The organism is Kribbella sp. NPDC023855 (assembly GCF_040639475.1).
Lineage (GTDB): Bacteria > Actinomycetota > Actinomycetes > Propionibacteriales > Kribbellaceae > Kribbella.
On sequence record NZ_JBFAAA010000004.1, the window covers coordinates 226,570 to 340,914 of the forward strand.

The following is a 114,345-nucleotide window of genomic DNA, read 5'->3' on the forward strand; positions in this document are numbered from 1 at the left end:
CCTGCTCGACCACGATCCGCCCGACTGTCGCGGTCGTCGCCTGCCGGGTACGGCTGCCGTCCTCCTCGGGCGCGTCCTGCCGAAGGCTGACCAGCCGGACGTTCCGGGTCACCTCCCGGTCGCCGTACTTGACCGACTCGATCAACTGCTGCCGGGTGAGCACCCAGCTGACCTCGCCGGTCCGCACCTCGACCCGGCCGGCGGCCTGCGTGACGACCACCGGCTCGGCCGGTACGTCGGGCGCCTGCCCCGGCACGAGGTCGTACGACGAGGCCGGCTCGTCGGCCGGTCCGATCGCGTGGGCGGACCACTTGACCGAGCCGTCCGGCCAGGTCGCCGTGGTCCAGCTCTGCACCGGCGTACCGTCGGCGAGCGCGAACGGGCTGTCCCCGGCTACGGCACCCCGCGGCCAGGGGACACCCCACGTCACGCCTTGCCTGCCAGGGGTTTCCAGCCAGTGCAGGGCCGTCATTCCTTCACCGAGCCGATCATCACGCCCTTGGCGAAGTGCTTCTGCAGGAAGGGGTAGAAGAACAGGATCGGCAGCGTCGCGACCACCACCACCGCGAACTTCAGGCCCTGCTCGGGGAACGAGACCGTCTCCAGCTGCTGCAGGACGTTGGCGGAGTCGGCGTTCGCCGCGGTGAGCTGGCGAACGATCATCTGCAGCGTCCACTTCTTGCTGTCGTCGATGTAGAGCAACGGCGACATGTAGTCGTTCCAGATCGCCACCGCGTAGAACAGCGAGAAGGTCGCGATGATCGGTTTCGACAACGGCAGCACGATCCGCAGGAACACGTTCAGCTCGTTGCAGCCGTCGATTCGGGCGGCCTCCTCCAGGGCCTCGGGAAGCTCCTGGAAGAAGCTCTTCACGACGATCAGGTAGAACGGGTTGATCGCCAGCGGCAGGATCAGGGCCCAGTAACTGTTCAGCAGCCCCAGGTCACGCACCACCAGGTACGTCGGGATCATCCCGCCGCTGAACACCAGCGTGAAAAGCACCAGGTTGAGCACCAGGGCACGACCCGGCAGATGCCGCTTGGCCAGCGGGTACGCCATCGTCAGGGTGAGGAACAGCTGGACGGCCGTGCCGACGGCCGTCACCACGATCGTCGTCAGCAGCGCCCGGACGAAGGTGTCGGTGGAGAAGATGTAGCGATAGGTGTCGGTGACGAACTTCTCCGGCCACAGGAAGAACGGCCGGGAGCTGATCTCGGACTCGGTCGCGAACGACCCGGCCAGCACGTAGAGCATCGGCAGCACCGTGACGATGGCCAGGCCGGTCAGCAGCAGCATGTTGACGATGTCGAAGGCACGGCTGCCGGGGGAGTCGAAGTACCGGACGGAACGACTTCTTGCCATGGGTCCCAACTCCTTTCAGAACAGTCCGCGCTGGCCGAGGCGCTTGGCCAGCAGGTTGGAGCCGAAGATCAGCACGACACCGATCAGGCCCTTGAACAGGCCGACCGCGGTGGCGTAGCTGAACGAGCCCTGGGTGATGCCGACGTAGTAGACGAAGGTGTCGAAGACGTCGGCCACGTCGCGGTTGAGCGAGGTGGTCATCAGCCAGATCTGCTCGAAGCCGGAGTCCATCAGGTTGCCGGAGGTGAGGATGGCCATCACGACGATGGTCGGCTGGATCGACGGCAGGGTGATGTGCCAGAACTGCCGCCACCGGCCGGCGCCGTCGACCCGGGCCGCCTCGTACAACTGGGTGTCGACACTGGCCAGCGCGGCCAGGTAGATGATCGTGCCCCAGCCGGTCTGCTTCCACAGCAACTGCAGCACGATCAGCGGACGGAACCAGTCGGCCTGGGCGACGTAGTCGACCCGCTGCCCGCCGACGATGTCGTGCAGCCAGCCGGCGATCACGCCGAAGTCCACCGAGAACAGCAGATAGGTCAGCGACGCGACGATCGTCCAGGACAGGAAGTGCGGGATGTAGATCAGCGACTGGATCGACCGCTTCATCACCCGGATCCGCAGCTCGTTCAGCATCAGCGCGACCACGATCGGGGCCGGGAACACGAAGACGATGGTGAGCAGCGCCAGGATCAGCGTGTTGATCATCAGCCGGCCGAAGTCCGGTCCGGTGAACAGCGCCTCGAAGTGCTCGAGCCCGACCCACTGGCTGCCGGAGTACCCGAGGAAGGGCACGTAGTCCTTGAACGCGATGGTCAGGCCGTACATCGGCAGGTACTTGAAGATGATGAAGTAGGCCAGGCCCGGCAGCAGCAGGACGTACAGCCAGCGGTAGCGCAGCAGGTCCCGCCACAGCGGCCGCTGCCGGCGTCCCCGCTTGTGCCTCTTCCGGGCCGGTCCCGTCATCGGCAAGGCGGGGGGCACCACCTGGTTCGGCGCCAGCTCGGTGGCCATGGCGCCCTCCCTTCGCTAGAAGGGGCCCGGGACGTGCCCGGGCCCCTGCGTGGACCGGAGCGGATCAGCCGCCGACCTTGGCGGCCAGGTCGTTGGTCTCCTGGGCGATCTGGGTGCCGCCGCTGTCGTACCAGCGCTTGATCTCAGCCTTCAGCTGGTCCTCGGTGAACGCGCCGGACAGGTACTTGATCCGGGCGTCGGGAATGATGTTCTGCAGGGTCTGGCCCTTGGCGATGGTGGTCGGCGCGATGACGCCGAGCACCGGGTTGAACACCGCGGTCTTCAGGTCCTCGTTCATCAGTACGTCGAACTTCTCCCGCATCGCCCGGCTCGGCGCGTCGTTCGGCCGCAGCGGGTAGGCGCCCATGCCGACGCTGGCCCGGGTCCCGAGCTGGATGAAGGCCTTGTCCACGTCGTTCTGGATCGCCTTCACCTTCGGGTCGTCCTGCGCGATCGGTACGGCGTACTTGCCCTCGACCTTGAAGTTGCGGCCCTCGATGCCGTTGGTGACGAGGACCGAGCCCTCCTTGGAGGCCAGCTTGTCCAGCGACTGCAGGGTCTGGTCCAGCTGCTCGTCGGAGCGGACGTTCTGCTTGGAGATCGCGATCACCATGTTGTAACCGGTGAACGGGTAGGAGAACTTCTTGCCGTCGCCGCGGGCCAGGTTCCCGACCAGGGTGACCTTGTCGATGTCCTTCGGCGTCTTCTCCTTGAACATGTCGAGCAACTGGGTCGCCCGGACGTTGACGTCGATGATCATGCCGCCCTTGCCCTGGACGAACGGGTCGTTCCAGTTGGCGGTGTCCAAGGTGGCGAAGTCAGGGTTGACCAGGCCCTCGGTGACCCACTTGCGCAGCCAGCGGTTGGCGGTGAGGAACTCCGGGGTGTCGAAGCCCGGGACCAGCTTGCCGCCGCGCTCGCCCCAGCCGTTGGGTGCGCCGAACCAGGTCTCGATCACGTCGTACGGGCTCGCGCTGGCGTAGAAACCAGGCCACTTCGGGATGATCAGGCCGTAGGTGTCCTTCTTGCCGTTGCCGTCCGGGTCCCGCTCGGTGAACGCCTTGGCGACGGCGTACAGGTCCTCGACCGTCTTCGGCTCCTGGAGTCCCAGCTTGGCCAGCCAGTCCTTGCGGATCACGATGCCGGAGCGGAGCAGCGGCCGGACCCGGTAGATGCCGTAGGTCTTGCCGTTGACCTGGGTGTTCTTGGCGGTCTGCTCGTTGGCCGGCTTGAGGTTCGGGTACTTGTCCAGCTTGCCGGTCAGGTCCCAGAAGGCGCCCGCCTCGGCGGCCTTGATGAACGCCGGGCTCTTCTCGTTGACCACCATCACGTCGGGGATCTTGTCCGAGGCCAGCGTGACGTTGGTCTTGTCGCCGTACTCCGCGTTCGGCACCCAGGTGATCTTGAGCTTCTTGCCGACCACCTTCTCGACGGCCTGCTGCATCTCGCCGTTCGGATCCGGTGCGGTACCGAACAGCGGCGCCATCACCGTCAGTTCGTTGCTCGAGGCCGGCTGTTCATCGCTGCCCGAACAGGCAGTGGCGAGCAGTGCCGTCGACAACGCGACGGCGACGGCGAGACGCCGGCGGGAGAAGATGGTCATGAGTTCCCTTTCAGGTGCAGGCGCGCCTCGTTCTCTTCGAAGAAGCGCAGGCAGAGCCACGTGTTCAGCTGGATCCAGCCGCCACCCGCCAGCACCAGCCCGATGACCGGGAAAGTGCTGGACAGGTAGGCGATCGTGACGAAAACGAAGAGCAGGACGACAGACGAGGCGGGTCGCGCGATCGCGACCAGCGATGCCTTGGGCAACAGTTCGCGCGGCCGGAGGTCGTAGTGCACGGCCATCGGCAGCAGGTAGGCGGCGATCACGGCCAGCAGGGCGAGGGCCACGAAACAGGCCAGCCGGGGGATCGACGCCTTCGCTCCCAGCGAAGCGAAGTACAGGTAGTTGCCGACCAGGGCCACCGCTACTGCCAGCAGCGGCAGTACCAGCAGCGAACCGCGGGCGAATTCCCGGCGGAAGCCGGCCCGGAAGGCAGGCAGAGCGTGAAACGATTCACCGAAAGACCTGCGTCTGGCCAGGTCATATGCTGTCAGCGTGGCCGGGCCGATACCGAGAGCGACCCCGCCCAGCAGGGTGAAAAGGATCCACAGGGCGTTCAGTTTGATCGCCCACAGCAGCTCGTCGGCCGCGTAGTACAGCCGGATCGACCAACCGGACGAGCTCATGGCCAGCCGCCGGCCGAGCGGTGCGGCGAGCTGGTGGGGCAGTGTTTCACGAGAGTCCCTGCCTTGTGACGGATGCGTTACGGGTGAAAAGTGATGTGACCATATGGTTGAATCGTCTCAATGTCAACGCTCTGGAAAGCGTTTGTCAGGAGTCGGTCAGGCCGGTGGGGTGGCGCGGCGGGGCTCGCTGGGTAAGCGGTTGCCCGTAAGCGCGCTCAAGGGCGCGAAATCCGCAGCTTCGCGCGGTGCGAGGGCTGGCCGTCCAAGCGGCGGGCTCCAGAGTGGCCGAGCGCCGGAGCGCCCGAGCGCCCGAGCGCCAGAGCGCCAGAGCGCCAGAGCGGCCGGGGCGGCGGGGGCGGCCGGGGCGGGCGCGAGGTGGGCGCGAGGTGGGCCGGGCGTCAGGGAGTCGAGATGCGGAGGTTTGCGTAGTCGCCGATCATCGGGGCCATCTGGCGGAAGCCGAGCTTTCCGCCGGTCAGTGGCTGCTCGTCGCGCCAGCTGAACGAAACCAGGCCGTCGATCGAGAAGGTGATCTCGCCGTCCTTGACCGAGAGTCGCAGCGAGTACGGTCCTTGCGCGTCCAGCACCGCCGGCAAAGGATCCGGCCCCTGCGCGACGAGGTGAAACCCGTAGCTCTTCCGCAGATTGCAGGTGTGCAGGGCGCGCTCGGTCGGCCAGCGGCGCCGGAAGTACGAGACGTGGTAGGCATCCAGATCGCCGTGGTGGTACTGCTCGTAGGCCCCGGTCCGCGGCGCGAGGTCGAACAGATCCTCGCCCTCACGTCCCTTGGCGTGGAAGAACAGAATGCACAGACCTGGTTCGCGGATCGGCCAGAAGTCCCACTCGACGGTGATGTTCGGCCCGAAGTCCTCCGGGCACCACAGCACCACGTTGGGGTTCTTGTCCGGATCGTCCTGTGGCTTGCTCTCCAGTCGCAGCCGGCCGAGTGGGAAGGAAACGGCGCCGTCGCCCTCCAGCCGGAAACCGTCCAGATCGGCCGCGGAGGCCAGGGCGTTCTCGTAGAGCATGCGCGAAGCCTTCCTGAGGACTGGGCGGGTTGGCGGAGCGGCAGGATCAGCCGCGGGTGAGGTCGCTGGACTGACGAACCATGAGCTCCGGCTGGAAGATGACCTGTCGATGCGCGTGCCGTTCGCCGGCCTCGACCTCCTCCTGGAGGAGCTCCATCGCCGTCCGCCCGAGCAACGCGGCAGGCTGCCGCACCGACGACAGCGGTACTGCGGCCGCGGCGGCGAACCCGATGTCGTCGTACCCGATGATCGCCATGTCCTCCGGAACCCGCAGTTGGGTGGCGGCCATGGCCTGCAGCAATCCCAACGCCAGCAGGTCATTGGCGCAGAACGCTGCGGTGGGACGGGAGGCGGGTGGCAGGGCTGCGAGCTGCTCGCCAATCGCCCGGCCGTGCTGGACGCCCATCACCTCGACCTCGAAGATCTGCAGGTCGACGTCTGCCGCATCGTCCGCCACCGTGGTGATGCCGGCCAGCCGGTCCGCGACCTGCTGCATGCTGAGAGGCCCGCCGATGAAGGCGATCCGGCGATGACCGGACTCGATCAGATGGGTTCCCGCCAGGCGTCCGCCGAGCTTGTCGTCGACCGAGACCGAGCACATCCCGCCGTGATCCGCGGCTCGGTCGACCAGGACGACCGGCGTACCGCGGGCCACGAGGGCGCGCAACTGTGGATCGGCGCTGTCGAAGGGGGTGATCAGTACGCCGTACACGCGTTGCTGTTCGAGCTGATCGAGGTGATGGCCTTCGCGGACCGGGTCGGTCTTGCTGTTGCAGACCATCACCACGGTGTCGTTCTCGTAGGCGAGCTCTTCGGCGCCCTCGGCGAGGTCGGTGAAGAACGGGTTGGCGACGTCGAGCACCACCAGGCCGACGGTTCGGCTGCGGCCGGCGCGCAGATGGCGGGCGGCCTCGTTGCGGACGAAACCGAGGGCCTTGATGCTGTCCTGCACCCGTTTGCGGGTGGCGGGCGCGACGATCGACGGCCGGTTGAGAACGTTGCTGACCGTACCGACCGAGACTCCGGCGCGGTGCGCGACCTCCTTGATGCTGGGAGTAGCCATCGCCCCTCTGAACCGTCTGTGGCGGACCTGCTCAGTGCTCAGCGGCAGTTTAGCCGGGGTGAATTGAATCGTCTAAATCGTTGCTGCGGCGCCCACTCGACGGCTAAGTGACTCCCGAGTAACATGCTGTCGCATGACTAGCCAGGTGCTTGGGATGTGGGAGAAGTTGCGCGGCGTACCGGGCGGCTCGCGGGTGTTCTCGGTGGCGTTCGCTTGGAAGGCGCCGTACTTCCGGTCGGTCCGGCCGCGGTTCGTCCAGGTGAGCCCGAACTTCGCGTCGCTGGTGCTGCCGAAACGGCGGGCGGTGCAGAACCACATCGGCACCGTGCACGCGATCGCGGTCTGCAACGGCTTGGAGGCCGCGATGGGCGCGCTGGCCGAGGCAACCGTGCCCGCAGGCAAGCGCTGGTTGCCGAAGGGCATGGAGGTCGCCTACCTCGCCAAGTCCACCTCGGACCTGACCTGCTCAGCCGAGACCGACCCCGCCGCCTGGACAGCTGGCCCCGAGGTCCCGGTCCAGGTCAAGGCAACGCGCACCGACGGGACCGTCGTAGTACAAGGCACCATCAACCTCTGGGTCACCGACAAGAAGTAGCCCCTTCCGCTGCCAGACTCCTGCCAATGCGGAGATGGATTCTGGAGGGTGGCCTCGCGGTATTGATCGGCGCCGCATTGGTGCTGGTGGCAACAGGTAACACCGACATCCGGTACACGGCCGACAACGACAACACGCAGCCGATGTGGGAGCGATGGATTCCCGTTGCCGTCGGCATGCTTCTGGTCCGGGTGCTGCCGTGGCGGCTCGAGCGCAAGCCTGGCGGGCCTCCGGATCGCCGGCAGGCTTGGGTGCTGCTGGGCGCGGCGGTGCTGTTCGGAGTACTGCTTAAGTTGCTCGGTCTTGGTCTCTTCGAGGTACTGAAGGCACTGCTGCTGCTTGCGGTGCCACTGGCCGTGTTCCGCTGGTGGGGCAGGAAGCCGACGGCCAACTGGCCGACAGACGTCCGCTGGGCACCAGCGCTGCCAGTGGCGGCGTTCCTGGTGCTGAGTTATGCAGGGCCGCTAGCGGCTCCCGTGCCGGCCAGGCCCGACCTGTCCGTCCTGGAGCTGGTGCTGACTGTTGTAGGTGCTGGTGAACCAGGGCGTGCAGGGGTTGTTCCTGGGCTACCTGTGGAGTCGGTACCGGCGGATGTGGCCGCTGATCACCGTGCACGGCGCCGTGAACTTTTCGGGCTATTTCTGTCGCTGATCTGAAGCGGTGCGTCGTAGGGTCTGGGCGTGGCTGATGACTTGCGGTTGGTGGATGTCCGGAGCGAGCACCTGGATGACGTACTCCGGGTGCGGTCGAGGTCCTTTGGGTTGCTGGATGCGGGTAGCCGAGAAGGGTGGAAGGCGGACGCGGAGGGCTTCATCGCCGACGGCCGGATGGTCGGGGTGCTGGATGGCGACGAGCTGATCGCAGCGGCCCGGTTCTGGCCGTTCCAGCAGTGGTGGGGTGGGCGCAAGGTGCCGATGGCCGGGGTTGCCGGGGTGGTCGTCGCACCGGAGTACCGAGGGCGCGGTGTCGGCAGCAAGCTGATGCGCGGTGTGCTTGCCCGGAGCGTGGAGCAGGGCTACCCGCTGTCGGCTCTGTATCCGGCCACGACTGTGATCTACCGGCACCTGGGGTACGAGTTCGGTGGCGGCCGCTACCGGTACACCTTCCCTGCCGCAGAGCTGCGGTCGCTAGGTGGCAAGGAGGTTGAGGTCCGCCGAGCCGGTCCTGCTGACGCGAGCCGGTTCCTGGAGGTGGTGGCTCAGTTGCACGCGGCCGGGCGGATCAGTGGGCCGCTGGTGTGGCCGGAGGACAAGGTCGCCGAGTGGCTGGGGGAGGACAACAGCTTCTGCTACCTGGCTGAAGACGGGTTCGTCGTCTACGGCTGGGCCAGCGGCAAACTGCGGGTCGAGGAACTCGTAGCGGGCTCCGAAGCCACCGCCCGTGCGCTCTGGTCTGTCGTCGGTTCCGGTTCGTCCATCGCGGCGGACGTGGACGCCTACCTCTCGCCGAACGACCCCGCGCATCTCCTGATCGCCAAGGAGGCCGCGAAGCACGCAGAGATCGAGCGCTGGATGCTGCGGGTCCTGGACGCGCCTGCAGCGATCGCTGCCCGTGGCTTCGCGCCAGGCGCCTCACTGGAGGTTGACCTGGAGCTAGACGACTTCGAGGTCGCCACCAACACCGGCCGCTGGCACCTGTCCGTCTCCGACGGCTCCGGCGCGCTGACTCCCTCCACTGCCACCGGCGACTCCCTACGCCTCGGCTCCCGCGGCCTAGCCGCCCTGTACGCCGGTACGCCGCTCACCTCACTGCGCAAGGCCGGACTGGCCTGGGGCCCCGCCGATGCCGACGGGGCGATCGAGACGGCCTTCAGCTGCGCCACGCCGTACATGCTCGACTACTTCTAGGTCGTCCACAGGCGCCGGAGTGTCGATTTCGCGGCCTCCGGCCGGGCGTCTAGGGTTGTCGAACAAACGTTCGGAGGTGATCCAGTGCGCGTGCTCGGTGTCGACCCGGGACTGACCCGGTGTGGGCTCGGCGTCGTCGAGGGCACCGCCGGCCGGCCTCCGGCACTGGTCGCGGTCGGCGTGATCCGGACTCCGGCCGAGCTGGACGTGGCCAAGCGACTGGTCATGATCGAGGCCCAGCTGGACGAGTGGATCACCGAGCACCGGCCCGATGCGGTCGCCGTCGAGCGGGTGTTCGCCCAGCAGAACGTGCGGACGGTGATGGGCACGGCACAGGCTTCCGGGGTGGCGATGGTGGTTGCCGCGCGGCGCGGGCTGCCGGTGGCGCTGCACACTCCCAGTGAAGTGAAGGCCGCTGTCACCGGCTCCGGCCGGGCGGGCAAGGAGCAGGTGACCACGATGGTGACCCGGATCCTGAAGCTGGACGAGCGACCGACCCCGGCCGACGCCGCGGACGCGCTCGCCCTGGCGATCTGCCACATCTGGCGAGGCGGCGTGACGAGCCGGCTGCAAGAAGCATCGGAGAGCAGAGCCAACCTGGAGGCGCTCGCGAAGGCGCAGTCCCGCCTACAAGTGGCAAGACTAAAAGCCGCGGTAGCCGCCCAGGAAGGTCGGCGATGACGGCGGGCCGCGCGCGCGACCACGGAGTGTCGGCGATCACCGCCGGCGGTGGGAGTGGCCCAGGACGAGCGACGATGACCGAGGGCTGTGAGCGTGCAGCGCGAGGTGGAGCGAGGACCGTGGCCAGGCATGCCCTGGTCAGGGTGCGAGGAGGAGAGCGATGATCGCGTTCGTGCGTGGCCCGGTGGCTGCGATCGGGCTGGACAGCTGCGTGATCGAGGTCGGGGGAGTCGGGCTGCAGTTGTACTGCCACCCCGGCACGCTGGCCACATTGCGACCGGGGCAGGAGTTCAAGCTGGCCACCTCGATGGTGGTGCGCGAGGACTCCCTCACTCTCTACGGCTTCGCGGATGCCGACGAGAAGGAGCTGTTCGAGCTCCTGCAGACCGCCTCGGGTGTGGGCCCGAAGCTGGCGCAGGCGGCGCTCGCAGTACTGAGTCCGGATCAGCTCCGGCAGGCCGTCGCCGCCGAAGACCTCGCGATGCTGGTGAAGATCCCCGGCGTCGGCAAGAAGGTGGCGCAGCGACTGGTGCTGGAGCTCAAGGACAAGATCGGCGCTCCCTCGCGGACCGTCACCGGCCGTCCGCTGCAGACGACCGAGGCTTGGCGCGAGCAGGTGCACGCCGGTCTGGTCGGCCTCGGCTGGTCGGCGCGGGATGCCGACGACGCCGTGATCGCCGTGTCGCCACTCGCCGCGGACGGCGCCGAGCCGTCGGTGCCCGACCTGCTCAGAGCCGCACTGCGCGCGCTCTCGAAGGCGTAGCGCGCGATGGAAGACAACGTCAGGCCGCTGGTCTCCGCCGACTCGCTGGACATCGAGGAGCGCAAGATCGAGTCCGCGCTGCGGCCTCGCACGCTCGCCGAGTTCGGTGGGCAGCGCCGCGTCAGCGAGCAGCTGGAGCTCGTCCTGCACGCCGCGCGCGGCCGCAACCGGGCTCCTGATCACGTGCTGTTGTCGGGTCCGCCCGGCCTGGGCAAGACCACGCTGGCGATGATCATCGCCAGCGAACTGTCGGCGCCACTGCGCGTCACCAGCGGCCCGGCGATCCAGCACGCCGGCGACCTCGCGGCGATCCTGTCCGGCCTGAACGAGGGCGAGGTGCTGTTCCTCGACGAGATCCACCGGATGTCGCGGCCGGCCGAAGAGCTGCTGTACATGGCGATGGAGGACTTCCGGGTCGACGTGATCGTCGGCAAAGGCCCCGGCGCGACCGCGATCCCGCTGGAGATCCCGCCGTTCACCCTGGTCGGCGCGACCACCAGGGCGGGGCTGCTGCCCGGACCGCTGCGGGACAGGTTCGGCTTCACCGGGCACCTGGAGTTCTACGACTCCGCCGAGCTGGAGAAGATCGTCAACCGCTCGGCGGCGCTGCTGGAGGTCGACATCACCCCCGAGGCCGGGGCCGAGATCGCGTCCCGGTCCCGCGGTACACCCCGGATCGCGAACCGGCTGCTTCGCCGGGTCCGCGACTACGCCGAAGTACGGGCCGACGGCATCGTCACGCTCGCGCTGTCCAAAGCCGCCCTGGAGCTCTACGAAGTGGACCGAATGGGGCTGGACCGGCTGGACCGCTCGGTCCTGGACGCGCTGTGCCGGCGGTTCGGCGGGGGACCGGTGGGTCTTTCCACGCTGGCCGTCGCGGTCGGTGAGGAGCGCGAGACCGTGGAGGAGGTGGCCGAGCCCTTCCTGGTCCGGTCGGGTTACCTGGCCCGGACGCCCCGTGGCCGCGTCGCCACCCCGGCGGCCTGGCGGCACCTCGGACTGGCCGTTCCCAAGGGCGCGACCTTCGCCGATACGCTTTTCGACACCGAGGACGACTGACCGGGCACGAACCGGCGTACCGGGACGTTGAAGGGGTGACGAGTAACTCAAACGTGACCCCCTGTCATGCGGTACTTGTTGCCGCCCAGGGTTAGACTCCCCGGTGGCCCGTACCCCGGGTCATCCCGCTGCGACCTGCACGCTTGAGAGCAGAGCGTGCCGGGCACCCGTTCTCTCGACGAAGGATTCTGAGTCCCGATGGTTTTGATCGCCGCACCGATGGCCTCCTCCGGCGGTGGGGGCATCACGCTCCTGCTCCCGCTGATCCTGATCGTCGGGATGATCTGGTTCATGAGCCGTACCCAGCGCAAGCAGCGCCAGCGGCAGGCCGACACGGTCGCCGCCCTGCAGCCCGGGACGAAGGTGATCACCACCAGCGGCCAGGTCGGCATCGTCGAGGAGGTCGACGACGAGTACGTGACGCTGGAGATCTCCGACGGCGTCCTGGTGCAGTTCGTGAAGGCCGCGATCGGCCGGGTGATCCCGGAGGAGACCGAGGACACCGCGACGGACGAGGCGGCCGACGACGCCACCGCGACCGCGGCCGACGCCGACGTCACCGACGACCTGAAGACCGCCGAGGTCAAGGACACCGTGGACGTGCCGGATGCCGGCGCCGAGAAGGCACAGGACAAGTCCAAGCTGCCCCCCACGCACACCGAGAACTGATTTTCCGTCCCATCGGCGTGCGGCGCGCGGGCATCCCCGTGATGCCCCCGCGCGCCCAGTAACGCAAAGGTTGAACTGACGTGGCAACGACGACGACATCCCGCCCCGGGAGGAAACTGATCGTCCTGGGAGTCGTCCTGATCCTGCTGTTCGGGATCATGGCGCTGGCCAAGACCTGGGGACCCAAGCTCGGCCTGGACCTGCGGGGTGGCACCACCATCACGCTGACGGCCAAGTCCCTGGCCGGCGGCGGAAACGTCACCGCCGAGCAGTTGTCCGAGGCGAAGAACATCATCTCGCAGCGGGTGAACGGCGCCGGTGTCGGTGAGGCGGAGATCGCCACCTCCGGTTCCGACCACATCACCGTGGCCGTGCCGGGCGCCAACCAGGACAGCCTGGTCAAGCAGGTCGGCCAGACCGCGCTGCTGTACTTCCGGGTGGTGTACGACATGCAGGCCGGCGCTCCGGTGCCGACCACGCCGCCGTCCGCGACGCCGACCGGCAAGCCCTCGGCCACGCCGAAGCCGGGCACGACGCCGAAGCCCAGCACCACGGCCAAGCCCAATACGACGGCCAAGCCCAGCACCACCGCGAAGCCGTCGACCACTGCCACGCCCAACGGCCGGGCCTGGTCCAGCGTGCTCGGTGCCGCGACGCCGACCCCGACGCCGAAGCCGAGCACCCCCTCGGCCAAGCCGAGCACCCCCGTGCCGTCGACCCCGGCCGCTACGCCCTCGACTCCGCCGGCCAACAACGGCGACCCGCTGAGCTACCAGCCGGACGCGGCCGTCCAGGCGGCCTTCGCGGCCTTCACCTGCGGCAAGGACGCTCCGACCGACGACCCGGCCAAGCCGCTGTTCTCCTGCAGCCGCGACAAGACCACGAAGTACCTGCTCGGTCCCGCGATCCTGCTCGGCACCGACCTGTCCGACGCCACCGCGCAGATCCCGCAGGGCGGCTTCCAGTGGCAGGTCAACCTGAAGTTCACCGGCGACGGCGGCGAGAAGTTCCTCAAGGCCACCACGGCGATCTCGAAGCGTCCGCAGGGCTCGAACCTGTTCGCGATCGTGCTGGACGGCGAGACCATCTCGAGCCCGAGCGTGAACGGCCCGATTCCGGGCGGCCAGGCCGAGATCACCGGTTCGTTCAGCGAGGGCGAGGCGCGTGACCTGGCCAACGTGCTGAAGTACGGGGCGCTGCCGGTCTCGTTCGACATCTCCGAGGTCAACACGATCTCCCCGCAGCTCGGTGGTGACCAGCTGTCGGCCGGTATCACCGCGGGTCTGATCGGACTCGGCCTGGTGATCATCTTCTCGTTCCTGTACTACCGGGGTCTCGGCCTGGTCGTGGTGCTGTCGCTGGCGGTCGCCGCGGCCCTCACGTACGCCGCCGTCGTCCTGCTCGGCAAGTCGATGGGCTTCACCCTGACGCTGGCCGGTATCGCCGGTCTGATCGTCGCCATCGGTATCACCGCGGACTCGTTCGTCATCTACTTCGAGCGCCTGCGCGACGAGGTCCGCGAGGGCCGCAGCCTGCGCTCGTCGGTGGAGACCGGCTGGGCCCGCGCCAAGCACACCATCATCGCGGCCGACTCGATCTCGCTGCTCGCCGCGCTGGTGCTGTACGTGCTCGCGGTCGGCAGTGTGAAGGGCTTCGCGTTCACCCTCGGCCTGACCACGCTGATCGACCTGCTGGTCGTCTTCGTCTTCACCAAGCCGCTGGTCACCCTGCTGGCCAGGACCGACTTCTTCGGTCACGGCCACAAGCTGTCCGGTCTCGACCCCGAGCATCTCGGCGTCGAACGGCTGCCCGGTCAGATGAAACCGTCGGCCCGCCCGGCAGCGAAGCCGACGCGCAAGCCCGTGGGAGGCGAGGTCTGATGTCGAAGCTCGGAAACATCGGTGCCCGGCTGCACCGCGGTGAGGTCTCCTACGACTTCATCGGCAAGCGCAAGATCTGGTTCACCGTCTCGATCGTGCTGATGGTCGTCTCGCTCGGCGCGCTGTTCGTCAAGGGACTGGCGCTCGGCATCGAGTTCAAGGGCGGCGTCGAGTACCAGGCGAAGGTCCAGGTCACCGACAACACGGTCACCGACGTCACCGAGGCGGTCAAGGCGACCAACGCCAAGGATCTCGGCGACCCGGTGGTCACCACCATCGGTCAGGACCAGGTCCGGGTGCAGACCAAGCCGCTGAGCCAGGACGACATCGCCAAGGTCCGCGCGGCGATCGCCCAGGAAGTGGGCGTCGGAGCGAACCAGGTGAGCAACTCGCAGATCGGCGCCTCCTGGGGATCGCAGATCGCGAACAAGGCGATCCTCGCGCTGATCGTCTTCCTGGTCGCCGTGTTCGGCGTGATCTGGGCCTACTTCCGCGAACCCAAGGCCTCGATGGCCGCGATCATCGCGCTGCTCCACGACGTCTTGATCACGGTCGGCATCTACGCGCTGATCGGCTTCGACGTCACACCCGCCACCGTCATCGGCGTCCTGACCATTCTCGGTTACTCGCTCTACGACACGGTCGTGGTGTTCGACAAGATCCGGGAGAACACCCGCGGCATCACCGGCTCGAACCGCTACACCTACAGCGACGCGACCAACCTGGCGGTGAACCAGACCATCGTCCGCTCGATCAACACCACGCTGATCGCGCTGATGCCGGTCGGCTCGATCCTGGTCGTCGGAACCGTCGTCCTGGGCACCGGCCCGCTGAAGGACCTGTCGCTCGCGCTGTTCGTCGGTATCGCCGTCGGTGCGTACTCGTCGATCTTCGTCGCCCCGGCCCTGCTGGCCATGTTCAAGGAGCGCGAGCCCGGCATGCAGGCCCTCAGCCGCCGGGTCACGGCCAAGCGCGCCCAGACAGCCTCGGGTGGCAAGGCGGTCCCGGCCGCCGCGACCGCCGGCGTTGCTGCCGGAGGTGGCGGGTCCGAGGCGGCTCGCAAGCAGGATCGCCCCAAGGCAAGCAGCGCCACCGCCGGTACGCCGGTGGCCTCCAACCGCCCGGTCAAGTCGACCAGCGGTGCCGGCCGGCCGCAGCCGACTCGCAAGCCACGCTCCAAGCGCGGTAAGTGAGAACTTGCTGATGCGTTCGCTGGACGAGGTACTGAAAGACGGCATCCGCGACATCCCGGACTACCCGCAGGCCGGGGTGGTGTTCAAGGACATCACCCCGCTGCTGGCCGACCACGCCGGCTTCAGTCAGGTAGTGGAGGCGCTGGCCGCCTCCGGCCGGGATGCCGACGGCAACGTCGTGGTCGACAAGGTGGTCGGGATCGAGGCGCGGGGCTTCATCCTGGCCGCCCCGGTCGCGCTGGCGCTCGGCGCGGGATTCGTCCCGGTCCGCAAGAAGGGCAAGCTGCCGTCGGCGACGTACGAGGAGTCCTACGCGCTGGAGTACGGCGAGGCCACCATCGAGGTGCACCAGGACGCGTTCGAGCCGGGTGACCGGGTGCTGGTGATCGACGACGTACTCGCCACCGGCGGCACCGTCGAGGCCTGCCTGCGCCTGGTACGCCGCTGCGGTGCCGAAGTCACCGGTACTACGGTGCTGCTCGAACTGTCGTTCCTGCCGGGCCGGGAGCGGCTCGCGGGGGAGCGCGTCGAAGCTCTCGTCACTGTCTGAAGTCACCCGGCCACACCCTTTCGGCGTGTTGTCCACAGGCCGTGTCCGCCGCGTTGACTGCTTCCCCCTAGACTGGTGGTCTGTCAGCGGAGGGATACGACGTGGGCGAAGACCCGGCGATGACTTCAGCGGTTCCTGACGTGGTACCGCACGAGCCTCCACGCGCGCCTGCGAGCCGCCCGGTGGCCAGTCCTTCGCCGTCTCCAGCCGCCGCCGCACCGCCTTCGGCGCAGCCGCCCAGGATCGCGCCGGCCCGGGTTCGCGCCCGGCTGGCCCGCCTCGGCGGCACCCGGCACCCGAACCGGGCGCCGATGCTGGAGCCGCTCTTCCGGGTGGTCCGGGCGACCCACCCCAAGGCCGACCTGGCGATCATCGAGCGCGCCTACCGGACGGCCGAGAAGCACCACACCGGCCAGCTGCGCAAGAGCGGCGACGCCTACATCACCCACCCGCTCGCGGTGGCGACCATCCTGGCCGAGCTCGGTATGACGGCACCGACGCTGTGTGCGGCGCTGCTGCACGACACCGTCGAGGACACCGACTACACGATCGAAGAGCTGACCAAGGACTTCAGCGAAGAGATCGCCATGCTGGTCGACGGCGTCACCAAGCTGGACAAGGTCAAGTACGGCGAGTCCGCGCAGGCCGAGACGATCCGCAAGATGGTCGTCGCGATGGCCAAGGACATCCGGGTGCTGGTGATCAAGCTCGCCGACCGGCTGCACAACATGCGCACGCTGGGCTTCCTGCGGCAGGAGAAGCAGGAGCGGATCGCCCGCGAGACGCTGGAGATCTACGCCCCGTTGGCGCACCGGCTCGGTATGAACACGATCAAGTGGGAGCTCGAGGACCTGTCCTTCTCGACCCTGCACCCGAAGGTGTACGACGAGATCGTCCGGTTGGTCGCCGAGCGCGCACCGTCCCGCGACGAGTACCTCGCGTCCGTGATCGACCAGGTGCACGAGGACCTGCGCGCCGCCAAGGTGAAGGCGACCGTCACCGGCCGGCCGAAGCACTACTACTCGATCTACCAGAAGATGATCGTCCGCGGCCGGGAGTTCGGCGACATCTACGACCTGGTCGGCATCCGCGTCCTGGTCGAGTCGGTCCGCGACTGTTACGCCGCTCTTGGAGTCCTTCACGCCCGCTGGAATCCGGTGCCCGGCCGGTTCAAGGACTACATCGCGATGCCGAAGTTCAACATGTACCAGTCGCTGCACACCACCGTGATCGGCCCGCAGGGCAAGCCGGTCGAGCTGCAGATCCGGTCCTTCTCGATGCACCGGCGCGCGGAGTACGGCATCGCCGCGCACTGGAAGTACAAGGAGGACCCGAACGCACCGGCTCCCGAGGTGGGCGCGCCGCCGACCACCGAGATCGGCGCCCCGAACGACATGCCCTGGGTCCGGCAGCTGGTCGACTGGCAGCGGGAGACCTCCGACCCGTCGGAGTTCCTCGACTCGCTGCGGTTCGAGATCAACAACTCCGAGGTCTACGTCTTCACCCCGCGCGGTGACGTGATGTCGCTGCCGACCGGTTCGTCACCGGTCGACTTCGCCTACGCGATCCACACCGAGGTCGGGCACCGCTGTATCGGCGCCCGGGTCAACGGCCGGCTCGTGCCGCTGGAGAGCACCCTCGAGAACGGCGATGTGGTCGAGGTCTTCACGTCCAAGGCGCAGGGTGCCGGGCCGTCGCGCGACTGGCTGATGTTCGTCAAGAGCCCGCGCGCCCGGAACAAGATCAAGCACTGGTTCTCCAAGGAGCGCCGCGACGAGGCGATCGAGCACGGCAAGGACGCGATCGCCAAGCAGTTGCGCAAGGAGGGCCTGCCGCTGCAGCGCCTGCTCTCGCACGAAACGCTGACCGCGGTCGCCAACTCGCTGCGCTACCCCGACGTGACCGGCCTGTACGCCGCGGTCGGGGAGAGCCACGTGAGCGCGCAGGCCGTCGTACGGCGGCTGATCGAGACGTATGGCGGCGAAGAGGGTGCGGCGGAGGATCTCGCCGAGGGCCTGCGGTTGCCGGCCACGCGCGAGCGCCGCAAGCGGACCGCTCGTGGCGACGCCGGCGTCATCGTGAAGGGCGCGACGGACGTGCTCTCGAAGCTGGCCCGGTGCTGTACGCCGGTGCCGGGTGACGAGATCATCGGCTGGGTCACCCGCGGCGCGGGCGTATCGGTGCACCGGGCCGACTGCGCCAACGTGGAGAACCTGCAGACCCAACCGGAACGCATCGTCGAGGTCGAGTGGGCCCCGACGGCGCAGTCGGTCTTCCTGGTCGCCATCCAGGTCGAGGCGCTGGACCGGGCGCGCCTGCTCTCCGACATCACGCGGGTCCTGTCGGACTACCACGTGAACATCCTCTCGGCGGCGTTGACCACCACGCGCGACCGGATCGCCAAGTCCCGCTTCACCTTCGAGATGGGCGACCCGACCCACCTGGGTCACGTCCTGAAGGCCGTCCGCTCAGTAGAAGGCGTCTTCGACGTCTACCGAGTCACCCAGTAGCAACCAGGTGCCCCGCCGATTCGAGTTGAGTCGGCGGAGGCTCCTCCTGCTCGGCTCAGGGCTGGTGCTGCCGAGCACCGGCCTCCTAGCCGCTTGCTCCGGCCCTGCTGCCCCAAGCGGCTCAGCTTCCTCCGGCGCCGCTTCCGGCTCAGCAGGCGCTCCGGGCACCGCCAGCGGCCCGGCGAGTCCCGGAGGTACACCGATCAGCCCGGCGAGTCCCGGAGGGACACCAAGTCGCGGCACGAGCTCCACGCCGACCTCGCCGGGCGACACACCAACTTCGTCAGGCCCCACGCCGACTCCGCCGGGCGCCACGCCGACTCGGTCTGGGGCCACTCCGCCGTCTCCTCCCGGGTCCACTCCGGCCTTGCCCACGGTGCGTCGCTGGACTCCCGGCCGAGGCGAAATCGAGCCACGCGCCAAACTGATCGCAGTACAGGCTGTGGAGAAGCTGCTCAGTCGCCCGAACACGGTCGTCGAGGTGATCGACGCGCAGTACGGGGGACTGCTGGCCCAAACGGCGAGTGTGCTGGTGCCGTGCCGTCAGCACACCGTTGCCAACGGCAAGCTAATCACCGGCGGCACCACAGTCGACGTACGGCTCTCCAGATCGGGAAGTAGTTGGCGAGTGACGTCCATGCATCCCGCGAAGCCCGGCCCGGCGGCCACTCGCCTTTCAGCCGCCGCACGGCAAGTGCTGGCCAGCGACCGCATCATCCTCCCGCCCGCCTCAGCCGCCGACATCCGCTCGGGAACCATCGAAGACGCCGTCCTGACCGCGATGCTCACCCTGTCCGAGACCTACCGGCTCGGCATCAGCGTGATCCGCTCCGGTCACCCGCTGAACGTCTTCGGCACCAACCGCCCCAGCGACCACCCCCGCGGCCGCGCCTTCGACACCTGGCAGATCAACGGCCGCGCCGTCGTCGATCCGTCCACCCCTCGCACCCTCATCACCAACTACATGCGAGCCACCGCCGCCACCGGCTCCCACAACGTAGGCGGCCCCTACCAACTCCCCGGCACCACCTACTTCTCCGACCAAACCCACCACGACCACATCCACGCCGGCTACCGCCCCTAAGCTCAACCGCATGGAACGACACCGGCCAACGACCGTGGTCCTGGACGCAATGGGAGTGCTGTACCGCCACGGCAACGTCGTGAAGAACCTCCTCGCGCCGTACCTGAGGAGCAAAGGCTGCCAAGAGTCCCCAGCCACCATCCTCGCGACGTACCACGCCTGCACCCGCGGCGAGATCAAGACCACCGAGCTGTGGGACACCCTCGGAGTACGAGGCACCGCGAGCGACGCGGAGTACTGCACAGCACACGAAACGACCCCCGGCCTCATCCCACTGCTCGAGCAACTCACAGCAGCCGGTCTGACGCTGGCCTGTCTCACCAACGACACCGCGGAGTGGTCCGCCATCCTCCGCCACCGCTTCGGCCTCGACCGGTACATCAACCACTGGTACGTCAGCGCAGAGCTAGGCGTCCGCAAACCCGACCCCCAGGCCTACAAGTCCCTACTCCGCAGCCTGAACGCCGACCCGTCAACAGTCCTCTTCATCGACGACCGCGGCCCCAACCTCCTCCCAGCACAAGCCCTGGGTATCCAAACCGCTCTCTTCACCAGCGACGACACAGACAAACACCCGATCCCACCCAACACCTCCGCCTCCACACCATGCCCGACCTAGCCCGCCTGGCAGCCTCACCACCGCCGAGGTAACCGAGGCCACTGGCACAAGAAGTCGCCGACCGCGAGTTCCAGCGCCGGGTAGGACCCCCAGACGTCTGTGCGCTGGACCGAGATGATGTGCCACCCGACACCCGCCAAGTCGGCACGGCGCTCTCCATCCCGCGCTTTCTGCCGATCACGCGAATGCCACCGATCCGAGTCGTACTCCAACCCAAGCCGCCGCCCATCCACCGGCTTCGGATACCCAAGATCAACCCGATACTCCCGCTGCGCCGCCTTAACCCGCACCTGCAACTCCGGCCGCCCGAACCCAGCATCAATCAACCGCAACCGCAGCCAAGACTCGCCAGGCGACTCAGCGCGGCCGTCGGCGTACTTGAAGATGTGGCGGGCCTGCAGCTCGCCGCGATGGCCCGCGTAGTCGTCCAGCATGGCTTCCAGAGCGGCGCGGTCGGCTCGGCCGGAGCGGAGGAGTGCGTCGACCGCCGACAGCGCGAACGGTCGGGGCAGGTGGAGGGCCAGCTCGACGCCGGTCGCGATCGGACTGGTGACCTTCACCCCAGCGAGCTCCACGACATCGGTCGGCGTGTTCTTCCAGCGGAGAGGGACGGTGTCGGCCGGGCTGAGTGCCGTGGTCGGGATGCCGTGGATCCAGGCGGCCGTCTCACCGCAGGCGACGGCATTTGCCGGAATCACCAGAGTTGCCGCTGATGCCCGGAGTTCGGTCGTGTCGGGCATGTCGGCGGCGACGTACACGCCGGTCAGCAACTGGCGGATCTCGCCGGCGGCGAGCAGCCAGTTCAGCTTCTTCCCGGCCTGGCGCCCGGTGAAGGGCAACCCGCCGAAGAACGGTGGAAAAGACATCGGCACAGGATGTCCGAAACCCTCGGCCCCATGCTTTCCGTTATCCACAGGCAGCAGCACCAACAACTCCAGGTCACCATGCAGAGCCCGGGAGCAGGTACGGCGTCGGCCGTCACCTCTGAATGAGAAGAGCCCGCCTGCTAGGCAGGCGGGCTCTTTCGATGCGGGTGACCTCAGCTGAAGTCGTTGAGGGCGTTTTGGGCCTGGGTCAGCCATTCGCGGCGGGCGGCGATGGCTTCTCGGGCTTCGGTGGCTTTGCGGGTGTTGCCCTGGGCCTCGTGTTTGGCGGCTTGTTTTTCCAAGTCGGAGATCAGCGACTGGAGCTGCTTCACCGTGGCTTCGGCGCGGGCGCGGGCCTCGGGGTTGCTGCGGTTCCAGACCTCGTCCTCGGCCGACTTGACCGCCTGCTCGACGGCGCGCAGCCGGGCGTCGATGGAGCGCATCGAGTCGCGCGGGACCTTGCCGATCGCGTCCCAGCGGTCCAGCAGGACGCGCAGCTGCTCGCGGGCGGCCTTCGGGTCCTCGACCGGGAGGATGCCCTCGATCTCGACCAGCAGCGCTTCCTTGGCGGCCAGGTTCGCGACCTGCTCCTCGTTCTCCTCGGCCTGTACTGCGTCGCGCGCGCCGAAGAACGCGTCCTGGGCGCTGCGGAACCGCGCCCACAACTTGTCGTCGACCTCGCGCGGAGCCGGCCCAGCCGCCTTCCACTGCCGCATCAGGTCGCGGAAGCGGCCCGACGTCGGTCCCCAGTCGGTCGACGTCGACAACGCCTCGGCCTCGGCGGCGAGGCGCTCCTTCACCACGGCGGCCTCGTCCCGCTTGGAGGACAGCTCGGCGAAATGCTGCTTGCGGTGCCGGGTGTACGTCGTCCGGGCGGACGAGAAACGATGCCACAACTCGTCGTCGCTCGACTTGTCCAGCCGGGGGAGGGCTTTCCACTCGTCCAGCAGCTCGCGCAGCCGGGTGACGCCGTGCCGCCAGTCGGTCCCGGCGGCGATCGTCTCGGCCTCGGTGGCGATCTTGGTCTTGGCCTCGCGGGCCTCCTCGACCTTCGCCGCGCGTTCGGCCTTCTTCTTCTCGCGCTGCTGGGCGACCAGCGGGGTGAGTGCCTCCAGGCGGGCGCGCAGCCCGTCCAGGTCGCCGACGGCCTGGGCCTCGTCGATCGCGGTGGACACCTTCTTCACCGCGGCCCGCGCGTCGTCGGGCGAGACGGTGCCCGCCTGGACCCGCTTCTCCAGCAGGTCCACCTCGAACGCCAGGGCGTCGTACCGGCGGGTGTAGAAGGCGAGTGCCTCCTCAGGGTTCGCGTCCGGCCACTGGCCGACCGCTCTCTCCCCGTCCTTGGTCCGAACGAAGACCGTTCCGTCCTCGGCTACCCGGCCCCAGCTTTCCTCGGCCACAACTCGCCCCTTCCGGCGGTATGTACTGCGCTCGTGCCCATTCTGGTCAGTACCCGGGTTCATCCGCGCGAACAGGGTCCGTCTGGGCGCGTCGGGAACTGTCCCCACGCGTATCACTGAACAATCACAAACTCCCGGCCACTACGCAACGGGGTTGCCATCACAATCGGGCAGAGAAAGCGCAACCGGTGATCGGCGGGTGCAATCCGGTTCGTACTCCGTACGGCCTCACCGGTAGCCTTGACTGGTCCCGCACCGCTCCAGGAAGGTCTGTCGTGCTCATCGCCGGGTTCCCCGCGGGTCCGTGGGGTACGAACTGCTACGTCGTCGCCACCGGCCAGGGCGCGGAATGCATCGTCATCGACCCCGGAATGGACGCCACCGGCGGAGTCGAGCAGGTGGTCGCGGAAAACAAGCTCAAGCCCGTCGCCGTACTGCTCACGCATGGGCACATCGACCACATGTTCTCCGTCCTCCCGGTCTGCGGCGCCTACGACAGCACCGCCTGGATCCACCCCGACGACCGGCACCTGCTGGCCGACCCGATGGCCGGGATCAGCCCGGAGAGTGCACGCATGCTGCTCGGGGGTGACCACTCCTTCGCCGAGCCGGACGACGTCCAGGAACTCAAGGACGGTCAGCAGCTCGAGCTCGCGGGCCTGAACTTCACGGTCGACCACACCCCGGGTCACACCCGCGGCTCGGTCACCTTCACCACGCCGTACCTGGGGCCCGAGGACGTCCCGGCGGTGCTTTTCTCCGGTGACGTCCTGTTCGCCGGGTCGATTGGCCGGACGGATCTGCCCGGCGGCGACCATCCCACCATGCTGCATACGTTGGCCACCAAGATCCTGCCGATGCGCGACGAGATCGTCGTCCTGCCGGGTCATGGCGGCCAGACCACGATCGGCCGGGAAAAGGCGACCAACCCTTACTTGCAGGACCTGGAGACATAAAACAATGAGCAAGGTAACCCCGATCAGTGGGTTCCCCGAGTTCCTCCCGTCGGACCGGATCGTCGAGCAGCACTTCCTCGACGTGATCCGGGAGACGTTCGAGCTGCACGGCTTCGCCTCGATCGAGACGCGCGCCGTCGAGCCGGTCGAGCGGCTGTCGAACCAGGGTGAGGACGCGGACAAGGAGATCTACGCCGTACGCCGGCTCGGCGCTCCCGCGGACGAGAAGTCGGACCTCGGGCTGCACTTCGACCTGACGGTGCCGTTCGCCCGGTACGTGCTGGAGAACTCGGGCAAGCTGGCGTTCCCGTTCCGGCGCTACCAGATCCAGAAGGTCTGGCGGGGCGAGCGCCCGCAGGAGGGCCGGTACCGCGAGTTCACCCAGGCCGACATCGACATCGTCGGCGACGGCACGCTGCCGTTCCACTACGAGGTGGAGTTGCCGCTCGTCATCGCCGACGCGTTCAGCAAGCTGCCGATCCCGCCGTTCCGGATCCAGGTCAACAACCGGCAGATCCCCGAGGGCTTCTACCGCGGCCTGGGCATCGAGGACGTCGCCGCCGTACTGCGGATCGTCGACAAGCTGGACAAGATCGGCCCGGACAAGGTGACCCAGCTGCTCACCGCTGAGGACGGCCCGGCGCTGTCGGCGGAGACCGCGAAGCAGGTGCTCCGGCTGGCCGAGATCTCCGCCACCGACGCGTCGTTCGTCGAGCAGGTGCGGGCGCTCGGAGTCCAGCACGAGATCCTCGACGAGGGCCTCGAGCGGCTGGCCGCGATCATGACGGCCGCCAACGAGCACGCCCCTGGTCTGCTGGTCGCAGACCTGAAGATCGCCCGCGGTCTGGACTACTACACCGGCACCGTCTACGAGACCCAGCTGATCGGTCACGAGTCGTACGGCTCGATCTGCTCGGGCGGCCGCTACGACTCGCTGGCCAGCGACGGCAAGACGACGTACCCGGGTGTCGGCATCTCGATCGGGGTGTCCCGGCTCATCACCCGGCTGTTCAGCCAAGGGCTGGTGAAGGGCTCCCGCAGTACGCCGACCGCCGTACTGGTTGCCTTGAACAACGAAGATGAGCGGGCCGACGCGATGCGGACCGCGGCCGCGCTGCGCGGCCGGGGGATCCCGGTCGAGGTGGCGCCCGCGGCGGCGAAGTTCGGCAAGCAGATCAAGTACGCCGACCGCCGCGGCATCCCGTTCGTGTGGTTCAGCACCGAGAATGGCGCCGAAGTGAAGGACATCCGGAGTGGTGACCAGGTGCCGGCTGACCCGGCCACCTGGACGCCGCCCGCGCAGGACGTACGACCCAGCATCGAAACACCGCAGCTCGAAACCCCTCAGGAGAACTCGTGATCCGTACCCATTCCGCCGGCTCGTTGCGAGCCGAGAACACCGGAGAGACCGTCGTCCTGGCGGGCTGGGTGGCGCGGCGGCGCGATCACGGTGGCGTGGCGTTCATCGACCTGCGCGACTCCAGCGGCACCGTCCAGGTCGTCATCAGGGACGAGCAGGCCGCGCACGGCCTGCGGTCGGAGTACTGCCTGAAGATCGTCGGTACCGTCGCGGCGCGCCCCGAGGGCAACGCGAACCCGGACCTGCCCACCGGTGAGATCGAGATCATCACCGACGAGATCGAGGTGCTGAGCGAGGCCGCGCCGCTGCCGTTCCCGGTCGAGGAGCACCACGCGACGCCGGTGAACGAAGAGGTCCGGCTGAAGTACCGGTACCTCGACCTGCGCCGGCAGGGCCCGGGCGCGGCGCTCCGGCTGCGCAGCAAGGTCAACAAGGCCGCTCGCGACGTGCTGGCCAAGCACGACTTCGTGGAGATCGAGACGCCGACGCTGACCAAGTCGACGCCGGAAGGTGCGCGGGACTTCCTGGTCCCGGCCCGGCTGCAGCCGGGCTCGTGGTACGCGCTGCCGCAGTCGCCGCAGCTGTTCAAGCAGTTGCTGATGGTGGCCGGGATGGAGCGGTACTACCAGATCGCACGCTGCTACCGCGACGAGGACTTCCGCGCCGACCGTCAGCCGGAGTTCACCCAGCTCGACGTCGAGATGAGCTTCGTCGACCAGGACGACATCATCGCGCTGTCCGAGGAGATCCTGGTCGAGCTGTGGAAACTGGCCGGGCACGAGGTGCAGACCCCGATCCAGCGGATGACGTACGCCGAGGCGATGGCCCGGTTCGGCAGCGACAAGCCCGACCTGCGGATGGGGCTCGAGCTCGTCGAGTGCACGGAGTACTTCAAGAACACCCCGTTCCGGGTCTTCCAGGCGCAGTACGTCGGTGCCGTGGTGATGCCGGGTGGCGCCGACCAGCCGCGCAAGCAGCTGGACGCGTGGCAGGAGTGGGCCAAGCAGCGCGGTGCTCGCGGGCTGGCGTACGTGCTGGTCGGGCAGGACGGCGAGCTGGGCGGACCGGTCGCCAAGAACCTGTCCGAGGAGGAGCGCGCCGGGCTGGCCGACCACGTCGGTGCGAAGCCGGGCGACTGCATCTTCTTCGCCGCCGGCGCGGTCAAGTCGTCGCGGGCGCTGCTGGGTGCGGCGCGGCTGGAGATCGGCCGTCGCGGTGGGCTGATCGACGAGTCGGCCTGGTCGTTCGTGTGGGTCGTCGACGCGCCGCTGTTCGAGCCGGCCGACGACGCGACCGCTGCTGGTGATGTCGCTGTTGGTTCGGGGGCATGGACGGCGGTGCACCACGCGTTCACCTCGCCGAAGCCGGACTCGCTGGAGACGTTCGACACGGATCCGGGGTCGGCGCTGGCGTACGCGTACGACATCGTCTGCAACGGCAACGAGATCGGTGGTGGGTCGATCCGTATCCACCGCGAGGACGTGCAGAAGCGCGTGTTCAAGGTGATGGGGCTGAGCGACGAGGAGGCGACCGAGAAGTTCGGCTTCCTGCTCGACGCGTTCAAGTTCGGCGCCCCGCCGCACGGCGGCATCGCGTTCGGCTGGGACCGGATCACCGCCCTGCTGGCCGGCGCGGACTCGATCCGCGACGTCATCGCCTTCCCGAAGTCCGGCGGCGGCTTCGACCCCCTGACCGCCGCCCCGGCCCCGATCACCCCCGCCCAACGCAAGGAAGCCGGCGTAGACGCCAAACCAGAACCGAAGGAGTAAGACGGCTGGGATGCCAGCCTCGGGAGCATCGCCTCTCCAACTCCAACGACCCGCGGCCCCCAGAGCCGCGGGTCGTTGTGTACTTGAGCAACGGTCGGGGTTTGGTGGGAAAGTGACGGCGTGGTGACTGTTTGTCGGTAGAAAGTCGCCGCTTCAGCATTCTCCTACCGCCCCAGGAGTTGTCATGATCAAGCGCGTTCTTTCCTCCGTGCTGGCTCTGGCCGTCGTGGCCGCGGGCAGTGTGCTCGGCACCACCCCGGCGCACGCCGCCACTTTCCGGACCACCGCCACCAACCTCAACATCCGCTCCGACGCCTACCTGTCCGCCTCGGTGATCAAGGTGCTCCCCGGCCCCACCTCGGTCGAGATCGACTGCCAGCGCTCCGGCGACTCGGTCACCGTGCCCGGCCGGGCCGCGACCACCTGGTGGGCTCACCTCCCGGCCCACGGCGGCTACGCGACCGTCGGCTACATCGAAACCACGGCCACCAAGCTCCCCGGCGTACCGGACTGCCCGCCCAACCCCAACCCGCCGGCCGACATCACCCTGGCCGACGTCCAGGCGATGTTCGGCAGCCGAATCGCCAACCCGTCGCTGGTGCAGACCGGGCTCCCGTCGCTCAACCAGGCGATGCGCGACGCGAACATCAACACGGCGTACCGCAAGGCTGCCTTCCTCGCGACGCTCGTGCACGAGTCGCGCCTGGAGTACAACATCCGCGAAATCGGCGACACGCGTCTGTACGGCGGCCGCGGCTACATCCAGCTCACGGGCGACTTCAACTACGGACCAGCAGGCCGGTACTTCGGTATCGACCTGCTCGGCAACCCAGAGTTGGCCCGGTCGTTGCAGTGGAGCGCCCCAATCGCCCGCTGGTACTGGACTGTCGCCCGCAACATCAACCCCTACGCGGATGCCCTGAACATGGGCAAGGTCAACGCAGCCATCGGCTACCCAGCCGGCACCGAAGACCAACGCCGCTGCGACTCCTTCAAGAACGCGATCCGCTACCTCACCGGCTCGGTGCCGTCCGGCATCATCTGCACCCGTCCGACCGCGCTCCGCGGCGACACGAGCAAGCTCACCAAGCAGCAGTTCGAGGCGCTCGACCGGATGCCTGGCGGAGTCGGCTGACCCCCTCCTCAACCGAGGGACGACCGGTCGGACAGCCTCCACGGTGTCCGGCCGGTCGGTCATCGGCGCTCTAGCGGTTTTGCGCGGATCCAGGTGTGGTCGGGGGTGAGGTAGCCGTCGAGGTGTAGGCCTGAGGTTTCGAGGGCGGTGGTGAGTTGTTGCTCGCTGAGGTTCTGGACGACGACCCGTTGCGACCAGGTCTCGCCGGCGACGGTGTAGGTCAGGGTGGCGGACTGCTTGCCTTCGGGGAGTTGCTCGACGTCCGAGATCTCGATCCGGCGATGCTCGTTCTCCCGTACTGCGTTCTGCGCGAACGCTTGCCGGTCCTGTTGCTGCAGGATCACCATGCCCTCCGGCTTCACGTGTTCGGCACAGGTGTCGAGCAGCCGGCGGCGGACCTCGTCGTCGGGGACGTTGACGAGGAAGGACATCATCAGCACCACGTCGAACCGCCGGCCCAGCCGGAGTTCCTCGATCGTGGACACCACCGTCTCGGCCTCGGTGATCCGGGCGGTCATCGCCGGTGACTCGTCCACCGCGACCACTTGGTGGCCTAGGGCAACCAGTGGCCGGGTGATCCGGCCGGTGCCGCAGCCGAGTTCGAGAATGCTGCTGCCGGGCGCGATCGCGGCGGCGATCACCTCGTCCTCGCCCCGGGTCTGCTCCTGGGTCCGGACGTAGAGCTCGACCGGGCTGCCGTCCGGCGTGATCTCTCCGGGTCCGCTGCCACTTTGGCCAACGCGTTGATCTGTGGTCATACCCGCGACCCTCGGCGGCTCCTTCCTGGGTGTCCAGAGATTCGGCTCTTGCCGAAAGTTGATTCTCGTGCCACGCTCTCTCCAGGTAAACTATACAAGAGTGTTCAGGTTAAGGAAGTGGAGAGATGAGACAGAGCAAGTGGCTGGTGCTCGGCCTGCTCGCGTTCGTGCAGTTCATGTTGGTGGTCGACATCACCGTCGTGCAGATCGCGCTGCCGAGCATCGGGACCGACCTCCGCCTCGGCCGGGAGTCGCTCACCTGGGTGGTGACGACGTACACGCTGGTGTTCGGCGGGCTGATGATCCTCGGCGGGAGGCTGGCCGACCTGTTCGGCGCACGTCGGACGTTGCTGATCGGTCTGGTGATCTTCACGTCGGCGTCGGCCGCGGCCGGCCTGGCGGGATCCGGCGCGCTGCTGATCGGCGGCCGGGCCGCCCAAGGGTTGGGTGCCGCGCTGCTCTCGCCGGCGGCCCTTTCCATCATCACCACGACCTTCCACGACAAAGATCGCACTCGCGCGCTAGGAGTCTGGGCAGCCATCGGTGGTGCCGGAGCAGCGGCCGGTGTGCTCCTGGGTGGGCTGCTGACGGCTGGTCCCGGCTGGCAGTGGGTGTTCTTCGTCAACGTGCCGATCGGCCTGGCGGGGCTGGTGTTGCTGCCTCGTCTGGTTCCGGCTCAGTACGGTGCGGGGCAGCGGTCGATCGACGTACCGGGTGCGCTGCTGGTGACCGCCGCGACCGGTCTGCTGATCTACGGGCTGGTCAACGCGGGTGACGCGGGCTGGGGGAGTGCCAGCACTGTGGGCACCCTGCTGGCGGCAGCAGCGGCGTACGGGCTGTTCCTGCTAGTTGAGGCCAGGACGGCGGTGCCGTTGATGGATCTGCGGACTATGAGCCGTCGGCCGGTCGTGTCGGGGATGTTCTTGATGCTGGTGGCGACAGGGCTACTGCTCGGCCTGTTCTTCCTGACCTCGCCGCTGCTGCAGGAGGTCCGTGGCTACAGCGCGCTCGAAACGGGTCTGGTGTTCCTGCCGGTGGCCCTGGCGATCACGGCGGGCGCGCAGGTCGGCGGACACCTCATGGGCCGCGTCGGCGGGCGTGCTGTCGCTGCAGGGAGCTTCGTGGTGACAGCGATCGGCGCGGCTTTGCTGACTCAGCTGGGGGAGAACGTCTGGACCGGAGTACTGCCCGGGTTCCTGCTCGCGGCGTTCGGGATCGGCCCGGTCTTCGTGACGGCTACTAGCACCACGCTGGCCAACGTGCCGAGCGCGGAGGCCGGGGTGGCGTCAGGCGTCGTCACGACCTTCCACGAGCTCGGTGGCAGCGTCGGAGTCGCGGTGATGTCGACTGTGGCGGCTGCCAGCTTGGCTGGTCCGGTAGTGAGCGGTACGGAGGGCTTCGCCGCCGGGTACGCCGCCTGCGCCATCGCCGCGGCTGTCTCCGGAGCCATTGCGCTGCTACTCGTCCCAGGTGGCAAGCCCGTCGCAGTAGCCGGGCACGGCCACGGCCATGGACACGGACATGGCCACTGAAGGCTCGTAGGGTGTAGCTGTGCCGACCTCCACTCCGAAGCGAAGGGCCGACGCCGAGCGGAACATCGAGACGATCCTGCGCAGTACCCACGAGCTGATCGCGCAGGGCGCGCTGCCGTCGATGAGCGAGGTCGCCAGCGCCTCCGGGATCGGCCGGGTCACCCTGTACTCGCACTTCCCCTCGCGTGAGGTGTTGCTGGAGGAGGTACTGCGGCGGGGCATCGCGCACACGGACGAAGTACTGACGGCCCTCAAGCTCGACGAGCAGCCGCCGCCGGAAGCGCTGGCGCGGCTGGTCCGGGAGTCGTGGCCGATCCTGGACCGGCATCGGCGGGTGCGGACCATCGCACTCGCCGAGATCGGCCCGGAGGCGCTGCGACGCCAGCACGACGCCGCCTTCCAGCACGTCGGCCGGCTGATCGAGCGGGGACGCGCGACGGGTGACTTCCGCACCGACCAGCCGGTGGACTGGTTGGTGGCCACGTTCTACGCGATCCTGCACGCGGCCGCCGATGAGGTCGACGCCGGCCGGCTCGTCTCGGAGGATGCTCCCGCCCTCCTCACCACAACCCTCCTCTCAACCCTCCGGCCATGACCAGGGCGGCCACGACCAACGCGGACCCGGCGAAGGCGGCCGTCACCAAGGCAGGCCCGGCGAAGGCGGCCGTGACCAAGGCGGCCGTGCCGGTCGACCTGCTGCCGGCGTTGCGGCAGGCCCGGGATCTTGCCGATCGCGACTATGCGGAGCCGCTCGACCTGACCACACTGGCCGCGGCAGCGGGGCTTTCGAAGTACCACTTCCTGCGCTGTTTCGCCGCGGAGTACGGCGAGACCCCGATGCAGTACGTCGCCCGCCGGCGGATCGAGCGCGCCACCGACCTCTTGCGCGCCACCAACCTGACTGTCACCGAGGTCTGCCAGCTGGTCGGTTACAGCAGCCTCGGGTCGTTCTCCCAACGGTTCACCGAGCTTGTCGGGATGAGCCCGTCGGAGTACCAGCAGACCCAGACGGGCGCCCGCATCCCCGGCTGCTTCGTCTTCATGCTCGGCCTGAACTCAGCAATCCCGGAGAAGCCGCCGGGGCCGTCCTCGCCGTAGCGTCGAAGCAGCCGATCGCGGTCGATTCGGCCGATTCGACGAGGAGGAACCGTGATCAAGAACGTCAGCCTGGTCACCGTCTATGTGAACGACATCGACGAGGCGAAGGCCTTCTACACCGACAAGCTGGGTTTCGTGCTGGGGCAGGACATCACCCTGAGCCCGGAGTTCCGCTGGTGCACGGTGCACCAGGCCGACCATCCGGAACTCGAGCTCGCGCTGATGCTGCCCGGCCCGCCGCTGGACGAGGAGTCGGCCGAGTCGATCCGGCGGATCATGGCGAAGGGGTCGATGCACGGCTTCGGCATCAACACCGACGACTGTCACCAGACCTTCGCCGAGTTGGTTGCCAAGGGCGTCGAGTACATCCAGAAGCCGTCCGACCGCCCGTACGGCGTCGAGGCGGTACTGCGCGACAACTCCGGCAACTGGCTGGTCCTGGTGGAACAGAAGCCCTACACCCCCGCCGACTTCGCCTGAGCCACCGCGCTGCTTGACACGACTTTTTGTATCAATACAATTGGCACAAAGAGTCGACGAGGGGAGCTGGTCCGGATGTGGCTTTTCACGGGGGTGGCGATCGGGTTCACGATCTGTTCGGTGCTGGTCTGGCGGCGGCGGGCGGAGGTTGGGCTGAAAGAGGCCTATGAGCTGGTCCAAGCCGGGCTGCCGAACGAGACCGAGCTGGTCCAGGCGGCGGCGCGGCGGTTCGAGCAGCGGCAGGCAGGGGCCATCGTCGGCGGGTGGCTGGGTGGCATCAGCGCTCTCGTCGTGTTCGCGTCGCAGGGTTCGCCGATCATCGGACTGCTCTGGAGCGGTTTGATCGGGACGTTCGGAGTGGCGGTCGCGAACTGCGTGTTCCACTTCCGCGCGGTCCGTGCCGCCCGCCGGGACGGCCCGCGGCTGGCCAGGCTGGGACAACGCCGACTCCGGGACTATCTGATCTGGCCCGAGATCGTCGCGCAGTACGGCGAACTGGTGCTTCCGCTCGTCACCGCGGCGGTCGGCGTACGGGTGCTGACGGGACAGGATGAACCGAGGACCGGCTGGGCCCTGCTCGGCGCCGGGGTGGCGGGTGTGCTGATCTGTGGGATCGCCCATGTCCTGCAGCGCAAGGTGCTTGCCCTCAGTCAGCCGGCGAGCGGAGAATCCGAGCTGCGCTGGGCAGAGGCGCTGCGGGCGGCTACGCTGCGGGACCTGAGCGACATGATGATGTGGGCCTGCTGGTTCCTCGGCGGTGCCACCATCATCGCGGTTGACCTACCGTCCGGTCTGCCGTCGTTCGTCGAGCCGCTCAGCTACGTCTTGTTCTGTGGGGGGATCGCAGTGCTGGTAGGAGCGCGGTTGTCAGGGTCGGGCAAGTGGGGGCTGCGGCGGTCGCAGCGGGCGATCGGATGATCATCTCGGTGGACCCGGCCGCATCCCGGCCGCCGTACGAGCAGGTGAAGCAGCAGATCGAGCAGCTGATCCGCCGAGGCGAACTGGCGCAGGGCACCCGGCTGCCGACCGTACGCCAACTGGCCGGCGACCTCGGGCTGGCAGTCAACACGGTGGCCCGCGCCTACAAGGAACTGGAAGCCGACCGCCTGGTAGAAACCCGCGGCCGGAACGGCACCTTCGTTCTCGCCTCCCGCAGCCAGGTAGACGACGAAGAAACCCGAGCCGCCGCCACCATGCTGGCCCGAGCTGCCCGTCGAGCCGGCCTGAGCCTCGCCGAAGCGAACCGAGTCCTCTCCGACGTCTGGTAGCCCGCGACCAGGTCTCGGGCGGAAACGATTCCAAGCAATTTCGGGACAACGTTGTCTGAGGTATCGACACCGAGCGTGGTGGTGGTTAATCTCCCCGTGATTTGACAGCGATGTCAGTGGACAGGGGAGTGGTCACGATGGTGTCGAGACGGACGTTCCTGGCGGGTAGTGGCGTGCTGGCCGCAGGTGGTTTCGGGGTTTTGCCCGGGCTGCCCGCGGTCGCGGCGGGCAGTGCCACCGAAGGGCGCAGGTTGTTGCCGGCCTTTGGGAGGCCGAAGCATCTGCACTACGGCGATGTGAGCAAACTCAGCGGCGGCGACCAGACCCTGCTGACCACGTTGCAGGGCATCGTCAATCGCAGTACTCCGGAGCTCTACTTCCTGTACGCCGACGGCGGCCCGCAAGGCGTCGATGCCCGCTGGCTTGCCGGGATGGGCGTTCCGACGACCCGGTACGCCGATCCGCTGGACCTGGTCGCGAAGTACCGGCATCGGATTCGTGGAGCGATCGTCCACGACCCAGAGGTGCCGGACTCGCTCAATGTCGCCACAACCCTGGCCGGGCTGGAGAACGCGGTCGTTGCGGATGCCGCGCAGGCGAAGGCGCACGGGTTGCGCATCATCCAGGACCTGCGGGGCAAGTTCGACGATGACCGGGTGAAGACCTACCGATGGCAGCTGGAGCACCTCTTCCCGCGCTGCTCCCGGCAACTGCTCGCCGGCCTCCCGCCGACGATGGTCGTCCAGGCGGAAGGCCTTACCTGGAAAGAGATCGCGCGCGAGACACGTCAGATCCGCGACTCTTCGAACCGCGCCACCTACCCGCTCGACGTCTCCGCGGGGCTCGGGAAGGAGGCGGTCTACGTCCGCTTCCAGGACTCCTTCGGCGACGACGGCTGGGGCCCGTCAGTGGTGTCCGTATCGGTCAAGGCCAACGGCACCGAGATCGCGAACTTCCGTCCCGGGACGGCGGCCGAGGAGCCGTACCTGTTCGACGGCCTCAACTCCTCGATCGGCGGTGAGGGCAACCGCTTCAGTGATGGCGGCGGCTACTTCATCTACAAGTTCACCCCACCGGCCGGGACGACCTCGCTCATCGTCACCGTCGAGATGTGGAACCAGTACCTGGTCACCGTCACTGACACCGCCCCCACCCGGGTGGAGCCGTTCCCGTACTTCCGCGACTACGTCGTCGCTACCAAAGCGCTGGTCAGCTGGCTGCCGCCCAACGGACCGACGGGTGAGCTGCTCCGGGAGCACTTCGCCAAGGTGGGACCGACCACGCCGTACGCCGGATGGTTCTCGAACGACGTCGCGGGGGAGTGGAGTGGGGTCGATCTCGCCGCGCAGGGCGGTTCCGAAGTACTGCCCGCGGACTTCTACATGAACGGCACCGTGCACTCAGGTGCGGCCGGGCCGATCTCGGATCGGGTGCGGAGGTTCACCAAGGTGCAGCCGAAGAACAAGGTCTATCTGACCCTGACCTTCGGTGAGGGCGACAACGTGCAGTACTGCCAGCGGCACATGCGCGACCTGTGGGACGACCCGCGCCGTGGCGAGGCGCCGGTCAACTGGACCGTCAGTCCGCTGCTGGCGGACATCGGACCCGCTCTGCTCAGCCATTACCAGCGCACGGCGACCAAGAACGACCTGCTGATCTGCGGACCGTCCGGCGCGGGCTACACGTACCCCGGCGCCTGGCCGGCCGACCAGCTTGACGCGTACTTCGAGTTGTCGGGCCGCTACATGCGCAGTACCGGCATGGATCTGGTCTACGCCTACAACCATCGCGTGAACGACAAATGGGTCCCGTTCTCCGAGGCGATCGGGCGCGGGTATGCGAAACACACGCCGGTGAAGGGCATCATCCAGTCCTGGGAAGCCGGCGATCTGCTCGTACGCCGCGGCGGCATCCCCGTCATCGGCAACTTCTCGCCACCCGGCAAGGCCGCGGAGTACAAGGCTGCTCTCGACGCCCACATCGCCGGCTGGGACGGTAAGGCGCCGCTGTTCATCGCCGGCGCCATCAACGCCTGGTCGTGGACGCCGACAGACGTTGCCCAGCTTGCGGAGCTCCTGAGCGATCCCTACGAACTCCTGCTGGGCAACGCCTTCTTCGACCTACTGCACCGAACGCTCTAGCGGCTCAGCGGAACAGGCGATCAGCATCGCGGAGAGCGTTGGCGGCCACCTGGCGGCCGAGGGTGACTCCGGCCGTGTCGGCAGTGCGGGTGTGGATGCCGGACCAGACCCGGGCGTCGACGTTCTCCGTGGTGAGCTGGCGCCAGTCGCTGTAGGTGCGCGTCACGCCCGGCGCGCTCGGGCTGGGGATCGTGTACGGCTTGGTGGTGCGCGCTCCGACCAGGGCGGTCAGCACCTGCTCGGCCGAACCGGAGTACGTGGTGTGGCCGCTGGGGTAGTCCGGGTGGGCTGGTGTGGTGTGCAGCGGCGTCCAGGTTGCGTCAGCGGTCGCACGGATGGCGGTGACCGGGCGCCAGCGCAGGTAGGCGTACTTCGAGTCCGACGTCGCGATCTGCGTGTCGACTGCGGCAACGTGGAACAACGCGACCAGCTTCACCCGCTCGGCGAGTGGCTTCCGTGCTGTCTCTGCCAGCGCCACCCGGAGGGGAGCCGTGTAGAGCACGTACGACGAGCCGAGCCAGAAGGTCGCCGTATCGGTCTGCGCCTGGGTCCTGGTCGGGCTGCCGACAGCCCCGTCGGCGCGTACCTCGGCCAGGTCGCGCTGGTAGCGGTCTGAGCCGAGTGCGGGCGGCGGACCGAGACGGAACTCGTCGGCGCTCCGCAGCAGGAACGGCTTGGCCGAACGGTTCCCGTACTGCGTTGCCGGGCTGAAGGTAGGCGGAGTCGGCTGCCAGGTCCCAGGGCTCGCCGCAGGTGGGGTGAAGGGACTGTTGACCGAGGTGGGCTCCAGCCCGTCACCGCTACGGGTCGCCAGTACTGTCTTGGCCTGCTGTCGTCCCGCAGCCACACCTGCGGCCTCAGCCGGCCCGTTGGGGATCCTGGCGAGGGTGGTGGTCAGTGCCTGGTCCAGCTCGGTCTTACGAGCAGGTACCAGGGTGGTCAGTGTTTCGTGGATGGCGGCGGCCACTGCGGCCTCGCGGTAGTCCTGCGGCCCCGGTGCACGAAGCAGGGCGCGAGTGGCGGCAAGCCAGCCGATCGCCCAGGTGCGGTTGTTGGTCACCTGGGTCGGCGCACCTGCCGCCGCGATGGTGTTGACGGTGAGGTCGTACCACTCCAACGCGACGTCGACGCGTTGCCGGGTCGCCGAGGCGTTCGGCACGGTGAGGACGGCGGAGAAGGCGAGTGCCGGGGTGATCGCCAGAGCGAGGGCACGACGGATCGATCGTTGACGCATGAGACTCCTCGGAGGACGCAAGGATGAAGCGCAGGCAGACAGCGCTACGCGGAAGGGAGAAGAGGTGACAGCCGGAGGATCAACAGCCGGCGCTGGCGGTGCGCATGAGGTCGACGTGGCGCCGGGCCACAAGTCTGATCTCTGCGCTCATACGAAAGATGATGACACGCCGGACCCCGCCGCGAGGCCCTGTATTACTACCTGGACAGTAGACATTCAGCCGGCCCTGCCGCGCTGACGCGACAAGGGCCGGCTGATGCAGGGTCAGGTGTTCTACCAGGTATGCGCGACGTCGACCACGACCCGGCCGGTGTCACCCGGTCCGGTGAGGGTGAAGACGCGGAACGGCAGCCGGGCGCGGACTCCGACGCCGATCGAGGTCTCGCCTTCGAAGCTTCCCTCGCTCACGACCTGCCGGAAGGTCCGGTAGCCGCTGACGTTCGTCAGTTCGTCGTAGTCGGCCGGCTCGTAGGTGGGCCGATACTCGTCGTCATAGGACGGCACCAGCAGGATGATCTCCAGCTTGGCGCCACCACGGGCGGGAATCAGCTTGCCTTCACCGACGGTGGCGAAGTTCGTCACGTAGTGCGCGCGGAGCCAGGACGGCTTTCCCTTGACGTCGAAGACGATCCGGTCGAAACACGCGTGCCGGCCGGTACGGACGTTCGTCAACTGACCCGCTCCTTGCCAAGTGCTTGCCTCAGGCAATGAGCCCCAGCCGGTGGCGCACCCGGCGGCAGCGGTGGTGGTCGTGGTCGGGGCGGCGTACGTCGGGACAGCGACGGCTCCCGCCGGTACTGCGGCGAGTGCGAACACTGCGACTGCGGTGCGGATCGGTCTGCGGATGTGGATGGTGTGAATACATTTCACGATGCCCCCCTTAGGACATCTAGTTAGATGCGCCAAAGGGGGGCGAAGTTATCAACTCACCAGTGGTGCGCCACGTCGACGACGAGGCGGGTGGTGTTGCCGGGACCGGCGACGGTGAACGCCCGGAACGGCAGCCGGGCCCGGACGCCGAGCGCCACTGTCGTCTGGCCCTCGAAACTGCCGCCCCAGGCGACCTGGCGGAAGGTGTCGTACCCGGCGACGGACGACAGCTCCCGCTGCCTCGCCATCCGGTACGTCGGCCGCCCGGCCGCGTCGTACGCGGCCGCGTGCACGACGATCTGGAGGACGGCTCCGCCGCGAGTACGGATCGGCAAGCCGGAGCCGTCCATCGTGGCGACCTTGACGTACCCGATCCGGTAGCCGGTTCGCTTGCCGGTCAGATCGACGACGAGGCGGTCGTAGCACCCGTGCCTGCCGGTACGGACGTTCTCGACGGTCGCCGCGCTCCACCTGCTGCTTGCCTCGGGCAACGAGCCCCAGGCGGTCGCGCAGCTGCCGGTCCGTTCGGCGGCCAGTGGCCGCGCCTGCGCCGGTACGGCGACCGCGGCGCCGGTTGCGAGGGTAGCGATCGCCGCGGCAGCGAGCATGCCGCGGACGGGATGACGAACGATGCTGAACCTACTCATGACGCTCTTCCCTTCCGTGACTGGTGGGGCGCTCTGTAGGTAGGACGCGGTAAAGGGGATGACGGTTGACGTCGCAGCGGACAAGATGGGCAGTGATGATGACACCTGAAGAACTTCTCGACGTCTTCCACCGCCGGATCCGGTTACCGGACGCCGACACCATTCCCGGCTGGAAGCAGGAGGTGGACGGGCTGGTCCACCGCTCGTACTTCGAGGGCGAGGGCGGCGGCGGGTTCGTCGAGGCCCCGCGCGGCCTCGGTGACGACCCGGACGCGGTGATCGCCCGGCAGATCGACTTCTTCCGCGACCGCGGGCTGGAGTTCGAGTGGAAGACCTACGCGTACGACGAGCCGGCGGATCTCGGTGAGCGGCTGACCGGGGCCGGGTTCGTCCGGCAGGACTCCGAGACGCTGATCCTGGGCGAGGTCGACGCGATCCTGGCCCGGCCGGCGGCGCTGCCGTCGAAGGTGCGGATGCGTGACGTGGAGGATGCGGCCGACTTCCACCGGATCGCCGTCTTGATGGACACGCTGTGGAACAACGGGCTGGAGCGGATCGAGGAGCGGCTGGCCGCGGAGTACCGGATGTTCCCGGACCGGCTGGTGGTCACGCTGATCGAGGACGCGCTGAAGGGGCCCGAGGGGCCGGCGCTGACGGCGGCATGGATCCGGTTCCACCCGGGGACGGGGTTCGCCAGCCTGTGGGGTGGCGGGACGCTGCCGGAGTGGCGGCGGCAGGGGCTGTACAGCGCGATCCTGGTGCACCGGGCGAAGATGGCCAAGGAACGCGGGTACGAGTTCCTCCGGGTGGATGCGTCGGAGGACTCCCGGCCGATCCTGCAGAAACTCGGCCTGCACGCGGTCACCACCACCACGCCGTACGAGTGGAAGCCCTGAAACCGAGCCTGACACGCCCGGGCCGGTGAGCGGAACGACCTCGGCAGCCTGTACGTTGCGGAGATCATGGCCATGAAACTCACCTCGCGCTTTCGCCGGCTGCTGCAGCGCCCCGGCTCGATCGACCTCGGCCCGTACGAGAAGCTGACCAGCGCGGTCGGCGACGCGGAGGAGTCGCTCCAGGAACTCACCGACGACGAGCTCACCGAGGTCGTCACCGAGATGCGGACCACCGGCGGGCTGGACGAGGGCGACCAGATCGAGTTCCTCGCCCTGGCCCGGGAGGCCGGCAAGCGGGCGATCGGCGAGCGGGCCTTCGACGGCCAGATCGTCGGCGCGCTCGCGCTGCTGCAGGGCCGGATCGTCGAGATGGCGACCGGTGAGGGCAAGACGCTGGCCGGTGCGTTCGCGGCCGCCGGGTACGCGATCGGCGGGCGGCGCGTCCAGGTGATGGCCGTCAACGACTACCTGGCCCGTCGCGACGCGGAGTGGATGGGCCCGGTCTACAAGCTGCTCGGCGTCTCGGTCAGTTACATCGGCCAGGCGTCGAGCCCGGCCGAACGCCGCGAGGCGTACCAGGCCGACGTCTGCTACGCCCCGGTGAGCGAGCTCGGCTTCGACGTACTGCGGGACCGGCTGGTCGACGACGTCGCCGACCGGGTCACCGTCAAGCCCGACGTGGCGCTGGTCGACGAGGCCGACTCGGTGCTGATCGACGAGGCCCGGGTGCCGCTCGTGCTGGCCGGCGCGACCCGGACCGAGGAGCTCGACGACGACGTGGTCGCGCTGGTCCGCACGTTGCGGGCCGGGATCGACTACGAGATCGACGGCGACGGCCGGACCGTCGCGCTGACCGACAAGGGCACCGACAAGGTCGAGGAGCACCTCGGCGGCATCAACCTGTACGAGGACGAGCACCTCGACCGGCTGACCCAGATCAACGTCGCGCTGCACGCCGAGGTGCTGCTGCGCCGCGACGTCGACTACCTGGTCCGCGACGGCAAGGTCAGCCTGATCAACAACAACCGCGGCCGGATCGCCAAGCTGCAGCGCTGGCCCGACGGTCTGCAGGCCGCGGTCGAGGCCAAGGAGGCCGTCCCGGTCAGCGACTCCGGTGAGGTGCTGGACAGCATCACCGTGCAGGCGCTGGTCAGCAGCTACCCGACCCTGTGCGGCATGACCGGTACGGCGGTTGTCGTCGGCGAGCAGCTGCAGGAGTTCTACAAGGTCGAGGTGGCGGTCGTCCCGCCGAACAAGCCGAACATCCGGGTCGACGAGCCGGACCGGCTCTACCTGACCGCGGCGCAGAAGAACAAGGCGCTGGTCGAGCACATCGCCGAGGTGCACGAGACCGGCCGGCCGATCCTGATCGGTACGCACAGCGTCGAGGAGTCCGAGCAGCTGAGCGACCTGCTCGAGGCGGCCGAGGTGCCGCACGTCGTACTGAACGCCAAGAACGACGCCGAGGAAGCCGCGATCATCGCCGAAGCGGGTGTGCCGGGGACGGTGACCGTGTCGACGCAGATGGCCGGTCGCGGTACCGACATCCGGCTCGGTGGGCGGGACGAGTCGCACGACAAGGACCGCGCGATCGAGCTCGGCGGGCTCTACGTGATCGGCACCGGACTGCACGCGTCCAGCCGGCTCGACGACCAGCTGCGCGGACGCGCCGGACGCCAGGGCGACCCCGGCGGCTCGCTGTTCTTCGCCAGCCTCGAGGACGAACTGGTCACCCGGTACTCCGTGACGTCGGGCCTGCGACCGTCGCCGGACTCCGAGGGACGGCTGACCGACCGCAAGGCGCTCGCGATGCTGGAGCACGCCCAGCGAGTGGCTGACGGTGCCAATGCCGAGCTGCACCGGACCACCTGGTCGTACCACCGCCTGACCGGGCAGCAGCGGGCGATCCTGCTCGACACCCGGGAGAAGGTGCTGACCGAGGACCTGGCCGCCGAGGAGCTGGCAGAGCGGGCCAAGGAGCGGTACGACGAACTGGTCGAGGAGTACGGCGAGGAGACGGTCAAGGCGGCGGCCCGCAAGATCGCCCTGCACCACCTGGACCGCAAGTGGACCGACCACCTCGCGTACCTGGCTGACCTGCGGGAGGGCATCCACCTGCGCTCGCTGGCCGGTGGCATCGTGCACCTGAAGCCGATCGACGAGTTCAACAAGTCGGCGATCGCCTCCTTCGACACGCTGATCGCGGACTCCTGGAAGGAAGCCGCCGAGACGTTCAAGGAAGCCGAGATCACCGCGGACGGCCTGAACGAGGAAGCCTCCGGAGTACCCCGCCCGACGGCGACCTGGACCTACCTGGTCAACGACAACCCCTTCGGCACCGAAGCCGACCGCATCCTCGGCCGCCTCCGCAACGCCATCAAGCCGGAGTCAGCAGCCCAGCCCGAGGAAATCCCCGCCGAAACCTTCGAAGACCTCCCCGAAGAACTCCGAGACCTCGACGACGAGGACCTCCCCGAAGAACTCCGCGAACCAGACGACGACGAACCGAAAACCAAAGACTGAAACAGCAACAGACAGAGAGATCAGGGCGGGGAGGCCGACAGCCTCCCCGCCCTGCCTGCTTGAGGACGTTGTGCCGGTCGAGCGGCGACAGTCGCCAACGCTTGCCCACCATCCAACGAGCCTGGCCTAAGCACCACCCAGGCGAGGCACGGCCGGCGCCTGTTGCACCCGCCCAGAGCGAGGTCCAGCTGGCCTGCTCTAACGCCGAAGGTGACGGCTCGGCCGGATCTGCCGCACTGCCCAGGGTGAGGTTTAGCGGGCGCCCTGCGGGGCTCCAACCAGGGCGCCGACGGGCGCTGTCGGGTTATGCACGCAGCCAGTGCCGCCCGAGGGTCAGCGGGACCTGCTCCATCACGCTGTCCCGCGGACTTGCTACTACACCCACGCCTTCCCTGACTCGAGGCTGAGGTGGGGGAGAGCCGGCAGCGGCGGTGTGGGGGCGCGGCGTGCTCCGACTGTCTGTTGTTTTTGTTTTTTTGTGTCTTCCTTTGATCGTTTGAGCTCTCTGCTCCTCCGCTCTGCCCTTCCCCTCCTCCGCCTCCTCCCCGTCCTCCCGGGGCTGGGGTTGTCGGTGGGGGCGGTTAGGGTCGGGTTGTGAGTGATGGGTTGTTTGAGTTGCCGGGTGTGCCTGCTTCCAGTCGTGGGGGTGGGAGTTTGGCTGATGCCGACCACACCTCGGCGCCGTTGGCGGTGCGGATGCGGCCGCGGAGTCTCGACGAGCTGGTGGGGCAGCAGCATCTGCTGGCTCCTGGTTCGCCGTTGCGGCGGTTGGTCGAGGGGGACCAGCCGATGTCGCTGCTGCTCTGGGGTCCGCCCGGTACTGGGAAGACGACCATCGCGGCCGTCGTTTCGCATGCGACCAATCGCAAGTTCGTGGAATTGTCGGCGGTCACCGCTGGGGTGAAGGAAGTCCGGCAGGTGATCGACGGAGCTCGCCGTGACCTCGCCCGGCCGGGCAACACCGTCGAGACCGTGTTGTTCATCGACGAGGTTCACCGATTCACCAAGGCTCAACAAGACGCGCTTCTGCCAGGTGTGGAGAACCGTTGGGTGACGCTGGTCGCCGCGACCACCGAGAACCCGTTCTTCTCCGTCATCTCCCCACTCCTGTCCCGCTCACTCCTCCTCACGCTCGAGTCGCTGACCGACGACGACATCGCAGTACTGCTTGATCGTGCGCTGACCGACGAGCGTGGGTTGAACGGCGCGTACCGGCTCGAGGACGACGCCAAGGATCACCTGCTGCGGATGGCCGGCGGTGACGCGCGCCGAGCTCTCACCTACCTCGAAGCCGCCGCCGGTGGCGCGCGGGCGAAGGATCCGGACGCCGAGGTCGCGGTGATCGATCTCGCGACGCTGGAGACCGCGGTCGACCGGGCCGCCGTCCGCTACGACCGGGCCGGCGACCAGCACTACGACGTCGCGTCCGCACTGATCAAGTCGATCCGTGGTTCCGATGTCGACGCCGCGATGCACTACCTGGCCCGGATGGTCGAGGCCGGTGAGGATCCTCGGTTCATCGCCCGCCGGCTGGTGATCTCGGCCAGTGAGGACATCGGGATGGGCGACCCAACCGCGTTGGGTGTCGCGGTCGCGGCCGCCGACGCGGTCCAGTTGATCGGTATGCCCGAGGCGAGGATCAATCTCGCCCAGGCCGTTGTCGCGCTCGCGCTGGCGCCGAAGTCCAACGCGGTGATCATGGCCATCGACGCCGCGATCGCCGACGTCCGGGCCGGCAAGGTCGGACCGGTCCCGTCCCACCTGCGCGACGCGCACTACGCCGGCGCGAAGAAGATCGGCCACGGCAAGTCGTACCGGTACTCGCACAACGACCCGCGCGGCGTGGTCGCCCAGCAGTATGCACCCGATGTCGTCGACAAGGTGGACTACTACCAGCCGACCCGGCGCGGCGGCGAAGCGGCGTACGCCGAGGCGCTGACCAAGATCCGCGAGATCCTCCGGAAGCGCTGACCATTCACCGGCGAATTGCCTGGTAATTATCCGCTAATTCCACCAGTAAATGGCGGGCCGGTGGTAATTGCCCGGGTCCGGTCGTCAGCGAGACCCATCGGTGCCGAATGTTCCCCGCTCGCCGCGGCGGCCCGGTCCCGCCGGCGGTGCCCGGACGGCAAGCCCCACAAGTAAAAGAGTTCCAGCGCAAACCGGGGTGAACAGTGGGAATCTGTCCGGAAGTGCCAGCTGTTTGGCTCTTGCGGCAGTCCGCCGAACTGTGATTCTCTGGAGTCGATCGATTACCCAACGAGTTCACCTCAGGTGAGCGGTTGTAGGCCTGTACGTGTGGTAAAAGTCGGCCTATTGTCGTTGTAGGTAATCGGCATTTTTTGCTGGCCGGGGGGTCGGTCAGGGGGTCAGCGGGGGGCTGAGACTCACCGCTGAGCAGGGTCAGGGGTGGTCTCACTATGGGGGTTTGCCGGCAATGACGAATGCTACTGGTCTGCGCGTTGGCGTGGTTGGCTGCGGTTATTGGGGATCGAAACACATCCGGGTTTTGCACTCGCTGGAGTCGGTCGCGACGATTGCCGTGATCGATCCGAACCCGGATCGCGCGCTGCAGTTGTCCCGCAACTATCCGGCGCTGGAGGCGTACAAGAATCTCGACGAGGCGTTACCGCACGTTGACGCGGTGATCATCGCGACGCCGCCGAGCACGCACAAACCGCTGGCCCTGAAGGCGATCGCGGCCGGCCGGCACGTGATGGTGGAGAAGCCGCTGGCGACCAACGCGGCCGACGCCCGCGAGATGATCGCGGCGGCCGAGGCCCGCGGTGTCGTCCTGATGGTCGGCCACACCTTCGAGTACCACTCGGCCGTCTGGCAGCTGCGCGAGATGGTCCAGAAGAGGGAGCTCGGCGACCTCTACTACCTGGACACCGCGCGGCTGAATCTCGGGCTCTACCAGAACGACTGCAACGTGCTGTTCGACCTGGCGCCGCACGACGTGTCGATCCTCAACTTCGTGCTCGGCGCGACGCCGGTGAGCGTGCAGTGCTGGTCGTCGCACCACGCGCACCAGCTGGAGGACGTCGGCTACCTGCGGTTGCACTACAAGGACCCGGACATCACCGCCAACGTGCACGTCAGCTGGCTGGACCCGTGCAAGGTCCGCCGGGTCACCATGGTCGGCAGCCAGAAGATGGTCATCTTCAACGACCTGGAGTCGGAGGAGCGGATCAAGATCCACGACAAGGGCGTCTCGCAGGCACCCCAGCTCGGTGAGGACCTGACCCAGCCGCCGATGTCCTACCGGTACGGCGATGTGGTGTCCCCGCACCTGGTGATGAACGAGCCGTTGCTGGTCGAGGACGAGCACTTCGCGGATTGTGTGCTCAGCGGGATGGTCCCGTTGACCGGCGGCGCCAACGGGCTTGCCGTGGTGGAGGTCCTGGAGGCTGCCCAACTGTCGGCCGCCCAGGGCCGCGAGGTCCTGCTGGAGGAGGTCCGTGGCAGCAAGGTCGTCCTGGCGGAACCGGCCATGGCGCCGCAGGCCACCGCGGTACTGAGCAACGGTTCCGCTCCGATCGGCGACCTGCGGTGAGTACCGCTGTCACCACCGGCCGGCCACAGCCGTTCCGGTCGGGGGAACCTGTTCCGTTCCTGGACATCAGGGGCGCGACCGAGGACGTCGCCGACGAGGTGCGGGCCGGCTGGGACGAGCTGCTGCGCACCGGCCAGTACGTCGGTGGCGCCGCGGTCACGCGGTTCGAGTCCGAGTGGGCGGCGTACTGCGGGACGCAGTTCGCCGTCGGGGTGGCCAATGGCACCGACGCGTTGCACTTGGCGATGCGTGCCTTGGGCATCGGTCCTGGGGACGAGGTGATCGTGCCCGCGAACACCTTCGTGGCCACCGCGGAGGCGGTCGTCCTGGCTGGCGCCGCGCCGCGGTTCGCGGACGTCGACGACCGAACACTGCTGCTCACGCCGGAGACGATCAAGGCCGCCGTAACGCCCGCCACCAAGGCGGTCGCGGTAGTCCACCTCTACGGTCAGCTGCCCGACATGACGGCGATCTCGCAGCTGTGCGAAAGTCTCGGGCTGATCCTGATCGAGGACGCCGCCCAGGCCCAGGGCGCAACCTGGAACGGCCGCCGGGCCGGTTCGTTCGGTGCCGTCGGTTGCTTCAGCTTCTACCCGGGCAAGAACCTGGGCGCCTTCGGTGACGCCGGTGCGGTGGTCACCTCGGATCCCCAGCTGACCGAGCTGATGCTGACGATCCGCGACCACGGCCGGATGCAGAGCGCCGACGGTCACCACTCGCACGCAGTACTGGGGATGAACAGTCGGCTCGACAGTCTCCAGGCGGTCGTGCTGTCGGCGAAACTGCGCCACCTGGACGAGTGGAACCTGCAGCGGCGTGCGCTGATGGCGACGTACCGGGAGCTGATCGATCCGGCTCGGGCCAGGCTGGTCGAGCAGCTTGCCGGCGGTGAGGGTGTGCACCACTTGGCCGTTGTCCAGGTGGACCAGCGCGACCGGGTCCGAGAGCTGCTCGCCGAGCGGGGGATCGGTACGGGGATCCACTATCCGGTGCCGTGCCACGTGATGGCCCCCTACGCGCAGTACGCCGATGGGTCACTGCCGGTGGCCGAGGCGGCCGCCGCGAGGCAGCTGTCCCTGCCGATGTTCCCGCACCTGTCCCAGGACGACGCGCAACGGTCCGCCGAGGAACTGAACGCCGTACTGGCGGAGCTGGACCGATGAGTCAGCACGTGGATCGGCCCAGGACGGTGACGGCGCTTGGGTGCGGTGTGACGATGGAGGTAGCGGGATGAGTCTCCTCCGCGGTAGCCGGGCAACCCCCGTAGCCCGGCCTATTCCCGTCCGCGGAGTGAGCCGCATCATTCCGGTGGGACTCGGGAAACGGTCACTCGACCTGATCCTTGCTTTCACCGGGATGGTGCTGGCTGCACCAGTACTGCTGGGCATCTACCTGTGGATTCGGCTGACCAGCCCGGGGCCGGGTCTGTTCCGCCAGGTCCGGCTCGGCGCCGGTCAGCGTGAGTTCGTGATGTACAAGTTCCGCACCATGGGGACCGATGCCGACCCGTCGGTCCACCGGGAGTACGTCCGCAGGATGGCGGCGGGGGAGGCCGAGAAGGTCGACGGTCTCTACAAGCTGCACCGCGACCCACGGATCACCAGGGCCGGCGCGTTCCTCCGCAAGGTCAGCTTGGACGAGCTGCCGCAACTGCTGAACGTACTGCGCGGCGACATGTCCCTGGTCGGCCCACGACCGGTGCTGCCGTTCGAGGCCGAGCTGTTCCCGGACTGGGCGATGGAACGCTTCGCGGTGAAGCCGGGACTGACCGGACTGTGGCAGGTGAACGGGCGCAACAAGCTGACGATGGACGAGGGCCTGCGCTACGACCTCGAGTACGTCGCCACCCGCAGTGTCCGGCTGGACCTGTTGATCATGCTCAAGACCGTGCCAGCGGTGGTCGGGGGAGCGCGTTGACCGCAGCGGATCAGAGCGAGCAGATCGCGTCGTCGGAGCCGGTGAACGGTTCCGACGACGAACTGCTGCGTGATCTGACCAGCGGCAGCGGTACTGCGCGCGACTCGATGACCGTCGGGGCCTGGACGGCCCTCAGCCGCGGTACCGGCGTGATCCGGGTCGTGGTGATCGGTGCGGTCCTCGGCCCGACCTTCCTCGGCAACACCTACCAGCTGACGAACTCACTGCCGAACCTCATCTACTACGGCTTCCTGGCCGGTTCGCTCTTCGTGTCGCTGCTGGTGCCGGCACTGGTCAAGCACATCGACAGCCGCCGGCCCAAGGACACAGCGAGGGTCAGCGGCGGGTTCCTGGGCATCGCGCTTGCCCTGTTGCTCCTGCTGGCACCAGTGGCCGTGGTACTGCTACCCGAGCTCCTACGCGTCACCTCACTCGGCGGTGTCGGCCTGAGCGGCTCGGCACTCCAGGACAGCGGCCAGATCGGTGTCACCCGACTGCTGATCCTGCTGACCATCCCGCAGGTCTTCCTGTACGCCGTTGTCGGCTCGGCGACCGCAGTCATGTACGCGCACCGCCGCTTCGCCCTGCCGGCCGCGGCACCCCTGGTGGAGAACATCGGCATCATCCTCGTCCTGGTCCTCGTCGGCATGATCTACGGCACCGGCAAGGAGTTGGGCTCCCAGTCGACCGGTGAGGTGCTCCTGCTCGGGCTGGGCTCGACAGGCGCCGTCGCAGCGCATGCAGCCATCCAGTGGTGGGGTGCCCGCCGCGCAGGGATCGTCCTGCGTCCCCGGCCGGGCTGGCGCGATCCTGAAGTGCTCGTGACGATCCGGAAGGCACTGCGGTCGGTAACGCAGGCCGGGTTGCTCGCAGTACAGCTGCTGGCGCTGTTGCTCGTCTCCAACCGGGTCGCCGGCGGCACGGTCGCCATCCAGATGGCCTTGAACTTCTACTACCTGCCGATTGCTCTGGCCGCCACCCCGGTCGCTCTGGCGCTCCTGCCAAGACTGTCGCGGCTGCACCAGAGTGACTCGAAAGACGAGTTCACTGGCACGTTCATGGAGGGCCTGGGGCTGGCTTTGTTCCTGGCGGTCCCCGCGGCGGTCGGCTTCGTCGTACTGGCTGATCCGATCGCGCACACCATCGCAGCGGGCCAGATGGCCTCGCCGGAAGGGCTGCGGATGATCGCTGCCGGCCTTGCCGCACTAGCGCTCGGATTGGTGGGGGAGACGACGTTCTACGTCACCACGCAGGCCGCCTATGCCCGTGGCGATACCAGAACACCGCTGATCTCCATGGGCTTGCAGGCAGCTGTCTGTCTCACACTGTGCGTGCTGGCCACCTTCGCCCGGCCCAGCTTGTTGCTACCGGCAATAGGCGCCGCGTACGCCGTTGCTGCCCTCGTCGGTGGTGCGCATCTCTTCCTGCGGATGAGTCGGGGCTGGCCGCGGCGCGAGCTCTGGGGATCGCTGGGCAGGATCGCCATCGGCTCGGCCGCGATGGCGCTACCGGCGTACTTCACCGCCCAACTCATCACCGCCAACCTCCACGGAAGACCAGGACAGGCGCTGGCCTTGGTCGCTGGAGCTGCGGTCGGTGTGCTCACGTTTGCCCTGAGCCAGCTCGTACTGCGATCGCCGGAACTCACCTGGCTGACCGCAGGCTTACGCGGTAGGGGCAGGGCAGGTGCGGAGACCGGATGACGATCGCTGCTCCAACTGTGGTGCTGGGGACCGGCCAGGCGACTGACCGGTCCCGACGGCTGCGTCTGGACCTTGTTGCGCTGGTGGTGGCGGGCATCTGCCTCCCGGTGCTGACCGGCGCCCTGTTGGCCGTCTCGGTGATCGCCGCGCTCGCAGTGGCGGCAGTGATCGGCCTGTCCCTGCTGGTCTGGCGCAAGCCCGCCGTAGCGGCGTACCTGATCATCGGACTGACTCCGCTGGTCGCAGGTATCGACCGCGGCCGCCTGGTGCCCGTACTACGTCCCAACGAGGCCCTGGCGGTCTTCCTCGCAGGCATCCTCGTGCTGCGATTCTTCGTCCTCTACCGTCCCGGTACGCCGCTGCGTCTGCGCGTCGGCCGGATCGAGGCGTCGCTGATCGCCATCGCGGTCAGCAGCTCGATCCTGCCGCTGGCCTGGATGTTCCTGCAGGCCAAGCCGATCTCGGCCGACGACATCTCGTACGCGCTGGTGCTCTGGAAGTTCCTCGGCGTCTACGGGATCGTCCGGGCGACCGTGCGGACCCAGCGCCAGGTCTGGTTCTGCCTGTGGGCGTCGATCGGCTCGGCCGTCGTGCTGGGCGGGCTGGCGATCATGCAAACCCTCGACGTGCCCGGCATCCGGGCCCTGCTGATGACGTACTGGGTGCCGTTCGGATTCGAGGCGCAGCTGGAGATCCCGCGCGGGAGCTCGACCCTGTCGTTGCCGGCCGCAACGGCCGACGTGCTGATCTTCAACCTGGCGATCGCGGTGGCGATGCTGTGGAAGGGCCGCCGGCAGATCGCGGTCCTGGTGACAGCCTGCCTGATCTTCGTGATCGGCACCGTCGCCGCCGGTGAGTTCTCCAGCCTGTTCGGCCTGCTGGTGGCGGTCGTCTGCATCGCCCTGGCACTGCGGCGGCTCGACCTGCTGCGCTACGCGCCGATCGGTCTGTCGGTCGCGGTGATCGCGGCCTGGCCGGCGGTGACGCACCGGCTGGAGGGGTTCCAGTCCGTCCAGGGCCTGCCGAACAGCTGGATCGTGCGTTGGTACAACCTGGAGACCTACTTCTGGCCGGACCTTTTCCAGGGCTCGAACGTGCTGTTCGGCGTCCGGCCGTCGGCCCGGGTGGTGGTGCTGAGCCAGGGCACCGGCTACGTCTGGATCGAGAGCGGCTACACCTGGTTGCTGTGGGGTGGCGGGATCCCCCTGTTCGCGGCCTTCTGCTGGTTCGTCCGGAACGCCCTGAAGGAGCTCTGGGCGCGCTGCCAGGACCTGGCCGACTGGAGTGCGGTGGCGGCCGTCGGCGCCTTCACCGCGGTCGTGGTGATCGTCGCGCTGATGAACTTCGACCCGCACCTGACCTACCGGGGCACCGCGGACCTGCTCTTCGCGCTGCTCGCCCTGGCGGCGATCGGGAAGGACCCGCCGGACCCCGCATCGGACACAGCATCGGACGCTGTATCGGACACAGCTGAGGCACAACCAGCACGGAGCACTGTCGAAGAGCGGCAACTGGGGGCGATGATGACCACAGAACACACAGTCACGGGGGCGGACAGATGAGCGGATCGAACCATCGCACCGCGAAATCACGCGGGATAGTCCGCAGCTACCTGTGGGTGATCATCCTGGTCACGCTGCTGACGGCGGCCGCGGCCGGTGCGACCGTGATGTCCCGGCCCCGGCTGTACGTCGGTGCGGCCCAGGTGGTCGTCTACCCGGACGCCGCCCGCGGGGGCGGCGCGGTGGCACCCGACATGGGCACCGAGCGTGAGGTGGCGAACTCGGGCGTCGTCTCGGCCGCTGCCGCCAAGTCGCTGGGGATCGGCATCACCGAGGCGACCAACGCTCTGTCGGTGACCGTGCCGGTGGACGCCAATGTGCTGCAGTTCAAGTACTCCTCCGAGAACCGCTCGCAAGCGCTGGCCGGTGCCGCCGCCTTCACCACGGCGTACGTCGACTATCGCAACGCCGACCGCAAGACCAAGCTCGCCGAGGTGATTTCGCCGGCCACCGTGCCGACCGAGCCGGAGGCGGCGAACCTGCCGCTGATCGTCGGCCTCGGCCTCGTCCTGGGTCTGATGCTCGGCATCGGGTTCGCCTTCGTCTGGGACCGCGCCCGCGGGCGACTCCGGGGTGCCGCCGACATCACCCGGCAGACCGGGTTGCCTGTCCTCGCCCAGGTTCCGATGGTCAAGCAGCGCTTCCCGCTGGTTCCAGAGGCCGGCCCGGCAACACCCGAACGCGAAGTCTTCGGCTATCTGGCAGCGCATCTGACCACGCTGACCACCCGGGGCAAGGGTGCCTCGCTGCTGGTCACCAGCCCGTCGCCGGGCGCCGGCAAGACCACGGTGGCCGCCCAGTTGGCGATCGCGATGGCGGCGACCGGCAAGGAGGTCGTACTCATCGGCGGCGACTTGCGGCACCCCGATCTGCACCTGCTGTTCGGACTGCCGCTGACGCCGGGCCTGACCGACGTACTGGCTGACTCGGGCAAGCTGGAGCGGTCTGTGCAGGCGACCGAGTTCGTCAACCTGCGGGTGCTTCCCGGTGGAACGCCGCGGGTGGGTGCCTGGTTCAACGTCGAGGACCTCGAGTTGCTGCTGCAGGCGCTGTCGAAGCACTCCTTCGTCATCGTCGACGCGCCGACCGCGATCGGGGCGACCGAGTCCGCCGTACTGGCGGGCCGGACCGACTTCACGCTGCTGGTGGTGGACGGCCAGCGGGGATCTCGTGAGGCGGCGGCGGAGGCGGTCTCGGCGCTCAACGGTGTGGGCGGCAACCTCATCGGCTGCGTGACGAACTCGCCGCGGTCGCGGAGGTTCAAGCGCAAGACGGTGCCGGCGTCGCTCGAGGCACGCCATGGCCGGGAGACCACGCCGACCAACGGCGACCCGGTCGGCGACGGCACGTCCGCCAAGTCGGAACATGTCGGGCACTGACCCAGTGCGTCTGCAAGGCCGGCTCCGTCGGCGCCTGATTCGGGGCACCGTGGCACTGGCGACCGTGGTTGGCGTCTGGCTGGCCCTGCCCGGCCTCCACAGTGCGGGCGACGATCCGCCGCCCGCGGACGGCTACTGGCAGACCTTGCCGACGGGATCGTGGTCGGAGCTCCCCAGTGAGGCCGAGTGCGCAAGTCGGGTGCACCGCTCGGAGTGGGAGCCACGACCGGGCAACAACACCCCCAACCAGACCATGCCGGCTGTGGACGCAGTACGCAGCTCACTGGCGGCACGGCCGCGCGCCACCGAAGCAGGCGCGTACGACGTCCGCTGGGACAGCCTGCTCCTGGCCCGAGTCACCGGCCACCACACCGGTACTACGGACGAGAACATCCAGTGGGCAGCCTGCAAGTGGGGTCTGGCCGACAACCTGGTTCGCGCTGTCGCGGTCACCGAGTCCACCTGGTACCAGAAGGACCTGCACCCGTCCGGCGCGTGCGTGGAGAAGCGCGGCTGTGGGGACCTGTTCCCGGCGCCGACTGCTGCCTCACGTGAGTACTGCAACGGACTCAAGCTCGCCGGCTACGACTACCAGCGGGACTACGGCCCCGACCGGTGCCCGAAGACGTTCTCAATCGTCGGCGTGATGTCGTACCAGGATCCCGCCTGGGGCCGGATGCCGGCCAACCAGAACGGCACGTTCCCCTTCAACCGGGACTCGACGGCCTTCGCGCTCGACTACTACGGCGCTTTCATCCGTGGCTGCCTGGAAGGCTGGGCCTGGTGGCTGACCGGCAGGGAGAACCCGGCTGACCCCGAGACCCGGCTGGACGGCTGCGTCGGCGCCTGGTTCGCGGGCGAGTGGCGCACCAAGCCGGCGACGGACTACGCCGCGCTGGTGCACAAGACGGTGCAGGAAAGGCCCTGGCTGCACAGGACCTGGGCCTCACCGTCGGTCGTCTGCTCCTGGCTCCGCGGTTGCGGCTGACGGCTCGCAACCGATCGCCCGCAGGTAGATCGGCGTCTGCCGCTCCCAGGCCAGCTGCTCGGTGATCAGCCTGCGTCCGGTGTCGCCCAGTCCCTTGCGGGCGGTCGGGTCGTCCAGCAGCGCGACCACTTCGGAGGCGATCGTGGGGATGTCACCGGGGGGCGTGAAGACTCCGGCGCCGTCGGCGAGCAACCTGCTCTCCTGCAGGTCGAAGCAGACCAGCGGGAGGCCTTGCGCCATGTACTCCATCACCTTCACCGGCGACACCTCGACCTGGAGGCTGCAGTCGATACCGAGGTCCGCCGTCGCCAGGTAGCTGAACAGGTCCTTCTCGGGAATCCAGCCAGGGAAGGTGATCCAGCGCTCCAGGCCGAGGTCGAGCGTCATTTGCTTGACCTCGTCGAGGCACTCGCCGTCGCCGAGGATCACGAATCCACAGTCCTCCCGGCCGAGATCACGGATCACGTACTCCGCCACCTTCACCACCAGGTCGACCCGGTCCTGCCGGCCCATCTTGCCGCACCAGGCGACCAGGTAGCGGTGCTCACCGTGCAGGCTCGGCTCAGCCACCGCGAGCGAAGTACGGGCGAGCACTGGGCCGTTGTAGACCAGGGAGACGGCTTCTGGTTTCGCTCCGGCTGCCACCATCCGGTTCTTCAGGTAGGTGTTCACCGTGAGGCTGTGGTGGGCGACTCGCTGACTGCGCCGCTCCAGCCAGTGGAGTGCCTTGAGCATCAGCTTGGGCGGTTCGTCGTACCGGTTGTTCAGCAGTTCGGGCATCAGGTCGCGCTGGTCCACCAGGATCCGGGTGCCGGCCCAGCGCAGTACCCAGGCCAGCGGGAAGTAAATGTCCGGCGGCTGACAGATCTGCAGTACGTCGATCCGCCCGCGCAGCCGCAACCGCAGGAGGTACCAGCTGGCCCAGAGGAACGACTGCAGGTACTCGCCCACGTAGCCGACCGGCCCGGACGGCTGCTTGGGCGCTGGGTATTCGAAGACAGTCAGCCCCGGTACGTCGCGGTAGCGGGCGTTGTCGTCGTCGCGCATGGTGATGACGGACAGCCGTACTCCAGCCGTCAGCAGGTCATCCACCTGCTTGCGCAGCCTGGTGTCGACCCCCAGCGCGACGTTCTCGACGATCACTGCGACGTGCAAGGGCTTCGGCATCGTGCTAGACCTCCTGGTTGGCCGGTACTGCGTACGTCACGCTGCCGCGACCCTCAGCGGACCCCACCAACCTCCACCCGTCAGGGCTCTGCTGCAGCTCGCTCGACGCGCGGTCCCGCCACCAGGACGCCACCTCTCGCGGCAACGCCTTCCACGCCGTCTCATCGCTCTGGAACTCGTCCAGCAGCTGCTGCCAGCCCTTGGCCAGCCGCGGATCCTCGGCGTAGTCCGGATGCGCCAGCACCAGCACCATGCCGTGCAGGTCCCGGAGCTCGCGGGCCTTGCCGACCCACAGCTCGCCGTCCTCGTGCTGCAGGATCTCGAACAGCGTGTGGTCCTGGGGGAGCGTGATGGGCAGCTCCACCATTCCCTCGTTGAAGAACGGCAGGTACGTGCAGCAGCCGCCCGGCTGCGGCTCGTACGGATCGGTGTCCGTGTACGACGAGTCGTAGTCGAACCCCATCGTCGGCATCAGCTGCCACGACCGCTGGGTCGCGGGGGAGCGGAAGCCGACAGCACCCCAGCGGTCCGCGTTCGCCCGCATGGCCGGCAACCGCTCGGCCAGCAGGCGTTTGGACGCCACGTCCCGGCCGTCGTGCCGCAGCCCGTGGACTCCGACCTCGCACCCATCGGCCTTCACCTGGGCGACTATCTCGTCCGACACCTCGTACCGCTCGGCCACGAAGTTCCAGGAGGACCGGTAGCCGCGGTCGCGTTCCGGTGCCCTGAGCAACTCCATCTCGTCGCGCCCGAAGGCCGTCTCGACGTCGTGCGTGAGCACCATGGCCCAGGAGTGCCCGTCCGGCCACAGGTCGATCCAGGGCACCGGGGCGCCCGCCAGACGGGTCGTCAGGTCGAACAGCCAGTCGTAGAAGGTGTGCAGGCTGTGCTCGATCGGCCAGGCCGGGAAGGACGGCGTGTTCTGGTGCTTGGCGAACACGCGGCGCATCCGGAGCTGCAGCGGCCGGGGGAGTAGCGGGCGTACGACGTAGTACCCCTGGACCATGCCCTTGCGGATCAGCCGTTTGACGTTGGCGCTGCCGACTGTCTTGTAGCGCTCCGACCAGAGGAAGGTCATCGCCTCACCCGGGTCCAACGGCAGGAACACGTTGCCCTGCTCGTCTTCCCAGACTGCTGCTACCTCGGTGCCGCGGCCATCGAGGATCGGCTCGACCTTCCGCCAGCTGTCGCTCACCGGGGACAGCGCAGTACCGGTGTAGAGGTGGCAGGCGATCGTGAAGCCGGCCAGTTGGTAGCGGCCCGCCCGGTAGTCGCTGTGGGGTGGCTTGGCCCCAGTGGAGCGGACCCAGGTGAGTTGGCGGCCCGAGGTGCCGGCCGTGACTGTCCCCAGCCGGGACTCGAGCGCCACCTCGTCGACGTCGTACGGGACCCGGAAGTAGTCGAAGAAGGCGAACGGGTGCGTCGACTCGAACATCACAGCCCCCGCTTGACGAACAGGTAGGGCAGCAACGCCACCTCGTACAGTCCGGGCAGGGGATCGCGCAGGCTGAACACAGCCTCCGTCTGCACGCCACGGAACGTCTTCAGATAGGGCCCGACCTTCAGCTTCCCGGCCTTGATGTCCAGTACGGCGTTCGGCAGGTCTGTCGCCAGCCGGATCCACCGGACACCCGCACGAGCCTGGCACTCGGTCACCGGAAGCCCCACCTGGTCGCGGTAGACCAGGTAGGGGAAGTCGGCGCCTGCGGTGTAGCCGAGGGAGTGGTAGCCCCACGTCCGCGCGTTGACGTCCAGCAGCTTGTACTGCCCGTCACGCTCGTCCTGCTTGTACTCCAGCTCGACCAGGCCGTAGTACCCGATGTCGCGCAGGAAGGTCAGTGAGTGCTTGGCCAGCTCGGGCAGGTCGATCGTCTCCACGAACGTGCTCGCCCGGCCGAAGTCCGACGGGTGCTGCCGCAACCGGCGTACCGTCATCTCCGCGACCGCCTCGCCGTCCTTGAAGAAGGCACAGAAGCCGAACTGCCGGTCACCGCCACCAGGGATCAGCTCCTGGACGATCACCTCGGCCGCGCCGACGATGGCGACCGCCTTCCGGTACGCCGCCTCGAGCTCGGCCGGGGTGTCCACCCGCCAGGCCTTGGCCCGGGTCTCGTAGAAGAAGTTCTCCTTGATCGCCGGTTTCAGAATCACCGGTGAGGTCAGCTCGATCTGGTCGAGGTCGGCGAACGACTCCGGGAACCAGCAACGGGGGATCGGGATCCCCAGCCGCTCCGCCCGCTGGTACGTCTCCCGCTTGTCCCACGCGGGCTGCACTGCCGACCAGGCCGGCGTCGGCAGCTTGTAGTACTGACTCAGTTGCTCACGGTTCGCCGCGATGGCTGCGACGGTCTCCTCCCGAGTCGGGTAGAGGACCGAGCCCTGCAGGCCAAGCCGCTCACAGGCGTCGATGAGGATCCGCACTGTCTCATCGGCATCGCGGAGCGTCGGCACCCGCTCGTGGTGGGTGACGTAGCGGGACACACGCGAGATGGACCGCTCGTCGTCGAGCACAGTCACCGGTACGCCGTACCGGCCGAGGCTCCGCACGATGCCGAGACCCTGGTAGTCGCCCCCGACGACTACCGCCCCCACCTGTGTGCCCGAACCGGAGTCCCTCGTGCGGAACGGGCTGCGGCTCATGCGCCTTCGCCTGTCGGCTCCAGTCGGCCGGCGCTTGGAGCAGTCCGGCGCTGGCTGCCCCGCAGGGCCCGGGTGACCGACTCCGCGCCGTACCAGCCGCCGGAGACGAAGCGCATGATCGGTCCGAAGCTCCTGGCCGCCGGAGCGCCCAGGATGTGCAGCCCCGGTATGGAGGTCTCCATGCCGCGCTTCAGGACCGGGTAGCCGTTCACGGTGGCGATCCGCTGTGCCAGCGCCGGGTCCAGGAACGGATAGCGCTTGATGTCCACCTTGTACCCCGTGCCGAACAGCAGGTGATCGACCGTGCGCGCACTGCCATCACTCAGCTCGACCTGCACCCGGTCACCGACCTCCTTGGCGCTGGTGACGGTCACACCGGTCCCGATCGAGATGTCGGTCAGGCGCGACACCAGCCAGGCAGCACCAGCCGGCCGGATCGCTCGGTGCGCCAGCTTGTCCTGGACCGAGCGCGGCAGGCTGGTGAACAGGCCTGGCGCGGCAACGAGCCGCGACAGGCCCAGTGGGCCGACGTCGGTCGGCGCGTAGAACAGTGGCGCCAGCCGGCCGAGACGGCGCTGGTACTTGCCACCGTGCAGCCAGTTGATGTGGTCTGCCCGTGCGGCAACCTCTACTGCGCCACCGGACTCATGGATGAGTGCAGCGGATTCCAGGGCACTCTGGCCGCCACCGACCACGAGCACCTCTTTACCCCTGAACTTACTGAGGTCGTCATGGTCGGCCGTGTGCGACGCAAGGTGCGCAGGAAGGCTCTTGAGCACCTCCGGGCGGTTCACGAAGTCCGCGATCCCGCCCGCCACCACGAGCTTGCGGACCCGGAGCTGGGTCTCGTCGGCGAGCGTCAGCACGAAGCCGTCACCGTTCGCCTCCGCGCGGGTGACCCAGCGCCGGTCGACGTCCGGCGCGACCTTCGACTGCACCCACAGTCCGTAGTCGATGAACTCCGCCAGTGGTACCGGCCGGGTGAAGTCGCGCCCGCTCTCGGCCAGGTACGGCTCGAGTGCCAGCGGCCCGTCGTACTCGGCGATGCAGGTCGCGGTCCAACTCGATCTCAGCAGCATCCCGGCCGGCATCGTTCGCCAGAACGACATCGGGTCGCCGAAGATGCGGACTTCTTCACCCGCGCGGCGTAGGTGCGCGGCTGCGGCGAGGCCATGCGGGCCCGCGCCAAGGACAGCAATGGCCGTCTCGTCCATTAGGTGGTCTCCCCCCACGTCCTGGAACACTCCCCCCGGAGCTGAGGCCAGTATGGCTCATTCAGTGGCGTAGGTCACTGGTCCGCGCGATGAACTCTGACCGGATTGCCGGGATAGCTGAGCCGGCAGCGAGGGTGTCCCTGTGACGGGGACTGTGCTACCCGCGCGATAAGGTCCCTGGGTACCCGGGGCCACGGGACGGACGTGTCGAACGGAAGGCGGATCGTAACCATGAGCGTCGGTGAAGTCGCGGGGCTGATAGCAGCCTGCGCACTGCTCATCCTGGTGGGCCTGCTGGCCTATCCGATCCTGAAGCTGGGCAAGGTGTTCGACGAGACGCGGATCATGGTGAAGGGCGTCTCCGACTCCAGCGTGCCGTTGCTGGACGAGGTGACCACCACCGTCGCGACCACCAACGCGCAACTGGCCAAGGTGGACACGATCACCGACAACGCGACCACCGTGACCACCAACGCGGCCGCGCTGGCGTCCTTGTTCGCGGCGACCGCGGGTGGTCCGCTGGTGAAGGCGGCCGCGTTCACCTACGGCGTCCGCCGGGCACTGGGAGAGAACCAGCGCCGGGACGTGTCCCGCCGGGTGAAGGACGAGATGAAGGCCGAACGCAAGGCGAAGAAGCGCGGTGACGCACTGTGAAGCGGATCCTCTGGTTCATCATCGGCACCGCGGTCGGTGTCTACGCGGTGACCCGGTTGAAGAAGCGGGCCCAGGTGCTCGCGCCGGAGAGCCTGCAGCAGTCGGCCGGGAAGGTGGCCAGCGCGATCCGGCACTTCGGCGACGAGGTCCGGGCCGGGATGGCCGAGCGGGAGACCGAGCTGCGCGACGCGCTCGGTATCGACACAGCAGCGAACCAGAACACTTCAACACAGCGTGAGGACTACCGGTAACACCATGGAAACCAGTGAAGTTCGCCGGCGGTTCCTGAAGTACTTCGAAGACCGCGAGCACACCGTGGTGCCGAGCGCACCGTTGCCGTCGCCGGACCCGAACCTGTTGTTCAACGTGGCCGGGATGGCCCAGTTCGTCCCGTACTTCGTCGGCCAGCAGACGCCGCCGTACGCGCGGGCCACCAGCGTGCAGAAGTGTGTCCGGACCCTCGACATCGACGAGGTCGGCAAGACCACCCGGCACGGCACGTTCTTCCAGATGAACGGCAACTTCTCCTTCGGTGACTACTTCAAGGAAGAAGCCGTCCGGTACGCCTGGGAACTCGTCACCAAGCCGCAGAGCGAAGGCGGCTACGGGTTCGACGAGTCCGTCCTGTACGCCTCGGTGTACTACGAGGACGACGAGGCGATCGACATCTGGAAGCGGGTCGCCGGGCTGCCCGACGACCGGATCGTCCGGCTCGGGATGAAGGACAACTTCTGGTCGATGGGCATCCCGGGTCCGTGCGGCCCGTGCTCGGAGATCCTGATCGACCGCGGCCCGGAGTTCGGCGCCGACCGGGACTGGGAGGCCGGCGACCGGTACCTGGAGTTCTGGAACCTGGTCTTCATGCAGAACATCCGCGGTGAGGGTGGCGGCAAGGAGGGCTACCCGATCCTCGGCGAGCTGCCGAAGAAGAACATCGACACCGGGCTGGGCCTGGAGCGGGTCGCGTACCTGCTGCAGGGCGTCGACAACATGTACGAGATCGACGAGATCTACCCGGTGATCGAGAAGGCGTCCGAACTGAGCGGCCGCAAGTACGGCGCCGACCAGGTCGACGACGTCCGCTTCCGGGTGATCGCGGACCACGTCCGCAGCGCGCTGATGCTGATCGGCGACGGCGTCACCCCGGGCAACGAGCAGGGCGGGTACGTCCTGCGCCGGCTGCTGCGCCGCTCGATCCGGTCGATGCGCCTGCTCGGCTACGAGGACCCGAGCCTGGTCGAGCTGCTGCCGACCAGCCTGGAGCAGATGAAGAAGTCGTACCCCGAGCTGGAGGCCGACTTCCCGCGGATCAGCCAGATCGCGTACGCCGAGGAGGACGCCTTCCGGCGTACCCTCACCGCCGGCACGAGCATCTTCGACCTGGCGGTGAAGAACCTGAAGGCCGCCGGTGGCGCTCAGCTGGCCGGCAACCAGGCCTTCCAGTTGCACGACACGTACGGTTTCCCGATCGACCTGACCGTCGAGATGGCCGCCGAGCAGGGCCTGCAGGTGGACACCGAGGGCTTCCGGTCGCTGATGAAGGAACAGCGCGAGCGGGCCAAGGCGGACGCCCGGGCCAAGAAGGCCGGTCACGCGGACACCTCGGGCTACCGGGAGCTGCGCGAGAAGGGCATCACCGAGTTCACCGGGTACGACGAACTGGCGACCGACTCGCAGATCCGCGGCGTACTGCGCGAAGGCGTGGTGGCGAGCGCCGCCGAGCAGGGCGAGACCGTCGAGGTCGTGCTCGAGAAGACCCCGTTCTACGCGGAGTCCGGTGGCCAGATCGCCGACGAGGGCCTGATCGTCGGCGACGGCTTCAAGCTGAAGGTGCTCGACGTCCAGCGGCCGGTCAAGGGCCTGATCGTGCACCGCGTCGAGGTCGTCGAGGGTGTGCTTCAGCCTGGTCTGGACGTGCACGCGGAGGTCGACAAGGAGTGGCGCATCTCGGCCTGCCAGGCGCACTCCGGCACGCACGTCGTGCACGCCGCGCTGCGGCAGGTGCTCGGCCCGACCGCGTTGCAGAGCGGTTCGTACAACAAGCCCGGCTACCTGCGGCTCGACTTCGCGTGGTCGTCGGCGCTGGACCAGGCGACCCGCAGCGAGATCGAAGAGGTGGCGAACCTCGCCGTCCGGAAGGACCTGCCCGTCTCGGCGCAGTACATGTCGCTGCCGGAGGCTCGGGACTGGGGTGCGCTGGCGCTGTTCGGCGAGACGTACGACGAGTCCGTCCGCGTGGTCGAGATCGGCGGGCCCTGGTCGCGTGAGCTCTGCGGTGGAACGCACGTCAAGCGCTCCTCGCAGGTCGGTGCGCTGACAGTGACGGGCGAGTCGTCGGTCGGCGCCGGTGTCCGGCGGCTGGAGGCCTTCGTCGGGATGGAGGCGCTGCACTACCTGGGTCGCGAGCGGGCCCTGGTGCGGCTGCTGTCGGAGAACCTGAAGACGCGTCCGGAGGAGCTGCCCGCGAAGGTGGCCGACCTGGCCGAGCGGCTGCGGGTGGCGGAGAAGGAGCTGGAGAAGATCCGCGCGGGTCAGGTGCTGGCTGCCGGGGCGGAGCTGGCGAAGAGCCCGAAGGACGTGTTCGGCGTCGCGTACGTCGGTCACCAGGCACCGGACGGCGTGAACGGCGGTGACCTGCGCAAGCTGGCGCTCGACGTCCGCGGCCGGATGCCGGCCGACAAGCCGGCCGTCGTCGCGGTACTGAGCGTCAACGACGGCAAGCCCGGCGTGGTCGTCGCGCTGAACGACACAGCGCGCGAGTGGCGCCTGAAGGCTGGCGACCTGGTCCGCGTCGCGGCCGAGCAGCTCGGCGGCCGCGGCGGCGGCAAGGACGACGTGGCCCAGGGCGGCGGCACCGACCCCGCCGGCGCTTCCAAGGCGCTCAGCGCCGTCGAACACGCCATCGGCCAACTAGTAACCGGGTAACCCATGCCCCGCCCTCACACCCGCACAACGCGCCGCGCTGCTCCGCAGCGCGCGCGGTGCAGGCGCGTGCGGTGCTCCTCTGGGGAGGCACACTAGTGCGCCGGGGTGTGCGGGTCGCGCTGGACATCGGTGACGCGCGGATCGGGGTCGCCAGTTCGGATCCGCACGGGATTCTTGCTACTCCGGTGGAGACGGTCCGGGTCGGACCCGGTGCGTTGGAGCGGGTAGTCGGGCTGGTCGTCGAGTTGGAGGCGTTCGAGGTGGTGGTCGGGTTGCCTCGGTCGTTGTCCGGTGGGGAAGGACCCGCGGCGGTTAAGATCCGGGCGATCTGTGCTCAGCTGGCCGAACTGCTGGAGAAGGCGGACGTGACGGCTCAGGTGCGGCTGGTGGACGAGCGGTTCACCACGGTCACCGCCGAACGGATGCTGCGCGAACGGGGTAAGAAGGGTTCCAAGCGGCGGGCCGTGGTCGACCAGGCCGCGGCGGTCGTGATTCTGCAACACGCGCTCGAAGTCGAGCGTGAGACCGGCAACCCACCCGGGAGGCCCCTGTGAACGGAACATCGGTGAACCAAAACCGTGATGACGTGACCGACGACCTGGACGAAGACCTCGGCCTGCGCCCGGAGAGCCGGGTCGAGCGCCGGGCGAACCGGCGCAAGACCCGGGCCAAGCGCGGCTTCGGCTGCTTCGCCGGGCTGATCTCGCTGATGGTCGTGGGCGCCCTGGTCGCGGGCCTGGTGATCGGCTTCGGCAAGGGCCGCGACGCGCTCGAGAAGGTGTTCGCCGCGCCGGACTACGAGGGCACCGGCACCAGCACGGTCACCGTCGAGATCAGCAGCGGGCAGAGCTCCCAGGCGATCGCGGACACGTTGGAGAAGAAGGGCGTGGTGAAGAGCGCCAAGGCGTTCGAGCGGGTCGCTCGCGACGATCCCCGGTCGAAGAAGATCCAGGCCAACACCTACACGCTGAAGAAGGAGATGTCGGCCAAGGCCGCTCTCGAGCTGCTGCTGGACACGGCGAAGTCGGTGCTGGTCACCCGGTTCACCATCCCGCCCGCCCGGACCAAGGCGGAGATCGTCAACCTGCTGCAGAAGTCCAAGGCGGTCAAGCTGCCGGCCGGTGCCGCCCAGGCCGCGATGGACCGGCCGCAGACGCTGCAGCTGCCCACCTTCGCGAAGGGCAACCCGGAAGGGTTCCTCTTCCCGGGCACCTACGACATCCCCAAGGACGCGAACGCGAACCTGATCCTGCGGATGGCCACCGCCCGGTTCACCAAGACCGCGGGCGAGTTGCAGCTGGTCCAGACCGCCAGCCGCAAGAAGCTCGACCCGTACCAGGCCGTCATCGTCGCGAGCATCATCGGCGCCGAGACGAACCGCAAGGAGGACTACGCCAAGGTCGCCCGGGTGATCTACAACCGGCTGCAGGCCGGCAAGCGGCTGCAGATGGACTCGACCATCCACTACGTGGTCGGCCGCAGCGGTGGCGTCTTCACCTCGAAGGAGCAGCGCGAGACGGACTCGCCGTACAACACCTACAAGTACGCCGGGCTGCCGCCGACGCCGATCAACTCGCCCGACAAGGACACCCTGCGGGCGGCGCTGAACCCGGCGGCGGGCGGCTGGATGTACTTCACCCTGGTCAACCTCGACACCGGTGAGACCCTGTTCGCGAACACCGGCGACGAGCACCAGGCCAACGTGAAGAAGCTGCAGACCTGGTGCGCGGCCCACCCCGGCAGGTGTGGATGACCCGGTGTGCCGTGCTCGGTAGCCCGATCGCGCACTCCCTGTCGCCGGCCATGCACCGGGCGGCGTACGCCGAACTCGGCCTCGACTGGCGGTACGACGCCTTCGAGGTCAGCGAGGACGAGTTGCGGGGTTTCCTGAGCACGTTGGGTGATGACGTCCGGGGCCTGTCGCTCACGATGCCGTTGAAGCGGGTCGCGCTCGAGCTGGTCGACACGGTCGATCCGGTCGCCGAGCTGATCGGTGCGGCGAACACGATGCTGTTCGAGCCCGACGGCTCCCGGTCGGCGCACAACACCGACGTACCGGGTCTGGTGGCGGCTTTCGCCGAGCGGGGGATCACCGGCGCGGACACTGCCGTCGTCCTGGGTGGGGGAGCGACGGCGGCGTCGACGCTGGCCGCGCTGCGTGGGCTGAAGGTCAGTGAGGTCACCCTGGTCGTGCGCGACTTGTCGAAGGCCGAGCGGCTGCGCGATCTCGCGGCCGAGCTGGGGCTGGCTACCTCGGTGGCGGACTTCGCGCAGGTCGAGCAGATCGGTGGCTTCGACCTGTGCGTCTCGACGCTGCCAGGGGGAGCGGTCGATCCGTGGGCCGAGCACTTCGCCCAGGTGGCTCCGGTGGTTTTCGACGTGGCGTACCACCCGTGGCCGACGCAACTGGCGATCGCGGCGCACCGGATCGGTACAGAGCTGTTGAACGGCCTTGACCTGCTCGTGCATCAAGCGACCCTCCAGGTGGAGATGATGACTGGTAGGTCGCCCGCTCCTTTGGCGGCCATGAGAGCCGCCGCGCGTGAGGAGCTGGACGAGCGTGAGCCACATTGACCGCCGAACTCTGCTGAAAGCCGGTGGAGCGCTGGCCGCCGCCGCGCTGACCACCTCCGGCACTGCCGCCGGCGCGGCCGGGCCTGACTGGACCGCGTTCCAGCGGAGCCTCAAGGGCAGGGTGTACCGGCCGGGGCAGCCTGGCTATCCGACCGTGCGCCAGCTCTTCAACCCGCGTTGGGACTCGGTCCAGCCGGCCGCCGTCGTCCGGACCGCCGGGGGTAACGACGTCCGCGCGGCGATCCTGTTCGCCCGGAAGAACCGGCTCGTCTCGGTCCCGAAGAGCGGCGGTCACTCGTACGTCGGCGCCTCGACGGTCAGCAACGGCTTGGTCGTCGACGTCAGCGCGATGCGGAGCATGAGCTACGCGGGCAACGTGCTCACCGTCGGCGCCGGGGCCAAGCTGTACGACGTCCACGCGTTCCTCGACAAGCACGGCAAGTCGCTGCCGACCGGGACGTGCCCAACCGTCGGGATCGCGGGGCTCACCCTCGGCGGCGGGCTGGGCGTGCACACCCGCGCCTTCGGGCTGACCTGCGACCGGATCCAGTCGATGGGCGTGATCACCGCCGACGGCGTGGCCCGCAACGTCAGCGCGACCTCCGACCCCGACCTGTTCTGGGCGCTGCGTGGCGGTGGCGGCGGCAACCTCGGCATCGTGACCTCGTTCAAGCTGATCACGATCCCGGCGACGAAGCTTGGTTTCTTCCGGCTCACCTGGCCGGAGTCCCGGGCGGCGGACGTCGTCCGCGGCTGGCAGAAGTTCGCCGTGGCCGCGCCGGTCACCGCCTGGGCCAACCTGCGGATCGTTGCGCAAAGCAACGGAACGCTGGGGGTCACCGTGCTCGGAGTCTCGACCACCGGCAACGGTGCGGCGGCCGCAGCGCAGCTGGAGTCGTACGTCAAGTTCAAGGCGACCACCCGCAGCTTCGCGGTCCGCACCCACATGGAGGCGGTGAAGTATCTCGGTGGCGGGACGACCAGCGCGCGGCAGGGCTTCCTGGCCGGCTCCGACGTGCTGAAGCCGATGACCGCGCCGACTATCACCGCCCTGCTGGGCGCAGTGAAGACGGCCGCCCGGGCGAAGCTCCCGGCAGTGGCGATCATGGACCCGCTGGGTGGCCAGGCAGCAAAGGTGCCTTCAGGCGGATCGTCGTGGGGCTGGCGTTCGGCGGTCGGCGTCGTGCAGTGGTACTCCGGACTGGCCGCGCACCCGACCTCGGCCCAGCTCAGGGCCGCCCAGACCTTCATCACCAACGGGCATCGCGCAGTACGCCCGTCGACCGCCGGCGGCTACGTGAACTATGTGGAGTCCGGCCGATCCGTCAGCAGCTACTACGGTGCCAACTACGCCCGGCTGCAGGCGGTCAAGAAGAAGTACGACCCGACCAACTTCTTCCACAACGCCTACACGATCGCCTGATCCGGCAGACCGCTAGCCTTCGGCCATGAAGCTGTGGCGGTTGGTCGCGGGTGTGCTGGTGTTCGTCTTCGTGAGTGCGGGCATCTCACCTGCCTGGGCCTGTGCCTGCGGCGGCTACCTGCCGGACGCGGAGTCCCGGGCCCGGGTGTACGGCGAGAACGCGCTGGTCCGCTACGACGGCACCCAGGAAGAGATCGTGTTGTCGATGTCTGTCCAGGGTCAGTCCCACAAGGCGGCCTGGATCATGCCGGTGCCGGCCGCGGCGAAGGTGGAGCTCGGCGACGAGGACCTGTTCTTCCGGTTGCAGTCGATGGTCCGGCCGAAGGTCGTGACCCGCAAGACCTACTGGCCGTTCCGCGATCTCGGCCTGAACAACCGGGGCGACGGGGCCGGTGCACCCATGGCCGGCGCCGGCGTGAACGTGCACCAGCAGATGCGGCTCGGCCCGTTCGAGGTCGCCCGGCTGGGTGGCTCGAGCGCGACTGCGGTGACCGGCTGGCTGCGCACGAACGGGTACGTCGTACCGGACAGCCTGGCCGGCAACCTGACGCCGTACCTGATCGAGAAGTGGGAGATCGTCGCCGTCAAGCTCGCGCCGAGGGACGACGGTACGCCGATGACGGGCTCGACCCCGCCGCTGCGGCTGACCTTCGCCTCACCGCGGATCGTCTACCCGATGCGGTTGAGCAAGGGCGCGACCACGCCCCAGACGGTGACCGTGTACGTCGCGGCGCCGTACCGGGTGGATGCCTCGAAGCTGCCCGACCCCTCGGTGAAACCCGAGCTCCTGTACGCCGGACGCCTCGAGGGCGAGACGCAGACCCAACTGTCCGCGCCGTCGTCGTCGTTCCTGACGGCGTACTCGGTGACCTATCGCGAGCCGGGCAAGATCACCGACGACTTCGGCTTCACCCAGGCGGCGACCGACGACGAGTTCCAGCGGGTCACTTACGTGACCAAGAACGAAGGGCTGTGGAGCACGATCGCGGTCGTTTTTACTGGCCTGCTCTTGCTCGGCGTCATCGCCGCACTGATCGCCCGTCGCGTGGTGAGGGGTTAGTCCGATCGTCTAGGCTCCTGGATCGTGCCGGGTGACAACGCAGTGCTCGCCGCAGGGGCCGGGGTGGTGCTCTGCGGACCAGTCGCGTTCGCGCTCGGCCCTTGGTTGATGCGCCGGATTCCCGAGCCCGTGCTGGACGGGGGCGACACCAAGACCCCGTACGCCGACCTCGCGGGGCAAGGCGTCGCGACCAGGGCGGCGTACTGGTGTGGTGGTGTGGCTGCGGTTGCGGGCGGGCTGCTCGGCTGGACGCTGGGGACTTCGGCAGGCCTGGCCGCTTGGTTGATCCTCGCCGTCGTCGGGTCCGTGCTCGGCTACATCGACACCCGGACCAGATACCTGCCGTCGGCAATCATCTGGCCGTCGTACGCGCTCGTCGGACTGGCTCTGGTCGTCGGCGCGGCGGTGTCGGGGGAGTGGGGATCGCTGCGCCGGGCGGCGATCGCGGGAGTGATCGGTTTCGGGGCGTTCTACCTGCTCTGGTACGTGTTTCCCCGTGGGGTCGGCTTCGGTGACGTCCGGCTGTCCGGGTTGCTCAGCATCGCGCTGGGCTGGCTCGGCTGGGCCGAGTTGATTCTCGGCCTGTACGGCGGGTTCTTCCTCGGCGCGGTGATCGGGGTCGTGCTGACCGCGGCGAAGGTGCTCAAACGCAAGCAGTTGTTCCCGTTCGGCCCGTTCATGCTCGTCGGCGCGCTGATCGGCGTACTGGCAGGACAGCCGTTGGAGAACCTGTACCTCGGCTGATCGGGGGACGTAATGTGTTCCGGCACAAGCTTTCGATCGAGCCGGCCGGGTAGCCGGCCACGTACTGGCCGGGACGCCGGGCCTGATCCTCGGGGGACAGGCTGGGCGTCCCGGCTTGCTGTTCACCAGCCGGGGTAGCGGTCGCGCCAGGCGGTGTGCGGGCCGTAGTCGTCGTGCAGCCGGTGCGCCTGGGTGAACTCCAGGGCGAGGTCGTCGGCGAGTTGCAGGATCGTGCCGCGGCCTTCGACGGTGCAGACGAGTTCCGCCGGGAGAGCGGTCTCTCCGTGCAGTACGCCGAGGATGTTGCCGCAGATCGCTCCGGTGGAGTCGCTGTCGCCGGAGTGGGTGACAGCAAGCGCGAGGGCGTCGAGGAACTGGTCGGGCTCGGGATACTTCAGTGCGCAGTACACGCTGATGGCCAGGGCCTCCTCGGCGATCCATCCACCGCCGAGTAGTTCGACTGTGACCGGCCCGGCGTCGAGGTGACCGGCTGCCAGCTCACGGGCGGTAGCGAGCGCAGTACTGGTTTCTTCATGTCCTGGTTTGGTGGCCAGGAGGGCTTGTGCAGAGTCGAGGGCGGTTTCCAGCTCAGCGCCCTGGTTGAGCTCGTAGACGATCGCGGCGAGGGCGCCTGAGGCGAGCTTGCCGGTGACGTGGCCGTGGGTGTAGCCGGCGGCCTCCGCGGCCGCGTCGAAGACCCACTCCGCGTTGTTGCTGGGCAGCAGTCCGAACGGCGCGACCCGCATGACGCCACCGCATCCCTTGGAGTCGTTGGCGGCCTGGCTGCCGAACTGCGGGATGCTGTTGCCGCCCTTGCGCGCATCGGTCAGCGCCGAAAGGCAGGTGTTGCCGGGAGCGCGCCGGGCATACAGCCACTGCTCCGCCTGCAACCACCCGTCGCGCTCGCCACTGGGCGCCGGCAGCAACTGCGTGTCCAGCCAGCGGTCATAGGCGTGATGCACGACCGCCACGGTGAACCCGATCCCACGATCAGTCCGTACGCCGGCCCGGATCAGCCCTTCGACGGTGAACAACGTCATCTGGGTGTCGTCGGTGACCGTCCCGGCCGGCCACCCGGGGCCGCCGGCAACGAACTTCCGGACGCCATCGGGGTGCGCGGCAACGATCGTCCGTCCGTCGTCGAACTCCACCGGACCACCCAGCGCGTCCCCGATCGCCCCACCCAGCAGGCATCCCCGCACCCGCGCCCGGTACGCCTCCTGAGCAGCCCGCGTCATCTGTCTGTCCACGCACCGACTTTAGTTGGGGTAGCGCCAGCACCACCCCAAGTAGGGTCTCAAAGCCAGTTCGCCGCGCCGCTCCGGCTCATAACGTCGTACTCACCGAACATCGGATCGAGGAGGACCCCATGACCACCAAGCTGCGCCGCACCGCCGCCAGGGCGGCCGCCGCCGGCCTGGCAACCGTCGTACTGGCCGGTGCCGCCGCTGCGGGCGCCTCTGCGGCGGTACCGCAGGACGAGAACCGCTGTGACGCCAACCCGGTGGCACGGGCCCTGGACGTCGCCCTCTCCGTCCGCAGCGCCCTGGACCCGGACCGCGCCACCACCTGCTAGCCCGCCAGCCGAGACCACCGAAAGCGGGCGGGTGGCGGCGTGGGAGGATTGCGGCATGCTGCGCTGGCTCACCGCCGGCGAGTCGCACGGACAAGCGCTCGTCGCCGTACTCGAAGGTCTCCCCGCAGGCGTCCAGGTCACCACGGATGATGTGGCCGACGCCCTGGCTCGTCGTCGTCTCGGCTATGGCCGCGGCGCCCGGATGAAGTTCGAGCGGGACGAGGTGACGTTCCTCGGCGGATTCCGGCACGGGCTCTCGCTCGGCAGCCCGGTCGCCATCCAGGTCGGCAACACCGAGTGGCCCAAGTGGCAGCAGGTGATGGCTGCTGACCCGGTCGACCCCGCAGTACTGGCAGATCTGGCGCGCAACGCGCCACTGACCCGGCCGAGGCCCGGCCACGCCGACCTCGCGGGTATGCAGAAGTACGGTTTCGACGAGGCCCGTCCGGTGCTGGAGCGGGCGAGCGCGCGGGAGACCGCGGCGCGAGTGGCGCTCGGTGAGGTCGCGGCCAGGTTCTTGAAGCAGGCGTACGGCGTGACGATCGTCAGCCACGTCGTCGAGCTCGGCACGGTCAAGGCGCCGTACGGCGTGATCCCGTCGGCCGCGGACGTTGCCCGGCTGGACGAGGACCCGGTGCGCTGCCTGGACCCCGACGCGAGCAAGCAGATGGTGGCCGAGATCGACCAGGCGCAGAAGGCCGGTGACACGCTCGGCGGCGTCGTCGAGGTGATCGTCGACGGCCTGCCGCCGGGTCTCGGTAGCTACGTGCACTGGGACCGCCGGCTGGACTCCAAGCTGGCCGGTGCGCTGATGGGCATCCAGGCGATCAAGGGCGTGGAGCTCGGCGACGGCTTCGAGCTGGCCCGCACGCCGGGGTCGAAGGCGCACGACGAGATCGTCGCCGACAACGGTGAGGTACGCCGTACCAGCGGTCGCTCGGGTGGCACCGAGGGCGGGATGAGCACCGGCGAGACGTTGCGGGTCCGCGCCGCGATGAAGCCGATCGCGACCGTGCCGCGGGCGTTGCGCACGATCGACACCCAGACCGGCGAGGCCGCGGCGGCGCATCACCAGCGCTCGGACGTGTGCGCCGTACCGGCCGCTGGGATCGTCGCCGAGGCGATGGTCGCGCTGGTGCTCGCGGACGTGTCGATCGAGAAGTTCGGCGGCGACTCGGTGGCGGAGACGTCCCGCAACCACCAGTCCTACCTGGCGAACCTGCCCAGCACGATCACTCCGCGCGAGTGGGGCACCGAGTGACCGACGCACGAGGGCCCGTCGTGGTGCTGGTGGGGCCGCCCGGGTCGGGGAAGTCGACGGTGGCGCAGCTGCTCGCGGCGAAGCTGGGCAAGCCGCACCGGGACACCGACACGGACATCGAGCAGCAGGCCGGCAAGCCGATCTCGGACATCTTCGTCGACTCCGGTGAGCCCGCCTTCCGCGCGCTCGAGCGGGCCGCGATCGTCGCCGCGCTCGCGGCCGACGACATCGTGCTCTCCCTCGGCGGCGGTGCCGTCCTCGACCCGGACACCCGCGCCGACCTGGCCGGCCATACCGTCGTCTACCTCGACGTGTCGGTCGGCGAGGCCGCCAAGCGCGTCGGTCTCGGCGTCGCCCGGCCGCTGCTGCTCGGCAACGTCCGGACCCAGTTGAAGAACCTGATGGACGCCCGCCGGCCGCTGTACGCCGAGGTCGCCAAGCACACGGTCAGCACCGACGGCCGGGCGCCCGAGGAGATCGCCGACGAGATCCTGGAGCACCTCGGATGACGGACCAGCCCGGCACCCGCCGGATCCGGATCGCGGCGGCAGCGCCGTACGACGTTGTCATCGGCAACAATCTGCTCGGTGAGCTGCCCGCCCTGCTGGGCGAGAACGTGCGCCGGGTGGCGGTCATCCACCCGCGGGCGCTGCGGACCAGCGGTGACGCGATCCGCGACGACCTGACCGCGGACGGCTTCACCGCCCACGCGATCGAGATCCCCGACGCCGAGGAGGCCAAGTCCGCCGAGGTACTCGCGTACTGCTGGTCGGTGCTCGGCCAGGCCGGTTTCACCCGGTCCGACGCGATCGTCTCGATCGGCGGCGGTACGACGACCGACCTGGCCGGCTTCGTCGCCGCGACCTGGTTGCGTGGCGTCAAGGTGGTGCACATCCCGACCACGCTGCTCGGCATGGTCGACGCGGCCGTCGGCGGCAAGACCGGGATCAACACGGCCGAGGGCAAGAACCTGGTCGGTGCGTTCTGGGAGCCGGCCGGCGTACTGTGCGACCTGGCCGCGCTGGAAACCCTGCCCCGTAACGACTACGTGAGTGGGCTGGCCGAGGTGGTGAAGTGTGGCTTCATCGCCGATCCGGCCATCCTCGAGCTGGTGGAGGCCGACCCGGAGGGCGCGTCGTCACCGGCGTACAAGCACACCGAGGAACTGATCGCCCGCGCGATCCAGGTCAAGGCGGACTCGGTCGGAGCGGATCTGCGCGAGAAGACCACCACGGCCGGCGGGCGGGTCGGGCGGGAAGCGCTGAACTACGGGCACACGCTGGGGCACGCGATCGAACGGGTCGAGCGCTACAAGTGGCGGCACGGTGCCGCGATCAGCATCGGCATGGTGTTCGTCGCCGAGCTCGCCCGGGCGGCGAGCAAACTCGACGACGCGACGGCGGACCGGCACCGCGCAGTACTGGAGTCGCTCGGACTGCCGGTCAAGTACCGCGCGGACGCCTGGCCGCACCTCCAGGATGCGATGAAGCTCGACAAGAAGACCCGCGCCGATCGCCTCCGCTTCGTCATCCTCGACGCCCTGGCCAGCCCCACCATCCTCGAAGCCCCCGACCCCAGTCTCCTGATCGCCGCGTACGCCGAAATCAGCTGACCCCAGTACGCCGGCCGGCGGGGCTCCACGCCCCGCCGGCGCTCTTCAGCGGTTCTTGAAGTGGATTCCGAGCGGGGCGAGCTTCGGGTCGTCGGTGGCGTGGCCGATGTCTACGCGAGTGGTGCCAGGGCTGGGCGTCAGCCCGCCACCGCCCTTCTGGTCCGCCGGCGCGTCGAGCAGTTTGCCGTCGTGGGCCAGCACCTGGGTCTCGATCCGTACCTCGTCGCCGCGCCGCAGCGCCGTCGACTCGTCCCACGAACGGAGGAAGACGTAACCGTCGGCCGCGTCGCCGACGAACCACGGGCCCGCCTTGCCCCTCACCACGAACCGCTGCCGCATCTTGGCGACCCGCTCGTCCACCCGGTACCACGCCTCCGTCATCAGCTTGTCCGGCTGGTTGTCGAACTTCACGTAGTACCGGCTGCCGCCGCTGTCGGTCGGCGCGGCCGGGTGGGTGGCGTCCGTCGGATTGATCACCGTCTTGCCCTTGCGTGCCTCGACCGGATCGCCGCCGATCAGTCCGACCTCGAACCCCTGGACGGTCTCGCCGGAGGCCGACTTGGTCGTCGGGAAGCCGACACAGCCATAGATCAGGCCGTTCGACTTGTCGAGCACGACCACGGTGTTCTCGGTCTTGCGCGGGTCGGCCCAGTTCCGCACCTTGAACGCGTGGCTCACCTGGCCGACCTCACCCGGTGGATGGCCCTCCTGCCGGACACAGGCCTCAGCGAGCGCATTCGCCTCCGCCGCACCGAGCGGACCCGCATTGACCTGTACGTCGGACGGCTGTGGCTTGGGCCGCACCAGCGACGGCTTCGTCGGAGTGGTCTGCGCGGCCGGACCCGGTACAGGCTGGTCGTCCTGGCCGGAACTCGCGAAGACGAGACCGCCCGCGACGACCGCGACCGAAGCGGCGGCAGCGATCGGTACGAGCCAGGGCCTGCGCTGACGGGTGTCGTCGGCGAGAACGTGGTCGAGGATGTCCTGCTTGCGGGGGAGCGGTCGCTCCGCCGGGAGTTGCTTGATCATCTGAGGCCCTCCTGGTCACCAAGGTCGAGAAGTCCGGCGAGGCTGGTCCGGGCCCGAGCGAGCCGGGACTTGACCGTGCCTTCGGGGATGCCGAGCACGCGGGCCGCGTCGGCCATCGAGCACTCCGACCACACGACGAGCTCGACCACCTCGCGCTGCTTGGCGGGGATCCGGTCGAGGATGCGGCGGATGTCGCTCATCGCCCGTTCGTCGTCGATCCGCGCCGCCGCTGCGATCGAGTGATCGGGGATCGGCCCGGTCGGGTCGATCAGCTCGATCCGGTCCCGCAGCGCCGACTGCCGCCGGAAGGCGCGCAGTACGTTGCCGCACTCGTGCCCGGCCATCACCAGCAGCAGTGGGCGGGCCGAGTCCAGGGTCAGCTGGTCGATCCGCCGAGCCCGGGCGCGTCGCCACAGCGCCAGGAAGGTCGCCTGGACGACGTCCTCGGCGGCCGGCCATGACGACGTACGGCGGAACGCGAAGTTGTAGACGGCGTCGCTGTGGCGCTGGAAGAGTTCGGTCAACGCCGACTCGTCGCCGGTTCGGAGTTGCTCCCAGAGTTCGCGGTCGCTCCTGGCCAGCTGGACCGGTCTGACTTCCGTTCCCACCCGCGGCACCCCCAGCGTGGCTGTTCGTGTGCTCATACCCGGAAGAGTCCGGCAGGTCAGGCGCCGGTTCGGTTCAGGCGCCGGTTCCGTTCAGCTGCGGTGGCAGATCGCGGCTGTGCAGGACGTCCAGCCGAGAGACCGCCCTGGTCAGCACAACATAGAGCCGGTTCAGGCCACGCGGCTCGGCCTCGACGATCGCGGCGGGCTCGATCACGATCACGTGGTCGTACTCCAGGCCCTTCGCCAGCGCGGCCGGGACGACCGCGACCCGCCCGTCGCCGTCCGCCTCGATGGGGTCGATGCCGTCCAGCTTCAGCGCGTCCCGCAACTCGTCGACCGCGGCGTCGGCGGCGATCACCCCGATCGATCCCTCCTCCTTCAGCGCAGCCCGTACTGCGTCGGTGCAAGCCGCGGCGAGGTCTGTGGTGTGCTGCACCGTGAGACGGCCGTCGGAGCGGAACGAACTGGTCGGTGGGACATCGACACCGAGCCCTTTGAGCAGGCGGTTCGCCAGTTCGACCACGGCGGCGGGGACGCGGTAACCGGTGGTCAGCGCGATCACCTGGCTGTCGGGCTTGCCGAGGTGGGTCAACTGCTCGGGCCAATCGCGGGCAGCCCACGGTGTGGTGCCTTGGGCGAGGTCGCCGAGAACGGTGATCGAGCCGTGCTCGCTGCGGCGGGCGATCGCGCGGCACTGCATGGGGGAGAGGTCCTGGGCTTCGTCGATGATCACGTGACCGTAGGTCTGGCCGCGCTCCAGGAGCGCGCTTGCTTCGTCGAGCAGTACTGCGTCGGCCGCCGTCCAGCGAGCGCTCTTCGGCTTGCGCGCGCGTTTCCAGGTGATGGCCGCCTGCTCCTCCTCGGTGAGGATGCCGGTCGCGGCCGCGACGAGGGTGGCGCTGTCGCTGAGCAGCTCGGCCAAGAGCTCGTCCGCCTTGACCAGTGGCCAGACCGCGTCGACGGCCGGCGCGACGCCACGACCCATCTTGCGGAGCCAGCTGCCGTTGCAGTTCTGCCCGCGGGCTTCGGCTTGCCGCTGCAGCGCGGCGACCAGTCGCGAGATCACCCGTTCCCTCCCGAGCAGGTACGCCGTCGCCTCCTGCCGCGCGTCCTCGACCATCTGCTCGAACTCGTCCTGGTTCACCCGCCACCGATACGACCCATCCGGTACGACGACCGCGTCCGCCGGCGGCCGGATCCGTTCGTAGAGCGCCCGCCGGAGGACCTCCTCCATCCGGCGATCGTGTTTCACCCGCGCCGCGGCCGGCTCGTCCGTACTGCGAATCGGGTGCTGCTCGTCGCTGAGCAACTCCTCGATCGTCGTCTGCTCGACATCGACCTCGCCGAGCGTCGGCAGCACAGCGGAGATGTAGTGCAGGAATGCCCGGTTGGGCCCGAGCACCAGTACTCCGTTGCGCTGCAGCCGCGCCCGATGCACATACAACAGGTACGCCGCCCGATGCAGCCCGACCGCCGTCTTCCCGGTCCCCGGAGCCCCTTGCACACACAGCGATTCGTCCAACTCGGCCCGAACCAGAACATCCTGCTCCGGCTGAATCGTGGCCACGATGTCCCGCATCGGCCCCACCCGAGGCCGCTCGATCTCGGCCCGCAAAATCCCACCCACCGTGCTGCTCGAAGGGCTCGAGGTGGGGCGGTTCAGGTGTTCGTCTTCGTAGCTGGTGAGGGTGTCGGCGGACCAGCCGAAGCGTCGGCGGGTGGTGATGCCTCGGGGGTCGGTCGGGCTTGCGCGGTAGAAGGACGTGGAGACCGGGGCTCGCCAGTCGATGACGAGCGGCGGGCGGCCGATCGCGTCCGAGATGTGCCGCCGGCCCAGGTAGTAGGTCTGATTGCGGTGCTCGCCGGCGGATTCGTCCGCTCCGTAGCCGATCAGGCCGAAGAACGGCGGCCCCGCGCCGTCGTCGCCGAGCTCTCGCGCCAGGCTCTTGAGGTAGTAGCCGAGCCGCTCGGCCGTGTACCGGTCGCCCCAGGTCAGCTCGCCGACCACCACGTTCTCCCGCGCTCCGTCGATCATCGCCTGCAGCGCGGCGCGGCAGCGCTCGGCGTACTCGCGTTCCTCGTCCAGTCCCCGCATGCACCCGATCCTCAAAAAATTAACCCGGTCAATTCTTTGACCAGGTTAACACTTTGCTATCGTCAGCGCATGGCCGAACTGCGCGACCGCAAGAAGCAGCAGACGCACGACGCGCTGTCCCAGGCGGCGATCGCGCTCTTCCTGGAGCGTGGCTTCGACGAGGTGTCGGTCGCGGACATCGCGGCGGCGGTGGATGTCTCCAAACCCACCCTGTTCAAGTACTTCGCGACCAAGCAGGACCTGGTGCTGTACCGGATCGCCGACCACGCGGGCGAGGCTGCCCGGGTCGTGAAGGCGGCAACGGGCGACCCGGTCGAAGCGCTCCGCGCCCACTTTGTCGACGGCCTGAAGCGCCGCGACCCGGTCACCGGACTCAACGACGACCCCGAGGTGCTCGCCTACTACCGCCTGGTCTTCAGCACTCCGGCGCTGGCAACTCGCGTCCACGAGTTCGTTGCAGCAGACCAAGCCGCGCTGGCAGCCGCTCTCGGCACCGGCCTCAAAGCCGAACTGACGGCCGCCGACCTGATCTCCACCCAGCAGGTCCTCTCCCGCCGCAACTGGACGGTCCTCAGCACCGGCATCACCGCCGACACGCAGTACCGGACAGCCGTCGCCGAAGCCAACCAGGCCTACCGCCGCCTGACCCACCGCTGATCCCGTGGTGCAGCCCAGCCTGACCGCACTGCGTCGACGGCACTAGGGTGGGGGTGTGACTGATGTTGCTGGTGGGCGGCGGGTGTTGGTGCTGAACGGGCCGAATCTGGGCCGGCTCGGGTCGCGGGAGCCTGACGTGTACGGCGCGACGACGTTCGCCGATCTGGTCGCCGACTGTGAGAAGACCGGTGCCGAGCTCGGGCTGGCCGTCGAGGTGCGGCAGACCGACGACGAGGCGGAACTCGTCGGCTGGCTGCACGAGGCCGCCGACGCGAAGACCCCCGTCGTCCTGAACCCGGCGGCCTTCACCCACTACTCGTACGCCCTCCGCGACGCCTGCGCCCAGCGCACCGCCCCGCTGATCGAGATCCACATCAGCAACCCGGCCGCTCGCGAGGAGTTCCGCCACACCAGCGTCGTCGCGGCCGTCGCCGACGGCACCATCGCCGGCTTCGGCCTGAACTCCTACCGGCTGGCTCTGCGGGCCGTCACATTCCTTCCGTAAGCCTGTTTTAAGGCTGGCTGAAGGTTGGCCCGGACCATCGAGGTAGCTGACATTGGGAGGCTGCCGTGGCTGCGTATTCGATGAGTTCGGTTCGACAAGGCTCTGGGGGAGTGGCGTCTGTGGGGCAACAACGCGTACCGGTGTGGGTGAAGGCGCTCGACCCGCTGTCGCAGGTCGGGCTGGTGTACGCGCTCCGGCAGCGCCCCGAGATCCTGCTGGTCACGGAGAACCACCACCTCAAAGCCCGCACCACCCTGCCACTGGTGGCCCTGATCGCGGTCGACTCTCTCGACCCAACGGCAGGCCAGGTACTGCGTGCAGCGGCGCACCGCGGCTACCGACGGACCGTGGTGATCGCCGGCGTGATCGACGACGACGCGGTGACGACCGCCGTCGAACTCGGTGTCTCGGGCATGCTCCGGCGTGCCGACGCGACGGCCGGCCGCATCGTGCAGCTGATCCAGGCGGCCGCCGCCGGCGACGGCCGCCTGCCGGCACCCCACTCCCGATCGCAAGCAGGACTGTCGGACCGCGAGACCCACGTACTCCGCTTGGTTGCTGACGGCAAGGACACCCACGAGATCGCCCGCGAGCTGTCCTACTCGGAGCGGACCGTGAAGAACGTCCTGCACGACGTGACAACCCGGCTGAAACTCAGGAACCGCTCACACGCCGTCGCCTACGCACTTCGCGAGGGCCTGATCTAGTCCTCGACGAGTCCAGCCGGGGCGATCCGCACCGGCGTACCGGTGGCGAGGCTGCGGTTGACGGCTACTCCAACGGCCGCGCTCCGCAACCCGTCGACGTACCCAGCCTGCCGCCGCAGCGGATCCTCACCCGCGCCCCGGAAGACCTCGCGCAGCATCAGGACGTCCCCACCGCCATGAGCGCCAACCCCCTCAGAGATCGGCACTTCCTGAGCAGCCTCCCAGTGCTGCTGCACGGTCAGTCGAGACCCCTTCGGCCGTACGCTGTCCAGCTCGGCCGGGCCGCTCTTGCCCTCAGGACCCAGCAACCGCGCCGCCTGCGCACCGCCCGCCACATGACTGCGCTCCACAACCTCCAGCTCAGCCCGGCCACGCGTGCCATTGACGCTGACCCGGTACCCCTCCCAAGGACTGTGGGCGGTGAGCGAGTACGCCATGCTCGCCCCACTCTGATACCCGACGAGCACGCTCAACGTGTCCTCGATGCTCACTCCAGGAGCGAACACATCCCGATCCCGGTGATAGCCGTCCGCATGCTCGGCCATCAAGAACAGTTGCCGCATCGTGTCGTTCTCAGCCATGTCGAGCCCGTATGGATCGCCAGCCGCCGCATCCCGTGCCAGCGAAGGCCGCGACCCACCCGGATGACCAGCGCCGTCACTCCCATAGAAGTGAAGCCCTCCGAGCGCGTAAACCGTCGAAGGGATGTCATCCAGCCACCAGTTCACCAGATCGAAGTGATGCGCGGCCTTGTGCACGGCCAGCCCACCTGAGTGACTCTTGTCCCGATGCCACCGCCGGAAGTAGTCGGCACCGTGCACGGTGTCCAGCATCCACTCGAAGTTCACCGAGACCACCCGGCCCACAGCGCCGGACGCGATCACCTCCCGCAGCGCACTGTTGCGAGGCGAGTAGCGATAGTTGAAGGTCAGGATGAGCCGAGCCGACGATTCCCGGGCGGCCGCCTCGATCGCTCGTAACCCGGCGGCGTCGATGGTCAGCGGCTTCTCGCAGATCACGTCGACCCCGGCCGCCAGGGCCTGAGTCACCATCGAAGCGTGCGTGTGGTCCGGTGACGTGACGACCAGGACGTCGACCGCTTGCTCGGTCAGCATCCGGGACAGGTCGGCCGGGTCGTAGTGAGCCGGCGCATGACCCGCGGCCTTGACCTTCTCGTCGTACTGCGTCATCCGTACGTCGTTCGTGTCGCACCAGGCCACCGGCAGCGCGACATCGGCGTGCTCGCCGAGCATGGCGTCGACGTACATGCCGGCCCGGGAGCCGGTGCCGACTATCGCGTAACGCCGCCGTGGTCTCGCCATCATGCTGATCTCCTCAGGAACCGGTTTCTGACCTATGATAGCCGCCGCAGGCTGGATTCAAAGAAACCGGTTCCCCACTGGAGAGCGGAGAAGACATGACCGTGCTCACTCCCGTCGCGCCGCCGGCTGACGCGCCGCCGGCCGGCGCGCCGCGGCAGAAGCGGCACCGACCACGGGAACGGTGGACGCCGTACTTGCTGCTGGCCCCGGCAGGCATCCTGCTCACGGTGTTCCTGGTCTATCCGATCGGCAGCGTCGTCTACTACAGCCTGTACAAGTACAACGTCACCAAGCCCTGGGACAACGGCTTCGTCGGCTTCGACAACTACGCGGCGATGCTGCGCGACGACCTCTTCTGGCAGTCCCTGCTCTTCACCGGCCAGTGGGTCGTGGTGGAGGTGTCGCTGCAGCTCGTCTTCGGTCTCGCGTTGGCCCTGGTGATCAACGAGACCTTCGTCGGGCGCGCGATCTCCCGGGCGCTGGTGTTCTCGCCGTGGGCGGTCAGCGGCGTCCTGACCACCACCATCTGGCTGCTCATCTACAACCCGACCACCGGTTTCGGCCGCTACCTCGCCGACGCGGGCATCGGGGAGTACGGCACCAGCCTGCTGACCGAGCCCGGTACGGCGTTCTGGGCGGCCGTGCTGGCCGAGCTCTGGCGCGGTGTGCCGTTCTTCGCGATCCTCATCCTCGCCGACCTGCAGTCGATCTCCGGCGATCTGTACGAGGCGGCCGAGGTCGACGGCGCCGGCCGGTTCCGCCGCTTCTGGTCGATCACGCTGCCGCACCTGCGCAACGCGATCATCCTGTCCACTCTGCTGCGGGCGGTGTGGGAGTTCAACAACGTCGACCTGCTCTACACCCTCACCGGCGGCGGCCCGGGCAACTCCACCATGACCCTTCCGCTGTACGTCGCTCGCAAGGCGGTGGACGCCAAGGAGTTCGGCTACGGCTCCGCGCTGACCATGTCCGCGTTCCTGATTCTCGCCGTCTGCTCCGTCACCTACCTCTGGCTCGCGCGGGCCGGGAAGGAAACCCAATGACGCCCCGAGGTGTGGGTCGCCGGCCGACCGGGAGCGAAGCGGCCCGGCGGGCGCCGCGCTGGACGATCTACCTGCCGCTGGTGGTGTACCTGCTGTTCACGCTGGTGCCGTTCTACTGGATCCTGCTCTTTGCCTTCCGGAAGACGGGTTCCACCGCCCTGGTGCCGTGGCCGCTCACCTTCGAGCACTTCAACACCGTCTGGAACGGCGCCGGGTTCGGCGTGTTCTTCAAGAACTCGGTGATCATCGCGGTACTGACGGTGCTGCTGACCACGGCGATCGCGCTGGCCGGCGGCTACGCCCTGGCCCGGTTCAGCTTCAAGGGCAAAGCTGCCTGCATGGTGCTGATGCTCTGCACGCAGTTCGTGCCCGGCGCGATGATGCTGATCCCGCTGTTCGACATCTTCCGGACTACGCACCTGATCAACACGCTCTGGAGCATCGTGGTGGCCGACGCGGTCTTCCACCTGCCGCTGTCGATCATCTTGATGGCGGGCTTCATCCGGAACATTCCGATCGAGCTCGAGGAGGCCTCCTGGGTCGACGGCTGCGGCCGGTTCCGCGGGTTCCGGATGACCGTGCTGCCGCTGTTGCGTCCCGGCGTGGTGGCGATCAGCTCGTTCGCGTTCATCTCGTCGTGGAACAACTTCCTGTTCGCGCTGATGTTCCTCAACTCCCAGGACCAGTTCACGATCCCGGTCGGCCTGAGCTACATGCTCGGTGAGTACAGCGTCGACTTCGGGGCGCTCGCGGCCGGCGGTGTCGTCGCCGTCGTACCGGTCGTGCTGGTGTTCGCCTACGTGCAGCGCTTCCTGGTCCAAGGCCTGTCGGCCGGGGCGGTGAAGGGCTGAGTACGCCGCGCCCGTCCGCGATCGGCGGCTACGAGGATTGGCCCGGCGCCTGGCGCGCTGGGCCGGTCCTGTCCGGTGACGCCGTCACCACCGAACTGGCCGAGCTACTGGGCGTGCTCTCACCGGCAGATCCCCAGCCCCGCGAAGTCGACCGCTGGCAGCACGACGGTCTGGTGACGATCGAGCTGTTCTGGCAGACCGCCTTCGGTCCGCCGACGCGCGGCTGGCTCGTGCGCCCGGACGACGATCGCCTTCTGCCGGGAGTGCTTGCGCTGCACTGTCACGCAGGAGTCAAGCACTGCGGGGCTGAACGACTAGTCATGACGCGAGAGCCATCGCCGGGCGCGCAGAGGCTCAGGACGGCTTGCTACGAAGGGCAAGCGATGGCGGATCGCCTGGCCCGCGAGGGGTTCGCCGTACTGGCTCATGATGCGTTCGGGTGGGGATCGCGTGGCTTCCGGCTGGACGAGCCGCCCTGGCGGTTGGAGTCGACGCTGGCGGCGTACCGATCCCACTGGTCGCTGACCGGGCAGCACCCGGGTCCGGACGAGGTGTACGACATCGCGGCGGCCGAGCATGAGGCGACGGTGGCGAAGTACGCCGGAGTGATGGGTACGTCGTTCGCCGGCGCGGTGGCTCATGACGACTTGACCGCGCTGGAGGTCCTCGCGGCGATGCCCGGCGTGGATCGTGGACGACTCGGTGTCGTCGGCTTCTCCGGTGGGGGAGGACGCGCCGTGCACCTGGCGGCGCTCGCTCCGGAGATCTCGGCCGGCGTGGTGATCTGCATGATGAGCACCTTCGCGGCGATGTTCCCGGCGTACCTCGACGCGCACTCGTGGCTGCTCGCGACACCGGGGATCGGGCGGGACAAGGAGTGGCCGGAGTACGCGGTCGCCCGCGGACTCCACCACCAGCTCGTCCTGTACGCCGAGGACGACGAACTCTTTCCCCGAAAGGGAATGCACGACGCGGACGCCCTCTTGCGTCGCCGCTTCAACGGCGCCCGCGGCACCTATCGCGGGGTCATGCTGCCCGGCCCGCACCGGTTCGACCGGGCCATGCAGGACCTGGCGGCGGCCTTCCTCGCCGGCACGCTCGCCAGGTGATGCACGGGCTACTTCCCGGCGTGCTCGGCGTACTCGGCCTGCGCCTTCTCGAACCGCTCGGCGTACTTGCCCAGGAACGCTTCCGGGGTCATCTTGCCCTGCAGGACGGACTGGAAGTCGGGTTCCATCTCCGTCTTCAGGATCGAACCCCAGTCCGGCAGGTACGTCGGCAGCTGCAGGTACTGCGTCTTCGGGTTCTTGCCGGTCTCGACGATCGCGGTCAGCGGCTGGGCCTTGGTGATCCACTCGGCCTTCTGGGCCTCCAGCGACGCCGGCACCTGGCCGACCGTCTCGGCCCAGCTGGAGTTGCCCTGGGTGGCCATGAACTCGGCGAACTTCCAGGCCGCGGCCTTGTTCTTGCTCTTGGCAAGGACTCCGAGACCGGACACCGCGGGCGCGGTCGCGGTGATCACCCCATCGGCGTTGGGGAACGGCTGCACACCGACCACGTTGCTGCCCAGGGCCTTGAGGTGGTCCTGGTACGAGCCGAGGTTGTGGTGCGTGGCCCAGGCTGAGCCGCCGTCGAACGCGGCGACGATCTTGGCGTAGTCGTTGGACAGGTCGGCCTTCGCGCTGACCGTGCCGTAGAGCGAGATGTACTTCTTGAAGGCCGCGAGGTTCTCCGGCTTGTCCAGCGTCGCCTGGCCGTCCTTGGTGATGAACTCGCCCACCCCGGACATGCCGTACGTCATCGCGAACATCGGCGGCATCGCCCCGGGACCGCCGCGGAAGGCGAAGCCGAACTGGTTCGCCTCGGGCTTGGTGAGCGCCTTCGCGGTGGCGAAGAACTCGTCGTAGCTGGCCGGTTCCTTCAGCCCGGCCTTCTTCAGCCAGTCCGTCCGGTACCAGATCACGTCGGACAGCGCGCTCAACGGGAGCTTGTACAGCTTCTTGTCCGCCGCGTTGCGGCGCTCGTTCTCGACCATCTTCGGGTCGAGCTTCGCGTCCAGCCCGGCCTCCTTGACCGCGTCGTCCAGCGGCGCCAGCGCCTTCTGGGCGATCAGGTTGGCGACGTCGTTGCCGATCAGCAGCACATCGGGCACCTGACCGGTGGCCAGCGCGTTGTTCACCTTCTGCAGGTACGACGAGTTGGGCAACCCGACGTACTTGACGTCGATGTCGGGATTGGCCTGCTCGAACGCCTTGATCGACTTGTCCCACTCCGCGCTGAGCCGGGGGTTGGCATTGGTGTCCCAGAACTCGATGGTGCCCTTGGGATCGCCCCAGCCCTCGGTCCCGGCGCTCTGGTCCGAGTCGCCGGTGCTGCCCGGGCCGGCGCAGGCCCCGAGCGTCAGGGCCACTGCCGCCGCCACAGCGGCGAGACCGCTGACACGTCGCTGTTCCATGGTCCGCCTTCTCTCTCTGCGTCCTCATCCGGTGAGAAACCGGTTTACGAAGGGCGACGATAACAGCAGGGGAACCGGTTTCCTATAGGTTAGGATCCTGGGTATGACGCGACAGCTTGCGCCCGAGCGGTACCGCAACCCGGTCCTCGACGCGGACTGGCCGGACCCGGACGTCGTCCGGGTCGGTGCCGACTACTACCTGGTGGCCTCGAGCTTCAATCGGGCTCCCGGGCTGCCGATCCTGCATTCCCGCGATCTGGTCAGCTGGGAGGTCGTCGCGCGGGCGTTGCCGCTGGTGCCGCCGGTCGAGCACTACCGCATCCCGCGGCACGGCAGTGGCGTCTGGGCGCCGAGCATCCGTCATCACGATGGTCTGTTCCAGTTGGTCTACCCGGATCCGGATCACGGCATCTTTGTTCTCACCGCCGAGGATCCGCGCGGCCCGTGGAGCGAGCCGCGCCTGCTGATCGCGGGCACCGGTCTGATCGATCCGTGCCCGCTGTGGGACGACGACGACCGGGCGTACCTGGTCTTCGGCTGGGCCCACAGTCGCAGCGGCCTGATGAACCGGCTCAGCGTCGTCGAGGTGACCACGGAGCTCGACGGTGTCCTGAGTGCACCGCGCACGGTGGTCGATGGAGATGAGATCCCGGGCTGCCGAACGCTGGAGGGCCCGAAGTTCTATCGCCACAACGGGTGGTACTGGATCTTCGCCCCGGCTGGAGGCGTCAGCACCGGCTGGCAGTCCGTGTTCCGCTCGCGGGAGATCTACGGCCCGTACGAGCACCGGGTGGTCCTCGCGCAGGGCACCACCCCGGTCAACGGGCCTCACCAAGGCGCCTGGGTCGACACGCCTGAGGGCGAGCACTGGTTCCTGCACTTCCAGGACCGCGGAGTGTTCGGCCGGGTCGTCCACCTCCAGCCCATGACCTGGGACGACGACGGCTGGCCCGTCATCGGCTCAACAGGAGAACCAGTCCCGTACTACGCCCGCCCGGCGCTGGCCGCAGTACCGGCTGAGCAGCGGGAGCCGGAGCGAAGCGATGCTTTCAAGTCGACCGAGCTGGGACTGCAATGGCATTGGCAGGCGAACCCGCAGCCGGACTGGCACGCTCTCCCGGGAGACGGCACGCTGCGCCTTCGCCTGGTGCCTGACGACCTCGGCGATCTCCGCCGGATCGGCCACGTGCTCGGCCAACCGCTCCTCGGACAGCCTTCGGAATGGGTCACCTCCGTGCGACTCGGCTCAGCCCCGGATGGAGCCAGAGCAGGCGTGGTGGTCCTCGGTACGGCGTACGCGTGGATCGGCCTGATCCAGACGCCAGGAGGGCTCCACTTGCTCTGCAGGCGGTCGATCGACGGCCCCGGTGAGCAGACCGCGGCCGGGGCGACCCTGCCGCCCGGTAGCGATGAGGTCGAGTTGCGGGTGCAGTGCGACGCCGCAGGGCTGGTGACCTTTGCCTGGCGTCTACCTGGCGAGCTGGACTGGCAGAGTGTTCCGTCCTGGTTCACGGCCCAACCGGGTCGGTGGATCGGGGCGGATATCGGGCTGTTCGCAGCAGCGCCGCTCGGCACGCCGGGTGGGGACCATGCGGCCGGACCCGCGGCAGGGGACGATACTGCGGCAGAGGGCTACGCCACGTTCCGCGCGGTGAGTGTGGACGTCGGATCACGGGAGGGCAGGGCCTAGATGGCACGGCAGATCAAGAGCGGCACCACCATCGGCGAGGTCGCCCGGGCGGCGCAGGTCTCGCGTTCCACGGTGTCCCGGGTGATGAACGGCCAGGCCAATGTCGCGCCCGAGATTGCGGCCCGGGTGCACGCAGCGGCGGACCAACTGCAGTACCGGCCGAGCAAGCTGGCCCGTGGTCTCTCGCTGGGCCGCACCAACACGGTTGCTCTGGTGGTGCCCGACCTGGGCAACCCGATGTTCCAGCAACTGCTGCGCGGAGCCATGGCCGCCGCCGACGAGACCGGCTACCGCATCCTCGTCGCGGAGACAGTGGAGAACCCTGCCCGTGAGGCCGAGGTGGCACTGGAGGCACGCCTTCGCTGCGACGCCGTGATCCTCGCGGCTCCGAGGATGCCCGAGGAGGAGCTGCTCGCACTGCTGCCGGACGTGAAGCCGGTCGTGCTGCTGAACCGGCTGGTCGAGGGAGTGCCGGCCCTGGCGGTCGACTACGCGCATGGGATCGCGCTGCTGGTGGATCACCTGGTGGAGAACGGCCATCGCGACCTGGCGTACGTCGCCGGGCCCCCGAGTGCCGCCTCTCACCACGTCCGCGCGAGAGCTCTGGAGGACGCCCGGGCCCGGCATCCGTTCCTGCGGGTGCGGACCATTGCCGGCGGCTCGACGGTGGATGCCGGCTATCGGGTCGCGGACGAGGTTCTGGACTCCCGGGCCACCGCCGTCCTGGCCTTCAACGATCTGGTCGCTTTCGGGCTGCTTGCCCGGCTGAACGAGACGGGTGTCGCCGTACCGGGGGACATCTCGGTGACCGGCTTCGACGACATCGAGCTGGCCCGTTTCGCCACGCCGTCGCTGACGACCGCGCTGGTGCCGCAGGCGGAGTTCGGCCGGCGGGCCTGGGCGCGGTTGATCGCCGCCATCGAGTCGGCCGATGCCGAAGTGGGTGAGGTCGACGTGATCGAGCCGTCGCTGGTGGTGCGGTCGAGTAGCGGCCCGGTACCGCCGGCCCGCCGCCTGGGTGCACCATCGTCCGGCACTGCCGGCCTGATTCATCGCAAGGTGGGTAACGGCCTCACCGCCGAGTGGAAGCTCGAGGGCGACGGCGCCGTCTTCGAAGGTCTCGACGTACCACTGACCCGCTACGTGAGCGGCGCGGCGATGCCCCGCGTCCACAGCCCGCGGCCGCACCTGCATCCTGTTCACTCGCTGTCCGGGACAGCTCTGACCGTGACCAGCCCGGTCGACCACCGCCACCACTACGGGCTGTCCCTGACAGTCGCCGACGTCGACGGTACGACCTACTGGGGTGGCCGGACCTTCCTGCCCGGGCAGGGGCCGACCCTGTTGTCGAACCATGGCCGGCAGATCAGTACCCGGATGACTGTCGAGGGCACGGCGACTCTGCTCGACCGGATCACCTGGGCCGACCAGAACGATCGCCAGCAACTGCTGGAGGAGCGCCGGCTGACCGGCGTACTGATCTCCGAGTCGGAGGCCTGGGCACTGGGTTGGCACAGCGGCCTGACCGCGCCGTCCGGTGCGACGATCGCGAGTCCGGCGGTCAACGGCCGCCCGGGCGCCGGGTACGGCGGTATCTTCTGGCGCTTCCCCTTCGGCGATCGCACCGAACTCCTGACCGTGGATGGAGCCGGTGAGTCGGATGCGCACGGGTCGAAGTCGCCGTGGTTGGTGGTCAGCGCCTTGCACGGGGATGCGTGGACTTCCGTAGTACTGGTTCAGGATGCGCAGGAGCCGCTGCCGTGGTTTGTGCGGTTGTCCGACTACGTGGGCGCCGGTCCTTCGCTTGCCTGGGACTCGGCTCGCGTGCTGGCGCCGGGGGAGACGTACGAGACCTCCCTGGTGTCGCTGGTCGTCGACCGGCGGCTGAGCCGTGCGGACGCCTCGGATCTGGCGGACCTCGCCGTCGCGCGGGTGGACTCCGCCCGTCGAACGCTGGCCTGAGACTGCCTGAGAAACCGGTCCCTCACGCGGGACCGGCCTGATTCCTTTTCCTAGTAGGCGAGACCTTGTCGAACGTGTAGTGCGTCGTTAGCCTCTGAGAAACCGGTTCCCCAGGGTGGGAGCCCTCCGCTCATCAGAAGGGCCAAGGATGTACTTCACATCAGCTGAGCCGACTCGCCCCAAACCCCGCCTGTTCCTCGCTGCCTGCGCCGCCGCGTCCCTGGTCGGCGCCCTGGTCGCCGGAGCCCAGCAGCCCGCAGCGGCGCAGCCGGCCGACACCAGTTCCGCCACCGCGAAGCCGGAGCTCGAACGGCAGAAGCTGACCCCCGGTGACGGCTGGGCCTCCGTCGACGGCGGTACTTCGGGCGGCGCGGCCGCAGTACCCGGCAAGGTCATCAATGTGGACAATCGCGACGAGCTCGTCGCCGCTGTCCAGGGCGACGAGCCCAAGATCGTCCGGGTCGTCGGCAACATCGACGGCAACCGTCGCGCCGACGGCACCGCGATCAGTTGCACCGGCTACCAGCGCGACGGCTACACCCTGCCGAAGTACCTGGAGGCTTTCGACCCCGCGCACTGGACCGGCCCGGCCTCCGGTCCGATGGAGCTTGCCCGCAAGGCTTCCGCCGCCGCCCAGGGACAGCAGGTGAAGGTCCGGGTCGGCTCGAACACGACACTCATCGGGATCGGCAGCCCGACTCTGACCGGGCTCCAAGTCGACGTCGAGAAGGTCAGCAACGTGATCATCCGCAACCTGCGGATCTCCGACGCCTACGACTGCTTCCCGGTCTGGAACGGCGAGACCTGGAAGACGGAGTACGACAACCTGGTGGTGAGCGGCGCGACGCACGTCTGGCTCGACCACCTGACGCTCGACGACGGCAAGACCGTCGACGCTGAACAGCCGTCGTACTTCGGGCAGCATTTCCTGCGCCATGACGGCCTGCTGGACGTGGTGCGCCAGTCCGACCTGGTCACGATCTCCTGGAGCCGGCTGGTCGGCCACGACAAGTCGATGCTGTGGGGCAACGGTGACGACGTGATCGCCGACCGCGGCAAGCTCCGCGTCACCTTGCACCACAACGAGTTGGTGGACCTGGTCCAGCGCGCACCCCGCGTCCGGTACGGCCAGGCGCACGTCTACAACAACCTGTACCGGGTGACCGATCCGGAGCACTACGAGTACTCGTGGGGCGCCGGGGTCGAGTCGAGCATCATCGCCCGGCAGAACACCTTCGAACTCGCGGCCGGCGTCGAGGCGGCCGACATCATCCACAACTGGGGTGGCAAGGGCATCGACGCCGCCGGTACCTGGGTCAACGGCACTGAGACCGACGTGCTCGCGGCCTACAACGCGGCCAACCCCGCAACCCCGCTGGCCGGCACGGTCACGGGCGTGGCCGGGCCGCACGGCATCATCCAGCCCGCAAAGCTCGCCCGGAAGGCGGTCCAGTCCTGGGCAGGAGCCGGCCGCCTGTACTCCGGAGCGGACCCAACCGATCCGGCCGTCGCGGGCGCAGCGCTGCTCAAGTCGATGCGTGCACCGTCGACAACCTCGGCCGACGGCCCGGTGTGGTCGCCGGTGGCGACGGGGTTCGCCTCGACGGCTGACGCGACGCATCCCCGTGGAACGACCGGAGGCACCGGTGGGGAGATCGTGACGGTCACCACCGCCGCCGCACTGGCCGCTGCGGCCGCTCGCCCGGAGCCGCTCACCATCCTGGTCAGGGGAGAGATCGCAGTACAGCCGTGGGGCTCGATGATCAAGGTCGCTGCCAACAAGACGATCGCGGGCACCGGCAGCAAGGCCGGTCTGGTCGGTGGCGGCCTGTTCGTCGACCGGGTGGACAACGTCATCATCCGCAACCTGGTCTTCCGCGACTCCTACATCCCCGGCGACTGGGACGGCAAAAGGTCCGACAACGACAACGACGGCATCCGGATCGACACCTCCAGCCATGTCTGGATCGACCACAACGAGTTCACCCGGCTGGGCGACGGCCTGGTCGACGTCCGCAAGGACTCCACGGCGGTGACCCTGTCCTGGAACGTGTTCCGCGACCACAACAAGGCGATCGGCGTGGGCTGGACGCCCAACGTGGTCACCACGATCACGCTGCACCACAACTGGATCACCAACACCTACCAGCGCAACGCCAGCATCGACAACGTTGCCGCCGGCCACCTCTACAACAACTACCTCGACGGCATCGGCCAGTACGGCACGATGTCGCGCGGAGCGTCCCAGCTGGTCGTCGAGAACAGCGTGTACGCGAACGCCGAGGACCCGATCGTGGTCAAGGATCCGGCCTCGAAACTGCACTCGCGCGGCAACCGGTTCACCGGCACCCACGGGCGTCGCGACAACACCGGCCCGACCTTCGAGCCCACCTCCTTCTACCCCTACACGGCGGATCCCGTGGACGGCGTCGCCGGTCTGGTGACTGCCCAAGCAGGTCCGACGACCGCCGACGAGGTCGTCGGCGACCAGGTGCGGGTGGCTCTGGACGGTTCGGGGGACACGGCAAGCATCAGCGCGGCGGTCGGTGCGGCCGCGCGGGCCACCCATCCGGTCACCGTGGTTGTGGCCCCAGGCAACTATCGTGAGGCGGTCCGGCTCTGGCCGGACGCGAACGGCGTCACGATCAAGGGGGAGACCGGGAAGGCGACGGACGTCGTACTGGAGTACAACCTGCCGGCGGGTGGAGCGAAGTTCTACGGCGGGACGTACGGCGCGAACCTGTCGGCCACGCTCGGCAGTCTGGCCGCGGACGTCCGGTTCCAGGCGCTGACGATCGTCAACAACTACGACGAGAAGGCGAACGGACAGAGCCAGGCATTGGCGCTGCGGACCACGGGTGACCGTACGACGCTGGACAACGTCCGGGTGCTCGGCAACCAGGACACCTACCTTGCCGACTCGCCGAGCAAACAGCTCGTCTCGCGGGTCTATGTCCGCGACTCCTACATCGAAGGCGATGTGGACTTCATCTACGGCCGGGCGACCGCGGTGTTCGAGAAGTCGACCATCCACTCGCTCGACCGTGGCTCGACAGTCAACGGCTACGTCACGGCCGCCTCGACCCCGGAAGGCCGATTGGGCTTCCTGTTCACCGACTGCCGCTTCACCTCAGAGGCGGCCCCGGGCACGGTGTTCCTCGGCCGGCCGTGGCACCCGAGCAGCGACCCGCTGACCGACCCGGCCGTGGTGGTCCGCGACTCCTGGCTCGGCGCCCACATCGGCACTCCGGCCTGGACCGACATGAGCGGCTACTCCTGGCGCGACGCGGAGTTCTTCGAGTACAACAACACTGGCCCAGGAGCCGTGCCCGCCCCCGTCGACGGCCGCCCGCACCTCCAGCAGCCGCAGGCCGACGCACACACGCCAGCGACCTACCTAACCGGCACAGACAGCTGGAACCCCTGGCTCACCACAACCGCCACTACATCCGCTGCCACGCGGACTACCCGGCCGTTCACCGTCTTCGTCGCCGGTGACTCGACCGCTTCGATCTACGCGACAGCCGAAGCACCTCGGACGGGCTGGGGACAAGCGCTCCCGCTCTTCCTCAAGCGCGACGTCCGAGTCGTCGACGAGGCGATCTCGGGTGCCAGCTCCAAGAGCTTCATCGCCCTGGGCGGCCTTGCCCGCATCGACTCCGCCATCCGGCCGGGCGACTACTTACTCATCTCCTTCGGCCACAACGACGAAAAGATCACCGACCCCGATCGCGGCACTGATCCCTACACCACCTTCCAGCAGTACCTGACCCGGTACGTCGAGACGGCGCGGGCGCATGGCGCGACGCCGGTGCTGGTCACCCCGGTCGAGCGCCGGCGCTTCTCGGGCAGTACCGCGGTGCGGAGCCATGGCGAGTACCCGGCGGCCATGAAGCAACTCGGCCAACGGCTGGGTGTCACGGTCATCGACCTGTCGACGCTCAGCCTCGACCTGTGGCAGAAGCTCGGACCCGAGCCAACCAAGGACCAGTTCCTCTGGCTCGAGCCGGGGGAGAGCGTGAACTACCCAACCGGAGTCAGCGACAACACCCACTTCCGGGCTCGCGGCGCGATCGAGGTGGCTCGCATCCTCGCTGCCCAACTCAAGACCCAGCGTGTCCTGTCTTCGCGCGCCGTCGTCAAACTCAGCGACGAGTTCGACGAAACCGCGATCATCTGGCCGTCCCGCCGGCCTACCTGAGGTTTACGACCGAGGCGGCGCTGCTGGGTTGGTGGCGCCGTGCTCGGTGGGGACGCGTTCGTCGTCGCGGGGTGGGCCGGGCGGCGTACCGTCTCCGAAGGGCTTCCCGCCGAGCTCTTCCCGGTCGTGTGGGGTGAGCCAGTTCGACCGGTCCGGGCCCAGTGGGACGATCTTGGTCGGGTTGATGTCGGTGTGGACCACGTAGTAGTGCTGTTTGATCTGGACGAAGTCGGTGGTGTCGCCGAAGCCCGGAGTCTGGAACAGGTCGCGTGCGTAGGCCCACAGCACCGGCAGTTCGGTGAGCTTGTTCCGGTTGCACTTGAAGTGACCGTGGTAGACGGCGTCGAAGCGCGCCAAGGTGGTGAACAGCCGCACGTCGGCCTCCGTGATGGTGTCGCCCACCAGGTACCGCTGCTTGCTCAGCCGCTCGGAGAGCCAGTCGAGCGCCGTGAACAGCCGCCCGTACGCCGCTTCGTAGGCCTCCTGCGAGCCGGCGAAACCAGCGCGGTACACGCCGTTGTTGACCTCGGTGTAGATGCGCTCGGCCACCTCGTCGATCTCGGCCCGGAGCGCTTCGGGGTACAGGTCCGGCGCCCCGTCGCGGTGGTACGGCGTCCACTCGGTCGACAGGTCGAGCGTGATCCGCGGGAAGTCGTTGGTCACCACGGCGCCGGTGGCCACGTCCACCATCGCCGGCACCGTGATGCCCTTCTCGTACCCCGGGTCGCGCTTGAAGTAGGCATCCTGGAGCCGCGGGATCTTCAGGACCGGATCGACGCCACCCGGGTCGAGATCGAACGTCCAGCTCCGCTCGTCGTGGGTGGGACCGCAGAGGCCGAGCGAGATGACATCCTCCAGGCCGAGCAGGCGGCGCACGATGATCGCCCGATTCGCCCACGGACAGGCCCGGGCCGCGACCAGCCGGTACCGGCCTGGCTCGACCGGGTACCCGTCCCGACCGTCAGCCGTGATCCGCGTGCTGATGTAGTCGCTGTCGCGGTTGTACTCACCGCCGGGATTCACGTAAGAAGCCACGGTCCCCCTGTGCCCAACAAGCTGAAATCTGAACAGTCAGGTGCCGACCGTGAAGCGGAGCCGCCGATGCCGGGGACGCTCGGCCTCGTCGAGGAGCGCGATCGCAAAATCCTCCATCGACAGGTACGACGTACCGTCCGGCCCGACCAGCAACTCATCCCGCCCGACCCGATAGGAACCTGTCCGTACTCCGGGCTCGAGCAGCGCGGGCGGACTGAGATAGGTCCAGTCCACCTCGTCACCCCCGCGAATCACGTCCAACTGCTCGTTGCAGGCCAACGCAATCGGCCGCAACTCCACCGGAAACCCAGGCCCATCCACCAGCAACCTCCCCGGCTCGCCCGGCAAGGTAAGACTCGCCGCACCCCCCACAACCAACAACCGAACCCCACTCCCACTCAACCCCGCCACCAACCCCTTGGCAGCAATAGCCAGTTCATCCTCCAACCCAGCCACCGGCCGGGTAGCACTGATCACCAGATCCTGCCCCCGCCCCAACCGAGCAACATCCGCAGGATCCGAGGCGTCCCCCTGCCGAACGCGCAACACTCTGCGACCAGCGCCGGAGGCGCCTGCGCCGCCGCCCGCAGTAGTCATGCTGCGTGCTAGTGCCTGTAGGCGTGTGGTGTTGCGGCCTACCGCGGTGACTTCGTGGTGGCGGGACAGAGCTTCCTGGACGGTTCGGCTGCCGACGGCGCCGGTGGCTCCGAAGATCGTGATGCGCATGGTCAGACTCTTTCCGGGACGGGAACGGGTGCAGTAGTGGTGGGCTTGGACTTCTTCAACTGAGCGACGATCAGGGCCGCGAGGACGATCACGCCGCCGACGATCTGCAGCGGAGTCAGACGTTGGTCGAGGACCAGCCAGCCGAGTGTGGTCGCGACTACCGGGCTGAGTAGTCCGAGGAAGGTGACGTTGGTGGGGGAGAGGCCGCGCAGGCCGCGGAACCACAGGGCGTACGCCACCGCGGACCCGAAGATCGTCAGGTAGCTGTAGCCCGCCAGGTTCGCGAAGGTGAAGGACGCAGGAAGCGCTCCCTCGACGATCCACGCGACCGGCAGCAGCAACAGACCGCCGGCGACCAACTGCCAGCCAGTCGTCGCGAGCAGCGGCGCCGGTGAGGCCCACCGCTTACTGAGCACCACCCCAGTGGCCATGACGACAGCACCACCAAGCGCGGCGATGACACCCCACGTGTCCAGCCGCGCGTCGGCGCGCAGTACCAGCAGACTCACGCCGGCCACGCCCGCGAACGCCGTCAGTATCGTCCTGAGCGTCAGCCGTTCGCTCAGCAGACCGGCCGACAACAGAGCGACCAGCAGCGGTTGCAGCGCGCCGACGGTCGCCGCGACGCCGCCCGGCAGCCGGTAGGCGCCGATGAAGAGCAGCGCGTTGAAGGCGCCGATGTTCAGCGCTCCGAGAACGAACGCGCGCCACCACCACACCCCCTGCGGCAGTCGCCGGGTGAGTGCGACCAGCAGCAGACCGGCCGGCAGAGCACGGATGAAGGCGGCGAGCAGCGGACGCTGCGGTGGCAGCAGTTCCGTGGTGACCAGATAGGTGGTTCCCCACAGCGCCGGCGCGATCGCCGTGGTGAGGATCAGGGAGACTCGATTGCTTAGCACTAAGACAATGTATCTCAGCGCTAAGCAACATTCCAGTGGTTTATCTCACCACTAAGCGATCCAGTAGGCTGAGGGTATGGCGGACCATGTCGACCAGGTGCTCAGTCAGTGGGGCGAGCAACGCCCGGATCTGGATGCCTCGCCGATGGCCGTGGTGGGCCGGGTGAGCCGGCTCGCGCTGCTGTTCGACGGCGAACTGCGCCGCAACTTCGCCAAGCACGATCTCGACCGGGCGTCGTTCGACGTCCTGGCCACGTTGCGGCGCAGCAACGCCGAGCACAGCCTGACCCCGGCCGGGCTGATGCGGTCTTCGATGGTCACCTCGGGCGCGATCACCCAGCGCCTGGACCGGCTGGAAGAGCGTGGCCTGGTCAAGCGCCGCCCGAGCGAGACGGACGGCCGCGGCGTCCTGGTCACGCTGACGCCGGCCGGGCTGAAGCTGATCGACAAGGTGCTGCCCACCCACATCGAGACCGAGAACCGCGCACTGGCCGCGCTGTCCGCCGACGAACGCGACGCACTGGCCGACACATTGCGCAAACTGCTCGAATCCCTCGGCGACAAGACGGACTGACCCAATGGATGCCGACAGCAACAAAACCCGGTACGCCGGTACGTTCCGCGCGGCGCTGACCGACCTGCTGGTCCGGCAGGACGCGATCCACGACCCGCGGGTCGCGGCCGCCTTCCGCGCAGTACCGCGGCATGTCTTCGTTCCCTCGGTGCCGCTGGAGATTGCCTACATCGACGACGTCGTACTGATGAAGCGGGACGAGACCGGCGTGGCGATCAGCACGGTCTCCCAGCCGACCGTCGTCGCGCTGATGCTCGAGCAGGCCGACGTCCAGCCCGGTCACCGGGTGCTCGAGATCGGCTCCGGCGGCTACAACGCCGCCCTGCTCCGCGAGCTGACCGGTCCGTCCGGCGAGGTCACAACGATCGACATCGACGCGGACGTGACGGCTCGCGCGCGGCAAGGCCTGGACGACGCAGGCTACCCGGATGTCCAGGTACTGCGCGCCGACGGCGAGTTCGGCTGCCCGCAAGGCGCGCCGTACGACCGCATCATCGTCACGGTGACCGCCTGGGACATTGCTCCCGCCTGGCTGGAGCAGCTCGCGCCGGGCGGGCGCATCGTCGTACCGCTGCGGTTGCGGTCGCAGACGCGGTCGATCGCGTTCGACCTGCTCGACAGTGGGCGGTGGGGGCGGAGTCTGGAGAGCCGGTCGATGACGGTGTGCGGCTTCGTCAACATGCAGGGCGCGGGCGCGAACGACGAGCGGTTTGCCAGGCTGCACGGCGGCCTGGTCAGTCTGAGCTTCGACGAAGACCAGGTGGGGGCGCCGCTACCGCCCGAGCGGGTGTTGGACGAGCCGAAGGTGTCGAGGTGGTCCGGTGTCCTGATGCACCGCGAGGAGCCGCTGTCCGACCTTGACCTGTGGCTAGCGACCACACTGCCCGGGTACTGCGTCCTCAGCGCCGAGCGTCGCGCCTTGAACAAGGCGCTGGTCTCACCAGTGCCGCGATGGGGAGCTTCCGCGATGGCGTCGGACAACTCGCTCGGCTACCTGACTGCCCGTCCCGGGCCCGACCCGGACTTCGCCGAGCTGGGCGCTACCGGCCACGGTCCCGCGGCCGAGGACTTCGCTCAGCAGCTCACCGACCAGACAGATCGCTGGAACGAGACCCTCCGCAATGGTCCCGGCCCGAAGCTCCAGGTCCATCCACCGACGTTCCCGGTCGACCAGCTCCCGCCAGGCTTCCACTTCCGCAAACGCCACAACCACCTGACGCTCAGCTGGCCGGGTTAGCCGGTCGGGTTGGCCGGGCGGCCGGCGTTGCGGACGGACTGCCAGAGCTCGTCCATGTCGGTCCGGTCCTCAGGATCGGGCTGGTCGACCCAGCCGCTGGCCCAGACGTTCTCGTCGCGGTCGAGATCGAAGACCGACTCGGCGAACGCGGCCGAACCGACGTACCGGTCGGTCTCGTCCGCCTCGAACCGGCTGTCGACCGCAGCGTCCCCAGCGGCTCCACCGCTCGAGGCCTTGCCGGGCGGGGCGACCAGGGCGCGGGCGTACTTCTGCGCCTCGATGATGCCGAGATCCTGCTCGTCACACAGCAACCGGATCGCCGGTACTTCGTTCCCGCTGGTCATCAGTTCGCGAACGCGCCGTTCGAGCGGGCTGTTCGGTGCGGGGAAGTTGTGCTCCGGCTGCCGCCCGTGCTGAGTCCGGTCGGCCCGCTGGTGGTGCTGGGGCTGGTGCTGCGGGGGAGGGGGCGCCGGATACTGCCACTGCCCGGGCGGCGGGAACTGCGCCTGGACCGGCGCGACGTACTGAACCTGCGCGGGGAACTGCCCCTGCACAGGGTGCTGACCCGGCACGGGGTACTGACCCTGCGGGTACTGCCCCGGCACGAGGTGCTGCCCCTGCACCGGATACTGACCCGGCACCGGGTACTGACCCTGCGCGGGGTGCTGCCCCTGGACCGGCCCGGAGTACTGGCCTTGGAGCATCTGGGGCTGGTTGCCGGCCTGCTGGGCCTGGATCCGTTCCAGCAGCCGCTGGGCCCGCTCGCGCCGCTTCGCCGGATCGCCGGCGTTGGTGACCTTGCGGCTCAGCCCGAAGATCAGCATCAGGACCACGAAGATGGTGAATGCGGTCATCGGATGCCTCCCGGGCTCGGCCGTCGCGGAATGCGCCGCCTCGAGGCCAGCGTAAGGCCCGCGGAGACCACGAATCGGGAGAACCGCGTGCCGACCGCTACAATCTGGCGTACCGCTGATCACTTCCGCTGTGACATTTCGAAGGGGAACTCCCGCGTGGCATCGACGAACGACCTCAAGAACGGCATGGTGCTCAACCTGGATGGGCAGCTGTGGTCTGTCGTCTGGTTCCAGCACCACAAGCCCGGTAAGGGCGGTGCCGTGATGCGGACCAAGCTGAAGAACGTGCTGAGCGGCAAGGTCGTCGACAAGACCTTCAACGCCGACGTCAAGGTCGACGTGGCCAACGTCGACAAGCGCGACATGACGTACCTGTACAACGACGGCGGCTCCTTCGTCTTCATGGACAAGACCACCTACGAGCAGGTGAGCATCACCCCCGAGGTCGTCGGCGACGCCTCGCACTTCCTGCTGGAGAACCAGGACGCCATCGTCGCGGTGCACGAGGACCTCCCGCTGTACGTCGAGCTCCCGGCCTCGGTCGAGCTCACCGTGGAGTACACCGAGCCCGGTCTGCAGGGCGACCGCTCGACGGGTGGCACCAAGCCCGCGAAGCTGGAGACCGGCTACACGATCAACGTCCCGCTGTTCCTGACCACCGGCGAGAAGGTCAAGGTGGACACCCGGACAGGGGACTACCTCGGCCGCGTCACCTCCTGACCAGCAGCACCTATTCCTGGAGCTGACAACAGAACATGTCTGCCCGTAGCAAGGCCCGCAAGCGCGCCCTCGACGTGCTCTTCGAGTCGGAGGTCCGGGGGCTGCCGGTCGGCGGCACCCTGGCCGACCGGGTGGCTGACAACGACCCGCCGGTGAACGAGTTCACCGTGGCGCTGGTCGAGGGTGTGGCCAAGCACATCGAACAGATCGACGAGCTGCTCGGCGCGCACTCGGTGGGCTGGACGCTGGACCGGATGCCGGCCGTCGACCGCAACATCCTCCGGATCGGTGCCTACGAGCTGCTGTTCGACGAGCAGGTCCCGGACGTGGTGGCGGTCAGCGAGGCCGTCTCGATGGCGCGCGACCTGTCCACCGACGAGTCGCCGGCCTTCGTCAACGGGCTGCTGGCCCGGCTGCTGCAGCTGAAGCCCACCCTCGGCGTCTAGTCCCGCCGCCGGAAGTCCAAGCCGCCGGAAGTCCAATAGGCCCGGTACCGCCACGGTGCGGTGCCGGGCCCTCTCAGCGTCCCCGTTCGTCGGCTCGGGGGAACGGCCCCGGCCTGATAGTGCGAGAAACTTGGCCCGTCCCCCGTGAGGAGGGCGGGCAGGCGGCCGCGGGCAAGCTGCTACGAGCCCCGACCGTCTTGTCGCGCCGTTCCGAGTCGGACGCCGTCAGGCGCCGGCTGCCTCGGACTCCTCGACGTCACCCTTCGCCTCCGGGTTCAGCACACCCCAGGAGATGAAACGCTCGGTCAGAGTCGTCGGCGACTCGTCGTAGATCACGGCCAGGGTTCGCATATCGTCCTGTCGGATCGACAGCACCTTGCCGTTGTAGTCCCCGCGCTGAGCCTGGATGGTGGCCGCGTACCGCGTGAGCGGACCGGCCTCACTCGCGTCGAGGTGTTGCAGAGCCTCCAGATCCAGAATCAACCGGGGCGGAGCTGCAGCCGCAGCAGCCGCACTGGCGGATCCGGGCAGCAGCTCACGGATCGGCACGCCGTAGAAATCGGCGAGCTCCGCGAGCTTCTGGACGGTGACGGCCCGATCGCCACGCTCGTAAGAGCCGACGACGACCGCCTTCCAGCGACCCTTGGACTTCTCTTCCACGCCGTGCAGCGACAGACCTTGCTGCTGGCGGATGGCGCGCAACTTGCCGCCCAGTGTCTTCGCGTATTCGCTAGGCACGCTGGTACTTCCCTCCGACTTTTGGTCGATACTCCGATGGCCCGGACAGTGACTTCTCAGTAACTCTTACCAATGGGCCGTTTGGTGAAACCCCCCACGATTACACAGAGTAACAATATTCTGGGCCAGAGGCCAGCGTCAAGACGGCGTGTCACTTCCGATACCATGGCAAGCGGTCCGAACGTCCTTTAAAGACCCGTCCAGAGAGGCGGGAAAGGAGGAACGGTAGCGATGAGCCCTGCCTCGGTGCCAGAGCCGGAGGGCACGTTGGTGGAAAATTCCGCCCGCGTGGCCCAGGCCACACCCCGCACAGTGCTGGATGCTTCCGATATTTCCCGGGCACTGACCCGGATCGCGCACGAGATCCTCGAGCGCAACCGGGGTGCCGACCCCGTCGTCCTGCTCGGCATTCCCACCCGTGGCGTCGGTCTGGCGACCCGGATCTCCGACCGGATCGCGGCCGTCGAGGGGCGCAGCGTGCCCACAGGGTCACTCGATGTGACGATGTACCGCGACGACATCGGGCTCAAACCGGCCCGTGCGCTGGAGCACACCGACATCCCGCCGGGCGGTATCGACGGCAAGGTCGTCGTGCTGGTCGACGACGTGCTGTTCTCCGGCCGGACCATCCGGGCCGCGTTGGACGCGATCGGCGACATCGGCCGGCCCAAGGCGGTCCAGCTAGCTGTCCTGGTCGACCGCGGCCACCGCGAACTGCCGATCCGCGCGGACTACGTCGGCAAGAACCTGCCCACCTCGCTGGTCGAGCGGGTCACCGTCCATCTGACCGAGTACGACGCGGACGACGCGGTCCTGATCGCCGACAAACCGGCGCGGGCCGAGCGGGAGGTGCAGGCGCGATGAGGCACTTGCTGAGTGCGGGTGATCTGTCGCTGGACGAGGCGAACCTGATCCTGGACACCGCCGAGGAGATGCGCTCGCTGGCGGACCGGCCGATCAAGAAGCTGCCCGCCCTGCGCGGCCGCACGGTGGTGAACCTGTTCTTCGAGGACTCCACCCGGACCCGGATCTCGTTCGAGGCGGCCGCCAAGCGGCTGTCGGCCGATGTGATCAACTTCTCCGCCAAGGGCTCGAGCGTCAGCAAGGGCGAAAGCCTCAAGGACACCGCGCTGACCCTGCAGGCGATGGGCGCCGACGGTGTCGTCTGCCGGCACGGCTCGTCCGGGGCACCGCATCTGCTGGCCACCTCCGGCTGGCTGAACGGCTCGGTGGTCAACGCCGGCGACGGCACCCACGAGCACCCGACCCAGGCGCTGCTCGACGCCTTCACGATGCGCCGCCACCTCGGTTCGCTCGACGGGCGCCGGATCACCATCGTCGGTGACGTCCTGCACAGCCGGGTAGCCCGATCCAACGTGCTGCTGCTCTCGACGCTCGGCGCCGAGGTCACCGTGGTCGCGCCCCCGACGCTGCTCCCGGTCGACATGACCAACTGGCCCTGCGCCACGTCGTACGACCTGGACGGGGCACTGGCCAAGAGTGACGCGGTGATGATGCTGCGGGTCCAGCGCGAGCGGATGAACGACGCGTTCTTCCCCAGCGCCCGCGAGTACACCCGGCGCTACGGGCTGGACGTGCACCGGATGGCCCAGCTCGGCGACGAGGCGATCGTGCTGCACCCCGGCCCGATGAACCGGGGGATGGAGATCAGCGCCGAGGTCGCCGACTCGACCCGCTCGGTGATCGTCGAACAGGTCACGAACGGCGTGGCGATCCGGATGGCCGTGCTTTACCTGCTGCTGTCAGGCAGTAACGACACCAACCCGACTGAGGAGCCCAAGGCATGACCGCGTACCTGATCACCGGAGCCGGCATCATTGGTGGCGAGGTGGCGGACCTGCTGATCGACGCCGGTGAGATCGTCGCCGTGGGCAACGACCTCGCCAAGCCCGACGGTGCCGAGGTGATCGACGCGACCGGGCTGATCGCGCTTCCCGGGCTGGTCGACCTGCACACCCACCTGCGCGAGCCCGGCCGTGAGGACGCCGAGACCGTCCTCACCGGCACCCGGGCCGCGGCGATCGGCGGCTTCACCGCCGTCTTCGCGATGGCCAACACCGACCCGGTCGCCGACACGGCCGGCGTCGTCGAGCAGGTCTGGCGCCTCGGCCGCGAAGCCGGGTACGCCGATGTCATCCCGATCGGAGCAGTCACCGTCGGCCGGCAGGGCACCCAGCTCGCGGAGCTCGGCGCGATGGCGGACTCGGCGGCCCGCGTGCGGGTCTTCTCCGACGACGGCGACTGTGTCTGGGACGCCGCCCTGATGCGCCGCGCCCTCGAGTACGTGAAGGCCTTCGGCGGCACGATCGCCCAGCACGCTCAGGAGCCGCGGCTGACCCAGGGCGCCCAGATGAACGAGGGAGCGCTGTCCGGCGTGCTCGGGCTGACCGGCTGGCCGAGCGTCGCCGAGGAGTCGATCATCGCGCGCGACATCCTGCTCAACGCGCACGTCGGCTCGAAGCTGCACATCTGCCACCTGTCCACCAAGGGCTCGGTCGAGATCGTCCGCGCCGCCAAGCGCCGCGGACTCGAGGTCACCGCCGAGGTGACCCCGCACCACCTGCTGCTGACCGAGGACCTGGCGGCGTCGTACAACCCGGTCTACAAGGTGAACCCGCCGCTGCGGACCAAGGCCGACGTCGAGGCGGTCCGCGAGGGCCTGGCCGACGGCACGATCGACATCGTCGCCACCGACCACGCGCCGCACCCGGTGGAGGACAAGGACTGCGAGTGGAGCGCGGCCGCGTTCGGGATGACCGGGCTGGAGACCGCGCTCTCGGTGGTCCAGCACACGATGATCGACACCAAGCTGCTGACCTGGGCCGACCTGGCCGACCGGATGAGCTACCGGCCGGCCGCGATCGGCCAGATCAGTGACCACGGGCAGCCCCTCACAGTGGGAGCCCCCGCCAACCTGGTCCTGGTCGACCCGGCGGCCGAGCGCACCGTCGTACCGAGTGAGACGGCGTCACTGTCGCGGAACACTCCGTTCGCCGGGATGACGCTGCCCGGCCGGGTGATGGCGACCTTCCTGCGCGGCGAACCGACCGTGCTCGACGGGAAGCTCACCAAGTGAAGGTTGTTCTGGGCATCCTCGGCACGCTGCTGGTGATCGGTGGCGGCTGGTTCGGCATGTACCGCGGCTGGCGCAACCGCCAGTCCCGGCAGGCCGATCTCGCGCCGCTGCCGGTAGTGCCCGAGGGCAAAGTAAAGGGCGTCGAAGGTGTCTACGTCGCCACCACGACCGCCGGCGACTGGATGGACCGGATCGCCGTGCACGAACTCGGAGTCCGCAGTACCGCGGACCTGGCCGTCAGTGAGGCCGGCCTGATCTTCCATCGGCAAGGGGCGGCGGACGTCTTCATCCCCGCGGACCACCTGACCGGTGTCCGGACCGACCGCGGGATCGCGGGCAAGGTCACCGCCGAGGCCTCCGGGCTGGTCGTGGTGACCTGGACCCATGACGGCCGCGAGCTCGACACCGGCTTCCGGCCCCGCCGCAAGGCCGACACCGCCCCGCTGACCGAATCCATCTCGACCCTGATCGGAGCCGAGCAATGAGCCAGGCCGCCACACTTCCTGCGCTGCTGGTCCTCGAGGACGGCCGCGCCTTCGCCGGTACGTCGTACGGGGCGACCGGCGAGACCTTCGGCGAGGCGGTGTTCACCACCGGCATGACCGGCTACCAGGAGACGCTGACCGACCCGTCGTACCACCGCCAGATCGTCACCCAGACCGCGCCGCACATCGGCAACACCGGCGTCAACGACGAGGACGACGAGTCGCAGCGGATCTGGGTCGCTGGGTACGTCGTCCGCGACCCCGCCCGGGTGCCGTCGAACTGGCGCGCCACCCGCACCCTCGACGACCAGCTGAGAGGCCAGGGCATTGTCGGGATCTCCGGCATCGACACCCGGGCGCTGACCCGGCACCTGCGCGAGCGCGGCGCGATGCGGGCCGGGATCTCGACCGAGATCCTGGATCCCGAGGTGTTGCTGCGCAAGGTGCTCGAGCAGCCGCCGATGGCCGGCGCCGACCTGGCCGAACAGGTCACCACGGCCGACGCGTACGTCGTACCGGCGGAGGGGGAGAAGCGGTTCACCGTGGTCGCCCTCGACCTCGGCATCAAGTCGATGACGCCCAAGCGGATGGCCGAGCGCGGGATCGAGGTCCACGTGCTGCCGGCCACCGCGTCGCTGGAGGAGGTGCTGGCGGTCAACCCCGACGGCATCTTCATGAGCAACGGCCCGGGCGACCCGGAGACCACCGAGCACCCGACCACGCTGCTCAAGGAACTGCTCGGCCGCAACATCCCGTACTTCGGGATCTGCTTCGGCAACCAGGTCTTCGGCCGCGCGCTGGGACTGGGCACCTTCAAGCTGAAGTACGGGCACCGCGGGATCAACCAGCCGGTGCTCGACCGGGCCACCGGCAAGGTGGAGATCACCTCGCAGAACCACGGCTTCGCGGTCGACGCCCCGCTCGACGGGACGATCGACACGCCGTACGGCGTCGCCGAGGTGAGCCACGTGTCGCTCAACGACAACGTCGTCGAAGGGCTCAAGCTGACCGGTCGCGACGGCAAGCCGCTCGCGTTCTCGGTCCAGTACCACCCAGAGGCAGCCGCCGGGCCGCACGACTCGGCCTACCTGTTCGACCGCTTCGTAGAGCTGATGGAGAAAAGCTGATGCCCCGCCGTACAGACATCGAATCGGTGCTGGTGATCGGTTCCGGCCCGATCGTGATCGGCCAGGCCTGTGAGTTCGACTACTCCGGGACGCAGGCCTGCCGGGTGCTGAAGGAAGAGGGTTTCCGGGTCATCCTGGTGAACTCCAACCCGGCCACGATCATGACGGACCCCGAGTTCGCCGACGCGACCTACGTCGAGCCGATCACGCCGGAGTTCGTCGAGAAGGTGATCGAGAAGGAGCGCCCGAACGTCCTGCTCGCCACCCTGGGCGGCCAGACCGCGCTGAACGCGGCGATCTCGCTGCACGAGAACGGCGTGCTGGAGAAGTACGGCGTCGAGCTGATCGGCGCCTCCGTGGACGCGATCCAGCGCGGCGAGAACCGGGAGTCGTTCAAGGCGATCGTGGAGTCGCTGGGCGCCGAGACCGCCCGCTCGCACGTCTGCCACACGATGGACGACGTACTCGCCGCGGCCGATGCGCTGGGCTACCCGCTGATCATCCGGCCGTCGTTCACGATGGGCGGCGTCGGCTCCGGGATGGCCTACGACGAGAACGACCTGCGCCGGATCGCCGGCGCCGGCCTGACCGCCAGCCCGACCACCGAGGTGCTGATCGAGGAGTCGATCGTCGGCTGGAAGGAGTACGAGCTGGAGGTGATGCGCGACAAGGCGGACAACGTCGTGATCATCTGCTCGATCGAGAACGTCGACCCGATGGGTGTGCACACCGGCGACTCGGTCACGGTGGCCCCGGCGATGACGCTGACCGACCGCGAGTACCAGACCATGCGGGACCTGGCCATCGGCATCATCCGCGAGGTCGGGGTGGACACCGGCGGCTGCAACATCCAGTTCGCGGTGAACCCGGCCGACGGCCGGCTGATCGTGATCGAGATGAACCCGCGGGTGTCGCGGTCCTCGGCGCTGGCCTCGAAGGCGACCGGCTTCCCGATCGCGAAGATCGCCGCGAAGGTGGCCATCGGCTACACCCTGGACGAGATCCCGAACGACATCACCCAGCAGACCCCGGCCAGCTTCGAGCCGACGCTGGACTACGTGGTGGTGAAGGTGCCGCGGTTCGCGTTCGAGAAGTTCCCGGCCGCGGACGCCACCTTGACCACGCACATGAAGAGCGTCGGCGAGGCGATGGCGATCGGCCGCAACTACACCGAGGCGCTGCAGAAGGCGCTGCGTTCGCTGGAGAAGCCGGAGGCCCGGTTCTCCTGGGCCGACGCGCCCTCGTCCGACCTGGAGTCGTTGCTGGAGGCAATCAAGACGCCGCACGACGGCCGGCTGCGCACGGTGATGGACGCGATCCGGGCCGGCGCGACGCCGGAGCAGATCTTCGACGCGACCAAGATCGACCCGTGGTTCGTGGACCAGCTGTACCTGATCCACGAGACCGCCGGCCAGGTCGCGGCCGCGCCCCGGCTGACGCCGGAGATCCTCCGGCTGGCCAAGCGGCACGGCTTCTCCGACCTGCAGCTGGCCGAGATCCGCGGGCTGGCCGAGGACGTCGTCCGCGGGGTCCGGCAGGCGCTGGGGATCCGCCCGGTCTACAAGACGGTCGACACCTGCGCGGCCGAGTTCGCCGCCGCGACGCCGTACCACTACTCCTCCTACGACGAGGAGACCGAGGTCGCGCCGCGGGAGACCCCGGCGGTGCTGATCCTCGGCTCGGGCCCGAACCGGATCGGCCAGGGCATCGAGTTCGACTACTCGTGTGTGCACGCGTCGATGGCACTGCGGGACGCCGGCTACTGCACGATCATGGTCAACTGCAACCCCGAGACGGTCTCCACCGACTACGACACCTCCGACCGGCTGTACTTCGAGCCGCTCACCTGCGAAGACGTCCTGGAGATCGTGTACGCCGAGATGCAGGCCGGCCCGATCGCCGGCGTCATCGTCCAGCTCGGCGGGCAGACCCCGCTCGGCCTGGCCCAGCGGCTCGCCGACGCCGGGGTGCCAATCGTCGGGACTTCACCCGAGGCGATCCACCTCGCCGAGGAGCGTGGCGCCTTCGGCAAGGTGCTGTCCGACGCGAACCTGCCGGCCCCGAAACACGGGACGGCGATGTCCTTCGACGAGGCACAGCTGATCGCCACCGAGATCGGCTTCCCGGTTCTGGTCCGGCCGTCGTACGTGCTCGGCGGCCGCGGCATGGAGATCGTGTACTCCGATGCCGAGCTGACCGCCGCGCTCGAGCGGCTCAGCGGAGGCGCGCTGGCCGCGAACTGGGAGCACCCGGTGCTGATCGACCGGTTCCTGGACGACGCGGTGGAGATCGACGTCGACGCGTTGTACGACGGCACGGAGCTGTTCCTGGGTGGCGTGATGGAGCACATCGAGGAGGCCGGGGTGCACTCGGGCGACTCGTCCTGCGCGCTGCCGCCCATCACCCTCGGGAACGCGGACATCGAGAAGATCCGCGAGTCCACCGAGGCGATCGCCCGCGGTGTCGGCGTACGGGGTCTGCTGAACGTGCAGTACGCGCTGGCCGGTGACGTGCTCTACGTGCTGGAGGCGAACCCGCGCGCGTCGCGGACGGTGCCGTTCGTGTCGAAGGCGACCGCGACCCCGCTGGCCAAGGCGGCGGCCCGAGTGATGCTCGGGGCAACGATCGCCGAGCTGCGCACCGAGGGCATGCTGCCGGCCGAGGGCGACGGGGGCACGCTGCCCGCGTCGACGCCGATCGCGGTCAAGGAAGCGGTGATGCCGTTCAACCGGTTCCGCACCCTCGACGGCGCGTCGGTGGACACCGTGCTCGGGCCGGAGATGCGCTCGACCGGTGAGGTGATGGGCATCGACGACACCTTCGGGACGGCGTTCGCCAAGTCGCAGGCCGCCGCGTCCCAGCCGCTGCCGGGTGCCGGCAAGGTGTTCGTCTCGGTGGCGAACCGGGACAAGCGGGCGATGATCTTCCCGGTCAAGCGGCTGGCCGACCTGGGCTTCCAGATCTACGCGACCGAAGGCACCGCCGACGTACTGCGGCGCAACGGCGTCCAGGCCGTGACGGTCCGCAAGAGCAGCCAGGGGCCAGGGCCGAACGGTGAGCCGACGATCGTCCAGATGGTCCAGGACGGCGAGCTGAACCTGATCGTCAACACCCCGATCGGGATCACCAAGGATGGTTCCCCGCGCCTCGACGGCTACGAGATCCGCAGCGCGGCGGTGGCCCGCAACATCCCCTGCATCACCACGGTCCAAGGCCTCGGCGCAGCGGTCCAGGGCATCGAGGCACAGCAAGCAGGTGACATCGGAGTCCGCTCCTTGCAGGACTGGGCCAGCCGCATCCGCGGCGAGGCCGACGCGCCGGCCGGCACGCCTTCCATCTCCTCTTCGCCGGAGGCAGGGAGTTGATGTACGAGCGGCTCATCCGGCCCGTCCTCTACCGCCTCGGTAGAGGCGACGCCGAGGTGGCGCACGAGCAGACGCTTCACGGGTTGCGGCGACTGAGCCGCATCCCGGGGGCGGTGCCTGCTCTGTCTCGCACGTACGGCGCACTGCCGGCCGGGCTGGAGCGCACTGTGTTCGGGGTGCGCTTCCCCAGCCCGGTCGGACTGGCCGCGGGGATGGACAAGAACGGTCTGGCTTTGCCGGCCTGGCGGGCGCTCGGTTTCGGGTTCGTCGAGGTCGGCACGGTGACCGCGCATCCACAGCCCGGCAACGAGAAACCCCGCCTGTTCCGGCTGGTCGACAGCGAAGCCGTGATCAACCGGATGGGCTTCAACAACGAAGGGTCCGAAGCGCTCGCGAGCCGGCTGGCTGAGTACATGCTGACCCCACCCCACCACCCCGGTCAGGTGTACGGGGATCTGGGCTACCCGCTCGGCATCAGCATCGGGAAGTCCAAGGTGACGCCGCTGGAGGACGCGGTGGGGGACTACGTCACCTCTCTGCGCCGGCTGTATCGCTTCGGCGACTACTTCGCCGTCAACGTCAGCTCGCCGAACACACCGGGCCTGCGTTCCTTGCAGGACGCCGGTCACCTGCGCGAGCTCCTCACCGCCCTGCACGACGAGGCGAGGACCCTCAGCACGGGCGGCCGCGACCCGAAGCCGATCCTGGTGAAGATCGCACCGGACCTGGCCGAGCCGGCGATCGACGAGCTGCTCGGCGTCTGCACCGACGTCGGTGTGGCCGGCATCATCGCCACCAACACAACGATCGGCCGCTCGGGTCTGGCCCCTACCGACGAGCGACTCGGCGGCGAGACCGGCGGTCTGTCGGGCCGGCCGCTGACCGAGCTCGCGGCCAAGACCGTGGCCCAGATCCACGCGAGTACCAACGGAACGCTGCCGATCATCGGGGTCGGCGGCATCCTCGAACCCGACGACGCGGTCCGGCTGTTCGACGCCGGCGCCAGCCTGGTCCAGCTCTACACCGGCCTGATCTACCGAGGCCCGTCCCTGGTACGCCGCACCAACCGCAGATTGGCCCAAAGATGAGAGAGCGAGAACGTCCCATGAGCAGCCAGCCCTTCGGAACCCGGTTGCGCGCGGCAATGAACGAGCGCGGCCCGCTCTGCGTCGGGATCGACCCGCACGCCCACCTGCTCGACGCGTGGGGACTGCCGGACGACGCGGACGGCCTTGCCTCCTTCACCTTCGGGGTGGTGGACGCGCTCGCCGACCAGGTCGCGGTCTTCAAGCCGCAGTCGGCCTTCTTCGAGCGCTTCGGGTCGGCTGGCATCGCGGTACTGGAGCAGGCGACGATCCGGCTGCGCGAAGCCGGCGCACTGGTCATCATCGACGCGAAGCGCGGCGACATCGGGTCGACGATGGCCGGGTACGCGTCGGCGTACCTGGCAGAGAAGGGACCGCTGGCCTGCGACGCGTTGACCGTCAGCCCGTACCTCGGCTTCGGCTCGCTCCAACCAGCGATCGACGAGGCCCGGGCGGCCGGGGCCGGTCTGTTCGTGCTGGCGCTCACGTCGAACCCGGAGGGCCCGCAGTTCCAGTCGGCCCGGACCGTCGACGGGCCGACCGTGGCGGGCGCCGTGCTCGACGGTCTGCGGGAGCTCAACGCGGGTGCCGACGATCTCGGTTCGTTCGGTGCCGTGGTCGGCGCGACGATCAAGTCGACGGGGGAGGACCTCGACATCCGCGGCCCGCTGCTCGCGCCGGGGCTCGGTGCGCAAGGCGGTACGGCCGAAGGGCTGGCGGCGGTCTTCGGGTCGGCGGTGCGCAACGTCGTACCGTCGAGCTCTCGCGAGATCCTCGGAGCCGGTCCGGACGCGACGTCGCTGCGGGATGCGGCCGATCGGGCGAACGACGCTTTCCGCGCGGTCCTCGGATACTGACGACGCGACAGGTCACAGGCCGGTTCCAACCGACCGGTGGGAGGTTCCTCACGGCGTGCCGACAGCCGCGATGACCCTGCCGTTCGCCAGGGTTACCGGTGACGGGAAGAGATGGTCTTCCCGCGGTGACAGTTAGGACTGGAATGCGTAAGGTTGCGGCCCTCGCGGCGGTAGTGACAATGAGCGTCGGCTTCTTGACGGCGTGCTCGGGTGGCGACTACTGCAACGAGCTGAACAGCTATGCGACGGCCGCCAAGGGCCTCGACGTCAAGGACCCCAAGGCCGTCGAGAAGATGCGCGACGAGGCCAAGAAGGTGTCCAAGTCGGCGCCGGACGACCTGAAGGACGACTGGAAGATCCTGCTCGACTACGCCGACAAGGCGATCGACGCGAAGGGCGACACGGCCAAGCTCACCGAGCTGTCCAAGGCGGAGGGCGCGAAGGTCAAGCCGGCCTCCGACGCGATCGCCAAGCACGCCAAGGACACCTGCAAGCTGGACCTCAACGGCTGATCGGCCGACCTCGAACCGATGGCGGCGGCCAGGTGCCGCCGCCATCGGTTTTCGTTGCCGGTCCTGCTGCCGGTAGCGTGACCGGCTCCACCCCGCAAGCCCCTCGGAGGATGAGTTCCCGATGCGCCGCACCGCTGTGCTGACCGCGACGATCGCGATCGCTGCCGCCGCACTGACCGGCTGTACCGAAGAGCAGGCGTACTGCGTCGACCTGGCCGGCTTCGCCGCGGCCGCCACCAACGTCGACCCGCAGAAGCCGGCCGACTACGCCAAGATCCTCGAGGACGCCAAGAAGATGCGCGACGGCGCACCGGCCGAGGTCAAGGACGACTGGGCAGTGGTGGTCGGGTTCGCCGAAAAGGCGCAGAAGGCCGGGAAGAACGAGATCGAGCTGGCGCGGCTGAGCAAGCAGCTCGGTGGCGTGACCTCGGCGTACAAGGGCGATCGCCACCCAGGCGAAGGACTCCTGCAAGGTGGACATCCCCAACCTGAACTGAGCGCGCTGTCGCCGGTCGCACACGGTGCGGAGCCGGTGGCTGCGGAGGGTCTCGGCTCATATCCCAAACGGATTTGCGGTGCTAGCCTCGACAGCGGGGGGATGGCTGCACGCTTGTCGGCTGTCCTGGGGTTGGATCCGTAGATACCAGGGGGGCCTCGGTGTCAGTTTCAGGCTTGTTCACGTCACGCGCCTTACGCATCGGTGCCGCTCTCGCGGTCGCCGTTTCTTTCGGTCAGTTCACCGTCATGCAGGCGCAGGCCGCCGGCGAGACCGTGGTGTCGCTGACCTTCAACGACGGGCTGATGTCGCAGTACCAGCACGCGCGGCCGGTCCTGCTCGCCCACAGCGTGCAAGGCACCTTCTACACGTCGAGCAAGGTCCTCGAGGCCAACGCGCCGGGCTACATGGCGACCTGGCACGCCGATGCGCTCTATCGCGAAGGCAACGAGATCGGTGGCCTGAGCAAGGATCACGTCGATCTGACCGACCCGGGCACCGACCAGGCCTACAAACAGGACCAGGTTTGTGGCGACAGGCAACGACTTGCCACCCTGGGCTACGACCCGCAGAGCTTCAGCTACCCGTTCGCCGCGGTGAACGCGAACGCCGAGAGCATCGTCCAGGGCTGTGGCTACCTGTCCGGCCGGACCGTCGGCGGCCTGTCCACGACCACCGGCCCGTACGCCGAACTGATGCCGCCGGCCGACGCGTTCCGGCTCAGTACGGCGAACCTGCCGGGTGGACCGATCCAGCTGGCCGACCTGCAGACTGCGGTGAATGTTGCCGCCGGCAATGGTGGCGGCTGGGTGCCGATCGCGTTCAACCACGTCTGCCAGCCGAGCGCGGCCGACTACTCCAACTGCATGACCACCTACCAGGCGCTCGACGCCGGCGTCCTGTCGGCCTTCCTCGACTGGCTGCAAAGCCCGGAAGCACCCGCCGGTACTACGGTCCAGCGGGTCCGCGACGTGATGGGCGCCGGACCGCAACCGCCGTTGCCGCCCCGGCCGACCACGGTCTCGCTGACCTTCGACGACGGGCTCAAGTCGCAGTACGCGACCCGAACGATCTTCTCGTCGCACGGCATGCACGGGACCTTCTACATCAACAGCGGGCCGGTGGACGCGGCCGAAGCGGGCACCATGACCTGGACGCAGATCCACGCTCTCCGGGCCGATGGCAACGACATCGGTGGCCACACCAAGGACCATGTCGACCTGACCGCGGCGGACACCAGCTTCGACTACCGCTGGAAGCAGGCCTGTGACGACCGGGCCCGGCTGCAGGCACAGGGCTTCTCGCCGGCGAGCTTCGCCTATCCGTTCGCGGCCTTCAACGCCCAGGCGATCAGCATCATCAAGGGCTGTGGCTATCAGTCCGGACGCACCGGCGGCAGCCTCCTGGTGGGTGGCCCGCTCTACAGCGAGGCGATCCCGCCACCGGAGCCGTTCAGCTTCAAGGCGCTCGGTACGACGTACGACGGCCCGATCACCCTGCAGTCACTGCAGGACGCGGTCAACGGTCCCGCCGAGCGCGCCGGCGGCTGGGTGCCGATGCTCTTCCACGAGATCTGCATCGAGGGCTCCTCGGACTTCAGTGCCTGCATGGCCGGCTACCGCCCGGTCTCCAACACCACGCTGAGCCAGTTCATGGACTGGGTGACGGCGAACGCGAGCCGCGGCATCTCGGTCAAGACCGTGGCCGAGGTGATGAGCGGCGGGCAAACGATCCCGAACCCGGTCATCACGGCACCGACGGCCGGCCAGCAGCGCCCGCCGAACCCGACGATCAGCGGCACCGCACTGACGACGGGTGGCGACGTCACGGTCGACCTGTACTCCGGCCCGTACAGCCTCGGTACGCCGGTCCTGTCGGCCACCGCGACCAACAACAGCGGCACCTGGACGACCACGCTGCCCGGTCCGCTGGCGAACGGCACCTACACGGTCCAGGTCAAGCAGACCGGCAACGGCCTGACCGGCCTCAGCGCGCCCCGGACGTTCGTGGTCTCCGACACGATCGACCTGACGCCGCCGGCGATTGCGATCACCACCCCGGCGAACAACTCGCGCACCTCCGACACGACGCCGACCATCAGCGGCACCGGCGGCACAGCGACGGGTGATGTCGCCACGGCCACTGTGCGCGTCTACAACGGCGCTACCGCGACCGGTACGCCGCGCCAGACGGTCGCAGCACCGATCACGGCCGGAGCCTGGACGATGACGTCCGCAGCGCTTCCACAGGGCACCTACACCGCGCAGGCGACCCAGACCGATGCCGCGGGCAACGTCGGTACCAGTACGTCGACGTTCACGGTGGATACCACCAAGCCGATCGTCCGGATCACCAGCCCGGTCAACAGCACGACGATCACCTCGACAGCACCGTTCACGGTGTCCGGGACGACCGGAACGCTGGCCGGTGACACCACTGCGGTCACCCTGAGGGTCCACGCGGGCAGCGGCACCTCTGGGGCAGTAGTAGCCACCCTGCCCAGTACTGCGAGCGCAGGCGCCTGGTCAGCCAGCGTCTCGGGCCTCAATGCCGGGACGTACACGCTGAGTGCCTCCAGCATGGACACTGCCGGCAACACGGGCGTCAGCAACAGCGTCGTCGTCGTACTGCGCAGTGCCATGACGGTCACGTCGCTGTCGCCGAACGCCCACGCCCAGGGCCTGACCGGCCGGGCGGTCGCGATCAACGGCACCGGCTTCACGGCCGCGTCCGTGCCGTCCTTCACCGGTGCGGGCGTGACGATGACGTCCTACACCTTCGTCAGCGCCACCCGGATCAACGCGGTGATCAACACCTCGGCGACGGCGACCATCGGCCGGAGCAACATCGTGGTCAGCCGGCCCGGCACCTTCGACGCGGTCTGTACCAACTGTGTGACGGTGAACGCACCGCCGGTGGTGACCGGCGCCTCACCCAGCACGGTGTCCAGGGGACTGCTGAAGTCGTTCGCGATCACCGGCAGCGGGTTCACCGCGGCCAGTCAGGTGAGCTTCTCCGGCGGGGCCGGGATCAACATCCTGACGATCAGCCGGTCGCCGAACCTGATCAACATCACCACCTCGTCGATCTCCGGCGCGGCGGGTGTCCGCAACATCACCGTGACGAACCCTGACGGCGGCGTGTCGACCTGCGTCGGCTGCCTCACCATCACGTAGCGCCACGGCTCCGGCCGGATCGGCGACGGTGGCGCTCGAGCGCGACCGTCGCCGTCTGGTGTGTTGTTTGCTGTCGGAGGGAGTGTTTGGCTAGGTTCACCTGCGAAGACACACAACGGGACAGGTGAGACGGTGCCACTTCCTTCTTTGACCCCGGAGCAACGCGCGGCTGCTCTGGACAAGGCCGCTGCCGCACGGCGTGAGCGTGCGGAGATCAAGAACCGGATCAGGCACTCGGGGGCGTCTCCTACGGAGGTGCTGCACGAGGGGCAGACCAACGACGTGATCGGCAAGATGCGGGTCAGCGCGCTGCTGCAGTGCATCCCCGGTGTCGGCAAGGTGCGCGCCCAGCAGATCATGGAGCGGGCCGGGATCTCCGAGACCCGCCGGGTCCGCGGTCTGGGGACCAACCAGATCGCCGCTCTGATGCGCGAATTCGCCGAGTGACGTCCACGATGACACCGCCGTCCGATCTGATGCCGAGTGAGCTGGAGACAGACGTGGTCACGGGGAACGGTTCGGCCGACGGCGGACCAGGCGGTGCCGGCGGAGCCCGCCTGACCGTGCTGGCCGGCCCGACGGCGGTCGGCAAGGGCACGGTCGCGGCCGACATCCGGGAGCGTTTCCCGGACATCTGGATCTCGGTCTCGGCCACCACCCGCAAGGCCCGGCCGGGCGAGGAACACGGTGTGCACTACCTGTTCGTCTCCGACGACGAGTTCGACCGGATGATCGCCGACGACGAGCTGCTCGAGTGGGCCGTGGTGCACAAGGCCGCCCGCTACGGGACGCCCCGTCAGCCGGTGCTGGACAAGCTGGCCGAGGGCCGGCCGGCGCTGCTGGAGATCGATCTGCAGGGTGCCCGGCAGGTCCGCGAGACGATGCCGGAGGCGCATTTCGTCTTCCTGGCGCCGCCGAGCTGGGACGAACTGGTCCGCCGGCTGGTCGGCCGGGGGACCGAAACGCCGCAGGAGCGGGAGCGCCGGCTGGAGACCGCGACGCTCGAGCTGGCTGCCGAGAAGGAGTTCGACGTGACGATCGTGAACGCGTCGGTTCGGGAAGCGGCCGATCAGTTGGTAAAGTTGATTCGATCACCCAACATCTCTGGAAAGAGCTGACACTTTGTCTGGCAACCAGCCCGTCGCCATCGGCATCACCTCGCCGCCGATCGACGACCTGCTCACCCACACCGACTCCAAGTACAAGCTGGTGCTGTACTCGGCCAAGCGGGCGCGGCAGATCAACGCCTACTACTCCCAGCTCGGCGAGGGCCTGCTCGAGTACGTCGGTCCCCTGGTCGAGACCCACGTCCAGGAGAAGCCGCTGTCCATCGCCATGCGCGAGATCAACGACGGCGTGCTGACCTGCACGGACATCGACCCCGAGGCCGAGGCGGAAGCCGCCGCTGCCGCCGCGGAGAAGTCCGAGTAACCGCCCTTACATGAAGTCGGTGGTGCTCGGCGTCGGCGGCGGGATCGCGGCGTACAAGGTCTGTGATCTGCTCCGCCGGCTGACCGAGTCCGGGCACAGTGTCCGGGTGGTGCCGACCGCGGCCGCCCTGGAGTTCGTCGGCGCTGCCACCTGGGCGGCGCTGTCGGGTCAGCCGGTGACGGCCGACCCGTTCGACGACGTCCACGAGGTTCCGCACGTCCGGATCGGCAAGGGCGCGGACCTCGTCGTCGTCGCGCCCGCGACGGCGAACCTGATCGCCAAGGCCGCCCACGGGCTGGCCGACGATCTGCTCACCAACACGCTGCTGACGGCGCGCTGCCCGATCCTGTTCGCGGCCGCGATGCACACCGAGATGTGGGAGCACCCCGCCACCCAGGCCAACGTGGCCACGCTGCGTTCTCGCGGCATCACCGTGCTGGACCCGGCCGTCGGCCGGTTGACCGGCGCGGACACCGGCCGCGGCAGGCTGCCGGAGCCGTCGGAGATCTTCGCGATCAGTCAGTTGATGCTGGCTGACGAGGCCGCCCGCGCCGCTGGCCAGTCCGTCGCTGATCTGACCGGCAAGCAGGTGCTGATCAGTGCCGGTGGCACCCGTGAGCACCTCGACCCGGTGCGCTACCTGGGCAACTCCTCGTCCGGCAAGCAGGGCTACGCGCTGGCCCGGATTGCCGCCGCCCGTGGCGCCAAGGTGACCCTGGTCGCGGCCAACTCCGAGCTCGCGGACCCGGCCGGCGTCCAGGTCGTCCCGGTCACCAGCACCCGCGACCTGTACGACGAGATCACCGGCCGGGCCGGTGACGCCGACGCGATCGTGATGGCCGCCGCCCCCGCCGACTTCCGCCCGGCCGATGTGGCCGAGCACAAGATCAAGAAGACCGGCGACGGCTCGGTGCCGTCGGTCAGCCTGGTGGAGAACCCGGACATCCTGGCCACCATCTCGCACGAACGCCGCCGGACCGACCAGGTGATCGTCGGGTTCGCCGCCGAGACCGGTGACGCCCAGCACAGCGTGCTGGAGCTCGGCCGGGCAAAGCTCGAGCGCAAGGGCTGCGACCTCCTGGTCGTCAACGACGTCTCCGGCGGCAAGGTCTTCGGCAGCGACGAGAACGAAGCGGTCATCCTCGACCGCGACGGCGCCGCCCTGCCCGTCCCCTCCGGCAGCAAGGACGCTCTGGCCGGCGTCATCTGGAACCTGGTCGCAGCCCATTGGTGACCTGGCCTGCCGTCGTCGCGCGGCGGATGGCACGGCACCACCTGAGCGTTCCAGCGGCGAGTAGCCCGGCGGACGTCGTACGGGCGATGGCT

The 114,345-nt window shown here is 68.5% G+C and carries 106 protein-coding genes (2 of these 106 cut by a window edge); 76 read left to right on the plus strand and 30 right to left on the minus strand.

What is annotated here, in order from left to right; translation table 11 throughout:
• From AB0F51_RS16395 to AB0F51_RS16425, 7 genes are all read right to left on the minus strand, one after another.
• Positions 1-472, minus strand: the beginning of a protein-coding gene (locus tag AB0F51_RS16395) for a Tat pathway signal sequence domain protein (protein WP_360280334.1). 2,114 nt of this gene lie to the left of the window's left edge; 472 of the gene's 2,586 nt are visible here — the first part of the coding sequence; it begins with the start codon at positions 470-472; its stop codon lies off the left edge, out of view.
• Positions 469-1,362: a carbohydrate ABC transporter permease gene (locus AB0F51_RS16400; protein ID WP_360280337.1), complete on the minus strand. Its 894-nt coding sequence runs from the start codon at positions 1,360-1,362 to the stop codon at positions 469-471. The genes AB0F51_RS16395 and AB0F51_RS16400 overlap by 4 nt, the downstream gene beginning before the upstream one ends.
• A 15-nt stretch (positions 1,363-1,377) precedes the next feature.
• Positions 1,378-2,376 carry an ABC transporter permease subunit gene (locus tag AB0F51_RS16405; RefSeq protein ID WP_360280339.1) on the minus strand — a complete coding sequence of 333 codons (999 nt, stop codon included), beginning with the start codon at positions 2,374-2,376 and terminating at the stop codon, positions 1,378-1,380.
• A gap of 64 nt (positions 2,377-2,440) precedes the next feature.
• Positions 2,441-3,979 (minus strand): extracellular solute-binding protein, encoded by a 1,539-nt coding sequence (locus tag AB0F51_RS16410; RefSeq protein ID WP_360280342.1) that lies wholly within the window; start codon positions 3,977-3,979, stop codon positions 2,441-2,443.
• Positions 3,976-4,605, minus strand: a complete 630-nt coding sequence (locus AB0F51_RS16415; RefSeq protein WP_360280345.1) for a DUF624 domain-containing protein — start codon at positions 4,603-4,605, stop codon at positions 3,976-3,978. Before AB0F51_RS16415 ends, AB0F51_RS16410 begins: the two co-directional genes overlap by 4 nt.
• A 398-nt stretch (positions 4,606-5,003) precedes the next feature.
• Positions 5,004-5,633, minus strand: a complete 630-nt coding sequence (locus AB0F51_RS16420; RefSeq protein ID WP_360280348.1) for a DUF1961 family protein — start codon at positions 5,631-5,633, stop codon at positions 5,004-5,006.
• Positions 5,634-5,679: 46 nt separating this feature from the next.
• Positions 5,680-6,696, minus strand: a complete 1,017-nt coding sequence (locus tag AB0F51_RS16425; RefSeq protein WP_360280351.1) for a LacI family DNA-binding transcriptional regulator — start codon at positions 6,694-6,696, stop codon at positions 5,680-5,682.
• 133 nt (positions 6,697-6,829) lie between these two features.
• On the opposite strand from AB0F51_RS16425, the gene AB0F51_RS16430 reads away from it, so the two are divergent.
• The 13 genes from AB0F51_RS16430 (at position 6,830) to AB0F51_RS16490 (ending at position 20,146) form a co-directional block, all read left to right on the plus strand.
• Positions 6,830-7,291 carry a hotdog fold domain-containing protein gene (locus tag AB0F51_RS16430; protein WP_360280354.1) on the plus strand — a complete coding sequence of 154 codons (462 nt, stop codon included), beginning with the start codon at positions 6,830-6,832 and terminating at the stop codon, positions 7,289-7,291.
• Positions 7,292-7,837: 546 nt separating this feature from the next.
• Entirely contained in the window at positions 7,838-7,942 is a 105-nt protein-coding gene (locus AB0F51_RS16435) for a CPBP family glutamic-type intramembrane protease (RefSeq protein WP_360281548.1), read from the plus strand.
• A gap of 29 nt (positions 7,943-7,971) precedes the next feature.
• Positions 7,972-9,138, plus strand: a complete 1,167-nt coding sequence (locus AB0F51_RS16440) for a GNAT family N-acetyltransferase (RefSeq protein ID WP_360280357.1) — start codon at positions 7,972-7,974, stop codon at positions 9,136-9,138.
• An 84-nt stretch (positions 9,139-9,222) separates the two neighbouring features.
• Complete coding sequence (gene ruvC, locus AB0F51_RS16445) at positions 9,223-9,819, plus strand: crossover junction endodeoxyribonuclease RuvC (protein WP_360280360.1); 597 nt, start codon at positions 9,223-9,225, stop codon at positions 9,817-9,819.
• Positions 9,820-9,979: 160 nt separating this feature from the next.
• Positions 9,980-10,582: a Holliday junction branch migration protein RuvA gene (gene ruvA, locus AB0F51_RS16450; RefSeq protein ID WP_360280363.1), complete on the plus strand. Its 603-nt coding sequence runs from the start codon at positions 9,980-9,982 to the stop codon at positions 10,580-10,582.
• A gap of 6 nt (positions 10,583-10,588) precedes the next feature.
• The gene (gene ruvB / locus AB0F51_RS16455) at positions 10,589-11,641 is read left to right on the plus strand and encodes a Holliday junction branch migration DNA helicase RuvB (protein WP_360280365.1); all 1,053 of its coding nucleotides are present in this window, start codon (positions 10,589-10,591) and stop codon (positions 11,639-11,641) included.
• A gap of 198 nt (positions 11,642-11,839) precedes the next feature.
• Entirely contained in the window at positions 11,840-12,310 is a 471-nt protein-coding gene (gene yajC, locus AB0F51_RS16460) for a preprotein translocase subunit YajC (RefSeq protein WP_360280368.1), read from the plus strand.
• 80 nt (positions 12,311-12,390) lie between these two features.
• A complete protein-coding gene (secD, locus tag AB0F51_RS16465; protein ID WP_360280371.1) occupies positions 12,391-14,190 on the plus strand; it encodes a protein translocase subunit SecD in 1,800 nt (599 codons plus the stop codon).
• Positions 14,190-15,383 carry a protein translocase subunit SecF gene (secF, locus tag AB0F51_RS16470; RefSeq protein WP_360280374.1) on the plus strand — a complete coding sequence of 398 codons (1,194 nt, stop codon included), beginning with the start codon at positions 14,190-14,192 and terminating at the stop codon, positions 15,381-15,383. Before secD ends, secF begins: the two co-directional genes overlap by 1 nt.
• Before the next feature lie 10 nt (positions 15,384-15,393).
• Positions 15,394-15,933 (plus strand): adenine phosphoribosyltransferase, encoded by a 540-nt coding sequence (locus AB0F51_RS16475; RefSeq protein ID WP_360280377.1) that lies wholly within the window; start codon positions 15,394-15,396, stop codon positions 15,931-15,933.
• Between the two features lie 311 nt (positions 15,934-16,244).
• Positions 16,245-18,443, plus strand: coding sequence for a bifunctional (p)ppGpp synthetase/guanosine-3',5'-bis(diphosphate) 3'-pyrophosphohydrolase (locus tag AB0F51_RS16480; protein ID WP_360281550.1), 2,199 nt, complete (start codon positions 16,245-16,247; stop codon positions 18,441-18,443).
• Positions 18,444-18,819: 376 nt separating this feature from the next.
• Positions 18,820-19,527: a hypothetical protein gene (locus AB0F51_RS16485; RefSeq protein ID WP_360281552.1), complete on the plus strand. Its 708-nt coding sequence runs from the start codon at positions 18,820-18,822 to the stop codon at positions 19,525-19,527.
• Positions 19,528-19,537: 10 nt separating this feature from the next.
• Positions 19,538-20,146 carry an HAD-IA family hydrolase gene (locus AB0F51_RS16490; protein ID WP_360280379.1) on the plus strand — a complete coding sequence of 203 codons (609 nt, stop codon included), beginning with the start codon at positions 19,538-19,540 and terminating at the stop codon, positions 20,144-20,146.
• Positions 20,147-20,160: 14 nt separating this feature from the next.
• On the opposite strand, the gene AB0F51_RS16495 is transcribed toward AB0F51_RS16490, so the two are convergent.
• Positions 20,161-21,012: a hypothetical protein gene (locus AB0F51_RS16495; RefSeq protein ID WP_360280382.1), complete on the minus strand. Its 852-nt coding sequence runs from the start codon at positions 21,010-21,012 to the stop codon at positions 20,161-20,163.
• A 173-nt stretch (positions 21,013-21,185) separates the two neighbouring features.
• Entirely contained in the window at positions 21,186-22,412 is a 1,227-nt protein-coding gene (locus AB0F51_RS16500; RefSeq protein ID WP_360280385.1) for a DUF349 domain-containing protein, read from the minus strand.
• A 275-nt stretch (positions 22,413-22,687) separates the two neighbouring features.
• On the opposite strand from AB0F51_RS16500, the gene AB0F51_RS16505 reads away from it, so the two are divergent.
• The 4 genes from AB0F51_RS16505 (at position 22,688) to AB0F51_RS16520 (ending at position 27,632) form a co-directional block, all read left to right on the plus strand.
• The gene (locus AB0F51_RS16505; protein WP_360280388.1) at positions 22,688-23,368 is read left to right on the plus strand and encodes an MBL fold metallo-hydrolase; all 681 of its coding nucleotides are present in this window, start codon (positions 22,688-22,690) and stop codon (positions 23,366-23,368) included.
• Positions 23,369-23,372: 4 nt separating this feature from the next.
• Positions 23,373-24,728: a histidine--tRNA ligase gene (gene hisS / locus AB0F51_RS16510; protein WP_360280391.1), complete on the plus strand. Its 1,356-nt coding sequence runs from the start codon at positions 23,373-23,375 to the stop codon at positions 24,726-24,728.
• On the plus strand, positions 24,725-26,497 hold the full coding sequence (aspS, locus tag AB0F51_RS16515; RefSeq protein ID WP_360280393.1) for an aspartate--tRNA ligase: 1,773 nt from the start codon (positions 24,725-24,727) through the stop codon (positions 26,495-26,497). Before hisS ends, aspS begins: the two co-directional genes overlap by 4 nt.
• 184 nt (positions 26,498-26,681) lie before the next feature.
• The gene (locus tag AB0F51_RS16520) at positions 26,682-27,632 is read left to right on the plus strand and encodes a glycoside hydrolase family 19 protein (RefSeq protein ID WP_360280396.1); all 951 of its coding nucleotides are present in this window, start codon (positions 26,682-26,684) and stop codon (positions 27,630-27,632) included.
• Between the two features lie 59 nt (positions 27,633-27,691).
• Here AB0F51_RS16520 and AB0F51_RS16525 read toward each other — a convergent pair whose 3' ends face one another.
• Entirely contained in the window at positions 27,692-28,390 is a 699-nt protein-coding gene (locus AB0F51_RS16525) for a class I SAM-dependent methyltransferase (protein ID WP_360280399.1), read from the minus strand.
• 125 nt (positions 28,391-28,515) lie between these two features.
• Between AB0F51_RS16525 and AB0F51_RS16530 the strand changes: the two genes are divergently transcribed.
• The 7 genes from AB0F51_RS16530 (at position 28,516) to AB0F51_RS16560 (ending at position 34,909) form a co-directional block, all read left to right on the plus strand.
• Complete coding sequence (locus AB0F51_RS16530; protein WP_360280402.1) at positions 28,516-29,922, plus strand: MFS transporter; 1,407 nt, start codon at positions 28,516-28,518, stop codon at positions 29,920-29,922.
• A gap of 19 nt (positions 29,923-29,941) precedes the next feature.
• Positions 29,942-30,517 (plus strand): TetR/AcrR family transcriptional regulator, encoded by a 576-nt coding sequence (locus AB0F51_RS16535; protein ID WP_360280405.1) that lies wholly within the window; start codon positions 29,942-29,944, stop codon positions 30,515-30,517.
• Complete coding sequence (locus AB0F51_RS16540) at positions 30,514-31,020, plus strand: helix-turn-helix transcriptional regulator (RefSeq protein ID WP_360280407.1); 507 nt, start codon at positions 30,514-30,516, stop codon at positions 31,018-31,020. The genes AB0F51_RS16535 and AB0F51_RS16540 overlap by 4 nt, the downstream gene beginning before the upstream one ends.
• 51 nt (positions 31,021-31,071) lie before the next feature.
• Positions 31,072-31,500: a VOC family protein gene (locus AB0F51_RS16545; RefSeq protein ID WP_360280410.1), complete on the plus strand. Its 429-nt coding sequence runs from the start codon at positions 31,072-31,074 to the stop codon at positions 31,498-31,500.
• 75 nt (positions 31,501-31,575) lie between these two features.
• On the plus strand, positions 31,576-32,418 hold the full coding sequence (locus AB0F51_RS16550) for a hypothetical protein (protein ID WP_360280413.1): 843 nt from the start codon (positions 31,576-31,578) through the stop codon (positions 32,416-32,418).
• Positions 32,415-32,768 carry a GntR family transcriptional regulator gene (locus tag AB0F51_RS16555; protein ID WP_360280416.1) on the plus strand — a complete coding sequence of 118 codons (354 nt, stop codon included), beginning with the start codon at positions 32,415-32,417 and terminating at the stop codon, positions 32,766-32,768. Before AB0F51_RS16550 ends, AB0F51_RS16555 begins: the two co-directional genes overlap by 4 nt.
• A 137-nt stretch (positions 32,769-32,905) precedes the next feature.
• Positions 32,906-34,909: a GxGYxYP domain-containing protein gene (locus AB0F51_RS16560; RefSeq protein ID WP_360280419.1), complete on the plus strand. Its 2,004-nt coding sequence runs from the start codon at positions 32,906-32,908 to the stop codon at positions 34,907-34,909.
• A gap of 4 nt (positions 34,910-34,913) precedes the next feature.
• On the opposite strand, the gene AB0F51_RS16565 is transcribed toward AB0F51_RS16560, so the two are convergent.
• The 4 genes from AB0F51_RS16565 to AB0F51_RS16580 all read right to left on the minus strand — a co-directional run bounded on the left by AB0F51_RS16565 (position 34,914) and on the right by AB0F51_RS16580 (position 37,660).
• Entirely contained in the window at positions 34,914-36,143 is a 1,230-nt protein-coding gene (locus AB0F51_RS16565) for a vanadium-dependent haloperoxidase (protein ID WP_360280422.1), read from the minus strand.
• Positions 36,144-36,222: 79 nt separating this feature from the next.
• Positions 36,223-36,294 carry a putative leader peptide gene (locus tag AB0F51_RS16570; RefSeq protein WP_360281554.1) on the minus strand — a complete coding sequence of 24 codons (72 nt, stop codon included), beginning with the start codon at positions 36,292-36,294 and terminating at the stop codon, positions 36,223-36,225.
• A 122-nt stretch (positions 36,295-36,416) separates the two neighbouring features.
• Positions 36,417-37,013 (minus strand): hypothetical protein, encoded by a 597-nt coding sequence (locus tag AB0F51_RS16575; protein WP_360280425.1) that lies wholly within the window; start codon positions 37,011-37,013, stop codon positions 36,417-36,419.
• 56 nt (positions 37,014-37,069) lie between these two features.
• Positions 37,070-37,660, minus strand: coding sequence for a hypothetical protein (locus AB0F51_RS16580; protein WP_360280428.1), 591 nt, complete (start codon positions 37,658-37,660; stop codon positions 37,070-37,072).
• Positions 37,661-37,755: 95 nt separating this feature from the next.
• Here AB0F51_RS16580 and AB0F51_RS16585 point away from each other — a divergent pair, with 95 nt between their 5' ends.
• From AB0F51_RS16585 to AB0F51_RS16630, 10 genes are all read left to right on the plus strand, one after another.
• Positions 37,756-38,556, plus strand: coding sequence for a GNAT family N-acetyltransferase (locus tag AB0F51_RS16585; protein ID WP_360280431.1), 801 nt, complete (start codon positions 37,756-37,758; stop codon positions 38,554-38,556).
• Positions 38,557-38,628: 72 nt separating this feature from the next.
• Entirely contained in the window at positions 38,629-41,079 is a 2,451-nt protein-coding gene (gene secA2, locus AB0F51_RS16590) for an accessory Sec system translocase SecA2 (protein ID WP_360280433.1), read from the plus strand.
• 594 nt (positions 41,080-41,673) lie between these two features.
• Positions 41,674-43,050 carry a replication-associated recombination protein A gene (locus AB0F51_RS16595; RefSeq protein WP_360280436.1) on the plus strand — a complete coding sequence of 459 codons (1,377 nt, stop codon included), beginning with the start codon at positions 41,674-41,676 and terminating at the stop codon, positions 43,048-43,050.
• 466 nt (positions 43,051-43,516) lie between these two features.
• On the plus strand, positions 43,517-44,635 hold the full coding sequence (locus AB0F51_RS16600) for a Gfo/Idh/MocA family oxidoreductase (RefSeq protein ID WP_360280439.1): 1,119 nt from the start codon (positions 43,517-43,519) through the stop codon (positions 44,633-44,635).
• Complete coding sequence (locus AB0F51_RS16605; protein WP_360280442.1) at positions 44,632-45,798, plus strand: DegT/DnrJ/EryC1/StrS family aminotransferase; 1,167 nt, start codon at positions 44,632-44,634, stop codon at positions 45,796-45,798. The genes AB0F51_RS16600 and AB0F51_RS16605 overlap by 4 nt, the downstream gene beginning before the upstream one ends.
• Positions 45,799-45,925: 127 nt before the next feature.
• Positions 45,926-46,552 carry a sugar transferase gene (locus AB0F51_RS16610; RefSeq protein ID WP_360280444.1) on the plus strand — a complete coding sequence of 209 codons (627 nt, stop codon included), beginning with the start codon at positions 45,926-45,928 and terminating at the stop codon, positions 46,550-46,552.
• Positions 46,549-48,255, plus strand: a complete 1,707-nt coding sequence (locus AB0F51_RS16615; protein WP_360280447.1) for a lipid II flippase MurJ — start codon at positions 46,549-46,551, stop codon at positions 48,253-48,255. Before AB0F51_RS16610 ends, AB0F51_RS16615 begins: the two co-directional genes overlap by 4 nt.
• Complete coding sequence (locus tag AB0F51_RS16620; RefSeq protein WP_360280450.1) at positions 48,252-49,817, plus strand: hypothetical protein; 1,566 nt, start codon at positions 48,252-48,254, stop codon at positions 49,815-49,817. The genes AB0F51_RS16615 and AB0F51_RS16620 overlap by 4 nt, the downstream gene beginning before the upstream one ends.
• Positions 49,814-51,196 carry a hypothetical protein gene (locus AB0F51_RS16625; RefSeq protein ID WP_360280453.1) on the plus strand — a complete coding sequence of 461 codons (1,383 nt, stop codon included), beginning with the start codon at positions 49,814-49,816 and terminating at the stop codon, positions 51,194-51,196. Before AB0F51_RS16620 ends, AB0F51_RS16625 begins: the two co-directional genes overlap by 4 nt.
• A gap of 49 nt (positions 51,197-51,245) precedes the next feature.
• Entirely contained in the window at positions 51,246-52,184 is a 939-nt protein-coding gene (locus tag AB0F51_RS16630) for a hypothetical protein (protein ID WP_360280456.1), read from the plus strand.
• On the opposite strand, the gene AB0F51_RS16635 is transcribed toward AB0F51_RS16630, so the two are convergent.
• Genes AB0F51_RS16635 through AB0F51_RS16650 form a run of 4 tightly spaced genes read right to left on the minus strand, consistent with a single transcriptional unit; the run spans position 52,143 to position 57,205 of the window.
• Entirely contained in the window at positions 52,143-53,351 is a 1,209-nt protein-coding gene (locus AB0F51_RS16635; RefSeq protein ID WP_360280459.1) for a glycosyltransferase, read from the minus strand. The genes AB0F51_RS16630 and AB0F51_RS16635 overlap by 42 nt on opposite strands.
• A 4-nt stretch (positions 53,352-53,355) precedes the next feature.
• A complete protein-coding gene (locus AB0F51_RS16640) occupies positions 53,356-54,786 on the minus strand; it encodes a hypothetical protein (RefSeq protein ID WP_360280462.1) in 1,431 nt (476 codons plus the stop codon).
• Complete coding sequence (locus AB0F51_RS16645; protein WP_360280465.1) at positions 54,786-55,991, minus strand: ATP-grasp domain-containing protein; 1,206 nt, start codon at positions 55,989-55,991, stop codon at positions 54,786-54,788. Before AB0F51_RS16645 ends, AB0F51_RS16640 begins: the two co-directional genes overlap by 1 nt.
• Complete coding sequence (locus AB0F51_RS16650; protein ID WP_360280468.1) at positions 55,988-57,205, minus strand: FAD-dependent oxidoreductase; 1,218 nt, start codon at positions 57,203-57,205, stop codon at positions 55,988-55,990. Before AB0F51_RS16650 ends, AB0F51_RS16645 begins: the two co-directional genes overlap by 4 nt.
• A gap of 231 nt (positions 57,206-57,436) precedes the next feature.
• Here AB0F51_RS16650 and AB0F51_RS16655 point away from each other — a divergent pair, with 231 nt between their 5' ends.
• The 9 genes from AB0F51_RS16655 (at position 57,437) to AB0F51_RS16695 (ending at position 66,585) form a co-directional block, all read left to right on the plus strand.
• Positions 57,437-57,859 (plus strand): DUF948 domain-containing protein, encoded by a 423-nt coding sequence (locus tag AB0F51_RS16655; RefSeq protein WP_360280471.1) that lies wholly within the window; start codon positions 57,437-57,439, stop codon positions 57,857-57,859.
• The gene (locus AB0F51_RS16660) at positions 57,856-58,110 is read left to right on the plus strand and encodes a DUF6167 family protein (protein ID WP_360280474.1); all 255 of its coding nucleotides are present in this window, start codon (positions 57,856-57,858) and stop codon (positions 58,108-58,110) included. The genes AB0F51_RS16655 and AB0F51_RS16660 overlap by 4 nt, the downstream gene beginning before the upstream one ends.
• Positions 58,111-58,114: 4 nt before the next feature.
• Entirely contained in the window at positions 58,115-60,784 is a 2,670-nt protein-coding gene (gene alaS, locus AB0F51_RS16665) for an alanine--tRNA ligase (RefSeq protein WP_360280477.1), read from the plus strand.
• 95 nt (positions 60,785-60,879) lie between these two features.
• Complete coding sequence (gene ruvX, locus AB0F51_RS16670; protein ID WP_360280480.1) at positions 60,880-61,338, plus strand: Holliday junction resolvase RuvX; 459 nt, start codon at positions 60,880-60,882, stop codon at positions 61,336-61,338.
• A gap of 32 nt (positions 61,339-61,370) precedes the next feature.
• Complete coding sequence (gene mltG / locus AB0F51_RS16675) at positions 61,371-62,537, plus strand: endolytic transglycosylase MltG (RefSeq protein WP_360280482.1); 1,167 nt, start codon at positions 61,371-61,373, stop codon at positions 62,535-62,537.
• Positions 62,534-63,358, plus strand: coding sequence for a shikimate dehydrogenase (locus AB0F51_RS16680; RefSeq protein ID WP_360280485.1), 825 nt, complete (start codon positions 62,534-62,536; stop codon positions 63,356-63,358). The genes mltG and AB0F51_RS16680 overlap by 4 nt, the downstream gene beginning before the upstream one ends.
• Entirely contained in the window at positions 63,345-64,781 is a 1,437-nt protein-coding gene (locus AB0F51_RS16685) for an FAD-binding oxidoreductase (protein ID WP_360280488.1), read from the plus strand. The genes AB0F51_RS16680 and AB0F51_RS16685 overlap by 14 nt, the downstream gene beginning before the upstream one ends.
• A gap of 25 nt (positions 64,782-64,806) precedes the next feature.
• Entirely contained in the window at positions 64,807-65,841 is a 1,035-nt protein-coding gene (locus AB0F51_RS16690; protein WP_360280491.1) for a DUF2330 domain-containing protein, read from the plus strand.
• 24 nt (positions 65,842-65,865) lie between these two features.
• A complete protein-coding gene (locus tag AB0F51_RS16695; protein WP_360280493.1) occupies positions 65,866-66,585 on the plus strand; it encodes an A24 family peptidase in 720 nt (239 codons plus the stop codon).
• A 122-nt stretch (positions 66,586-66,707) separates the two neighbouring features.
• On the opposite strand, the gene AB0F51_RS16700 is transcribed toward AB0F51_RS16695, so the two are convergent.
• A complete protein-coding gene (locus AB0F51_RS16700) occupies positions 66,708-67,835 on the minus strand; it encodes an ADP-ribosylglycohydrolase family protein (protein WP_360280496.1) in 1,128 nt (375 codons plus the stop codon).
• 119 nt (positions 67,836-67,954) lie between these two features.
• On the opposite strand from AB0F51_RS16700, the gene AB0F51_RS16705 reads away from it, so the two are divergent.
• Genes AB0F51_RS16705 through aroB form a run of 4 tightly spaced genes read left to right on the plus strand, consistent with a single transcriptional unit; the run spans position 67,955 to position 71,034 of the window.
• Complete coding sequence (locus tag AB0F51_RS16705; RefSeq protein WP_360280499.1) at positions 67,955-68,161, plus strand: hypothetical protein; 207 nt, start codon at positions 67,955-67,957, stop codon at positions 68,159-68,161.
• Positions 68,162-68,216: 55 nt separating this feature from the next.
• Complete coding sequence (aroC, locus tag AB0F51_RS16710) at positions 68,217-69,422, plus strand: chorismate synthase (RefSeq protein ID WP_360280501.1); 1,206 nt, start codon at positions 68,217-68,219, stop codon at positions 69,420-69,422.
• Positions 69,419-69,931, plus strand: coding sequence for a shikimate kinase (locus AB0F51_RS16715; RefSeq protein WP_360280504.1), 513 nt, complete (start codon positions 69,419-69,421; stop codon positions 69,929-69,931). The genes aroC and AB0F51_RS16715 overlap by 4 nt, the downstream gene beginning before the upstream one ends.
• Positions 69,928-71,034, plus strand: coding sequence for a 3-dehydroquinate synthase (aroB, locus tag AB0F51_RS16720; RefSeq protein ID WP_360280506.1), 1,107 nt, complete (start codon positions 69,928-69,930; stop codon positions 71,032-71,034). The genes AB0F51_RS16715 and aroB overlap by 4 nt, the downstream gene beginning before the upstream one ends.
• A 45-nt stretch (positions 71,035-71,079) precedes the next feature.
• On the opposite strand, the gene AB0F51_RS16725 is transcribed toward aroB, so the two are convergent.
• Genes AB0F51_RS16725 through AB0F51_RS16735 form a run of 3 tightly spaced genes read right to left on the minus strand, consistent with a single transcriptional unit; the run spans position 71,080 to position 74,766 of the window.
• The gene (locus tag AB0F51_RS16725) at positions 71,080-72,063 is read right to left on the minus strand and encodes a hypothetical protein (protein ID WP_360280509.1); all 984 of its coding nucleotides are present in this window, start codon (positions 72,061-72,063) and stop codon (positions 71,080-71,082) included.
• Positions 72,060-72,707 carry an RNA polymerase sigma factor gene (locus AB0F51_RS16730; protein WP_360280511.1) on the minus strand — a complete coding sequence of 216 codons (648 nt, stop codon included), beginning with the start codon at positions 72,705-72,707 and terminating at the stop codon, positions 72,060-72,062. Before AB0F51_RS16730 ends, AB0F51_RS16725 begins: the two co-directional genes overlap by 4 nt.
• A gap of 37 nt (positions 72,708-72,744) precedes the next feature.
• A complete protein-coding gene (locus AB0F51_RS16735; RefSeq protein WP_360280514.1) occupies positions 72,745-74,766 on the minus strand; it encodes an AAA family ATPase in 2,022 nt (673 codons plus the stop codon).
• A 69-nt stretch (positions 74,767-74,835) separates the two neighbouring features.
• Between AB0F51_RS16735 and AB0F51_RS16740 the strand changes: the two genes are divergently transcribed.
• The 3 genes from AB0F51_RS16740 to AB0F51_RS16750 all read left to right on the plus strand — a co-directional run bounded on the left by AB0F51_RS16740 (position 74,836) and on the right by AB0F51_RS16750 (position 76,635).
• Positions 74,836-75,423 (plus strand): helix-turn-helix domain-containing protein, encoded by a 588-nt coding sequence (locus tag AB0F51_RS16740; protein WP_360280517.1) that lies wholly within the window; start codon positions 74,836-74,838, stop codon positions 75,421-75,423.
• Positions 75,424-75,478: 55 nt separating this feature from the next.
• On the plus strand, positions 75,479-75,928 hold the full coding sequence (aroQ, locus tag AB0F51_RS16745) for a type II 3-dehydroquinate dehydratase (RefSeq protein WP_360280520.1): 450 nt from the start codon (positions 75,479-75,481) through the stop codon (positions 75,926-75,928).
• A 119-nt stretch (positions 75,929-76,047) separates the two neighbouring features.
• Positions 76,048-76,635: a response regulator transcription factor gene (locus AB0F51_RS16750; protein ID WP_360280523.1), complete on the plus strand. Its 588-nt coding sequence runs from the start codon at positions 76,048-76,050 to the stop codon at positions 76,633-76,635.
• On the opposite strand, the gene AB0F51_RS16755 is transcribed toward AB0F51_RS16750, so the two are convergent.
• Complete coding sequence (locus AB0F51_RS16755; protein ID WP_360280526.1) at positions 76,632-77,960, minus strand: Gfo/Idh/MocA family oxidoreductase; 1,329 nt, start codon at positions 77,958-77,960, stop codon at positions 76,632-76,634. The genes AB0F51_RS16750 and AB0F51_RS16755 overlap by 4 nt on opposite strands.
• 92 nt (positions 77,961-78,052) lie before the next feature.
• Here AB0F51_RS16755 and AB0F51_RS16760 point away from each other — a divergent pair, with 92 nt between their 5' ends.
• Positions 78,053-79,000, plus strand: coding sequence for a sugar ABC transporter permease (locus tag AB0F51_RS16760; protein ID WP_360280529.1), 948 nt, complete (start codon positions 78,053-78,055; stop codon positions 78,998-79,000).
• On the plus strand, positions 78,997-79,851 hold the full coding sequence (locus tag AB0F51_RS16765) for a carbohydrate ABC transporter permease (RefSeq protein WP_360280532.1): 855 nt from the start codon (positions 78,997-78,999) through the stop codon (positions 79,849-79,851). Before AB0F51_RS16760 ends, AB0F51_RS16765 begins: the two co-directional genes overlap by 4 nt.
• Before the next feature lie 119 nt (positions 79,852-79,970).
• Here AB0F51_RS16765 and AB0F51_RS16770 read toward each other — a convergent pair whose 3' ends face one another.
• Positions 79,971-80,135 carry a hypothetical protein gene (locus AB0F51_RS16770; RefSeq protein WP_360280535.1) on the minus strand — a complete coding sequence of 55 codons (165 nt, stop codon included), beginning with the start codon at positions 80,133-80,135 and terminating at the stop codon, positions 79,971-79,973.
• Between the two features lie 99 nt (positions 80,136-80,234).
• Here AB0F51_RS16770 and AB0F51_RS16775 point away from each other — a divergent pair, with 99 nt between their 5' ends.
• Positions 80,235-80,960 (plus strand): dienelactone hydrolase family protein, encoded by a 726-nt coding sequence (locus AB0F51_RS16775; protein ID WP_360280538.1) that lies wholly within the window; start codon positions 80,235-80,237, stop codon positions 80,958-80,960.
• Positions 80,961-80,968: 8 nt separating this feature from the next.
• Here the strand turns inward: AB0F51_RS16775 and AB0F51_RS16780 are convergent, their stop codons facing one another.
• The gene (locus tag AB0F51_RS16780) at positions 80,969-82,306 is read right to left on the minus strand and encodes a sugar ABC transporter substrate-binding protein (RefSeq protein ID WP_360280540.1); all 1,338 of its coding nucleotides are present in this window, start codon (positions 82,304-82,306) and stop codon (positions 80,969-80,971) included.
• A 103-nt stretch (positions 82,307-82,409) separates the two neighbouring features.
• Between AB0F51_RS16780 and AB0F51_RS16785 the strand changes: the two genes are divergently transcribed.
• From AB0F51_RS16785 to AB0F51_RS16795, 3 genes are all read left to right on the plus strand, one after another.
• Positions 82,410-83,996 (plus strand): family 43 glycosylhydrolase, encoded by a 1,587-nt coding sequence (locus tag AB0F51_RS16785; protein WP_360280543.1) that lies wholly within the window; start codon positions 82,410-82,412, stop codon positions 83,994-83,996.
• Positions 83,997-85,958, plus strand: a complete 1,962-nt coding sequence (locus AB0F51_RS16790; protein WP_360280546.1) for a DUF6807 family protein — start codon at positions 83,997-83,999, stop codon at positions 85,956-85,958. It begins immediately after the preceding gene.
• Positions 85,959-86,106: 148 nt separating this feature from the next.
• Complete coding sequence (locus AB0F51_RS16795) at positions 86,107-90,159, plus strand: pectinesterase family protein (protein WP_360280549.1); 4,053 nt, start codon at positions 86,107-86,109, stop codon at positions 90,157-90,159.
• Between the two features lie 3 nt (positions 90,160-90,162).
• Here the strand turns inward: AB0F51_RS16795 and AB0F51_RS16800 are convergent, their stop codons facing one another.
• Genes AB0F51_RS16800 through AB0F51_RS16810 form a run of 3 tightly spaced genes read right to left on the minus strand, consistent with a single transcriptional unit; the run spans position 90,163 to position 92,819 of the window.
• Entirely contained in the window at positions 90,163-91,194 is a 1,032-nt protein-coding gene (locus tag AB0F51_RS16800; protein WP_360280551.1) for a glutathione S-transferase C-terminal domain-containing protein, read from the minus strand.
• Positions 91,195-91,230: 36 nt separating this feature from the next.
• The gene (locus AB0F51_RS16805) at positions 91,231-91,920 is read right to left on the minus strand and encodes an NAD(P)H-binding protein (protein WP_360280554.1); all 690 of its coding nucleotides are present in this window, start codon (positions 91,918-91,920) and stop codon (positions 91,231-91,233) included.
• Positions 91,921-91,922: 2 nt separating this feature from the next.
• Entirely contained in the window at positions 91,923-92,819 is an 897-nt protein-coding gene (locus tag AB0F51_RS16810; protein ID WP_360280556.1) for an EamA family transporter, read from the minus strand.
• A gap of 76 nt (positions 92,820-92,895) precedes the next feature.
• On the opposite strand from AB0F51_RS16810, the gene AB0F51_RS16815 reads away from it, so the two are divergent.
• Complete coding sequence (locus tag AB0F51_RS16815; protein WP_360280559.1) at positions 92,896-93,393, plus strand: MarR family transcriptional regulator; 498 nt, start codon at positions 92,896-92,898, stop codon at positions 93,391-93,393.
• 4 nt (positions 93,394-93,397) lie between these two features.
• A complete protein-coding gene (fxlM, locus tag AB0F51_RS16820) occupies positions 93,398-94,630 on the plus strand; it encodes a methyltransferase, FxLD system (protein WP_360280562.1) in 1,233 nt (410 codons plus the stop codon).
• Here the strand turns inward: fxlM and AB0F51_RS16825 are convergent.
• Entirely contained in the window at positions 94,627-95,484 is an 858-nt protein-coding gene (locus AB0F51_RS16825) for a hypothetical protein (protein WP_360280565.1), read from the minus strand. The genes fxlM and AB0F51_RS16825 overlap by 4 nt on opposite strands.
• Positions 95,485-95,640: 156 nt before the next feature.
• On the opposite strand from AB0F51_RS16825, the gene efp reads away from it, so the two are divergent.
• Complete coding sequence (gene efp / locus AB0F51_RS16830) at positions 95,641-96,204, plus strand: elongation factor P (protein WP_360280567.1); 564 nt, start codon at positions 95,641-95,643, stop codon at positions 96,202-96,204.
• 35 nt (positions 96,205-96,239) lie between these two features.
• Positions 96,240-96,650 (plus strand): transcription antitermination factor NusB, encoded by a 411-nt coding sequence (gene nusB, locus AB0F51_RS16835; RefSeq protein WP_360280570.1) that lies wholly within the window; start codon positions 96,240-96,242, stop codon positions 96,648-96,650.
• Positions 96,651-96,875: 225 nt separating this feature from the next.
• On the opposite strand, the gene AB0F51_RS16840 is transcribed toward nusB, so the two are convergent.
• A complete protein-coding gene (locus AB0F51_RS16840; RefSeq protein ID WP_026163359.1) occupies positions 96,876-97,388 on the minus strand; it encodes a transcriptional regulator in 513 nt (170 codons plus the stop codon).
• A gap of 231 nt (positions 97,389-97,619) precedes the next feature.
• Between AB0F51_RS16840 and pyrR the strand changes: the two genes are divergently transcribed.
• The 16 genes from pyrR to AB0F51_RS16920 all read left to right on the plus strand — a co-directional run.
• The gene (gene pyrR / locus AB0F51_RS16845; RefSeq protein ID WP_360280573.1) at positions 97,620-98,252 is read left to right on the plus strand and encodes a bifunctional pyr operon transcriptional regulator/uracil phosphoribosyltransferase PyrR; all 633 of its coding nucleotides are present in this window, start codon (positions 97,620-97,622) and stop codon (positions 98,250-98,252) included.
• Entirely contained in the window at positions 98,249-99,196 is a 948-nt protein-coding gene (locus AB0F51_RS16850) for an aspartate carbamoyltransferase catalytic subunit (RefSeq protein WP_360280576.1), read from the plus strand. The genes pyrR and AB0F51_RS16850 overlap by 4 nt, the downstream gene beginning before the upstream one ends.
• Positions 99,193-100,485 carry a dihydroorotase gene (locus AB0F51_RS16855; RefSeq protein WP_360280578.1) on the plus strand — a complete coding sequence of 431 codons (1,293 nt, stop codon included), beginning with the start codon at positions 99,193-99,195 and terminating at the stop codon, positions 100,483-100,485. Before AB0F51_RS16850 ends, AB0F51_RS16855 begins: the two co-directional genes overlap by 4 nt.
• Complete coding sequence (locus tag AB0F51_RS16860; protein WP_360280581.1) at positions 100,482-100,970, plus strand: hypothetical protein; 489 nt, start codon at positions 100,482-100,484, stop codon at positions 100,968-100,970. Before AB0F51_RS16855 ends, AB0F51_RS16860 begins: the two co-directional genes overlap by 4 nt.
• Positions 100,967-102,097, plus strand: a complete 1,131-nt coding sequence (gene carA / locus AB0F51_RS16865) for a glutamine-hydrolyzing carbamoyl-phosphate synthase small subunit (protein WP_360280584.1) — start codon at positions 100,967-100,969, stop codon at positions 102,095-102,097. Before AB0F51_RS16860 ends, carA begins: the two co-directional genes overlap by 4 nt.
• Entirely contained in the window at positions 102,097-105,462 is a 3,366-nt protein-coding gene (gene carB, locus AB0F51_RS16870; protein WP_360280587.1) for a carbamoyl-phosphate synthase large subunit, read from the plus strand. Before carA ends, carB begins: the two co-directional genes overlap by 1 nt.
• Positions 105,462-106,550: a quinone-dependent dihydroorotate dehydrogenase gene (locus AB0F51_RS16875; RefSeq protein ID WP_360280590.1), complete on the plus strand. Its 1,089-nt coding sequence runs from the start codon at positions 105,462-105,464 to the stop codon at positions 106,548-106,550. The genes carB and AB0F51_RS16875 overlap by 1 nt, the downstream gene beginning before the upstream one ends.
• A gap of 17 nt (positions 106,551-106,567) precedes the next feature.
• On the plus strand, positions 106,568-107,404 hold the full coding sequence (gene pyrF / locus AB0F51_RS16880; protein WP_360280593.1) for an orotidine-5'-phosphate decarboxylase: 837 nt from the start codon (positions 106,568-106,570) through the stop codon (positions 107,402-107,404).
• Positions 107,405-107,583: 179 nt separating this feature from the next.
• Positions 107,584-107,916, plus strand: a complete 333-nt coding sequence (locus tag AB0F51_RS16885; RefSeq protein WP_360280596.1) for a hypothetical protein — start codon at positions 107,584-107,586, stop codon at positions 107,914-107,916.
• A gap of 121 nt (positions 107,917-108,037) precedes the next feature.
• Entirely contained in the window at positions 108,038-108,556 is a 519-nt protein-coding gene (locus AB0F51_RS16890) for a hypothetical protein (protein ID WP_360280599.1), read from the plus strand.
• 17 nt (positions 108,557-108,573) lie between these two features.
• Positions 108,574-111,588: a polysaccharide deacetylase family protein gene (locus tag AB0F51_RS16895; RefSeq protein WP_360280601.1), complete on the plus strand. Its 3,015-nt coding sequence runs from the start codon at positions 108,574-108,576 to the stop codon at positions 111,586-111,588.
• A gap of 132 nt (positions 111,589-111,720) precedes the next feature.
• Positions 111,721-112,035, plus strand: a complete 315-nt coding sequence (gene mihF / locus AB0F51_RS16900) for an integration host factor, actinobacterial type (protein WP_360280604.1) — start codon at positions 111,721-111,723, stop codon at positions 112,033-112,035.
• Positions 112,036-112,043: 8 nt separating this feature from the next.
• Positions 112,044-112,706 carry a guanylate kinase gene (gmk, locus tag AB0F51_RS16905; protein WP_360280607.1) on the plus strand — a complete coding sequence of 221 codons (663 nt, stop codon included), beginning with the start codon at positions 112,044-112,046 and terminating at the stop codon, positions 112,704-112,706.
• A gap of 4 nt (positions 112,707-112,710) precedes the next feature.
• Complete coding sequence (rpoZ, locus tag AB0F51_RS16910) at positions 112,711-113,019, plus strand: DNA-directed RNA polymerase subunit omega (protein ID WP_328325165.1); 309 nt, start codon at positions 112,711-112,713, stop codon at positions 113,017-113,019.
• Positions 113,020-113,029: 10 nt separating this feature from the next.
• Entirely contained in the window at positions 113,030-114,253 is a 1,224-nt protein-coding gene (gene coaBC / locus AB0F51_RS16915; RefSeq protein ID WP_360280611.1) for a bifunctional phosphopantothenoylcysteine decarboxylase/phosphopantothenate--cysteine ligase CoaBC, read from the plus strand.
• Positions 114,250-114,345 carry the 5' portion of a winged helix DNA-binding domain-containing protein gene (locus tag AB0F51_RS16920; protein ID WP_360280614.1) on the plus strand. 1,041 nt of this gene lie beyond the right edge of the window, so only the first 96 of its 1,137 coding nucleotides appear in the window; it begins with the start codon at positions 114,250-114,252; its stop codon lies beyond the right edge, outside the window. Before coaBC ends, AB0F51_RS16920 begins: the two co-directional genes overlap by 4 nt.

What these genes read in the sequence shown, in the direction of transcription:
- AB0F51_RS16425 (WP_360280351.1), bottom strand. Translation starts at nt 6,696, where the DNA reads ATGGCTACTCCCAGCATCAAGGAGGTCGCGCACCGCGCCGGAGTCTCG.
- AB0F51_RS16655 (WP_360280471.1), top strand. Translation starts at nt 57,437, where the DNA reads ATGAGCGTCGGTGAAGTCGCGGGGCTGATAGCAGCCTGCGCACTGCTC.
- AB0F51_RS16430 (WP_360280354.1), top strand. Translation starts at nt 6,830, where the DNA reads ATGACTAGCCAGGTGCTTGGGATGTGGGAGAAGTTGCGCGGCGTACCG.
- gmk (WP_360280607.1), top strand. Translation starts at nt 112,044, where the DNA reads ATGACACCGCCGTCCGATCTGATGCCGAGTGAGCTGGAGACAGACGTG.
- AB0F51_RS16730 (WP_360280511.1), bottom strand. Translation starts at nt 72,707, where the DNA reads ATGAGCACACGAACAGCCACGCTGGGGGTGCCGCGGGTGGGAACGGAA.
- AB0F51_RS16530 (WP_360280402.1), top strand. Translation starts at nt 28,516, where the DNA reads ATGAGACAGAGCAAGTGGCTGGTGCTCGGCCTGCTCGCGTTCGTGCAG.
- AB0F51_RS16585 (WP_360280431.1), top strand. Translation starts at nt 37,756, where the DNA reads ATGATGACACCTGAAGAACTTCTCGACGTCTTCCACCGCCGGATCCGG.
- AB0F51_RS16400 (WP_360280337.1), bottom strand. Translation starts at nt 1,362, where the DNA reads ATGGCAAGAAGTCGTTCCGTCCGGTACTTCGACTCCCCCGGCAGCCGT.
- AB0F51_RS16785 (WP_360280543.1), top strand. Translation starts at nt 82,410, where the DNA reads ATGACGCGACAGCTTGCGCCCGAGCGGTACCGCAACCCGGTCCTCGAC.
- AB0F51_RS16795 (WP_360280549.1), top strand. Translation starts at nt 86,107, where the DNA reads ATGTACTTCACATCAGCTGAGCCGACTCGCCCCAAACCCCGCCTGTTC.
- AB0F51_RS16815 (WP_360280559.1), top strand. Translation starts at nt 92,896, where the DNA reads ATGGCGGACCATGTCGACCAGGTGCTCAGTCAGTGGGGCGAGCAACGC.
- hisS (WP_360280391.1), top strand. Translation starts at nt 23,373, where the DNA reads ATGAGCAAGGTAACCCCGATCAGTGGGTTCCCCGAGTTCCTCCCGTCG.
- AB0F51_RS16775 (WP_360280538.1), top strand. Translation starts at nt 80,235, where the DNA reads ATGGCGGATCGCCTGGCCCGCGAGGGGTTCGCCGTACTGGCTCATGAT.
- AB0F51_RS16555 (WP_360280416.1), top strand. Translation starts at nt 32,415, where the DNA reads ATGATCATCTCGGTGGACCCGGCCGCATCCCGGCCGCCGTACGAGCAG.
- ruvB (WP_360280365.1), top strand. Translation starts at nt 10,589, where the DNA reads ATGGAAGACAACGTCAGGCCGCTGGTCTCCGCCGACTCGCTGGACATC.
- AB0F51_RS16475 (WP_360280377.1), top strand. Translation starts at nt 15,394, where the DNA reads ATGCGTTCGCTGGACGAGGTACTGAAAGACGGCATCCGCGACATCCCG.
- AB0F51_RS16855 (WP_360280578.1), top strand. Translation starts at nt 99,193, where the DNA reads ATGACCGCGTACCTGATCACCGGAGCCGGCATCATTGGTGGCGAGGTG.
- AB0F51_RS16705 (WP_360280499.1), top strand. Translation starts at nt 67,955, where the DNA reads ATGACCACCAAGCTGCGCCGCACCGCCGCCAGGGCGGCCGCCGCCGGC.
- aroB (WP_360280506.1), top strand. Translation starts at nt 69,928, where the DNA reads ATGACGGACCAGCCCGGCACCCGCCGGATCCGGATCGCGGCGGCAGCG.
- AB0F51_RS16825 (WP_360280565.1), bottom strand. Translation starts at nt 95,484, where the DNA reads ATGACCGCATTCACCATCTTCGTGGTCCTGATGCTGATCTTCGGGCTG.
- AB0F51_RS16725 (WP_360280509.1), bottom strand. Translation starts at nt 72,063, where the DNA reads ATGATCAAGCAACTCCCGGCGGAGCGACCGCTCCCCCGCAAGCAGGAC.
- AB0F51_RS16495 (WP_360280382.1), bottom strand. Translation starts at nt 21,012, where the DNA reads ATGTCTTTTCCACCGTTCTTCGGCGGGTTGCCCTTCACCGGGCGCCAG.
- pyrR (WP_360280573.1), top strand. Translation starts at nt 97,620, where the DNA reads ATGAGCCCTGCCTCGGTGCCAGAGCCGGAGGGCACGTTGGTGGAAAAT.
- AB0F51_RS16850 (WP_360280576.1), top strand. Translation starts at nt 98,249, where the DNA reads ATGAGGCACTTGCTGAGTGCGGGTGATCTGTCGCTGGACGAGGCGAAC.
- AB0F51_RS16405 (WP_360280339.1), bottom strand. Translation starts at nt 2,376, where the DNA reads ATGGCCACCGAGCTGGCGCCGAACCAGGTGGTGCCCCCCGCCTTGCCG.
- secF (WP_360280374.1), top strand. Translation starts at nt 14,190, where the DNA reads ATGTCGAAGCTCGGAAACATCGGTGCCCGGCTGCACCGCGGTGAGGTC.
- AB0F51_RS16645 (WP_360280465.1), bottom strand. Translation starts at nt 55,991, where the DNA reads ATGAGCCGCAGCCCGTTCCGCACGAGGGACTCCGGTTCGGGCACACAG.
- AB0F51_RS16480 (WP_360281550.1), top strand. Translation starts at nt 16,245, where the DNA reads ATGCTGGAGCCGCTCTTCCGGGTGGTCCGGGCGACCCACCCCAAGGCC.
- AB0F51_RS16410 (WP_360280342.1), bottom strand. Translation starts at nt 3,979, where the DNA reads ATGACCATCTTCTCCCGCCGGCGTCTCGCCGTCGCCGTCGCGTTGTCG.
- ruvA (WP_360280363.1), top strand. Translation starts at nt 9,980, where the DNA reads ATGATCGCGTTCGTGCGTGGCCCGGTGGCTGCGATCGGGCTGGACAGC.
- AB0F51_RS16875 (WP_360280590.1), top strand. Translation starts at nt 105,462, where the DNA reads ATGTACGAGCGGCTCATCCGGCCCGTCCTCTACCGCCTCGGTAGAGGC.
- AB0F51_RS16780 (WP_360280540.1), bottom strand. Translation starts at nt 82,306, where the DNA reads ATGGAACAGCGACGTGTCAGCGGTCTCGCCGCTGTGGCGGCGGCAGTG.
- AB0F51_RS16540 (WP_360280407.1), top strand. Translation starts at nt 30,514, where the DNA reads ATGACCAGGGCGGCCACGACCAACGCGGACCCGGCGAAGGCGGCCGTC.
- fxlM (WP_360280562.1), top strand. Translation starts at nt 93,398, where the DNA reads ATGGATGCCGACAGCAACAAAACCCGGTACGCCGGTACGTTCCGCGCG.
- AB0F51_RS16640 (WP_360280462.1), bottom strand. Translation starts at nt 54,786, where the DNA reads ATGTTCGAGTCGACGCACCCGTTCGCCTTCTTCGACTACTTCCGGGTC.
- AB0F51_RS16600 (WP_360280439.1), top strand. Translation starts at nt 43,517, where the DNA reads ATGACGAATGCTACTGGTCTGCGCGTTGGCGTGGTTGGCTGCGGTTAT.
- AB0F51_RS16885 (WP_360280596.1), top strand. Translation starts at nt 107,584, where the DNA reads ATGAGCGTCGGCTTCTTGACGGCGTGCTCGGGTGGCGACTACTGCAAC.
- AB0F51_RS16525 (WP_360280399.1), bottom strand. Translation starts at nt 28,390, where the DNA reads ATGACCACAGATCAACGCGTTGGCCAAAGTGGCAGCGGACCCGGAGAG.
- carB (WP_360280587.1), top strand. Translation starts at nt 102,097, where the DNA reads ATGCCCCGCCGTACAGACATCGAATCGGTGCTGGTGATCGGTTCCGGC.
- AB0F51_RS16635 (WP_360280459.1), bottom strand. Translation starts at nt 53,351, where the DNA reads ATGCCGAAGCCCTTGCACGTCGCAGTGATCGTCGAGAACGTCGCGCTG.
- AB0F51_RS16490 (WP_360280379.1), top strand. Translation starts at nt 19,538, where the DNA reads ATGGAACGACACCGGCCAACGACCGTGGTCCTGGACGCAATGGGAGTG.
- AB0F51_RS16790 (WP_360280546.1), top strand. Translation starts at nt 83,997, where the DNA reads ATGGCACGGCAGATCAAGAGCGGCACCACCATCGGCGAGGTCGCCCGG.
- AB0F51_RS16755 (WP_360280526.1), bottom strand. Translation starts at nt 77,960, where the DNA reads ATGATGGCGAGACCACGGCGGCGTTACGCGATAGTCGGCACCGGCTCC.
- coaBC (WP_360280611.1), top strand. Translation starts at nt 113,030, where the DNA reads ATGAAGTCGGTGGTGCTCGGCGTCGGCGGCGGGATCGCGGCGTACAAG.
- AB0F51_RS16890 (WP_360280599.1), top strand. Translation starts at nt 108,038, where the DNA reads ATGCGCCGCACCGCTGTGCTGACCGCGACGATCGCGATCGCTGCCGCC.
- AB0F51_RS16690 (WP_360280491.1), top strand. Translation starts at nt 64,807, where the DNA reads ATGAAGCTGTGGCGGTTGGTCGCGGGTGTGCTGGTGTTCGTCTTCGTG.
- AB0F51_RS16805 (WP_360280554.1), bottom strand. Translation starts at nt 91,920, where the DNA reads ATGCGCATCACGATCTTCGGAGCCACCGGCGCCGTCGGCAGCCGAACC.
- AB0F51_RS16740 (WP_360280517.1), top strand. Translation starts at nt 74,836, where the DNA reads ATGGCCGAACTGCGCGACCGCAAGAAGCAGCAGACGCACGACGCGCTG.
- AB0F51_RS16760 (WP_360280529.1), top strand. Translation starts at nt 78,053, where the DNA reads ATGACCGTGCTCACTCCCGTCGCGCCGCCGGCTGACGCGCCGCCGGCC.
- AB0F51_RS16680 (WP_360280485.1), top strand. Translation starts at nt 62,534, where the DNA reads ATGACCCGGTGTGCCGTGCTCGGTAGCCCGATCGCGCACTCCCTGTCG.
- AB0F51_RS16735 (WP_360280514.1), bottom strand. Translation starts at nt 74,766, where the DNA reads ATGCGGGGACTGGACGAGGAACGCGAGTACGCCGAGCGCTGCCGCGCC.
- AB0F51_RS16415 (WP_360280345.1), bottom strand. Translation starts at nt 4,605, where the DNA reads ATGAGCTCGTCCGGTTGGTCGATCCGGCTGTACTACGCGGCCGACGAG.
- AB0F51_RS16565 (WP_360280422.1), bottom strand. Translation starts at nt 36,143, where the DNA reads ATGCGTCAACGATCGATCCGTCGTGCCCTCGCTCTGGCGATCACCCCG.
- AB0F51_RS16765 (WP_360280532.1), top strand. Translation starts at nt 78,997, where the DNA reads ATGACGCCCCGAGGTGTGGGTCGCCGGCCGACCGGGAGCGAAGCGGCC.
- AB0F51_RS16560 (WP_360280419.1), top strand. Translation starts at nt 32,906, where the DNA reads ATGGTGTCGAGACGGACGTTCCTGGCGGGTAGTGGCGTGCTGGCCGCA.
- alaS (WP_360280477.1), top strand. Translation starts at nt 58,115, where the DNA reads ATGGAAACCAGTGAAGTTCGCCGGCGGTTCCTGAAGTACTTCGAAGAC.
- yajC (WP_360280368.1), top strand. Translation starts at nt 11,840, where the DNA reads ATGGTTTTGATCGCCGCACCGATGGCCTCCTCCGGCGGTGGGGGCATC.
- aroC (WP_360280501.1), top strand. Translation starts at nt 68,217, where the DNA reads ATGCTGCGCTGGCTCACCGCCGGCGAGTCGCACGGACAAGCGCTCGTC.
- AB0F51_RS16625 (WP_360280453.1), top strand. Translation starts at nt 49,814, where the DNA reads ATGAGCGGATCGAACCATCGCACCGCGAAATCACGCGGGATAGTCCGC.
- secA2 (WP_360280433.1), top strand. Translation starts at nt 38,629, where the DNA reads ATGAAACTCACCTCGCGCTTTCGCCGGCTGCTGCAGCGCCCCGGCTCG.
- AB0F51_RS16620 (WP_360280450.1), top strand. Translation starts at nt 48,252, where the DNA reads ATGACGATCGCTGCTCCAACTGTGGTGCTGGGGACCGGCCAGGCGACT.
- AB0F51_RS16580 (WP_360280428.1), bottom strand. Translation starts at nt 37,660, where the DNA reads ATGAGTAGGTTCAGCATCGTTCGTCATCCCGTCCGCGGCATGCTCGCT.
- pyrF (WP_360280593.1), top strand. Translation starts at nt 106,568, where the DNA reads ATGAGCAGCCAGCCCTTCGGAACCCGGTTGCGCGCGGCAATGAACGAG.
- carA (WP_360280584.1), top strand. Translation starts at nt 100,967, where the DNA reads ATGAGCCAGGCCGCCACACTTCCTGCGCTGCTGGTCCTCGAGGACGGC.
- AB0F51_RS16520 (WP_360280396.1), top strand. Translation starts at nt 26,682, where the DNA reads ATGATCAAGCGCGTTCTTTCCTCCGTGCTGGCTCTGGCCGTCGTGGCC.
- AB0F51_RS16420 (WP_360280348.1), bottom strand. Translation starts at nt 5,633, where the DNA reads ATGCTCTACGAGAACGCCCTGGCCTCCGCGGCCGATCTGGACGGTTTC.
- AB0F51_RS16650 (WP_360280468.1), bottom strand. Translation starts at nt 57,205, where the DNA reads ATGGACGAGACGGCCATTGCTGTCCTTGGCGCGGGCCCGCATGGCCTC.
- nusB (WP_360280570.1), top strand. Translation starts at nt 96,240, where the DNA reads ATGTCTGCCCGTAGCAAGGCCCGCAAGCGCGCCCTCGACGTGCTCTTC.
- AB0F51_RS16550 (WP_360280413.1), top strand. Translation starts at nt 31,576, where the DNA reads ATGTGGCTTTTCACGGGGGTGGCGATCGGGTTCACGATCTGTTCGGTG.